General features: G+C 63.9%; 64 protein-coding genes, 5 tRNA genes and 4 pseudogenes (1 of these 73 only partly in view). 35 read left to right on the forward strand and 38 right to left on the reverse strand.

From position 1 onward, the window contains the following. Window positions 1–340 carry the 3' portion of a DsbA family oxidoreductase gene (locus tag PG878_RS10065; protein ID WP_209031398.1) on the forward strand. The gene continues 302 nt to the left of window position 1, outside the view, so the window shows 340 of its 642 coding nt (coding positions 303–642); its start codon lies off the left edge, out of view; the stop codon is at window positions 338–340. A 20-nt stretch (window positions 341–360) separates the two neighbouring features. Here PG878_RS10065 and PG878_RS10070 read toward each other — a convergent pair whose 3' ends face one another. Genes PG878_RS10070 through PG878_RS10080 form a run of 3 tightly spaced genes read right to left on the reverse strand, consistent with a single transcriptional unit; the run spans window position 361 to window position 2266 of the window. Beyond that, window positions 361–750, reverse strand: coding sequence for a nuclear transport factor 2 family protein (locus tag PG878_RS10070; protein ID WP_209031399.1), 390 nt, complete (start codon window positions 748–750; stop codon window positions 361–363). A 1-nt stretch (window position 751) separates the two neighbouring features. Then, complete coding sequence (locus PG878_RS10075; protein WP_209031400.1) at window positions 752–1582, reverse strand: MBL fold metallo-hydrolase; 831 nt, start codon at window positions 1580–1582, stop codon at window positions 752–754. 51 nt (window positions 1583–1633) lie between these two features. Next, window positions 1634–2266 carry a DsbA family protein gene (locus PG878_RS10080; RefSeq protein ID WP_209031401.1) on the reverse strand — a complete coding sequence of 211 codons (633 nt, stop codon included), beginning with the start codon at window positions 2264–2266 and terminating at the stop codon, window positions 1634–1636. Between the two features lie 112 nt (window positions 2267–2378). Between PG878_RS10080 and PG878_RS10085 the strand changes: the two genes are divergently transcribed. Beyond that, window positions 2379–3278 (forward strand): LysR family transcriptional regulator, encoded by a 900-nt coding sequence (locus PG878_RS10085; RefSeq protein WP_209031402.1) that lies wholly within the window; start codon window positions 2379–2381, stop codon window positions 3276–3278. A 103-nt stretch (window positions 3279–3381) separates the two neighbouring features. Here PG878_RS10085 and PG878_RS10090 read toward each other — a convergent pair whose 3' ends face one another. After that, a complete protein-coding gene (locus tag PG878_RS10090) occupies window positions 3382–5817 on the reverse strand; it encodes a YbcC family protein (protein WP_209031403.1) in 2436 nt (811 codons plus the stop codon). A 25-nt stretch (window positions 5818–5842) separates the two neighbouring features. Then, entirely contained in the window at window positions 5843–7414 is a 1572-nt protein-coding gene (locus PG878_RS10095) for a proton-conducting transporter transmembrane domain-containing protein (protein WP_209031404.1), read from the reverse strand. 107 nt (window positions 7415–7521) lie between these two features. On the opposite strand from PG878_RS10095, the gene PG878_RS10100 reads away from it, so the two are divergent. The 4 genes from PG878_RS10100 (at window position 7522) to PG878_RS10115 (ending at window position 11630) form a co-directional block, all read left to right on the forward strand. Further along, complete coding sequence (locus PG878_RS10100) at window positions 7522–8412, forward strand: LysR family transcriptional regulator (RefSeq protein ID WP_209031405.1); 891 nt, start codon at window positions 7522–7524, stop codon at window positions 8410–8412. A gap of 199 nt (window positions 8413–8611) precedes the next feature. Further along, complete coding sequence (locus tag PG878_RS10105; RefSeq protein ID WP_209031406.1) at window positions 8612–9067, forward strand: MarR family winged helix-turn-helix transcriptional regulator; 456 nt, start codon at window positions 8612–8614, stop codon at window positions 9065–9067. 45 nt (window positions 9068–9112) lie between these two features. After that, window positions 9113–10798 carry an FAD-dependent monooxygenase gene (locus PG878_RS10110; RefSeq protein ID WP_209031407.1) on the forward strand — a complete coding sequence of 562 codons (1686 nt, stop codon included), beginning with the start codon at window positions 9113–9115 and terminating at the stop codon, window positions 10796–10798. Window positions 10799–11210: 412 nt separating this feature from the next. Next, window positions 11211–11630, forward strand: coding sequence for a hypothetical protein (locus PG878_RS10115; RefSeq protein ID WP_209031408.1), 420 nt, complete (start codon window positions 11211–11213; stop codon window positions 11628–11630). Here PG878_RS10115 and PG878_RS10120 read toward each other — a convergent pair. Next, a complete protein-coding gene (locus PG878_RS10120) occupies window positions 11614–13128 on the reverse strand; it encodes an MASE1 domain-containing protein (protein ID WP_209031409.1) in 1515 nt (504 codons plus the stop codon). The two genes, PG878_RS10115 and PG878_RS10120, sit on opposite strands and share 17 nt — an antisense overlap. A gap of 387 nt (window positions 13129–13515) precedes the next feature. Here PG878_RS10120 and PG878_RS10125 point away from each other — a divergent pair, with 387 nt between their 5' ends. The 3 genes from PG878_RS10125 (at window position 13516) to PG878_RS10135 (ending at window position 15474) form a co-directional block, all read left to right on the forward strand. Next, the gene (locus PG878_RS10125; RefSeq protein WP_311186036.1) at window positions 13516–14346 is read left to right on the forward strand and encodes a helix-turn-helix domain-containing protein; all 831 of its coding nucleotides are present in this window, start codon (window positions 13516–13518) and stop codon (window positions 14344–14346) included. 5 nt (window positions 14347–14351) lie between these two features. Continuing rightward, window positions 14352–14882 carry a VOC family protein gene (locus PG878_RS10130; protein WP_311186037.1) on the forward strand — a complete coding sequence of 177 codons (531 nt, stop codon included), beginning with the start codon at window positions 14352–14354 and terminating at the stop codon, window positions 14880–14882. Window positions 14883–15108: 226 nt separating this feature from the next. Continuing rightward, a complete protein-coding gene (locus PG878_RS10135; protein WP_209031411.1) occupies window positions 15109–15474 on the forward strand; it encodes a nuclear transport factor 2 family protein in 366 nt (121 codons plus the stop codon). A gap of 26 nt (window positions 15475–15500) precedes the next feature. On the opposite strand, the gene PG878_RS10140 is transcribed toward PG878_RS10135, so the two are convergent. Next, a complete protein-coding gene (locus PG878_RS10140) occupies window positions 15501–16850 on the reverse strand; it encodes an Nramp family divalent metal transporter (protein ID WP_209031412.1) in 1350 nt (449 codons plus the stop codon). 150 nt (window positions 16851–17000) lie between these two features. Here PG878_RS10140 and mntR point away from each other — a divergent pair, with 150 nt between their 5' ends. The 3 genes from mntR (at window position 17001) to orn (ending at window position 18635) form a co-directional block, all read left to right on the forward strand. Beyond that, complete coding sequence (gene mntR / locus PG878_RS10145) at window positions 17001–17465, forward strand: manganese-binding transcriptional regulator MntR (protein WP_029562095.1); 465 nt, start codon at window positions 17001–17003, stop codon at window positions 17463–17465. After that, window positions 17462–17962, forward strand: coding sequence for a tRNA adenosine(34) deaminase TadA (gene tadA / locus PG878_RS10150; RefSeq protein ID WP_209031413.1), 501 nt, complete (start codon window positions 17462–17464; stop codon window positions 17960–17962). The genes mntR and tadA overlap by 4 nt, the downstream gene beginning before the upstream one ends. A 100-nt stretch (window positions 17963–18062) precedes the next feature. After that, window positions 18063–18635 carry an oligoribonuclease gene (gene orn / locus PG878_RS10155; protein ID WP_017909493.1) on the forward strand — a complete coding sequence of 191 codons (573 nt, stop codon included), beginning with the start codon at window positions 18063–18065 and terminating at the stop codon, window positions 18633–18635. Window positions 18636–18728: 93 nt separating this feature from the next. On the opposite strand, the gene PG878_RS10160 is transcribed toward orn, so the two are convergent. After that, a complete protein-coding gene (locus PG878_RS10160; protein WP_209031472.1) occupies window positions 18729–19679 on the reverse strand; it encodes a mechanosensitive ion channel family protein in 951 nt (316 codons plus the stop codon). Between the two features lie 5 nt (window positions 19680–19684). Next, window positions 19685–22060 carry a phosphoenolpyruvate synthase gene (gene ppsA, locus PG878_RS10165; RefSeq protein WP_209031414.1) on the reverse strand — a complete coding sequence of 792 codons (2376 nt, stop codon included), beginning with the start codon at window positions 22058–22060 and terminating at the stop codon, window positions 19685–19687. Between the two features lie 145 nt (window positions 22061–22205). Between ppsA and ppsR the strand changes: the two genes are divergently transcribed. The 5 genes and pseudogenes from ppsR to PG878_RS10190 all read left to right on the forward strand — a co-directional run. Beyond that, window positions 22206–23027 carry a posphoenolpyruvate synthetase regulatory kinase/phosphorylase PpsR gene (gene ppsR, locus PG878_RS10170; protein ID WP_010342958.1) on the forward strand — a complete coding sequence of 274 codons (822 nt, stop codon included), beginning with the start codon at window positions 22206–22208 and terminating at the stop codon, window positions 23025–23027. A 156-nt stretch (window positions 23028–23183) separates the two neighbouring features. Beyond that, complete coding sequence (locus PG878_RS10175; RefSeq protein ID WP_017909496.1) at window positions 23184–23690, forward strand: DUF1249 domain-containing protein; 507 nt, start codon at window positions 23184–23186, stop codon at window positions 23688–23690. A 69-nt stretch (window positions 23691–23759) separates the two neighbouring features. Then, window positions 23760–24248 (forward strand): NUDIX hydrolase, encoded by a 489-nt coding sequence (locus PG878_RS10180; protein WP_311186038.1) that lies wholly within the window; start codon window positions 23760–23762, stop codon window positions 24246–24248. Window positions 24249–24378: 130 nt separating this feature from the next. Next, window positions 24379–24507: pseudogene (locus tag PG878_RS10185) on the forward strand (7,8-dihydro-8-oxoguanine triphosphatase); the annotation flags it as partial. A 130-nt stretch (window positions 24508–24637) separates the two neighbouring features. After that, window positions 24638–24766: pseudogene (locus PG878_RS10190) on the forward strand (7,8-dihydro-8-oxoguanine triphosphatase); the annotation flags it as partial. Window positions 24767–25210: 444 nt separating this feature from the next. On the opposite strand, the gene PG878_RS10195 reads toward PG878_RS10190, so the two are convergent. Continuing rightward, window positions 25211–25969, reverse strand: coding sequence for a 3-hydroxybutyrate dehydrogenase (locus PG878_RS10195; RefSeq protein WP_209031416.1), 759 nt, complete (start codon window positions 25967–25969; stop codon window positions 25211–25213). Between the two features lie 142 nt (window positions 25970–26111). Between PG878_RS10195 and PG878_RS10200 the strand changes: the two genes are divergently transcribed. From PG878_RS10200 to PG878_RS10220, 5 genes are all read left to right on the forward strand, one after another. Continuing rightward, entirely contained in the window at window positions 26112–26726 is a 615-nt protein-coding gene (locus PG878_RS10200; RefSeq protein WP_017909499.1) for a CDP-alcohol phosphatidyltransferase family protein, read from the forward strand. A 45-nt stretch (window positions 26727–26771) separates the two neighbouring features. Next, complete coding sequence (gene phaE, locus PG878_RS10205; protein ID WP_209031417.1) at window positions 26772–27890, forward strand: class III poly(R)-hydroxyalkanoic acid synthase subunit PhaE; 1119 nt, start codon at window positions 26772–26774, stop codon at window positions 27888–27890. Then, complete coding sequence (locus PG878_RS10210; RefSeq protein WP_209031418.1) at window positions 27887–28963, forward strand: class III poly(R)-hydroxyalkanoic acid synthase subunit PhaC; 1077 nt, start codon at window positions 27887–27889, stop codon at window positions 28961–28963. Before phaE ends, PG878_RS10210 begins: the two co-directional genes overlap by 4 nt. A gap of 82 nt (window positions 28964–29045) precedes the next feature. Further along, complete coding sequence (locus PG878_RS10215; protein WP_010342965.1) at window positions 29046–29246, forward strand: PspC domain-containing protein; 201 nt, start codon at window positions 29046–29048, stop codon at window positions 29244–29246. Then, entirely contained in the window at window positions 29243–29698 is a 456-nt protein-coding gene (locus PG878_RS10220; RefSeq protein WP_209031473.1) for a hypothetical protein, read from the forward strand. The genes PG878_RS10215 and PG878_RS10220 overlap by 4 nt, the downstream gene beginning before the upstream one ends. 150 nt (window positions 29699–29848) lie before the next feature. On the opposite strand, the gene PG878_RS10225 is transcribed toward PG878_RS10220, so the two are convergent. Beyond that, a complete protein-coding gene (locus PG878_RS10225; protein ID WP_209031419.1) occupies window positions 29849–31060 on the reverse strand; it encodes an NAD(P)/FAD-dependent oxidoreductase in 1212 nt (403 codons plus the stop codon). A gap of 177 nt (window positions 31061–31237) precedes the next feature. Between PG878_RS10225 and PG878_RS10230 the strand changes: the two genes are divergently transcribed. The 3 genes from PG878_RS10230 to PG878_RS10240 all read left to right on the forward strand — a co-directional run bounded on the left by PG878_RS10230 (window position 31238) and on the right by PG878_RS10240 (window position 35625). Beyond that, window positions 31238–31453 (forward strand): hypothetical protein, encoded by a 216-nt coding sequence (locus tag PG878_RS10230; RefSeq protein ID WP_017907884.1) that lies wholly within the window; start codon window positions 31238–31240, stop codon window positions 31451–31453. 75 nt (window positions 31454–31528) lie between these two features. Further along, window positions 31529–33163: a hybrid sensor histidine kinase/response regulator gene (locus PG878_RS10235; RefSeq protein WP_209031420.1), complete on the forward strand. Its 1635-nt coding sequence runs from the start codon at window positions 31529–31531 to the stop codon at window positions 33161–33163. Window positions 33164–33258: 95 nt separating this feature from the next. Next, window positions 33259–35625 (forward strand): Tex family protein, encoded by a 2367-nt coding sequence (locus PG878_RS10240; protein ID WP_209031421.1) that lies wholly within the window; start codon window positions 33259–33261, stop codon window positions 35623–35625. A 93-nt stretch (window positions 35626–35718) separates the two neighbouring features. On the opposite strand, the gene PG878_RS10245 is transcribed toward PG878_RS10240, so the two are convergent. The 3 genes from PG878_RS10245 to PG878_RS10255 all read right to left on the reverse strand — a co-directional run bounded on the left by PG878_RS10245 (window position 35719) and on the right by PG878_RS10255 (window position 40306). Then, the gene (locus PG878_RS10245) at window positions 35719–39522 is read right to left on the reverse strand and encodes a PAS domain-containing protein (RefSeq protein WP_311186039.1); all 3804 of its coding nucleotides are present in this window, start codon (window positions 39520–39522) and stop codon (window positions 35719–35721) included. A 159-nt stretch (window positions 39523–39681) separates the two neighbouring features. Next, window positions 39682–40062, reverse strand: coding sequence for a response regulator (locus PG878_RS10250; protein ID WP_209031423.1), 381 nt, complete (start codon window positions 40060–40062; stop codon window positions 39682–39684). A 157-nt stretch (window positions 40063–40219) separates the two neighbouring features. Next, window positions 40220–40306, reverse strand: a tRNA-Leu gene (locus PG878_RS10255). A 416-nt stretch (window positions 40307–40722) separates the two neighbouring features. On the opposite strand from PG878_RS10255, the gene PG878_RS10260 reads away from it, so the two are divergent. The 4 genes from PG878_RS10260 to PG878_RS10275 all read left to right on the forward strand — a co-directional run bounded on the left by PG878_RS10260 (window position 40723) and on the right by PG878_RS10275 (window position 41230). Next, window positions 40723–40798: transfer RNA gene (locus PG878_RS10260), tRNA-Ala, on the forward strand. Window positions 40799–40843: 45 nt separating this feature from the next. Continuing rightward, a tRNA-Glu gene (locus PG878_RS10265) sits at window positions 40844–40919 on the forward strand. A gap of 115 nt (window positions 40920–41034) precedes the next feature. After that, window positions 41035–41110 (forward strand) — tRNA-Ala (locus PG878_RS10270). A 44-nt stretch (window positions 41111–41154) separates the two neighbouring features. Further along, window positions 41155–41230 (forward strand) — tRNA-Glu (locus PG878_RS10275). Window positions 41231–41744: 514 nt separating this feature from the next. On the opposite strand, the gene PG878_RS10280 is transcribed toward PG878_RS10275, so the two are convergent. The 5 genes from PG878_RS10280 to PG878_RS10300 are packed head-to-tail and all read right to left on the reverse strand — an operon-like array spanning window position 41745 to window position 50167. Then, window positions 41745–43592 carry an esterase/lipase family protein gene (locus PG878_RS10280; RefSeq protein WP_244672616.1) on the reverse strand — a complete coding sequence of 616 codons (1848 nt, stop codon included), beginning with the start codon at window positions 43590–43592 and terminating at the stop codon, window positions 41745–41747. A 20-nt stretch (window positions 43593–43612) separates the two neighbouring features. Then, complete coding sequence (locus PG878_RS10285) at window positions 43613–46687, reverse strand: efflux RND transporter permease subunit (RefSeq protein WP_209031425.1); 3075 nt, start codon at window positions 46685–46687, stop codon at window positions 43613–43615. Next, complete coding sequence (locus PG878_RS10290; protein ID WP_209031426.1) at window positions 46684–47802, reverse strand: efflux RND transporter periplasmic adaptor subunit; 1119 nt, start codon at window positions 47800–47802, stop codon at window positions 46684–46686. The genes PG878_RS10285 and PG878_RS10290 overlap by 4 nt, the downstream gene beginning before the upstream one ends. A gap of 23 nt (window positions 47803–47825) precedes the next feature. Then, entirely contained in the window at window positions 47826–48644 is an 819-nt protein-coding gene (locus PG878_RS10295; protein WP_209031427.1) for a MipA/OmpV family protein, read from the reverse strand. Window positions 48645–48670: 26 nt separating this feature from the next. Continuing rightward, entirely contained in the window at window positions 48671–50167 is a 1497-nt protein-coding gene (locus PG878_RS10300) for an efflux transporter outer membrane subunit (protein WP_425611771.1), read from the reverse strand. A gap of 73 nt (window positions 50168–50240) precedes the next feature. Here PG878_RS10300 and PG878_RS10305 point away from each other — a divergent pair, with 73 nt between their 5' ends. The 3 genes from PG878_RS10305 (at window position 50241) to PG878_RS10315 (ending at window position 52521) form a co-directional block, all read left to right on the forward strand. Continuing rightward, on the forward strand, window positions 50241–50930 hold the full coding sequence (locus PG878_RS10305; protein WP_209031429.1) for a response regulator: 690 nt from the start codon (window positions 50241–50243) through the stop codon (window positions 50928–50930). Beyond that, window positions 50927–52177: a sensor histidine kinase gene (locus PG878_RS10310; RefSeq protein ID WP_209031430.1), complete on the forward strand. Its 1251-nt coding sequence runs from the start codon at window positions 50927–50929 to the stop codon at window positions 52175–52177. The genes PG878_RS10305 and PG878_RS10310 overlap by 4 nt, the downstream gene beginning before the upstream one ends. Window positions 52178–52320: 143 nt before the next feature. Continuing rightward, window positions 52321–52521, forward strand: a complete 201-nt coding sequence (locus tag PG878_RS10315; RefSeq protein WP_209031431.1) for a hypothetical protein — start codon at window positions 52321–52323, stop codon at window positions 52519–52521. 418 nt (window positions 52522–52939) lie between these two features. On the opposite strand, the gene PG878_RS10320 is transcribed toward PG878_RS10315, so the two are convergent. The 15 genes and pseudogenes from PG878_RS10320 to PG878_RS10390 form a co-directional block, all read right to left on the reverse strand. Continuing rightward, window positions 52940–54193 (reverse strand): alpha-hydroxy-acid oxidizing protein, encoded by a 1254-nt coding sequence (locus PG878_RS10320; protein WP_311163393.1) that lies wholly within the window; start codon window positions 54191–54193, stop codon window positions 52940–52942. Then, window positions 54108–55355 carry an aminotransferase-like domain-containing protein gene (locus PG878_RS10325; RefSeq protein ID WP_209031433.1) on the reverse strand — a complete coding sequence of 416 codons (1248 nt, stop codon included), beginning with the start codon at window positions 55353–55355 and terminating at the stop codon, window positions 54108–54110. Before PG878_RS10325 ends, PG878_RS10320 begins: the two co-directional genes overlap by 86 nt. A gap of 49 nt (window positions 55356–55404) precedes the next feature. Next, window positions 55405–55956, reverse strand: coding sequence for a VOC family protein (locus tag PG878_RS10330; RefSeq protein WP_209031434.1), 552 nt, complete (start codon window positions 55954–55956; stop codon window positions 55405–55407). A gap of 84 nt (window positions 55957–56040) precedes the next feature. After that, entirely contained in the window at window positions 56041–57630 is a 1590-nt protein-coding gene (locus PG878_RS10335; RefSeq protein WP_209031435.1) for an MBL fold metallo-hydrolase, read from the reverse strand. A 52-nt stretch (window positions 57631–57682) separates the two neighbouring features. Continuing rightward, on the reverse strand, window positions 57683–58909 hold the full coding sequence (locus tag PG878_RS10340; RefSeq protein ID WP_209031436.1) for a chorismate mutase: 1227 nt from the start codon (window positions 58907–58909) through the stop codon (window positions 57683–57685). 19 nt (window positions 58910–58928) lie between these two features. Beyond that, window positions 58929–60425 carry an aminodeoxychorismate synthase component I gene (gene pabB / locus PG878_RS10345; RefSeq protein WP_244663897.1) on the reverse strand — a complete coding sequence of 499 codons (1497 nt, stop codon included), beginning with the start codon at window positions 60423–60425 and terminating at the stop codon, window positions 58929–58931. Window positions 60426–60509: 84 nt separating this feature from the next. Continuing rightward, window positions 60510–61073: pseudogene (locus PG878_RS10350) on the reverse strand (anthranilate synthase component II); the annotation flags it as partial. 38 nt (window positions 61074–61111) lie between these two features. Continuing rightward, window positions 61112–75283, reverse strand: coding sequence for a non-ribosomal peptide synthase/polyketide synthase (locus tag PG878_RS10355; RefSeq protein WP_311186040.1), 14172 nt, complete (start codon window positions 75281–75283; stop codon window positions 61112–61114). A gap of 67 nt (window positions 75284–75350) precedes the next feature. After that, a complete protein-coding gene (locus PG878_RS10360) occupies window positions 75351–84947 on the reverse strand; it encodes a non-ribosomal peptide synthetase (protein WP_311186041.1) in 9597 nt (3198 codons plus the stop codon). Continuing rightward, the gene (locus PG878_RS10365; RefSeq protein ID WP_311186042.1) at window positions 84931–95739 is read right to left on the reverse strand and encodes a non-ribosomal peptide synthetase; all 10809 of its coding nucleotides are present in this window, start codon (window positions 95737–95739) and stop codon (window positions 84931–84933) included. The genes PG878_RS10360 and PG878_RS10365 overlap by 17 nt, the downstream gene beginning before the upstream one ends. 19 nt (window positions 95740–95758) lie before the next feature. Next, the gene (locus PG878_RS10370) at window positions 95759–97141 is read right to left on the reverse strand and encodes an MFS transporter (protein WP_209032665.1); all 1383 of its coding nucleotides are present in this window, start codon (window positions 97139–97141) and stop codon (window positions 95759–95761) included. Continuing rightward, the gene (locus PG878_RS10375; RefSeq protein WP_311186043.1) at window positions 97141–104100 is read right to left on the reverse strand and encodes a non-ribosomal peptide synthetase; all 6960 of its coding nucleotides are present in this window, start codon (window positions 104098–104100) and stop codon (window positions 97141–97143) included. The genes PG878_RS10370 and PG878_RS10375 overlap by 1 nt, the downstream gene beginning before the upstream one ends. A 73-nt stretch (window positions 104101–104173) precedes the next feature. Further along, window positions 104174–104383, reverse strand: coding sequence for an MbtH family protein (locus PG878_RS10380; RefSeq protein WP_244663850.1), 210 nt, complete (start codon window positions 104381–104383; stop codon window positions 104174–104176). Window positions 104384–104448: 65 nt separating this feature from the next. Further along, window positions 104449–104775, reverse strand: a complete 327-nt coding sequence (locus tag PG878_RS10385) for a hypothetical protein (RefSeq protein WP_209029312.1) — start codon at window positions 104773–104775, stop codon at window positions 104449–104451. 449 nt (window positions 104776–105224) lie between these two features. Then, entirely contained in the window at window positions 105225–105938 is a 714-nt protein-coding gene (locus tag PG878_RS10390) for a thioesterase II family protein (RefSeq protein WP_209029311.1), read from the reverse strand. Window positions 105939–106641: 703 nt separating this feature from the next. Between PG878_RS10390 and PG878_RS10395 the strand changes: the two are divergent. Next, window positions 106642–107055, forward strand: a pseudogene (locus PG878_RS10395) (IS3 family transposase); the annotation flags it as partial. Here the strand turns inward: PG878_RS10395 and PG878_RS10400 are convergent. The 4 genes from PG878_RS10400 to PG878_RS10415 all read right to left on the reverse strand — a co-directional run bounded on the left by PG878_RS10400 (window position 107052) and on the right by PG878_RS10415 (window position 112323). Next, the gene (locus PG878_RS10400) at window positions 107052–107402 is read right to left on the reverse strand and encodes a hypothetical protein (RefSeq protein WP_209029310.1); all 351 of its coding nucleotides are present in this window, start codon (window positions 107400–107402) and stop codon (window positions 107052–107054) included. The pseudogene PG878_RS10395 and the gene PG878_RS10400 sit on opposite strands and share 4 nt — an antisense overlap. Before the next feature lie 222 nt (window positions 107403–107624). Beyond that, window positions 107625–110618, reverse strand: coding sequence for a Tn3 family transposase (locus PG878_RS10405; protein WP_046936733.1), 2994 nt, complete (start codon window positions 110616–110618; stop codon window positions 107625–107627). A 23-nt stretch (window positions 110619–110641) separates the two neighbouring features. Next, entirely contained in the window at window positions 110642–111913 is a 1272-nt protein-coding gene (locus tag PG878_RS10410; RefSeq protein ID WP_017160758.1) for a site-specific integrase, read from the reverse strand. After that, window positions 111910–112323, reverse strand: a complete 414-nt coding sequence (locus tag PG878_RS10415) for a MerR family transcriptional regulator (RefSeq protein ID WP_017160757.1) — start codon at window positions 112321–112323, stop codon at window positions 111910–111912. The genes PG878_RS10410 and PG878_RS10415 overlap by 4 nt, the downstream gene beginning before the upstream one ends. A gap of 90 nt (window positions 112324–112413) precedes the next feature. Between PG878_RS10415 and PG878_RS10420 the strand changes: the two genes are divergently transcribed. Beyond that, a complete protein-coding gene (locus tag PG878_RS10420) occupies window positions 112414–114372 on the forward strand; it encodes a cytochrome c/FTR1 family iron permease (RefSeq protein WP_017160756.1) in 1959 nt (652 codons plus the stop codon). A 24-nt stretch (window positions 114373–114396) separates the two neighbouring features. Continuing rightward, complete coding sequence (locus tag PG878_RS10425) at window positions 114397–115014, forward strand: cation efflux transmembrane domain-containing protein (RefSeq protein WP_209029309.1); 618 nt, start codon at window positions 114397–114399, stop codon at window positions 115012–115014. Window positions 115015–115343: the final 329 nt, after the last annotated feature.

Here is a 115343-nt window from a genome sequence, read left to right on the forward strand (position 1 = left end):
GCATGCGCTGATCCTCGCCGCCGCTGGGCACGACACCCAGCATCGGCTCGCCGTCGCCATCACCGATGCCTACTTCATCGCGGCGAAGAACATCGCCGATGCGGATGTGCTGGCCGACATTGCAGCCGACTACGGCTTCGACCGCGATCGGGCGCGTGCCATCGCACTCGATCCTGCGCAGCACCGCCGCGTCGAGGCGGAAGCGGCCAGATCGACGCAGGCCGGTGTCCGTTCGGTTCCCCATTTTGTCTTCGCGGGACGCATTGCCATCAATGGTGGGCGCAGCGAGGACGAGATCGCTGCAGCAGTCCGCGCGGCGTCTGCGGCGATCCCTGCTTGACGCGGTTGCTTGCTGCTCGTTCAGTCGATCGCGCGCCGCACCATCGCGCTGTCGACGTACTGCTGCATGCGCACGATCCGGCCGTCGCGCAGTTCGTAGAGATGCGCGAAGTGCGCGCTCATTGACTTCCCGGTTGCCTTGTAGGTACCGGAATAGACGCCGAAGGCCGCCACCCGCTCGCCATCGGCCAGGTAGGTATGGACGCTGGCCTGGTAGTCGTCCCATTCCGTCGCGAGCCGGTGGAACACGCCCTGCATCAGCGCGTCCACTCCGACATAGGTGCCGGCGTAGGGAAAGCCTTCGGCCTCCGTCCATTCGATGTCGGGCGACAGCACCGCCAACAGCTGCTTGCCGTTCTCCTCGGAGGACCCTTCGTAGGTCCTCCGGATCAGTTCGCGATTGTCGGTCATCTCAGCCCCACGGCATTTCGCCGGTGGCGACCTTGGCGCCGATCTCGAGGGCCACGCCCATGCCGAGGTTCGGGAAGCGTGCTTCCATCGCCGCCTTGAGCGAGGCGGCGTCCTTGGCCGTCGCCAGCTCCTCCTCGAAGGCCAGCAGATAGGCCTTGGTGTGGGCGATGGCCGACAGGTCGGGCGCCGCGTCGGGCGTCAGATGGCCCGGTACGACGACCGCCGGCGCGCGCGCGGCGATCGCGTCGAGGTTGGCGATCCAGGCCGCCCGCTGTTCCTTCGTCTGCGTATCGGCGGTCCAGACATGCACGCCGGAGAAGATCATGACGCCGCCGAACACGGCGTGCAGCGACGGCACCCAGAGATAACGACGATTGGCCAGGCCCTGGGCCGCGACGATCTCGACCGTCTCGCCGTCGACCGACAGCGAGGCGCCGTCGAAGGCCTCGGGCAGGACGATGTCGTCCAGCGTCTGCGGACCGTTTTCCTTGAGCTGCGGCCCCCACACGGCGAGCTTCTTCGCGACGTTGGCCTGGATGGCGGCGCGCGTGGCGGAGGCGGCGACGACCTTGGCCTGCGGGAAGGCCGCGCGCACCGGCTTGAGGCTGAAGTAATAGTCCGGGTCCGACTGGCTGACGTAGATCGTCGTCAGCGTCTTGCCGGTGGCCTTGATCGCCTCGACCAGCGCCTTACCGTCGGGATAGGTGAAGCCGCCGTCGATCAGCAGGGCTTCGGTTGCACCGGCCAACAGCACCGGCGCGCGGAAGAAGCCGTTCTGGCCGGCGGGGAAATGGGTCCAGGTCAATGCGGACGTCTGGCGGTCGTTGCTCATCGCAGGTCTCCTTGGATTCGAGCGTGCAGGCAGTGGGAATGAAGGGGAAGCTCAGGCGGCGCGCAGATGCGCGGCCAGGGCATCGCGGTCGCCGAACAGCAGATCGCTCGGCAGCAGCCGGCTGCCGTGCGCGTCGTCGACGACGAGCGTGGGGACGCCGTGCGCATCGAAACGCGCCATTTCGCCGCGCGCGGCATCGATGCGCGCGCGATAGGCGCCGAGCACGTCGGCATCGGGCGAGACGACGCGCTGGGCGGCATCGGCAAACCCTGCGCCGGACAGTACCGCTGCCACGACCGCGCGATCGGAGGTGTTGCGGCCGTCGACATAACGGGCGCGTTGCAGGGTCTTCAGCGCGTCGCGTTCGCGCTCCGGCGCGGTCATGCCAACGGCGATCACGCCGAGCGTCGCGGGGGCCGAATCGAACAGGGTACCGGTCGCGCCGAGCACCTGGCTGCGGTAGGCCTCGGAAAACGCCTGCCCGGTGAGGCGGGCGATGCGCTGATCGTTCTGCCAGGCGTAGGCGGCGAAGGACGCCTCCATCGGCCGCGCGTTCTCGCCGGCGAACAAGCCAGTGGGGGCGAGCCGCACGGTGACGCCAGGGACCTGCGCAAGCTGGTCCAGCGCGGGGATGGCGCCGTAGCACCATCCGCAGAGAGGATCGAAGAGGTAGGTGATGCGCATGGTGGGATCCGCCTGAGGAAGTGCGGCCACCTTAGCGAACGCGGATTGGTGGATAAATCGCCTTGAATGCGACATTCTGTCAGTCATTGGCTAACAATTTGGCGAGGTCGGCGTGGAAGCCGTCAATCTCAACAGGCTTGCCTACTTCGCGGCCGTGGTGGACACGGGTTCGTTCACGCGCGCGGCCGAACGGCTGGGCATCACCAAGACCGTGGTCAGCCAGCAGGTGGCCAAGCTCGAGGCGGAGTTGAAGACGGCGCTGCTGATGCGTACGACCCGTCGGGTCGAACCGACCGAGGCCGGGCGGTTGCTGCATGCGCGCAGCGTGAGCGTGCTGCGCCAGGTCGACGATGCCATCGGCGAGGTGACCCGCTCCAATGTCGAGCCGCGCGGCGTCCTGCGAGTGGCCGCGCCGAACGACTACGGCACCTCCAGGATCGCGCCGTTCGCCGCCGCCTTCACCCGGCGCCATCCGGCGTGCCAGGTCGAGCTGATCCTGGCCGATACGCGCATCGATCCGGTCGCCAGCCAGGTCGATCTGTCCATCCGGGTGGGCTGGCTCGACGATTCCAGCCTGCATGCGCGGCGCATCGGCGGTTTCCGGCAGTGTCTGGTCGCCACGCCGGAACTGGCCAGCACCTTGGCGGTCGCGAACCCCGACGATCTCGCGCAGGTGCCGTTCGTCGCCAACAGCGCGCTCCGCGAGCCGTTGACCTGGCACTTCGTCAAGGACGATTTCGAGCGACGCACGGTGCGCATGCGCCAGGCCCTGTCGACCAACGCGACGCCGGCGGTGCTGGCGGCGACGCTGGCCGGTGGCGGGGTGTCGGTCCTGCCGGATTTCCTGGTGGCGGATGCTCTGGCAGCCGGAACGCTGGTCGCTGTCCTGCCGGAGTGGTCGTTGCCGGCCGGCGGCATCCACGTGGTCTACCCAACCGCGCGCTTTCGCCCGTCCAAGGTCACCGCGTTTGTCGAGATGCTGGTGGCTGGCGCCGACACGCGTGCGGCATGACGCTGTCGCCATCCGCGATTCCGCAAGTGTCCGCGCGTTTCGCAGCAACCGCCGCCCGCCCTCCCGCCTGCGTTCGGGAAGAGCGGGCCGAGAAAACACGCCGTCATGCTCTCGCCGGTACCGGATTGCGCGTGGAAGCTGCAGCGCCAGCGCAGGCCTCCCAGCGCAGGTCGCCGCTATAGCGCGAGGTCATCCGGCCCTGATCGTCCAGCGCGAACAGATGCAGCCACCGGTTGTCGAACAGCGCGCGAACCTGCGGATGGCGTCCGAGGATCCTGGTGATCGCGTCGGTCGGTGCCTCGATCAGTACCGAGAGCCGCAGCGGTTCGTGGATCAGCCGTTCGCCGTCGTGCACCGACTGCCACGGCAGTCCGCCGCGCAGCAATCCGCCATTGCCCTCGACCACGCCGAGGCCGCCGGTGACGTTGTGCAGCAGCTTGTTGCCGGCGCCGAAGACCTCGGGCGCCACCGTCGAGCCGTAGTACTGCAGGCTGATCCAGCTGGCGACCACGACCGGGGCGGTCAGGATCAGCTCCAGCACGCCGAAGCCCTCGTCGCGGCGCCAGTCGTAGTCGTGCAGGAAGGTGCGTCCTGCCAGGTCGCGTCCGGTCGTGCGCGCACGCGGCGCGGCGATGAAGGCCTGGCAGCCGGCCAGCGCCCATTCGGGGCGCAGCTCGGCCCAGTCGCGGGCGCGAGGCGCGATGTCCTGGCTGCGCTGCGCGCGCGGCAGGCGCAGCGCACGCTCGCCCCGGGCCAGCGCGCCGGCGGCGTGCAGCCAACGCGCCGCCTGGTCGATGTCGGCGGCATGCGCGGTCGAAGGATGGTCGGCGCTGTACACCGTGACCGCATCGGTCGTGGTGTCGTGCAGTGCGCCCACGAACAACGTGTCGGTGGGGATCGCGATGCCGCGTTCGGCAAGGCCGCTGCGGACCTCCGCATCGTTGAGCAGCGCGGCGAGCAGCCGTGCGTTCACTTCGCCGGAGTAGCCGCCGCAGGCGCCGCAGTGCAGGGCGCTGGCATGCGGATTGTTGACCACGTTTGCGCCATGGCCGGCGATCACGACCAGCCGGGCGAACCCGCTGGTGAGCGACATCGCCTTGAGGATGCGCGTGGCCATGGTCAGCCGCGTCTCGAGGTCGAGCGCATCCGCCGGGCGCGGCGCGGGCTCGTTCGGCGCTGAGTGCCGCGTCAGTCCCAATCCATCGCGCAGCAGCTTGGCGACGTAGATCGGGCCGGTGGCCTCGACGAAGGCGAACGAGGAAATGGCGGCCAGCTTGAAGCGGCCCCAGGCGCGCTTCGCGCGGGCCGCGATCCGCGCGGCGAGGTCGGACTCGGCGAGCGACGGCGTCGCCTCTCCCGCGCAGGTCTGTAGCGCGGGCGTCAGCAGCACCGGAAGGCGTGCCTCGACCACATCCGAGGCGAAGCGCCGATGGCCGATGCCCAGCCCGAAGAATCCGGCGAATCCGAGGGTCTGGATGCTGGAATCGAGGCTTTCCACGGCGCGGCGGAACACTTCCGAACGCACGTCGATGCAGAAGGCCATCTGCAATGCCATCCGGGCGGGCGTCGCCGGAAGCGCGGCGGGTGCTGCAAGCAGGGTGGCGAGCCGCCGCTGCGCCGCGCGTTCGGCCGCTTCCTGCAGGAGGCTATCGACGACATCGTCCGACGTCGCCGCAACCGGCGTGGCGTAAGCGGCGATGGCGGATCGCCACTGCGGCGCGATCTCCGAACCGAACTTGCCCAGCAGCGCGGCTTCCCAACTGATGCGGATGGCGAGCAGGTCGGTGACGCAGGCATCGGTTCCGCCGCTCAGCTCCGCTTGCCAGAGCCGATAGCGGGCGACCTGGCTCCAGCCGCCCAGTGTGGTCAGCAGGCGGTGGAAGTAGCCGTCCAGCGCATCCGGCGCGAGGCCGAGGCGGGCGACCCCCTCGACGATCGCCGCTTCGGCAGTCGCTGGTGCGTCCGCCACCTGCTGGGCGAATCGGGTGAGCCCGGCGATTTCCGGCGTCAGATCGTGGGTCGCGACCAGTCGCCATGCGTTGTAGGCGCCGCCGGACTGCCCGGCGACCCACAGCGCCTGGCCCTGATCGAAGTAGCTGGCGGCCCAGTGTCCGATGCGCTCTTCGACGATGCCCGGCCAGTCGACCTTCGACGCATCGCGTGCCAGATCGGCGACGGTCGGGATCGCTCGCGGGGCAGGGCGCACGGCCTCAAGAGCGTGCTTGAGCGCGGACACCGTCGGCGGACGCAGGGCGGCCGGGGCGGCGTGCCAGGCCGCCTGCAGATCCTCCTCGGCGATCTCGCCGGCGTGCAGCCGCTCCGCATACCAGGCGCGCGGCATGGTCAGCGCAATGCCGGCGGCGCTGCGCAAACGCGCCGCCGCCGTCGCCAGCGGTTCGCCGGTCTGGCCGAGGAAGGGATTGACCGCCACGCTCGAGGCGAGCGGCCAGAGCGGGGGGATAGCGCGCGCCGCACGCGCGGCGGCGGCGATGATCGCTGCGTGGGACAGGGGCGATGCGTCGGGCGTGGTCATCAGCATGGAGGGTGTCCTGGCGGTTAGGGAGTCACGAGGTCTTGCGGACGGACCAGCCGCCGAGCAGGCGATCGAGCGTGGCGTTGGCGTACAGGCCATTGGAGAGATGCACGCGCAGTCCGGCGGCGGCCGGGTGCGTCGCCCACAGCGGGAACAGCGCCTGCGCCACCGCCACCAGGCCGAAGCTCAGCACCGCCAGCGCCATCAGCGTCCACTCCAGCCGGCCCGGCGCCGGCGTTGCCGGCAGCACGCCGGCGGTCAGCCATTCGGCGGCGGTCTGCAGCGCGAAGTAGCCGACCGCGGCGGCGCTGGCGTAGAGCGCGGTCGTTCGGGTGAGCGGGCGCGGCGCCGCATCGGCCAGGCCCTGGGCCAGCAGATAGGCGACACCGAAGATCAGGATGGCGCCCAGGGCCAGCGCCTGCGGCGACTTGTGTCCGAAGCCGAAGGCCAACCCGAAGGCCGCGCCGATGCCGATGTAGATCGCCAGTGCGATCAGGAAGGCGCGGCCGACCGCCGCCCCATCGGGCACGGCCACCGGCCCGGGCCGGCGAATCGACGCCACCTGCTCGACCGCCCCGCCGGAGGCGAGGAAGGCATGCGCCTTGTACAGCGAGTGCGCGACGATGTGCAGCAGCGCCAGCGGGAACAGCGCCAGCCCGCACTGCAGGATCATGAAGCCCATCTGCGCGACCGTGGACCAGGCCAGCGAGGTCTTGACCGCGGGTTGGGTCAGCATCACCAGTGCGCCGAACAGCGCGGTGAACCCGCCCAGCATCGCCAGCACGGCGAGCACGCCGGGGGCCGCCAGCATCAGGTCGGCGAAGCGGATCAGCAGGAAGCCGCCGCCGTTGACCACGCCGGCATGCAGCAGCGCCGACACCGGCGTGGGCGCCTCCATCATCTCGGTGAGCCAGCCGTGGGTCGGGAACTGCGCCGATTTCAGCACCGCGGCGAGCGCGAGCAGGGCGGCGGCGGCGGTCAGCGACCCGCCGTGCTGGCCGCTGCGGGCCAGGGTGTTGATCGTGGCGATGTCCGTCGTGCCCAGGCTGTTCCAGATCAGCGCGGCTGCGCTCGCCAGGGCGATGGCACCGATGCTGGAGAACAGGCGCTTCTTGCGTGCGGCGCGCTGCGCCGCCACGCGGCCGGGATAGAACAGCAGCAGGCGATTGAGCGCGATGCTGGTCGCGATCCAGGCCACCACGACCTGGACCAGGTTGCCGGCCTGCACCAGCAGCAGCACCGCCGCGAGCGCGACGCACAGCCAGCCGGTGAAGTATCCCTGGCGCGCCTCGCCATCGAGATAGGTGCGGGTGTAGCGCACCACGATCCAGCCGACGAAGGCGACCAGCAACAGCATCGTGGTGCTCACCGCGTCGAGCCGGACCGACAGGCCGATGCCGTTCCCTCCGAGCAGTTCGCTGTCGCCGGCGCCCCGGGCGATCAGCAGCGCCAACGAGACGAGGGCGACGAGCAGTGCGCCGAGTGCGGCGCCTTCGGCGAAGGCGGGGAGGAGGCGGGGGCGTCGGCCGTTGCGGACGAAGCCGTACACGGCGGCGACCAGCAGCAGGAATGGGGCAGAGAGCGGCAGCAGATAGAGCGACAAGGCAATCCCCTCGGATCGGGCACGGTGGCGGGCGGCGCCACGATAGCGATCGCTGGGGTCGAACAAAAATTCATTGTTTACACAATAACGTTCGTTATTATCGAATGATGGCCGCCCTGAACTACAACCACCTGCGCTACTTCTGGGCCGTCGCCCACGACGGCAATCTCACCCGCACTGCCGAACGGCTCAACCTCACGCAATCGGCTTTGTCGGTGCAGATCCGCAAGCTGGAGGAGCGCCTGGGCCATGCGCTGTTCGAGCGGCGCGGGCGGCAACTGCACCTGACCGAGGCCGGGCAGATCGCGCTCGACCACGCCGACGCGATCTTCGCCACCGGCGATGAACTGCTGGGCACGCTGCGGCAGACCGGCGCCGCGCGGCAGGCGCTGCGCGTGGGGTCGCTGGCCACGCTGTCGCGCAACTTCCAGATGGAGTTCCTGCGGCCACTGCTTGGCCGCACCGACATCGACCTGATTCTGCGTTCGGGCAGCGCGGGTGAACTGCTGCGGGCGCTGGAGGCGCTCAACCTCGACGTGGTGCTGCTCAATCAGGCGCCCGCCAGCGACGCGCTGACCCCGTTCGTCACCCATCGGCTCGCCGAGCGCCCGGTCAGCCTGGTGGGTACGCCGGATCGCTTGGGTCACGCCGCGAGCCTGGCCGATCGCCTGCGTCACCACCCCATCATCCTGCCCACGGTGGACAACAGCGTGCGCGCGGGCTTCGACGCCCTGGCCGATCGCCTGGGCGTGCGCCCGCAGATCGTGGCGGAAGTGGAGGACATGGCGATGATGCGCTTGCTGGCGCGCGAGGACATCGGCCTGGCGGTGCTCCCGCCGATCGTGGTCAAGGACGAGATCGCCGCCGGCGTGTTGGTGGAAGGCGATCAATTGCCGGACATCGTGGAGACCTTCCACGCCGTGACCATGTCGCGGCGGTTTCCCAATCCGCTGGTGCGGCTGCTGCTGCAGCCCACCGCTGCGCCAGCGGATTCGTAGCGCCAGCGACGGACATGGCAGTGCCGCCGCCGATCGTTGCCGGCGGTCGCTGCGTGGCGGTCGACCCGCCCAAGGCACCGCGCCAGCACATGCCGAAGCTCGGCAGGCACGTCGTGCGGCGCAGCCGCGGGGGCGCTTCGAAGACAGATCGTTGATGAGGACCATTGGACAACATGCTGTCAAATGGACAGGATGATGCATGACTGCGGAAAACCTTCCCTTGTTGGTTCGCGAGCTGGTGCTCGCGGTGTTCGCCACCAACGGCCGCCTGGTCGATATGGGCAACCGGTTGGTGCGCCCGATCGGGCTGACCACCGCCTGGTGGCAGGTGCTCGGTGCGTTGGGCTATTCGCCGGTGCCGCTGCCGGTGGCGCATATCGCCCGCAACATGGGGCTGACCCGGCAGGCGGTGCAGCGCGTGGTGGAGTTGCTGGCCGAACACGGGTTCGTCGTATTCGAGACCAATCCGCACCACGCGCGCGCCAAGCTGGTGGTGTTGACGCAGGCAGGACGCGCAGCCCTGGGCGCCGCCGAAGCCGCAGTCGCGTCGCTCGACCAGCACCTGATCGACCGACTCGGCGCCGAGCGCGTCCGGACCGCCATCGCGGTGCTCCTGGACATGCGCGACGCCCTCGACCAGTCGCTGGCCGAATGAAGCGCGCAAGCCTGCGCGCGACAGGATTCATCCCAAGGAGAGACCATGGCCCTTGCCTTGCATCCCCACGGCTTCGATACGGACGTCATCATCATCGGCGGCGGCCCGGTCGGCCTGACCACCGCCTGCGCGTTGGCCCACCACGGGGTGCGATTCCGCATCTTCGAGCAACGCACGCAGCCCAGGCCGCATTCGCGCGCCAACAATCTGTGGGCGCGCCCGCAGGAACTGCTGGCGAGCATCGGCATCCGCGATGCCCTGGCCGAGCAGGCGTACCGGATCACCCGGATCAACACCCTGTTGAACGGCAAGACCGTGGATCCGATCGCGATTGCGCAGGTCGCCAGTCCGTATCCGGAGGTGCTGTACAGCGGCCAGGACGTCATCGAGAACGTGCTTGCACGGCAGATCGAGACCGGCGGTGCAGCGCTCGAACGCGGCCGCAAGGTGGTCGGCGTCGAGCAGGATGCAGACGGCGTCAGCGTGACGGTCGCGACGGTGAACGACGACGGTGAGCCGGTCGAAGGGCATCCGCTCGAGCGCCTGCGCTGCCGCTACCTGGTGGGCGCGGACGGCGCCGAAGGCTTCGTGCGCAAGCAGCTCGGTGCGGACTTCACGCCGGAGAAGCTGCCGCACTGCATGAACCGGCAACTCGACGCGAAGCTGCGCTGGCGGCGCTCCACCGATTTCGATCACCTCTGGTTCTTCTATTACCCCAAGGGCTTCTGCGGCGTGCTGCCGGTGTGGGAGGGCTACCACCGGCTGTTCTTCCTGTCCGACGACGCGGGCATTCCCGACCGCGACCCGACCTTGGAAGAACTGCAGGCCATCGCGCGCGAGGTCACCGAAGACGAGACGCTGGAACTCAGCGATCCGATCTGGATCACCCACAGCCGCTTCCAGCATGGGGTGACCTCACGCTACGCCGAGGGACGCGTGTTCCTGGTCGGCGATGCCGGCCATCTCACCTTGCCCGCGGGCGGCCAGGGCATGAACGCCGGGCTGCAGGATGCGGTCGGCCTGGCCTGGCGGCTGGCGATGGCCCTGAACGGCAAGGCCGCACCGATGCTGCTGGACTCCTACGGACTGGAGCGCGGCGGCGAACACCGCCGTCTGGATGCGCAGCAGGAAAAGGGCTTCCGGAACAGCGTGTATCGCGGCGCCATCAAGGATGCGGCCATGGGTATCGCCGCGAGCTTTCTGCCCAACATCGGCGCGCTGATTCAGGGCACCGACGATCTCCAGCAATTGTCCGTCGCCTATCCCGACAGCCCCTTGAACGAAGACCACCTCAAGGGATTGCGGGAGATCGTGCACCGACGCGTTCCGCATCCTGGTGACCGCGCACCGGACGCGGCCGTCATCGCCCAGGACGGTGCGTCCACGACGCTGTTCCCGCATCTCTACAACCCCGATGGCGTGACCTGGGGCTGGACCTTGCTGCTGTTCGATGGCCGGCAGCAGGACGCCCTGGTGGCGATGCGTGACGCGTTGGCGCAGTTCCAGGCATGGGCGTGGATCCGGCCCCGGTTGATCCTCGGCAAGGCGGTACCGCAGGCCGGCGACGCCACGACGCTGTTCGACCTGGATGGGTTGGCGCATGGCGCCTACGGCATCGAAGGCGACCCTGCGCTGGTGCTGGTGCGGCCCGACGGGCATCTCGCCTTCCGCGGCCCGCTCGACAGGCCTGACCTGCTGCGCGCTTACTGCGTCAGGGTCTTTGGCGAGTAGGGTGCCGAGGCAACTGCCCCGCCATCGCCAGGATTTGCCTGGCGCGATCCGCGGGCCGAGCGGCGAACTGCCGTTGGGTGCATCGGCCTGATTGGCACTGGTCCATGCGCAGTAGGGGAGGCCGTTGCGATCTTGCGAGGCTGGCGCGATGGCCGCTTCCCACGCGCCTTGCGCCAGGACGGACCGCTTCCCATCGGGCCAGGCAAAAGCGGGAACCGAGCGGCACCTCGAATGGTGGCCTGAGGGCGTGTTTTCAGGTTTCTGGACCGTCTCTGCTGCGTGGTGGCCGCGCGTCCGCGTCGCGCGCCGTCCGCGCGGTGGCGGTTTGTCGACCGCTTCACGCCCCGGACCACGTACCTTGATCCAGCCTGAGATGCAGGCGGAATTCCCCGGGTGGGAAAGGAACGATGGAATGAAGACGATGGCGAAGGGCTTGGCGATCATGGCGGCGGCGGGGCTGGCGCTTTCCTTTCAGGCGCAGGCGCAGTCGTGTTGCCCGTCCGGCGGGCATGGGGTGGTGGGCAAGGGACTGGGCGAAAGCGTGCCCAAGGCGCTGAATCTGGCCACGGATTCGGCCTGGCGCGTCTACGCGTTCTCGCGCGATGGCGTGAACTACCTGCAGATCAACGACGCCAGCGGCGTGGTGCGTGCCGCGGTCGGCCGCATCGGCAAGACCCTGTGGGTGCTGCCGATGGGCAGCGACGTGGCGCGGGTCTCGCTGACGGCATCGCCGGCGATGCCGGGCCGCGTGATTTACCGGACTGCGGATGTGGTGGTGCGGCTGCGCGAGGATGCCAGCGGCGACGCGTGGGAGATCACCGCGGTCGAGTGAGGCCGGCGGCCTGGCTTTCGGACACCAGGAAGCTGAAGCTCAACGCATGGCGGCGCCGGCAGGTGCCGCCATGCGCCTGCAGGCGGACCGCCAGTTCGCGCTCCGGCGCCTCCGGGCGGCGCCGCAAGGCGCTCAGCATCGCGGCATCGGCGGTGATGCGGATGGCGATGCCCTGCCGCCCTCGGGCACGCCAGACGCGCGCCTGCAGCAGGTGGGTGTGGGCCACGGGCAGCGTCTCGATGGCGTCGAGGATGCAGCGATAGGCCACCAGTTGCAGGCCCAGCGACAGCCGCCGCGGATCGCCATGCAGGCGGCAGCGGAACTCCGTCCCGCACAGGTTGGCGAAGGTCGGCGAGTGCAGGGTGGGGTACAGCCCATGCGTCTCGATGCCGAGCGGGTACAGGGCAGTGACGTACTCGTCCAGCAACTGCGCCTGGATCACGCCTGTGCGGGTCATCTGCATGGCGGCGGCGTAATGGCCGCGCGCGCGCAGGTCCTCCACCACGTCGCGGCGCAGCTTGTTGATCTGGGTGCTGAGGTCGGTGTAATCGACCACCCGCCGGCGCAGCGTGCGCTCGGCCGACAGATAGCCGGCCTGCGCGAAGGCCAGCGCCTGCTCGCGCAGGCGTCCGTCGTCGCGCATGTGCCGATAGGCCGCGGAGATGCGCGATCCGAACGCGAACATCACCGTGGCCGTGGCGGCAAGCAGGATCTGCACCACGAACGCGTCGGCGTCGTGCATGCCCGGCGCCACGACCCTGGGCATGGACAACGCCACGGCGACGTTCGCCAGGACCACGCCGAGCGCCGCGCCCCGCCACCCATGGCGCAGCGTCAGCACGATCGCCGGGATCACCAGCAGGACCATCAGCAGTTGCCGCAGCAGCGCGTCGCCGGCCAGGGCGATCGACGCCGACAGCGCCACGACCACCCCGATCGACGCCAGGCCCTCGCGCAGCAGCGAGGCCTGCATCTGCGCAGGCTCGTCGCGGCGCAACCACAGCAACGCCGGCAGCACGAACATCAGGGTGCCCAGGTAATCGCCAAGCCAGTAGCGCAGCAGCACGTCCAGTGGCGCAGGCCCTGTCGGTCCGCCCAGTGCGGTGTTGATCGCGATGTTGCACAGCGTGCTCCACAGCGCGGTCGCCAGCGTCAGCGGCAGCAGCCAGTGATCGTTGCGTGCCAGATCCGGAATGCGTTGACGCGCGATGACCGGCAGCAGCGACACGGCCGGCATCAGCAGGAATGGACTCAGATATGCCCAGGTGGCACTCGCGCCCCAGGTCTCGCTCATCGGAATGCGCAGCGTCAGCAACGCGGCGGCTTCGCCGGCCAGCAACCACGGCCAGCGCCGTGCGGGCAGGAACAGCAGGCTGGCGACGCGCACGCCTGCCGGCAGATACCACTGGTCTACGGAGCAGCGCCAGGCCAGCAGGAAGGCGCCGCAGTAGGCCGCGCTCAGTAGAGCGCCTTTGGCGATATCTCTTCCTGCGGCCATCCCCGCCATCCGTGGTGTGTCGCCGCTACTGTATAAGCCGGATCGGTGTCGAAGGTAGACAGTTGGCGGCGGGCGCGACAGTGTGAGACGCATCGCATCGCAGTGATCGACGTCTGCAGACGCAGGCCTGTTGTTTGTTGCTGGCTGTGCGTTCGCGTTAGCGGTAACAACGCTGCCGCTTCGCTCATTGGCCATCGCACGCCGGCTGTTTTTGCCTGCGGCCCGTGTCTAGGGCAGCGCGTGCTGGACGCCTGCAAGGGCGAGCAGGCGAACACGCCGTGCAAGGTGCCTAACGTGTGTGCGGCCGCGCCCGTATCGTGTTCAGGGCGGCCGGGCACGTCGCTGGATGATCTACGTCTACACGCGGGGAAGGCGTAGCATCGCGCCATGGCTTCCGTGCATCGGCCTCCCGTTCCGGCATTGCGCGGCCTGGTGACATCGGTGTGGGCGCACGATCCAGCACCGATGTCGGCAGCCGAACGGGCGCCTGTGCGCGAGCATGTGCTGCCGACTGGTGCCACGCATCTCGCCGTGCGGGTCGGTGGCGCTCCGTTGCGGGTGTTCGACCACGTCGCCGACCTGCATGGCCATTGCCTGGGCCATGCGGTGGTGGGCAGGGTGCGCACGGCGTATCACGTGCGCGATGTCGCCCAGCCCGCCGTCTCGGTCGGTGCCATGTTGCGTCCCGGCGCCACCGGCGTGCTGCTCGGCGTGCCCGAATCCGCGTTGGCCGGGCATCACACGCCGCTGGAGCTGTTGCTGTCCGCCGCCGAGGTCGATGCGCTGCTGGAGCGGCTGCAGGTGTGCACCGATGCGCCGGCGCGGCTGGCGGCATTCGAGCATTGGCTGATCGCGCGTGCCCGTGGCCTGCCACCGATGCTGCATCCAGCGCTGGGGAGGATGCTTGCGTGCGCCTGGCATCCAGGGTTGCGCGTGGAGACCATGGTGCGCGCCAGCGGGCTCAGCCATCGGCATTGCATCGCCATGTTCCGGCAGGCGACCGGTCTGGCACCGAACGCATGGCTGCGATTGCAACGCTTCTCGCATGCGCTGGAACTGGCCTGCGACCGATCGTGGGACTGGGCCGAGATCGCGGCCGCCAGCGGCTTCGCCGACCAGGCGCATCTGGCCAATACCTTTCGCAGCGTGGCCGGCGTGACGCCGTCCGCCTGGCGGCGGATGGCCGACCCAGCCGCACCGCGGCACGTGCCGCGCTGAGCGGGGTGCAGGTCAAATCCTTGCAAGACGCCGCGCTCGCGCGGCTGCACACTGGCTGGCCTGCCACCACACAAGGATTCGACATGGCGATCCACGAGCTCTATGCCTACCTGTGCGTGCGCGACGCAGCCGCCGCGATGGCGTTCTACGCCCGCGCGTTCGGCGCGCGCGAACTGTTCCGCCTCACCGAGCCGGACGGGCGCATCGGCCATGCCGAGGTGGATCTCGACGGCCACACGCTGATGTTGTCGGAGGAGTATCCGGAGATGGGCGTGCGCAGCCCGGACCACCTCGGCGCCACGCCGGTCACGCTGCACCTGCATGTGGACGATGCCGACGCCCTGGTCGCCCGCGCGGTCGCCGCGGGCGCCGCGCTCGAGCGCGGCATGCAGGATCACTTCTACGGCGAACGCTCCGGCACCGTGCGCGATCCCTTCGGCCACCGCTGGCTGATCGGCCACGCGATCGAGGCGGTGACGCCGGAGGAGATGCAGCGGCGCTATACGGCGCTGTTCGCGAAGGTGTCGACACCCTGAAAAGCCGGCCATTGCCCGCGCCGCTGCGCGCCTGTTCGCATTGGCGGGAACGCGGGTTGCCGTCGTCGCTGCCGATGCGCTGAATCGCTGCCTCGGGCCGTCGCAACGCCTACGTGCGTCGCGTTTCGCTTGCGCCGCGATGCGGCCGTCGCATGTACGCAGGCACGACACAGGCGACGCTAGGCTCGCGCCATCCCGACAGTCCCAGACAAGAGGAACCATCCCGATGACCGAGGCGAACCAGCGGGTCCTGCAGGCCGCGAACGCCGCCATTGCCGCGGGCGATTACGAAGGCTTTCTCGCCCACTGCACCGAGGATACGACCTGGCATTTCATCGGCGAGCGGACGCTCCGAGGCAAGCAGGCGGTCAGGGAGTGGATGGCCGAGGCCTACCGGCAGCCGCCGCAGTTCGACGTCAGCAAGTTCATCCTCGGCGAGGACCACGTCGTGGCCATCGGTCAGATCGCGCGCGCCACCGGCGATGCCGGGACGTCGCTGTTCTCCTATTGCGACGTCTGGCGATTTCGCGATGGGCGGATGGCGGAACTGGAAGCGTACGTGGTGCCGCTGCCGGCTGCGCAAGACCGTTAACCGCGGGCGCGCGCCCGGCCTATCGCTCAGTGCAACACGGTATCCGCCAGCAGCTTCAGGTTCAGCACCACGATCAGCGCGGCGATCGCCCAGGCCAGCCAGGCCAGGCCGCGCCGCACCACCAGTGGTCCCATCCGCTGCTTGTCGGTGACGAAGCGCACCAGCGGGATCACCGCGAACGGCAACTGCATCGACAGCACCACCTGGCTCAGCACCAGCAGCTTGGCGGTGCCCTGTTCGCCGTACAGCGAGGTTACCGCCACCACCGGCACGATCGCCAGGCCGCGGGTCAGCAGGCGCCGCGCCCACGGCGGCAGGCGCAGGTGCAGGAAGCCCTCCATCACGATCTGCCCGGCCAGGGTGGCGGTGACGGTGGAATTGATGCCGGAGGCCAGCAGCGCCACCGCGAACAGGGTCGAGGCCAGGCCGACCCCGAGCATCGGCGCCAGCAGTTCGTGGGCCTGTTCGATCTCCTGCACGTCGGTACGCCCGTGCGCATGGAACACCGCCGCAGCCAGGATCAGGATCGCGGCGTTGACGAACAGCGCCAGGCTCAGCGCGATGGTGCTGTCGGCCAGCGCCCAGCGCAGCGCCGAACGGCGGCCCTGGTCGGTGCGCTCGTAGGCACGGGTCTGCACGATCGAGGAGTGCAGGTAGAGGTTGTGCGGCATCACCGTCGCGCCGATGATGCCGATCGCCAGGTACAGCGCGGCCGGATCGGTCACCACCTGCGCGCGCGGGATGAAGCCGGTCAGCACCTCGCGCAGCGGCGGCGCGGCCAGTACGATCTGCACCAGGAAGCAGGCGAAGATCACCGTCAGCAGGGCGATCACGAACGCCTCCAGCGCGCGGAAGCCGCGGCGCATCAGGAACAGCACCAGCAGCGCGTCGATCGAGGTGATGATCGCGCCGGCGGTCAGTGGGATGCCGAACAGCAGCTTCAGCGCGATCGCGGTGCCGATCACCTCGGCCAGGTCGCAGGCGACGATCGCGGCTTCGCAGGCGAGCCACAGCAGGAAGTTCACCGGCTTGGAATAGTGGGCGCGGCAGGCCTGGGCCAGATCCAGGCCGGTGGCGATGCCCAGGCGCGCGGCCAGGCCCTGCAGCACGATCGCCATCAGGTTGGAGAGCAGGATCACCGACAGCAGCAGGTAACCGAAGTGCGAGCCGCCGGCGATGTCGGTCGCCCAGTTGCCCGGATCCATGTAGCCGACCGAGACCATGTAGCCGGGCCCGAGGAAGGCCAGGAAGCGGCGCCAGCCCAGACCGCTGCGCGGCACCGCGACGCTGGCATGCATGGCGCCCAGGCTGGGGCGCGCCGCGTCACGGTCGGCGTGCACGGCAGCGGGACTCGGCAGGGGCAGGGGGGCGGCCATGGCGGCGACGGTGTGGAGCGGGGATGCAAACGAGTATATAGCAGGTGCTATATGGATTAGCATTGGCAATTCAAATCGCTGCGATAGCCCGGATTTCGGCCAGAATAGGCAGGTGGCCGGCGGGCGCCGGCACAGGACAAGGGCGTTGCGATGCAGAAAAGCGGGAAGTCGATGGCGCCGCCGGCGGTGCTGCTCGACGCCGAAGTGCAGGTCGAAAGCTTCCGCCAGGTGCGCGAGGCGCACCGCCTGGAGCTGATCGAGGACTACGTGGAGCTGATTTCAGACCTGCTCGCCGACGGCGGCGAAGCGCGGCAGGTGGATATCGCCGCGCGCCTGGGCGTGGCGCAGCCGACCGTGGCCAAGATGCTCAAGCGCCTGGTCAAGGGCGGCTGGGTGGTGCAGCGTCCGTATCGCGGCGTGTTCCTGACCGCCGAGGGCGAGGCGCTGGCCGCGGCCAGCCGGCAGCGCCACCAGACCGTGGAGCAGTTCCTGCTGGCCCTGGGCATCGACGCGGACACCGCGCGCCGCGATGCCGAGGGCATCGAGCACCACGTCAGCGAGGCGACGCTGGCGGTGTTCGCCGAGTTCGTGCGCAAGCACAGCGCATCGCGATGAGCGCGGGCGAGGACGCGCAACTGGCGCGCGACGTGCATTGGATGCGCCATGCGCTGGCCCTGGCCGAGCGCGCCGAGCGCGAGTTCGACGAGATCCCGGTCGGCGCGGTCCTGGTCTCGGCCGAGGATGAAGTATTGGGCGAGGGCTGGAATCTCAACATCGCCGAACACGATCCCAGCGCGCATGCCGAGATCGTCGCGCTGCGCCAGGCCGGCCGCCGGCTCGGCAACCATCGCCTGGTCGGCAGCCGCCTGTACGTGACCCTGGAGCCGTGCGCGATGTGCGCGATGGCGGTGGTGCATGCGCGGGTGGCGGAACTGATCTACGCGGCGACCGATCCCAAGACCGGCGCCTGTGGCAGTGTGTTCGACCTGCTGGCCGACCCGCGCCACAACCACCGTGTGCAGGTCCGCGGCGGGGTGCTGGCGGCGGAGGCCAGCACGCGCCTGACCAATTACTTCCGCGCCAAGCGCGGCAAGCCGCCGCTGGGCGCGTGAGCGGCCAGCCCCTGCCGGTTGCGCAGGTCGCGCGGTATCATTGAAGTCTGATACGACACTTCCGCGCCGGCCTCGCCGCCGCGAACGACAGGACGGTGATATGGCGCAAGCGCACGTGGCGAACGATCGGCTGATCTGGATCGATCTGGAAATGACCGGCTTGGATACCGATCGCGATTCGATCATCGAAATCGCCACGGTGGTGACCGACGCGCAACTCAACGTGCTGGCCGAGGGCCCGGAGTTCGCCATCGCCCATCCGCTGCAGACGCTGGAGGCGATGGACGAGTGGAACCGCAACCAGCATCGCCACTCGGGCCTGTGGCAGCGCGTGCTCGACAGCCAGGTCACGCTGGCCCAGGCCGAGGCGGAGACCATGGCGTTCCTGACCCAGTGGTGCAAACCCGGCACCTCGCCGATGTGCGGCAACTCGATCTGCCAGGACCGGCGTTTCCTGCACCGGCAGATGCCGCGGCTGGAGCGGTTCTTCCACTACCGCAACCTGGACGTGTCGACGCTGAAGGAACTGGCGCGACGCTGGGCGCCGACGGTGTCGGCCGGGCTGACCAAGACCTCCTCGCATACCGCGCTCAGCGACGTGCACGATTCCATCGACGAACTGCGCTACTACCGCCCGTTCATGGGCACGCTGGGCGGGCAGGGCGAAGGCTGATTCGCCGTCGCGGCGCTTTGTTTGGCGCGAATGCGGAATGGCGCCCGACGATCGTCGGGCGCGTGCCATCAAGGCAGGTGTTGACGCCGCCGCTCAGCGCGCCAGCGGCGGCCCCGGCTTGGTCTCGCCGTCGTCAGTGACGCCCTTGGTCAGCAGCTCCGCGATCGGGCGGCCGTCGGCATCGTGGTGGTACACGTGCAGGTCGCGCTGCGGATACGGAATGCTCAGCCCGTTCTCCAGCAACTGGTTGCGGATCTGCTCCAGCGTGCTGCTCTTGGCCGCGCCGAAATCGCCGTTCTTGGCGTAGCCGAACAGCATCAGGTCCACCGTGCTCTCGCCCAGGTTGGTGACCTGCACGAACGGGGCGGGCGTCTTCAGGATGTTCGGATTGTCCTGGGCGATCTTCAGCAACAGCTCCTGCGCCTTCTTCAGGTCGTCGCCGTAGCCGACGCCGACGGTGATCTCCAGGCGCCGGTTGGGCAGGGTGCTGTAGTTGACGATCGGCGCGGTGGTGATGGTGCTGTTGGGCAGGGTCACCATGCGCTCGTCGAAGGTGCGGATGCGGGTCTGGAAGATCCGGATCTCGTCGACCACGCCTTCCTGGCCGGCCACCACCACGTGGTCGCCGTCGCGCATCGGCCGCAGTACGATCAGCATGACGCCGGAGGCGATGTTGGACAGCGAGTCCTTCAGCGCCAGGCCCACCGCCAGGCCGGCGGCGCCGAGCACGGCGAACAGCGAGGTCGGCGGCACGCCGATCTTCTGCAGCGCAGTGACCAGCACCAGCACCAGCATCAGCGCGTAAGCGACGTTGCGCAGGAAGTTGCTGAGCGTGGTTTCCACCCGCGCCCGCAGCAGCGCGCTGCGCAGCCATTCGCTCAGGCGCTTGGCGATCCACATCCCGACCACCACGATCAGGATCGCCACGCCCCAGTTGAGCGCGTACTGCGCCCAGTCCAGGGTCCGCCAGTCGAACGGACGCGCCGCGCGCGTTGCCGGCGCAGCGGTCGTGGCCGCCGTCAGTGCCGTCAGCCACGACTGCATCGGCATCACCCCTTGCTCTTGAGCTTGGCCAGGCGCAGCCAGGTGTCGACCACGGTGTCGGGGTTCAGCGACACCGACTCGATGCCTTCCTGCATCAGCCACTCGGCCAGGTCCGGGTGATCCGACGGACCCTGGCCGCAGATGCCCACGTACTTGCCCTTGGCGCGCGCGGCCTTGATCGCCATCGACAGCATCTTCTTGACCGCCGGATTGCGCTCGTCGAACAGGTGCGCCACGATCGAGGAATCGCGGTCCAGGCCAAGGGTGAGCTGGGTGAGATCGTTGGAGCCGATCGAGAAGCCGTCGAAGATCTCCAGGAACTCCTCGGCCAGCAGCGCGTTCGACGGCACCTCGCACATCATGATGATCTTCAGGCCGTTCTCGCCCTGGCGCAGGCCGTTGCTGGCCAGCACCTCGACGACCTTGCGGCCTTCCTCGAGGGTGCGCACGAACGGGATCATGACCCACATGTTGTCCAGGCCCATCTCGTTGCGGACCTTGAGCACGGCCTTGCATTCCAGCGCGAACGCGGCGGCGAAGCTCGGATCGACGTAGCGGCTGGCGCCGCGGAAGCCGATCATCGGGTTCTCTTCGTGCGGTTCGTAGTTGCTGCCTCCGATCAGGTTGGCGTACTCGTTGGACTTGAAGTCCGACAGGCGCACGATCACCGGGTGCGGCGCCACCGACGCGGTCAGCGTGGCGATGCCCTCGGCCAGGCGGTTGACGTAAAAGCTCACCGGGTCGGCGTAGCCGGCGATCTTCTCGTCGATCTTCTTCTTGGTCGCCGCGTCCTGCTTGGCGTACTCCAGCAACGCGTTGGGATGGATGCCGATGTGCGCGGCGATGATCATCTCCAGGCGCGCCAGGCCGATGCCGGCGTTGGGCAGCTGGCCGAAGTCGAACGCGCGCTCCGGGTTGGCCACGTTCATCATGATCTTCAGCGGCGCCGGCGGCATGTTGCCGAGATCGGTGGTGGTGCGCTCGAACGGCAGGCGCCCGCCGTAGATGTAGCCGGTGTCGCCTTCGGCGCAACTGACGGTGACTTCCTTGCCGTCCTCGACCAACTCCATCGCGTTGCCGGTGCCGACCACCGCCGGCACGCCCAGCTCGCGGGCGATGATCGCCGCGTGGCAGGTGCGCCCGCCGCGGTTGGTGACGATCGCCGAGGCGCGCTTCATCACCGGCTCCCAATCGGGATCGGTCATGTCCGCGACCAGCACGTCGCCGGGCTGCACCCGGTTCATGTCCTCCAGGCTGCGCACCACGCGGGCGACGCCGGCGCCGATCTTCTGGCCGATGGCGCGGCCTTCGGCGATCACCTCGCCGCGCTGCTGCAGCGCGAAGCGTTCGATCTGGGTGGCGTGGCCACGCGACTTCACCGTCTCCGGGCGCGCCTGCACGATGAACAGCTTGCCGCTGACGCCGTCCTTCGCCCATTCGATGTCCATCGGCCGCTGGTAGTGCTGCTCGATCACCAGCGCCTGCTTGGCCAGTTCCTGCACGTCCTCGTCGCTGATCGAGAAGGTGTTGCGCAGCTGCGCCGGGGTGTCCTCGATGCGCACGCGCTCGCCGGGCACGTCCGAGTACACCATGCGGATCAACTTGCTGCCCAGCGAGCGGCGCAGGATCGCCGGCTTGCCGGCCTTCAGGGTGGGCTTGTAGACGTAGAACTCGTCTGGATTGACCGCGCCCTGCACGACCATTTCGCCGAGGCCGAAGCTCGAGGTAACGAACACCACGTCGCGGAAACCGGACTCGGTGTCCAGGGTGAACAGCACACCGGAGGCGCCGACGCCCGAGCGCACCATCAACTGCACACCGGCCGACAGGAACACGTCCTCGTGCTTGAAGCCGTGGTGCACGCGGTAGGCGATGGCGCGATCGTTGTAGAGGCTGGCGAAGACTTCCTTGACCTTGTGCACCACGTCGTCGGCGCCGGTCACGTTGAGGAAGGTCTCCTGCTGGCCGGCGAAGCTGGCGTCGGGCAGGTCCTCGGCGGTGGCCGAAGAACGCACCGCCACGGCCACGTCGCCGCCGCCGTTCTCGCTGCACAGCTGCGCGTAGGCGTCGCGGATCGCCTGATCCAGTTCCGGCTGCAGCGGCGCGTCGATCACCCAGCCGCGGATTTCCTTGCCGGCGGCGGTCAGAGCGCCCACGTCTTCCACGTCCAGCGTGGCCAGCTTGTCGAAGATGCGCTGGTACAGATCGTTGTGGGCGACGAAGGCCTTGAATGCTTCGGCGGTGGTGGCGAAGCCGCCCGGCACGGACACGCCGAGCCCCGCCAGATTGCCGATCATTTCGCCGAGGGAGGAATTCTTGCCACCGACGCGAGCCAGGTCGGCCAGGCGCAGCTCATGCAACCACAGGATGTTCTCGTTCAAGCGCGATGCTCCGTTAGGCCATCGCCCGAGGCGGGCTGAATGGCCGCGTCCGTGAGGGAAGAAGCCGATATGATGCAGTGCGCACCCGAGCCGGCACAAGCGAAGCGGGCGCATCCGTTGGGTTTCAGCCAGGAGAATGCAGGCAATGTCGACGATCAGACCGGTGTTCTACGTGTCCGATGGAACCGGTATCACCGCTGAAACCATTGGGCATAGCCTGCTCACCCAGTTCAGCGGTTTCAGCTTCGTCACCGACCGCATGTCGTTCGTCGACGATCCGGAAAAAGCCCGCGATGCCGCGCAGCGCATCCATGCCGCGGGCGAGCGCTATCAGGTCCGGCCGATCGTGGTCAACTCCTGCGTCGATCCGCAATTGAGCATGCTGCTGGCCGAGAGCGGGGCGCTGATGCTCGATGTGTTCGCGCCCTTCATCGAGCCGCTGGAGCGCGAATTGAACGCGCCGCGGCACTCGCGGGTGGGACAGGCGCACGGTCTGGTCGATTTCGAGACCTATCACCGTCGCATCAATGCGATGAACTTCGCGCTGGCGCACGACGACGGCATCGCACTCACCTACGACGAGGCCGACGTGATCCTGGTGGCGGTGTCGCGCGCGGGCAAGACGCCGACCTGCATCTACCTGGCGCTGCACTACGGCGTGCGCGCGGCCAACTATCCGCTGACCGACGAGGACCTGGAGAGCGATCGGCTGCCGCCGCGGCTGCGCGCCTACCGCAACAAGCTGTTCGGGCTGACCATCGATCCGGAGCGGCTGCAGCAGATCCGCCAGGAACGGCGGCCGAATTCGCGTTACTCCAATGCGGAGACCTGCCGGCGCGAAGTGGCGGCGGCCGAAACCATGTTCCGCATGGAACGCATTCCCACCTTGAGCACCACGCATACCTCGATCGAGGAGATTTCCAGCAAGGTGCTGGCGACGCTGGGACTGCAGCGCGAGATGTTCTGATCGGGGCAGTGGCGGGCGGATCTGCGCCGGTCGGGGCCGGGCCGCTCCTGGCGGCGATGGAATTTCCGCACTTCGCCGCATGGATCTCCAAGGTAGGCCGCCGGCGCCGATCCGTCAATGCTGCCGTCGGCGCGATCCAGCGTGTAGGATCGGTCCATGCAGCACGCCATGACCCGCAGCGAACGCATCCCCCGGCTCAGCCGTTTCGGCTGGCTGATGGGGCTGTACGCCGAGAACTATCTGCACCTGAATCGGCTCTTCGTGCCGGCCGACCTCGCCGCCGGCAGCTACGTGTCCAGCATCGGCGACGGCCTGGACCTGCGCCTGGACGTGATCGAGCGTCATCGCTACACCGTCGAGCTGCGCCTGACCTACGACCTTTGCGACCCGCTGACCGGTGAGCCCGACCCGTCGGCTTATGTGCGCCTGTACCTGGATGCGCGCCAGGCCGAGACCACGCACTGCTATGTCGGCCGCCGCTGGCAGGACGTGATGGGGCTGTACCCGCCGCCGGCGGAACTGATCAGCCACCGCATGCGCATGAACACCTTCCTCGGCAAGTGGCTGGAATACCTGGCCGAGCGCGGCCACGGCGTGGCCACGTTGCGGTCGGCGCCGCCACTGCCGCGCGCGGCGCAGGACGCGGCGACGCCCGCCGTCTAGCCACAGGCTAGACGAAGCGGCGGCGCGGTTACGGCATACTGCGCGCCCGTCGCCATCCGCCTTCTCCGCATGCCTTACACCCCCATCGTCGCCACTTTGGGCTACGTGCTCTCGCCCGACCGCAGCCAGGTGCTGATGGTCCATCGCAATGCCCGGCCCGGCGATCATCACCTGGGCAAGTACAACGGCCTGGGCGGCAAGGTCGAGGCGGACGAGGACGTCCTGGCCGGTATGCGTCGCGAGATCCTGGAGGAGGCCGGCATCACCTGCGAGGCGCTGCAGTTGCGCGGCACCATCAGCTGGCCCGGTTTCGGCAAGCACGGCGAGGACTGGCTGGGCTTCGTGTTCCTGATCGAGGCCTACGCGGGCGAGCCGTTCGCCGAGAACGCCGAGGGCGCGCTGGCCTGGGTGCCGATCGCGCAGATGGACACGCTGCCGATGTGGGAGGGCGACCGCCACTTCCTGCCGCTGGTGTTCGATGGTGATCCGCGCCCGTTCCATGGCGTCATGCCGTACCGCGACGGCCGCATGCAGTCCTGGCGCTACTCGCGGATCTGACACGCTCGCGCTGCCTAAAGCCCCTCTCCCGCCGGGAGAGGGGTTGGGGTGAGGGTACGGCGCGAAAGCGACTCGCGGAGTTCGGTTGGCGCCAGGCTCCGCCCGTACCCTCATCCGGCCCTTCGGGCCACCTTCTCCCGACGGGAGAAGGAACAGCATCTTCCTGCCGCTGGTGTTCGATGGCGACCCGCGCCCGTTGCATGGGGTCATGCCGTACCGCGACGGCCGCATGCAGTCCTGGCGCTACTCGCGGGTCTGACACGCTCGCGCTGCCATAAAGCCCCTCTCCCGTCGGGAGAGGGGTTGGGGTGAGGGTACGGCGCGAAGCGACTCGCGGAGTTCGGTTGGCGCCAGGCTCCGCCCGTACCCTCATCCGGCCCTTCGGGCCACCTTCTTCCGACGGGAGAAGGAACAGCCTCTTCCTGCCGCTGGTGTTCGATGGCGACCCGCGCCCGTTCCATGGGGTCATGCCGTACCGCGACGGCCGCATGCAGTCCTGGCGCTACTCGCGGATCTGACACGCTCGCGCTGCGATAAAGCCCCTCTTCCGTCGGGAGAGGGGTTGGGGTGAGGGTACGGCGCGAAGCGACTCGCGGAGTTCGGTTGGCGCCAGGCTCCGCCCGTACCCTCATCCGGCCCTTCGGGCCACCTTCTCCCGACGGGAGAAGGAACAGCCTCATCCCTCTCGCGTTCGGCTTGTCCACAGCGGCTGTGGATCGATCCTGCACAAGCCTGTGGGCAAGCGTGCCAAGTCGCTGAAATGTCTGCCCGATTTTGCCAAGTGGCGAAAATTTCAGCAATCGCGGTCGCGCTTCTCCACAGCCGGTGTGGATGAAAGCGCACAAACGCTGTGGATAAGAGGCCGGTGGCGTTGTGCCGCAACGGGTGCCGTCGCGCTGGCGAAAAATTCGCCAGCGTCGATCGCGCGATCCAGCCACCGGACGTGCGTGCCTGTCGCACCGCTACTGCGCAGTCCAGCCGCCGTCGATGGCGATGGTCTGCGCGGTGATGTTGCGCGCCGCCGGCGAAGCCAGGAACGCCACGCAGCCGGCCAGTTCGTCGTAGGCGATGAACACGCCCTTGGGCATGGGCTTGAGCATCACCTGGGCGATCACGTCGGCTTCGGAAATGCCGCGGGTGCGCGCCTGGTCGGCGATCTGCTTGTCCACCAGTGGCGTCTTCACGTAGCTGGGGCAGAGCGTGTTGATGGTGATGTCGGTGTCGGCGGTCTCCAGCGCGATCACCTTGGAGAAGCCGACCAGGCCGTGCTTGGCGGCGACGTAGGCGCTCTTGTACGGGCTGGCGACCAGCGAGTGGATGCTGCCGATGTTGACGATGCGGCCGAACCCGCGCTCGCGCATGCCCGGCAGCACCGCCTGGGTCAGCCGCGCCACGCCGGTCAGCATCACTTCCACCAGCAGGCTCCACTTGTCCATCGGGAACTCCTGCAACGGCGCCACGTGTTGCAGCCCGGCGTTGTTGACCAGCACGTCCACCGGCCGGCTGACGGCGGCCAGCGCCGCGGCGATGCTGTCCGCGCTGGCCACGTCCAGCGCCACCGCCTCGGCCGAGCCGCCGGCCTGACGCAACTGTGAGGCGACCGCGTCTGCGGCGGTCGGGTCGAGGTCGCTGACGACGATGTGGCGGCCACCAGCGGCCAGTTCTTTGGCGATGCCGGCGCCGATGCCGCTGGCGGCACCGGTGATCAGGACGGTCTGCATGGGCAATACCTGCGGAAGGGGAGAGAGCGGTCAGCGTAGCAGCGCGCCACGCCGCCCGGCAGCGGCCGCTCGCCAGTGCGGCGGCGCCACGCTACCCTGTGCCGTCGCTCGCCGCTCACGCCGGATCCGCCACGTTATGCCGATGAAACGCCACTTCTCCATGCTGCGCGAGTTCCAGCTGGCCGACTGGTTCACCCTGGCCAACGCCTTCTGCGGCACCGGCGCGGTGTTCGCGGCGATGCGCTTCCTGCAGGATGGCCGCCGCAGCGACCTGCTGTTCGGCATGGCGCTGATTCCGCTGGCGTTCGTGTTCGACGCCCTGGACGGCCGGGTGGCGCGCTGGCGCAAGTCGTCCTCGACCCTGGGCCGCGAGCTGGACTCGCTGGCCGACGTGATCTCCTTCGGCGTGGCCCCGGCCGCGCTGGCCTACGCCTGCGGCATGCAGGGCGGTTGGGACTGGCTGGTGCTGAGTTTCTTCGTCTGCTGCGGGGTCAGCCGCCTGGCCCGCTACAACGTCACCGCCGAGCAGATCGCCGGCGACGGCGACAAGGTGCCGTACTTCGAGGGCACGCCGATCCCGAGCAGCCTCGGCCTGGTCATCGTGCTGGCGATCGCCGCGCACCTGGGCCATATCGGCGACGCGTTGTGGTGGGGCGAGTGGCGCCTGGGGCCGTGGCTGCTGCACCCGCTGGCGCTGCTGTTCGCGCTGTCCGGCTCGCTGATGATCAGCAAGACGCTGCGCATCCCCAAGCCCTGATCGCGACGGGTTGCTATCATCGCGGGCCAGTTCGGGAGAGTGGCGATGAAGGCTAGCGGCGGTGGCGCCGGCGATTTCGAGGCGATGACGCGGCAGTACTGGGAGGCCTGGAGCGCCGCGTTGCGCCAGGGTGCGCCGGGACCCGCATCCGCCGTGCCAGGCGACGGCGCCGGTTCCTGGCGCGAGGCGATCGCGTCCTGGAGCCAGTGGTTGCCGCGCGGCAGCGCGCCGCAGGCCGAGGACGCGGTGGCGCAGTTCCAGCAGCAGGCCGGCGACTGGCTCGGCGCGATGCAGCAGGTGGCGGCGCAGTTCGCCGGCCGCGACGCCAGCAGTGCCGACGTCGCCGAGGCCTGGAAACGCCAGGTGCAGGGCCAGCGCGAGCAGTTGCTGCAGTGGCTGCTTGGGGCCGTGCGCGGTGCCGGCCAGGCCGGCATCGACCCGTGGTTGCAGCAGGCGGCGCAGTGGCTGCAGGGCCTGCAGCGCGACAGCGGGCCGTGGCTGCAGATGCCCGGGTTCGGCCCGGCGCGCAATCACCAGGCGCGCTGGCGGGCGCTGGCCAAGGCGCAGCAGGACTACCAGGCGCAGTTGCAGGCCTATCTGGGGCTGCTGCAGGGCGCCATCGACCGCGCCTTCGGCCTGTTCGAGGAGAAGCTGCGCGAGCACGAGGACCCGGGTCGGCAACTGACCAATGCGCGGGCGATGTTCGATCTGTGGATCGACGCGGCCGAGGAGGCCTATGCGGCGGCCGCGCTGTCGCCGGAGTTCCGCCAGGTCTACGCCGATGTCGCCAATGCGCAGATGCGCCTGCGCGCCCTGCTGCAGCGCGAGACCGAGCAGGTCTGCGAGCAGGTGGGCCTGCCCACGCGCACCGAACTGGACGCCGCGCACCGACGCATCGCCGACCTGGAGCGACGGCTGCGGCGGCTGGAGCGCGGCGACGGGCAGGGCGGGCCTGCCGCGCCTGCACCTGCTGCTGCGCCCCCTTCGTCTGCGCCGCAGAAAAGCGCCAGGAAGACCGCCGCCAAGCCTGCTGCGCCGAAGGCGGCAGCAGGCACGCCCGCATCCAAATCCAAATCCAACGCCGCCAAGCCAGCGAAGGCCGCGCCCGCCGCCAAGTCGCGGCGGGGCGGGACCACGCCGCCTGCACGCCGGGGTCGCGCATGAAGGGGCCGCTCAGCTTCAGCAGCGACGATCTGGTCCAGGAAACCCTGGAACTGCAGCGCAAGCTGCTCGAAGGCCTGCGCGTGCTGCCGGGCCTGGACACGGTGGACTACGGCGCCACCGCGCGCCAGGAAGTCTGGCGCGACGGCAAGGTGGTGCTGTACCGCTTCGTCGGCGAACGCCCGCCCACCGCCAAGGTGCCGCTGCTGATCGTCTATGCCCTGGTCAACCGTCCGTACATGGTCGACCTGCAGGCCGACCGCTCCCTGGTGCAGGGCCTGCTGGCGCTGGGCGAGGACGTCTACGTGCTGGACTGGGGCTATCCGGACCGTTCCGAACGCTACCTGACGCTGGAGGACTACCTGCTGCGCTACATCGACGGCGCGGTGGACCACCTGCGCGCGGCCGGCGACGGCGCCCCGGTCAACGTGCTCGGCATCTGCCAGGGCGGCACGTTCTCGCTGTGCTACGCGGCGCTGCAGCCGGAGAAGGTGCGCAACCTGGTCACCATGGTCACGCCGGTGGATTTCCACACGCCGGACAACATGCTGTCCAACTGGGCGCGCCAGGTCGACGTCGACCTGTTCGTGGACACGCTGGGCAACGTGCCGGCGGACCTGATGAACGTCAGCTACCTGATGCTCAAGCCGTTCCGGTTGAACCTGCAGAAGTACGTGGGCCTGCTCGACATCCTCGACGATCCGCGGGCGCTGGAGGACTTCCTGCGCATGGAGAAATGGATTTTCGACTCCCCGGATCTGGCCGGCGAGACCTTCCGCGAATTCGTCAAGCAGTTCTATCAGGACAACGCGCTGATGCATGGACGCGCGCGCATCGGTGCGCACCCGGTGGACCTGGGCCGGGTCACCATGCCGGTGCTCAATGTCTATGCCGAGCAGGACCACCTGGTGCCGCCGGACGCCTCGCGGGCGCTGCGCGGCGTGGTCGGCAGCCGCGACTACGCCGAGCTGAGTTTCCGCGGCGGCCATATCGGCATCTACGTCTCCGGCCGCGCCCAGCGCGAGGTCCCGGCGGCGCTGCATCGCTGGCTGGCCGAGCGCGATGGCGGGCACTGAGCGCCCACCGCAGCGCGCCCTCACGCCGCGCCTGCGCCGGCGCGCGTAGAGTCGCTCCGCCTTCGTCGCTGGAGTCTGTGCCATGTCGCAAGCCCGTTCGCTGTCGCGCTCGTTGAACGACCGCATGATCGCGGGCGTGATGGGCGGCATCGCCCACCGCTTCGGCTGGAATGCGACCTTGCTGCGGGTGCTGTACGTGGTCGGCTCGATCGTCTCGGCCGCATTCCCCGGCATCCTGGTGTACCTGATCCTGTGGCTGTTGATTCCCAACGAAGCCGACTGAAGCGGCCGCTGCCGCTGGTTTGGCGCCGTGCCGGCATCGTCGTCGGCGTTCTGTGGACCTCGCCGAACACGGCGCTGGGATTGCTCGCCGGCACCGTCGCGCTGGCATTCGGTGCGCGCCTGCGCTTCAGCCGCCGCGAGCTGGCGCTCGTGTTCGAACGGATGCCGTTGCGGCCGCGTGGGGCGATGACCCTGGGCAACGTGATCCTGCTCAGCGCCGACGATCTGGACGTGGCCTGCGCCACCTACGAACACGCCGCCGGTCGCTGCCGGCATCCGGCGGTGCGGCTCGGCGATCACGAACGCGCTCACGTGCTGCAGTACATGCTGCTGGGACCGTTGTTCCTGCCGGTATATCTGGCCTGCGGCGGGGTCAGCGTGCGCAACCCGTTGGAGCGCGCCGCCGATCGCTACGCGCTGCACGGCCGCGGCTGGTGGCCAGGGATCGGTTGAGTGCGTGGCGCCAGCAAACTGCCGCTTTCGCCATGCACGAAGTTGTCGCGTAGGAGCGGCTTCAGCCGCGACGGGCGTTCCCGGGAGCGCCCCGGTTGCGGCTGAAGCCGCTCCTACGGATGTACCAGGGGCGCTTGTCGGCCGCTTGCGTCAATCCAGCCGTGAAAAGCCGAACAGCCGCTTGAGTGGATGCGCGTGCCGCTCGATCTGCGCGCGCAGCAGGCCGGCGCCGATCATGCTGTAGGTGATGCCGTTGCCGCCGTAGGCCATGGCGAATTGCACGCGTGGGCCGTGTTGCGGATGCGGGCCGAAGAACGGCAGCCCGTCCTCGGTCTCGGCGAAGGTGCCGGCCCAGGCGAAGGTCGGCTGCAGCTCCAGCCCGGGCATCACCTTGGCGATCTTGCGCGAGAGCGTGCGCGCCTTGCTGTCCACGCGCGCGTCGCGGCGTGCCGGCACGTCGACGCTGTCGTCCTCGCCGCCGGCGACGATGCGGCCGTTGCCGGTGCTGCGCAGGTACAGGTACGGCCGCGCGCTTTCCCAGATCATGGTGTCGCGCAACGGGCCGAGGACGGAGGGTTCCAGCGGGTCGCTGACGAAGGCATAGCTGCTGCGGTTGCGCGCCACGCGCTGGTCCAGCCAGTGCTGGTTGGCGTAGCCGGCAGCCATCACCACGTGGCCGGCGCGGACCTGCGCGCCCTGGTCGGTGTGCAGGGTCACGCCACGGCCGTTGAGCACGATCCGTGCGATGCGGGTGCGGTCGTAGACGCCCACCCCGCGCCGGAAGGCGCGGCCGAGCAGGCGGTAGGTGAGGCGGTACGGATCCACCCGCGCCGCCTGGTGGCTCAGGATGGCGCCGTGCGCCTGGATGCCGTAGTCGGCGTCCAGGGTCTGTGCGTCCAGCCATTGCACGTCCAGGCCGTGCCGCGCACGCGCCTCCAGTTCCTCCTGCAGCACCCGCACGTGGCGGCGCTTGCTGGCGTAGTACAGGCTGTCGTTCCAGCCGAAGTCGACATCCCGCAGTGGCCGCACCAGGTCGCGCAACTGCTCCAGGGCCTGTGCGCAGGCGCCATAGGCGAGCGCAGCGGCGGCTTCGCCATGGCGCTTGGCCAGGTCGATCAGGTGGGTATCGATCTCGTACTGCAGCAGGGCGGTGCTGGCCGCGGTGCTGCCCCAGCCGATGTCGCGCTGCTCCAGCACCGTCACGGCGTGCCCGTGCGTGCTTAGTTCCTCGGCGATCAGGGCGCCGGTGATGCCACCGCTGACGACGGCCACATCGCAGCGCACGTCGTCGCGCAGCTGCGGAAAACTCTGCATCAGGCCGTTGCGGACCGACCAGAAGGGATAACCGCTCTTGAGATCCATGGCGCCCCGGCGCGGAAAGGATGAGCGACTTACGCGCAGGCCCGGTTAAGTCCGCGTGAGGCGGGGCGGACGTCATGTGGGGGCAAACAGCCGCGATTAACCTCGGTGCAGAAGTCCCTCACATCGCGCTGTGTATGGTGCGCGCCAGTTCCACGAATTCCCTGTAGAGGAAGCGTCATGTCGGTCGTTCTGTACATCGGTGGCAGCAAGGACGGAGAGAAGGGCGTCGTGCCCTACGGTTTCCGCAAGTCCATGAAGGAAACCGAGGCAGGCCCGGAGATCTATGTCGAGCGCGTGCTGGCATTGAGCGACCGGCAGGTGCGGATCATGGCGCTGGAGTCGCTGCAGGACGATATCGTGGTAGAACGCTTGCACAGGTATTATTCGCGTTGACGCCGGCGTGCGAACCCCGGTGTGCCCGCCCGCCTAAACGGGCCAGCGACGGTTCGCATCGACCTGCCATCGACCATGCCCGCACCAGAAACCAGCAATACTTCGGCGCCGCCGACGACCGTCGACCCGAACGCCCCCACCGACATGTCCAACCAGCGCAGCGATATCTTCTTCGCTGCGGTGCAGACCACACGCATGCCGATGATCGTGACCGACCCGCGGCAGCCGGACAATCCGATCATCTTCGTCAACCGCGCATTCCTGGAGATGACCGGCTACAGCCGCGAGGAACTGATCGGCAACAACTGCCGCTTCCTGCAGGGGCCGGACACCGACCGCGAGACGGTGCGCAGTGTTCGCGATGCGATCAAGTCGCATGACGAAGTGGCGGTGGAGATCCTCAACTACCGCAAGGACGGTTCCAGCTTCTGGAACGCGCTGTACATCTCCCCGGTCTACGACGACCGCGGCGAACTGGTGTACTTCTTCGGGTCGCAGCTGGATGTCAGCCGCCGCCGCGATGCCGAGGACGCGCTGCGCCAGGCGCAGAAGATGGAGGCGCTGGGCCAGCTCACCGGCGGCATCGCGCACGATTTCAACAACCTGCTGCAGGTCATGTCCGGGTATCTGGAACTGATCGAACATGCGGTGGAGAGCGAGCCGCTGAATCCATCGCTGCTGCGCAAGAGCGTGGACCGCGCGCGCGACGCCGCCGGCCAGGCCGCGCGCCTGACCCAGCAGTTGCTGGCGTTCGCGCGCAAGCAGAAGCTGGAAGGACGCGTGCTCAATCTCAATACCCTGGTGGCCGGGATGAGCGACGTGGCCGAGCGTACGCTGGGCGACGGCATCGCGTTCTCGCTGGAACTGTCGCCGGACCTGCGCAACTGCCGCATCGACCCGACCCAGGCCGAAGTGGCGCTGCTGAACATCCTGATCAATGCGCGCGACGCCATGGCCGACCAGGCCGCGCCGCGCCTGGTGATCCAGACCCGCAACGTCTCGGTACGCGCGGACGAACCCACCACCTACGACAACCTGCTGCCCGGCCACTACGTGTGCGTGTCGATCACCGACAACGGCAGCGGCATGCCGCCGGAGGTGCTGGCGCGGGTGCTGGATCCGTTCTTCACCACCAAGGAAGAGGGCAAGGGCACCGGCCTGGGCCTGTCCATGGTCTACGGCTTCGCCAAGCAGTCCGGCGGCGCGGTGCGGCTGTATTCGGAGGAGGGCCACGGCACCACGGTACGGCTTTACTTCCCGATCGACGACAACGTCGAGAACATGGCGCCGCGCGATTCGCGCACGCGCCGGCCGTTCGACCGCCAGGGCGACGAGACCATCCTGATCGTCGAGGACCGGCCGGACATCGCCGAGCTGGCACGGTTGTTCCTGGAGGATCAGGGCTATGCCACGCACGTGGTCTACAACGCCCGCGAGGCGCTGGAACTGCTCGACACCGGCGTGCACGTGGACCTGTTGTATTCGGACCTGATCATGCCAGGCGGTCTCAATGGCGTGATGCTGGCGCGCGAGGCGCGGCGGCGCCGGCCCAAGATCAAGGTGCTGCTGACCACCGGCTACGCCGAGTCCTCGATCGAGCGCACCGACGCCGGCGGCAACGAGTTCGACGTGCTCGCCAAGCCGTACAACCGCCAGGAACTCACCCGCAAGGTGCGCATGGTGCTGGACGGCCCCAACGGCGTGAGCTGACGCGACAGGTCGGCGCGCGCCTGTCAACGGGTTTCCTGGCGGCGCGCGCACTGCGAAAATGCGGGTTTTCCGCAAGGCGGCTTCGGCCGGACGCAATGCACGACACTCAGCTCGCCCAGCAGATCGCCAACACCATCGCCGCCGAGATCGGCGCGCAGCCGGCGCAGGCGCGCGCCGCCATCGCCCTGCTCGACGAGGGCGCCAGCGTCCCGTTCATCGCCCGCTACCGCAAGGAAGTCACCGGCGGTCTCGACGACACCCAGTTGCGCAACCTGGAAGTGCGCCTGACCTATCTGCGCGAACTGGAAGAGCGCCGCGCCGCGGTGCTGGTCAGCATCGCCGAGCAGTGCAAGCTCAGCGACGAACTGCGTGCGGAGATCGCCGCCGCCGACACCAAGTCGCGGCTGGAAGACCTGTACCTGCCGTACAAGCCCAAGCGCCGCACGCGCGCGCAGATCGCCCGCGAGGCCGGTCTGGAACCGCTGGCCGATGGCCTGCTGGCCGATCCGGCCTTGGTGCCGGAGACCTTCGCCGCCGGCTTCGTCGATGCCGACAAGGGCGTGGCCGACGTCAAGGCCGCGCTGGAGGGTGCGCGCGCGATCCTGATGGAGCGCTGGGGCGAGGATGCAGGGCTGGTCGGCGAACTGCGCAACTGGCTGGGCGAGGTGGGCGTCATCCGCGCCCGCGTGGCCGAAGGCAAGGAGCAGGAAGGCGCCAAGTACCGCGACTATTTCGATCACGCCGAAGCACTGGCCAAGATTCCTTCGCACCGGTTGCTTGCGCTGTTTCGCGCGCGTCGCGAGGAGATCGTGTATCTGGAACTGGATCCCGGCAGCGAGGCCGAGGCCGGCCACCAGTACGCAGAAGGCCGCGTCGCGCTGCGTGCCGGCATCGCCAACCAGGGCCGTCCCGGCGACCGCTGGTTGCTGGATGCGTGCCGTCTGACCTGGCGCGCCAAGCTGCACATGCACCTGCTGCTGGACCTGTTCAACCAGGCGCGCGAAAAGGCCGAGGCCGAGGCCATCGCGGTGTTCGGCGACAACCTGCAGGACCTGATGCTGGCGGCGCCGGCCGGGCCGCGCGTGACCCTGGGCCTGGATCCGGGCATCCGTACCGGCTGCAAGGTCGCGGTGGTCGACGCCACCGGCAAGCTGCTGGCTACCGACACCATCTATCCGCACGAGCCGCGCCGGCAATGGGACCAGTCGCTGCACACGCTGCGGCAGCTGTGCACGCAGCACGGCGTGGAACTGATCGCGATCGGCAACGGCACCGCCAGCCGCGAGACCGACAAGCTGGCCGCGGACCTGATCAAGCAGAATCCGCAGATGAAGCTGGAGAAGATCGTGGTCAGCGAAGCCGGCGCCTCGGTGTATTCGGCGTCCGAGTTCGCCGCCAAGGAGTTCCCGCAGCTCGACGTGTCGCTGCGCGGCGCGGTGTCGATCGCGCGGCGCCTGCAGGATCCGCTGGCGGAACTGGTCAAGATCGAGCCCAAGGCGATCGGCGTGGGCCAGTACCAGCACGACGTCGATCAGTACCGCCTGGCGCGGGCGCTGGACGCGCGGGTGGAGGACTGCGTGAACGCGGTCGGCGTGTACGTCAATACCGCCTCGGCGGCGCTGCTGTCGCGCGTGTCCGGGTTGTCGTCGAGCGTGGCCGAGAACATCGTGCGCCATCGCGACGACAACGGCCCGTTCAAGCGCCGCAAGGATCTGCTCAAGGTGCCGCGGTTGGGCGAAAAGACCTTCGAGCAGTGCGCCGGCTTCCTGCGCATCGCCGACGGCGAGGAACCGCTGGACGCCTCGGCGGTGCACCCGGAAGCCTATCCGGTGGTGGAGCGCATCGTCGGCGCCACCGGCAAGCCGATCAAGGCGCTGATCGGCGATGGCGGTTTCCTGCGGGGGCTCAAGCCGGACCAGTTCACCGACGAGAAGTTCGGCCTGCCGACCGTGCGCGACATCCTCAAGGAACTGGAGAAGCCGGGCCGCGACCCGCGTCCGGAGTTCAAGGCGGCGCGGTTCGCCGACGGCGTCGAGGACATCAAGGACCTGAAGCCGGGCATGGTGCTGGAGGGCGTGGTCAGCAATGTCGCCGCCTTCGGCGCGTTCGTCGACATCGGCGTGCACCAGGACGGCCTGGTGCACATCTCCGCGCTCTCGGACAGCTACGTCAAGGATCCGCGCGACGTGGTCAAGGCCGGCGACATCGTCAAGGTCAAGGTGCTGGAGGTGGACGTGGCGCGCAAGCGCATCGCGCTGACCAGACGCCTGGACGACACGCCGGCGCCGGCGCGTCCGGCCGACCGCGACAGCGGTGCGCGGAATGCCGGCGGCCCGCCGCGGCGCGAGCGCGACGGACGCGGCAACCCGGGCGGCGGCAATGCCAAGCCGCGTCCGGCTACGGCGGCGGCGCCGGTCAACAGCGCGCTGGCCGACGCGTTCGCCCGCGCCAAGCGCGGCTGACGTTCCAGAAGAGGAGGAGCGCCGGCGCGCCTGCGCCGGTCGTTGCAGTCGCGACCGCACGCTGCGGTCGCGCGGTGCGCCTAATCCGCCTGATCAGGCGGGTTCGGCGTGCGGGCTCTGGTCCGGCGCGAGCGTGGCCGGTGGTGGCGCCACCAGCGACGCGGCCAGCCCGAGCAGCTTGACCGGATCCACCGGCTTGCCCAGGTGCGCATCGAAGCCGGCCTCCAGGGCCAGCGCGCGGTCCTCGCTGCGCACGTAGGCGGTGAGGGCGATGGCCGGGATGCGGCTGGCCGCGCCGGCGCCGCGGGCGCGGACGCTGCGGATCAGGCTGTGGCCGTCGCGGCGCGGCATGCCGACGTCGCTGACCAGCAGCGCATAGGGCCGTTCGCGCAGCAGCGCTTCGGCATCGTCGGCGCAGACCGCGGCCTCGACAACGGCACCGGCTTCCTGCAGGAAGCGCTGGGTGACGCCGCGCGAATCCATGTCGTCGTCCACCACCAGCACACGCACGCCGTCCAGGCGGATGCCGCCACGCCGCCGCACGGCACTGGAAAGCGCTTCTTCATGGTCGCGGTGGATCGGGTCCAGGGGCTGCAGATCGTTGCGCGGCAGCAGCAGGGTGAACGTGGCGCCGAGACCGACGCCATCGCTGCTGACCGACAACTGGCCCTGGTGCAGTTCGGCCAGCTGCTTGGCGATGGCCAGACCCAGGCCGAGGCCGCCGGCACTGCGCGTGCTGCTCGCATCGGCCTGACGGAAACGGTCGAACACGTGCGGCAGGAACACCGGGTCGATGCCGATGCCGGTATCGCTGACGGCGATGCGCACATGCGTGCTGGTGCTGTCCAGGGTCACCGTGATCGTGCCGGCGCTCGGGGTGAACTTGATCGCGTTGCCGATCAGATTGGTCAGCACCTGCTGCAACCGCACCGGATCGCCCAGATAGGGCAGGGCGGTCGTGTCGTCGGCGACCAGCACGATGTCGATGCCCTTGTTCTGCGCGCCGGGGCGGGCCGCGTCGATGGTGTCGCCGAGCAGCGTGCGCAGATCCAACTCGTCGGTGTCCAGGCGTACCTTGCCCGACAGGATGGCGCTCATGTCCAGCAGATCGTCGATGATCTGCGCCTGCGCGTGGGCGCTGCGTTCGATCACCTCCAGCCCCTTGGCCAGATCCTTCTCGCGCACCGATGCGTCCTGCATCAGCCGCGACCAGCCCAGGATCGCGTTGAGCGGCGTGCGCAGTTCGTGGCTGAGCGTGGCCAGGAATTCGTCCTTCATGCGGCTGGCGCGTTCGGCGTCGCCGCGCGCGCTCTGCTCGGCGGCGAGCAACTGCTGCAGGCGCAGGTCGGTGCCGCGGCGCTCGATGATGATGCCGGCCAGGTGCGAGGCCGAGCGCGCCAGGTCCTGTTCGTGCGGGTTGGGGTAGTGCACGAATGGGTAGTACATCGCGACCACGCCCAGCACCTCGCCGTCGCTGGCCAGAATGGGCGTGGAGCAGCAGGCGACGATGTCCGCCTCCAGGGCAGTGGCGAGATAGTCCTGCCAATGCGGGTTGACGCGCACGTCGCTGCACAACACCTGCCGGCGCAGGTAGGCGGCGCGTCCGCAGCAGCCGGTGTTTGGGTCGATCGGCAGGCGCTGCACGGCCTTGCGGAAGGCGGGCGGCATGCTCGGCGCGGCGCCTTCCAGCAGGCACTGGCGGTGCTCGTCGACCAGCATGATGGTGCAGCGCAGGCCGACATCGCTCTGCGACTCGATGCCGCGTGCGATCGCCTCCAGCACCGCGTTCAGCGGCTTGCCGGTGGTGATCATCTCCAGCGCGGCGCGCTCGGCCGCGGTGGCGTTCTCGATGCGCTTGCGTTCGGCGATGTCCAGCAGGGAGCCGATGAAACCGAGGAACTGGCCGGACGAACTGAAGCGTGGCGTGGCGCTCGCCAGGCACCAGCGGTACTCGCCATCGTGGCGGCGCAGGCGGTATTCCAGCGTGTAGGCGCGGCGGTCGGCGCAGGCGCGCGCCAGGGTGCGGCCGACCGCGGCCAGATCGTCGGCATGGAGCTGTTCCTGCCAACCGCTGCCCAGCGCTTCCTGCTCGCTTTGCCCGGTGAACAGATACCACTGGCGGCTGATGTACTCGCAATCGCCGTCGGCATTGGACATCCAGATCATGACTGGCGCGTTGTCGCACAGCTGGCGGAAACGCAGTTCGCTTTCCTGCAGGCGTTGTTCCGTCAAGCGGCGGTCGTGGATGTCGGTGTTGGTGCCGATCCAGCGAACGATGCGGCCGCTGTCGTCGCGGATCGGCAGGGCGCGGCCGAGGTGCCAGCGGTACTCGCCGTCGTGGCGGCGCAGCGGATACTCGATTTCGTACGGCCTGCCGCTGCGCAGCGCCTCTGGCCACACCTCCATCACCCGCGCCAGGCCTTCCTCGGTGTGCACATGGCGCCAGCTGTCGTAGCCGGCCTCGCCAACCGGCAACCCGGTGTACTCGTACCAGCGCCGATTGAAGTAGTCGACGTGGCCGTCCGGCATGGCGGTGAACACGATCTGCGGCATCGCGTCGGCCAGTTCGCGCAAGCGCGCGGCGCTGTTGGCCAGTTCTCTCTGCGCGCCCGCGCGTTCCATCGATTCCCAGCAGCGTGCGGCCACCAACCGCACCAGCTCGATTTCGGCCGATGTCCAGACCCGCGGCTGGGCCTGGTGCACGCCGATCGCGGCGACCAGGCGACCGGCCTTGTGCAGCGGTGCGGTGAGCACCGCGCGCAGGCCCAGGCGCTGGTAGTTGGGATCGTCCACGCGCATCGGTGGCTGGTGGGTCTCGGTGTCGTGCACCACCCACGGCCGGTTCTCGCGCATGCACTCGGACAGGTCGCTGCCGAAGTCGCTGAAGCGCGAGCGCCCGGTCAGGTGGACGGCGCCGTCGACGTAATCCGCACGCACGTCGAACATGTCCTCGTCGGCCTCGACGATCGCGTAGGCGCAGCGGTTGGCGCCCAGGTGCTGGCCGAGCAGGGCGGCGCCGGTTTCGCAGATCGCTTCGGCGCTGTGCAGGTTCTGCAGGGTGTCCTCGAGCATCAGCAGGAAGCTGTCGTGCGCCTGCGCGCGCGCCTGCTCGGTGCGATCGATACCATGCACCAGGATTCCGCTGACCCGGCCCTCGGCGTCGTGCATCGGCTGGTACACGCATTCCAGCGTGGTGTCCGAGGTCGCTTCATGCGGACTGCGACACAGCTGGAAGGTCATCGACTCGTCGATGAACGGCACGCCGCTGGCGCGGACGTTGTCGAGCAGGCGGATGACGCCTTGCTCCTGGATTTCGGGAATGGCCTCGATCAGCGGCCGGCCGACCAGCTCGCGCGTCCCGACCAACTGCCGGTAGCGTTGGTTGACGGTCTCGATCACGTAGTCCGGGCCGCGCAGGATCGCCAGCGCCGCCGGCGATTGCTCGAAGGCATCGGCCATCTGCGCGCGTTGCGCTTCCAGTGCCTTCAGCAGCGCATCGCGCTCGCGCGCCAGGGTGATCCGCGCGGTGTCCTCGGTGCACACGCACAGTACGCCGGCGATATCGCCTTCGTCGTCGAACAGCGGGCTGTAGGAGAAGGTGAAATACACCTGCTCGCTGTAGCCGTTGCGCAGCATGGTCAGCGGGATGTGTTCGTTCCAGGTCGATTCGCCGCTGGCCATCACCCGATCGGCCTGCGCCCGCACCTCCGGCCAGACGTCCGGCCAGACCTCTTCCATCGGCCGCGCGAAGCCGTGCGGGTGCCGCAACCCGAGGATCGGCACGTAGGCGTCGTTGTAAAGGTTGAACTGGCGCTCGCCCCAACGCACCGCCATCGGGAACCGTGAGTTCAGGCAGATCGACAGCGCAGTGAGCAGGCTCCGCGGCCAATGCTCCATCGGACCCAGTTCGTGCTCACGCCAATCGATGGCGCACAGCAAGGCCCCCGTGGCGCTGCCGGCGGGAAACCGGACAGGAGGCGGCGAACAATCCTTGGCGTTGATGGCTGAGTCCCTCGAATCGTCCCGGCCAGGCGGCGGGCTTACGGTCGAGGATTCTCAGGGGCGTGCGGTCGTCTTGGCGTGAGCGTCCTGCAAGGCCTTGATCAGCTGTTCGGACAGGTAGGGCTTGGTCAGCACCACGCCGGCGGCGAAGCCGGCAGGCAGCGCATCGGCGGCCACGCCAGTGGCGAGGACGAAGGGGGTGCTACGTTCGCTCAGCGCCCGAGCCACCGGTTCGCTGGTCTCGCCGGCGGAGAGGCGGAAGTCGAGCACGGCCCGATCCGGGTGCTCGCTGTCGATCAGCGCAAGCGCCTGCTGCACGGAGGCGGCGACGCCCACCACCTCGGCACCGGCCTGGGCAAGCTGCAGCTCCAGCAGCGTGGCGTTCATCTCGTCGTTCTCGACCACCAGGATACGCAGGCCCCGCAATGCCGACATCGCTTGCTCGTTAAGGTTTGGGAACAGAAAGTATAGCGGGACCGTTACAGCCGCCGCCTAGACAACCGACACAGGAAGATGAAGCGTTTACCTGTGCCCGCCCTCGCATGTGGCGGCCGCGCAAAAAACAAACGGCAGCCGAAGCTGCCGTCAGTCCTGGTGCCGAAGGTGGGACTCGAACCCACACGCTTTTAAGGGCGGCGGATTTTGAGTCCGCTGCGTCTACCGATTCCGCCACTTCGGCGCGGCCGCGGAGTATAGCCGACACTTCGGCTCGGCCGCCAGCGCATTTGCGCGCACGGTCCTCGGGCGGGCCAGGCGGGAAGTCGAGCGGCCGTGGTGGCTGTCGAGCGTCTCTCTATATATAGATGGATCGATAGGTCGGCGCCACGTTCTCCACTTAAGGACACGCCTCGCACGCAACTGCGTTGTGCGGATATCGGCAATTGCCGGCGATAGGGGCTGGAAGCTCTGCCAGCCGCTTGGCGCTGCCCGCAGACTGCATCCAGCGTTCGGTGCGAGGTGCGTAGGCCGTTGAACGCTGGGACGCAGCGGATTTGCGGGTCGCGACGAGCGCCATTGCGACGTCGCGAACGTTCCGCAAAAAAACGCTTGCGTGTGCCGATCACGATCGTTAATATTCCGCTCCTCGCAGCACGTGGGGCCATAGCTCAGCTGGGAGAGCGCTTGCATGGCATGCAAGAGGTCGCCGGTTCGATCCCGGCTGGCTCCACCAATTTTTCGGACATAGGCCGTCCGTAAAAGCGACATCGTTAACAGCGTCCCCATCGTCTAGAGGCCTAGGACATCACCCTTTCACGGTGGCGACCGGGGTTCGAATCCCCGTGGGGACGCCATTTTTCAGCAGGAATTCCTCGCGCGCATCCGGGTTCGGCTCTGCCGAACACAATGAGTGCGGGGTTTGTACATCGGAAGAAAGTCGGGTAAGATTCCGCTTCTGCCAGTACACGTGGGGCCATAGCTCAGCTGGGAGAGCGCTTGCATGGCATGCAAGAGGTCGCCGGTTCGATCCCGGCTGGCTCCACCAACTTTTCGGACATAGGCCGTCCGCAAAGCAACATCGTTATCCGCGTCCCCATCGTCTAGAGGCCTAGGACATCACCCTTTCACGGTGGCGACCGGGGTTCGAATCCCCGTGGGGACGCCACTTTTCGAAAACACCCGGCATCGCCGGGTGTTTTTTTATGTGCGCGGCGGTGGATGCGAGATGGCGGCAGTGCCTGTGTTGTAAGCCAGGTGGATCGCCTGGCTTCTTCGAGCAGCGGTGCTGCTTTTCCTGATCTGCTTGCATCCAGCGTGTGCGAGGCGGCGCCCGCACCTAACTTCTCTCCCTAGGGGAGAGGGGCTTGGGCTGTTTCCTTCTCCCTTCGGGAGAAGGTGCCCCGAAGGGGCGGATGAGGGTGCGGACGTAGCCTCGCATGGCCAGATTGGTGCAGGCGCTGCGCGCCCCGTACCCTCACCCCAACCCCTCTCCCGGAGGGAGAGGGGCTTCGCTTCTTCCTTCTCCCTATGGGAGAAGGTGCCCCGCAGGGGCGGATGAGGGTGCGGACGCTCGCGGCATTCCAGTCGTCAGTACGTACGCCAGTGGCGTTCCGACCGCACGTCGCTGCGCCCCGTCTCACCCCAACCCCTCTCCCGAGGGGGGAGGGGCTAACGCCCGCTCAACGCAGCAGCCGGCGGATCTGCAGGATCGCCTGCGGCGTGCGTTGCACGCTGTGCCCGGAGACGATCACCGTTTCCGATGCGGCGCCGGGCAGGTGGGCGCTCCAGTACGGCACGATGCCGTCGCTGGACTGCGCCAGCGGCACGCGCGGATCCTCCCGCCCGATGATCGAGTGGTACGTCACCTGCGAGGAAATCGGTAGCTGCGCCGCGGCGAGAATGAAGGGATCGCGGTCGCTGAGGCTGTCGATGCTGTTGGGCAGGGCGCCGAGCATGTCCTTGCCGGCGATGTCCTTGAATTGATCCAGCACGCGCCGGGGCAGGCCGATCACGGCGCGCGCCAGTTCGCCAAGCGTGCCGGCGGCCTCCGGGGTGCCGCGTTGCGGGGTGGCCAGGAAGATCGCCTCGGACACTTCCGGCATCGGCGCGAAATGCAGCATCGGTCCGAGCCTGGCCTGCAGCGCCTGGCGCGCCTGCGGCTCCAGCGTTGCATCGTCGAACAGGGTGCGCCACAGGCGGTCGCCGTCGCTGGAGGACACCATCAAGCGCGCCAGCACGCCGCCCATGCTGTGCCCGATCAGCACCATGTCATGCGCGGACACGCTGCGGCGTTGTGGATTGAGCTGGTCCAGCGTCTGCTGCAGGGCCTTGCGAACCTGCAGATGGGTGTAGGGAATCGGTACATTGGTCGGGTAGTACACCAGCCAGACCTGGTAGCGCGCGCGAACCTGCGGATCGCCGAGCAGATCGTTGGCCAGGTTGACCCAGGCCTCCGGGCTGTTGGCCAGCCCGTGCAGCAGCACCAGCACGCGCCGGTTCGGATCGTAGGGCTGGGTCAGGAACACGTGCGGCCGGTCGATGCCGTGCCCGAGGCCGAGCAGGGTGCGCAGCGATTGCGCAGCGAAGCCGGCGCGTGCCATCCACACGCCATAGCCGGCGCTGAAGTTGGCGGCCAGCGGCACGTCGACACCGCCCATCGTCACCCGCTCGCTGATCGAAGGGTCGTGGACCTCCACGTGCGCGCTGTGACCGGACAAGACTTCCTTGAGAGTGCGGCCGTCGAAGCACAGCAACACCGTGAGGTTGGGCGTGGGCATGTCGCTGTAGGCCGGAGCGGCGTCGACAGCGTCCATGGCGTCCGCCGCCGGCTGCGGCAGGACCGCGACCATTTCCGCGCCGAAGCCATCGCGCCGATACACGCTGCGCAGCCCGTCGAAACGCAGGTCGCCGGCTGCCAGCATCGCCTCGGGCATCGGCATGTCCCGCGGGCTGCCCACGCCGCTGGCATCCAGTGTCACCGTCCAGTCGGGCAGGGCGGCGATCTGCGCGCCGGCGTCGTGCGTGGCGGGAGGATGCCGTCGGTAGCGCGCGAACAAGGCGGTCACCGCCTGCTGTACGGCGTAGTTGTAGTAATCGCGCACCTGGGTCTGGCGCTCCTCGAAGGCGCGTTCGCTGGGCGTGCGCCCACTGAAGAACAGGTAGGCGTAGGCGTAGCGCGCGGTCTGCAGCCAGGCGGTCAGGGAGGCATCGCTGTCCGGGTGTTGCCTGGCGGCGCGTTGCGCGGCCAGCAGCGACAGCTCCGCCGCCGTCGCCAGGGCGCGTTCCTGGTCCATGTCGGCGTTGCCGAGCAACCGGTCGATGCACGGCGGCGCCTTCGCCGTGCAGCGTGCCGCGTCCAGGCCGGCGACGTTGAGCATCTGCAGGGCGGCGTCGCTGGGGTGCGCGGCGCTCAGCGCGTCGCCGCGCTTGGCCTGGATGTAGCGCGCCGCATCCACGCGTTGCAGGGTGACGCTGGCACAGCCGCCGGCGCACAGCGCCATGCACAGCACGGCGCAGGCCAGGATCATGCGGTGCCAGCGCTGCCGCCTCACGCCGCGACCTTCGCCGGCATGCCGGCACGGCGCGCGAACAGCAGGTCGTACAGCACCGGGATCACCCCCAGCGTCACCAGCGTGCCCAGGGCCAGGCCGCCGATCATGGTGATGGCCATGCCGGTCCACAGCGGGCCGGCGAACAGCATCAGTGGGATCAGGCCGACGATGCAGGTCAGCTTGGTCATCACGATCGGGCGCAGGCGCTTGACCGCCGCGGCAATCACCGCCTCGTGCCTTGGCAGGCCATCGGCCAGTTCGGCCTCGATCCGCTCCAGCAGCAGCACCGCGTTGTTGACGATGATGCCGGCCAGGGCGAGCAGGCCGAAGGTGGCCATGAAGCCGAATGGATAGCCGGTGACCAGCAGGGCGAGGGTGGCGCCGATCAGCACGAACGGAATGCTGGCGACCACGATGAACAGCTTGCGGAACGAGTTGAACTGCCACACGAACAGCAGCAGGATCGCGCCCAGCGCATGCGGCATGTACTGCAGCAGCGCCTGGTTGGCTTCGGCGGCGTCCTCCAGTTCGCCGCCCATCTCGATGCGGTAGCCCGGCGGCAGGCGCAGCGCTGCGACCTTGTCGGCCAGCGCGGCCACCACCTGGTCGGTTGTCAGGTCCGGGTTGCGGCCGGTGATGGTGATGGCGCGGCTCAGGTTGCGGCGCTGGATCGTCGAGGGCTCGGAGCTCAATTGGATGTCGGCGATCGCCGACAGCGGCAGCGGTGCGGCGCCTGATGCGGGATAGATCGGCGTGTCGCCGGGATTGCCGCCGCGCGCATGCGGATCGCTGTCGCCGCGCAGCACGATCGGCACGTTGCTGCCGTCGTCGTGGATCAGCGAGGCATCCACGCCGCTGTAGCGCAGCTGCAGCGCCTGGGCGATGTCCTCGCTGGCGACGCCGGCGCGGCGCGCCTTGGCCTGGTCCACCTGCACCACGTAGCGCGGAATGCGGCTGTCCCAGTCGTCGCTGACGTCCAGCGTGCCGGGCAGGGCGCGCAGGGCATCGGCGATGCCGGCGGCGACGCGGCGCAGTTGCGCCTCGTCCGGGCCGATCACGCGGTAGATCGCCACGCCGGCTTCGGTCGAGCCCAGCGAGAAGCGCTTGGGCTCGGCGCGCACCGCCGGATAGGCCTGGCGCAGGTGCGTGCGCACCTTGGCGATCAGCGCATCGATGTCCGTGCCGGGCTGCACGCTGACGGTGAAGTAGGCGATGTTGGCCGCCGGCAGCGGCGGGTTCAGCCCGAGCACGATGCGCGGACCGCCGTCGGCGACGTAGCCGATGCTGTCGACGATCTGCGGGTTCTGCCGGCGGTCGGCCAGCCACTGGCTGATCGACTGCACGGTGCGCAGGGTCTCGCGCGCATCGCTGCCCGGTTGCAGGGTCACCGGCATCTGGAACTGCAGGCGGTCGGACTTGGGCAGGAAGCTGTACGGCACCGAGACCAGCACGGTCACCGCCAGGGTTAGCAGGGCCAGCATGCTGCCCAGGAACAGCGCCTTGTGCGCCAGCAACGCCTCGATCGTGCGCCGGTACAGGCGATACGGTCTGGACGTATAGGTGTCGCCGTGGCCGTCGGCCGGCGCGGCATGCGCACGGGCGAAGTACATGCACAGCAGCGGGGTGATGGTGATGCTGAGCAGCCACGAGCCGATCAGGGTCACCGCCAGCACGATCGCCAGCGAGCGCATGTATTCGTTGGTGCTGGTCTGGCCGAAGAAGAACGGCGAGAACGCCAGCACGATCACCAGCGAGGAGGTCAGCAGCGGGATGGCCAGGCTGCGGCCGGCGGCCTCGCAAGCGGCGCGCCGTTCCTCGCCGGCGGCCAGGCGCCGCTCGATGTCCTCGGCGATGACGATGCCGTTGTCCACCAGCAGGCCCAGCGCCAGGATGATCGCGGCGATGGACACGGTCTGCAGTTCCACGCCCAGCACCCGCATCGCGATCAGCGCGCCGAGGATGGTCAGCGGCACGATCGCGCCGACGATCAGGCCGGTGCGCCAGCCCAGGAACAGCATCACCACGGCCATCACGATGACGATGGTCTCGCCCATGACGTGGTGCATCTTGCCCATTTCGCGCTCGACCACGTCGGCCTGGAAGGTGACCACGTGCTGCGCGAAGCCCACCGGCAGCGCCTTGGCGGTTTCGCCCAGGGTGCGGCGCAGCGCCTTGCCGACCTCGGCGACGTTGTTGCCCGGGGCCATCGACACCGCCACCACCACCGCCGGCTGCCCCTGGTAGATGGCACCGGCCTCCGGCGGATCCGCCGGCATCAGCTCGATCCGTGCCAGTTGCGCCAGCGGGATCTGCCGCGGGCCGTCGGCGCCCTGCGTGGCGATCGGTGTATTGCGCAGTTCGTCCAGGTCGCGCACTTCGCCGGAGGCGGTGACGGTCATCGCCATGCCAGAGGCCGCGACCAGGCCGCCACCGGCGACCACGTTCTGCGCGCGCAGTTGCTGCGCGACCGCGGCTGGGGTGAGGCCGGCTTCGCCCAGCCTGGTGCGGTCGAAGGCGACGTAGACACGCTCGTCCTGCAGGCCGTGGAAGGTGACGCGTTCGACGCCCGGCACGGCGTACAGCTGCGCGCGCATCTGCCGCAGCGGTCCGAGCATCTCGGCGGTGTTGAAGCCAGGCGCGGTGACAGCGATCGAGGCGATGGCGACACGGCCGAAGTCGTCGTCCACCAGCGGCCCCTGGATGCCCGCGGGCAGCTCGGCACCCGCTTCGGCGGCCTTGCTGCGCACGCGCTGCCACAGCGCCGGCAGGTCCTTGACGCTGTCCTGCGCGGTGACCTGCACGATGGCGCTGCCGGGATGGATGGTGGTGACGATCTTCTTCAGCCCGCTGACCTCGCGCAGGCGTTCCTCCAGCGGACGCGCGAGCAGGTTCTCTACGCGCTCGCTGGGCATGCCGGGGAAACCGACCTGCACGATCGCATCGCGCACGGTCACGCTCGGTTCCTCCTGCGACGGGAAGCCGAGGAAGGTGACGATGCCGCCGATCAGGATCAGGGCGGCGCTGAACAGCGCCAGGCGGCTGGATTGCAGGGTGGCGCGGGTCAGGTTCATGGCGAGACGGTGCCGAGGCGGGTGGTGGGACGGAACGGCACGACGTGCTGACCGTCGTGGAGGAAGGCGGCACCGGCGGCGACGACACGCTCGCCCGGTGCCAGGCCGCGCAGGATCTGCACGCGGCCGCCATCGCTGTGCCCGGTGACGACTCGGCGGCGACGCACGCTGCCGCTGTCCTGGCGGTACACGAACACCATGGTGTGGCCATCGGCCGTGCTCGGGAGCAGCGCGCTCAGCGGTACGCTCGGCGCCCGATCGGTGGCGCTGTCGGGCAGGGCCAGCAGCAGCGATTCGCCGCTGCGCGGCTGCGCGGCATCGGCACTGTCGCTGTCGAACAGCGCCTGCACGGTGGCGCCGCCGTCCACGCGTTCGGACACGCTGCGCAGGCGCAGCGGCAAGGCGTGCTGCGGTGCGTCGCTGCGGTAGGCAAGGACACTTTGACCGGGTTGCAGCGCCGCTGCGCGATCGGCCGGCAGCGTCGCCAGCACCTGCGCGCGATCCGCACCGTCCAGCTGCAGCACCGGCTGGCCGGCGCTCACCAAGGTGTCGGGTTGCTGCAGCCGCGCCACCACGCTGCCGTCGAACGGCGCACGCAGTTCCGACTGCCGCACCGCCCGGCGCGCCAGCGCCAGGTCCGACTGTGCGCTACGGACCTTTGCCTGCGCCGCGGCGAAGGCGCTCTTGGCCGCGGTCAGGGTGGCCGCGGAGGCGGCGCCGTCGTCGAACATGGCCTGCTGCTGGGCGAGCTGGGTCTGTTGCTGCTGCAGGTCGGCCGCGGCGATGCCGACGCCGGCCTCGGCCTGCTGCAGGCGCAGGCCGTTCGGTTCCGGATCCAGGCGCGCGAGCACCTGGCCGGCGTGCACGCGGTCGCCCACGTCGACGGCGATGGCGGCGATGCGGCCGCCGCCTTCGAAGCCGAGGTCGGCGCGCCGTTGCTGGCGCACCTGGGCGAGGTAGCGGGTGCTGTCGTGCGCAGCATCGCTGCCGACGGTTTCCAGCTTGACCGCGCGTGGCGCGTCGGGGGGCGGTGCGGCCTCGCGGCCGCAGCCGGACAGCGCCAGCGCGGCCAGTGGCAGGCACAGCGAAAGAAGCAGGGTGGGGCGCAGGATCATGGTCGGCGATGTCCCGAAAGCGATCAGAAGGTGTAGGTGACGGTGGCGCCGCCGCCGGCAGCGGCCCGGCGACGCACCACCGGGCTGCCGTCGGCGGGGCCGACGTAGCGGGTGGCGTTGAGCAGCAGCGAGGCGGTCCAGTGCGGCGACAGGGTGTGATCCCATTCGGCGCCGACCGAGTAGGCGTACACGCCGGCATCGGCGCGGTGCGGTTGGAAGCCGCTGGTCGCGCTCTGCGCATCGGTGACGCCGAAGTACGCCTGGTTGAAGCGGCGGTCGCCGACGTGCGCGTCCATATCCAGGGTCACGTTGTCGGCTGCGGCCTGCAGCAGGGTGAAGCGCGCGCCGGCGCGATAGCGGTTGCGGCGCGCGCCGTCCTTCAGCGTGAACTCCGCCTCGGCGTCCAGCGCCAGGTAAGGAGTGAGCTGTTGCATCACCAGGCTGCGCGCGGTGATCGCGCCGGGCACGTCGCCCATGCCAGCAAGGCGCGTGGAGCCGGGGCGCCAGTTGCTGTTGCGTTGCAGGCGGCCCAGGTCGTAGCCGAACGACTGGCTGGCGGAGAAGCCGTGCGCGTTCTGGAACTGCACGCCGGCACCGCGCACGGTGTCGGCGAACAGGATGCCGCGCTGTATCGAAAACACCGGCACCGCCTGCACGCGGTCGTCGGCGGAGCCGGGATAGCGCGGGGTCAGCATGGCGCCGGCGCCCACGCTCACCTGGGTGCGGTCGCCGAACAGGCCGGCGCTGGGCGTCGGGTCGGGGTCTGCGGCGTGCGCCGCCGGCGGCAGCGCCAGCACGGCGGCGGTCAACGTCGGCGACAGAAGAGAGAGAACGTGCTTCATCGGGGCAACCTCGTGCGGGGGAAAGATCAGGGCGCGTGCGGCAGCGGCACGCCGTAGAACGCGCGGAACAGCGCGATGCGATCGAGCAGCAGGTCTTGCCGCGCCTGCAGGTGCGCCAGTGCGGCCTGCGCGACCTGGATGTCGCCTGCCAGCAGCTCGGGACGGTCCTGCAGGCCTTGCGCGACGCGCTGCTGCAGGCGCGCCAAGCGCTGGCGTTCGCGTTCGAGATTGGTGCGTTCGCCGCGCTCGCGTTGCTGCAGCGCCGGCAACGCTTCCAGCGCATCGGCGACCTCGCGGAACGCCGCTTCCACGGTCTTCTCGTAGTCGGCCACCGCGCCGTCCTTGCGCAACTGTGCGATGTCCAGGTTGGCGCGGTTTCGGCCGCCGTCGAACAGCGGCAGCACCAGTTGCGGCATGAAGCTCCAGGTACGGCTGCCGGGCATGAACAGCCCGTTCAATGCCTCGCTGGCGGTGCCCAGCGAGGTGCTCAGGCGGATCGACGGGAAGAACGCCGCGCGCGCGGCGCCGATGTCGGCATTGCGCGCGCGCAGTTCGGCTTCGGCCTGGCGCACGTCGGGGCGCTGCAGCAGCAGCTGCGAATCGAGATCGCGCCAGGCGCGGCCGTCGTCCTGCTCGGCGCCAGGCAGCAGGTCCTGCAGGGTGCCGATGCCGTCGGGGGCGGCGTAGCCGGCGAGCAGTTGCAGGGCGCGGCGGGCGGCGGCGTGGTCACTGGCCGCCTGCTGCGCGCGCGCCTGCGCCTGGTCGTCGTCGTGGCGCTGGCGGTCCAGCGCATCGCGGGAGATCAGCCCGACCGCCTGCTGGCGCGCGGCGATCGCCAGCAGTGCGGCACTGCGCTCGGCGATGGTCTGCGCCTGCTGCTGGCTCTGCAGGGCGGCACGCTCCAGTGTGTAGGCCCGCAGGACCTCGGCGATCAGTGCGCCGCGCGCGGCCTGGCGGCCCTCTTCGGAGGCCAGGTAGCGCTGCTGCGCGGCCGCCGACAGCGAGGCCAGCTTGCCGAACAGGTCCAGTTCGAAGCCATCCACGCCGACCGCGACGGTGCTCAGTTTCTGGCCGTAGCGCGCCTGCGTGGCGGCATCGTCGTAGTCGCGGCGCGTGCCCTGGGCATCGAGGCCGAGCTGCGGCAGCTGCTGAACGCGTTCGATGCGGTACTGGGCGCGGGCCTGTTGCACGGTCAGCACGGCAGTGCGGAAGTCCGGGTCGTGGGCAAGCGCCTGGGTGACGAGTGGGGCCAGGTCGTGTTGCGGCGAGAACGCGTGCACGAACTGCTGCTCCTGGCCGGTGAGCGCGCTGTCGCTGCGGCTCGGTGCAGCGGCCACGGTCGCGGTGATCGCGCCCAGGGTGGGGGGCAATGCCGGTTGCGGGCGCTGGTAGACCGGCGCCAAAGAGCAGCCGCCCAAGGCAAGGGCGAGTAGCCCGGACAGGGCGTGGGCGCGACGCGGACGGAGCAGCGGGGACGGTAGAATCATGGCGGCGGTCGGGTGATCGAACTCGACTGCCAGCATCGGCGGGCATGTTCAAGCCGCCTTCTAGGAATCTTCAAGATTCCATCAAGACGCCAAAGACAGGCACCGGGCAATGCACGCGAAGAAGATCCTGCTGGTCGAAGACGATGCCGACAGCGCCAGCATCCTCGAGGCCTACCTGCGCCGCGACGGCTTCGAGGTCACCATCGCCGAGGACGGACAGAAGGCAGTGGCGGTGCATGCGCAGTGGAAGCCGGACCTGGTGCTGCTGGACGTGATGTTGCCGCGACTCAGCGGCACCGAGGTGCTGTCCACGATCCGCCGCAGCAGCGACACGCCGGTGATCATGGTCACCGCGATGGGCGACGAACCGGAGAAGCTCGGCGCGCTGCGTTACGGCGCCGACGACTACGTGGTCAAGCCGTACAGCCCCAAGGAAGTGGTGGCGCGGGTGTATGCGGTGCTGCGTCGTACCGGGCCGGCGCGCGCCAGCGAGGAACCGCTGCGCCACGAGCGACTTACCGTGGACACCGCCGCGGTGCGTGCCACGGTGCGCGATGCAGACGGGCAGGAGGTGCCGCTGGAACTGACCCCGACCGAATTCAACATCCTGGCCACGCTGATGAAGACGCCGTTCAAGGCCTTCACCCGCAGCGAACTGCTGGATATCTGCCTGCCCGACAGCGATGCGCTGGAGCGGGTGGTGGATGCGCACGTGCACAACCTGCGCAAGAAGCTGGAGCACGAGCAGGTCACCGGCCTGCTGGTGACCGTGCGCGCGATCGGCTACCGCTTCCGATGAACTGGGCCTGGTTCCGCCGCAAGCGTCACGTGCCGCTGTGGCAGTGGGTGGGCCTGCGCATGAGCGCGCTGGCGGTATTGACCATCATCGCGATCGCGCTGGGCATGCTGCTGCGGTTCGCGATCTGGGATGCGTCCACGCTGAGCCGCCTGCCGCCGCAGGCGCGGCAGGAGATGCTGCAATTGCGCGAGGATCCGCACAGCAATGCGCGGCGTCTGTGGGAACTGTTCGAGACCTACTACGACGTCGCGGACTTCCTGCCCGGGTTGGCCAGCCGCGACTGGCTGCTGCTGGCGGGCATGATCCTGGCGTCGATCCCGGTGATCGTGGTCTGTGGCCTGCTCGCCTCGCGACCGCTGTCGCGGCAGTTCTCCAACGTGGCCGCGGCGGCGCGGCGGATCAGCGATGGCGATTTCGCCGCGCGCGCGCGCGTGGTGCCCGGCGCGCCGGACGAGCTGGCCGGCCTGGCGATCGACTTCAATGGCATGAGTGCGCAGCTGCAGCAGTACGAACGCGAGGTGCGCGAGTCCAGTGCGATGCTGGCGCATGAGTTGCGCACGCCGCTCAATGCGGCGATGGGACGGGTCCAGGGCATGCTCGACCAGGTGTTCCCAAGCAGCGAGGAGCAGTTGCGCATGGTCCAGCGCCAACTGGAGCAGATCAATCGTCTGGTTGGCGATCTGCACTTGCTGTCGATGGCCCGCGCCAACCAGCTGATGCTGGAGCCGCAGCGATTCGCGCTCGGCGCGCTGGTCCGCGAACGCCTGACCTGGGCCGCACAGCCGTTGCAGGAAGCAGGCGTACAGGTGCAGGTGCGCATCCCCGACCACCTGCACATCAGCGCCGACCGCGATCGCCTGGGCCAGGTGCTGTCGGTGCTGATCGACAACGCGCTGCGCTACGCCGCGGCCGGCGGCGAACTGGCGCTGGAGGCGCAGGCCGATGCCGAGGGTGTGCTGATCCGCGTCGCCGATCGCGGCCCTGGCGTCGACGAGGAAGCGCTGGCGCGGATGGGCGACCGCTTCTGGCGCGCCGACGACTCGCGTGCGCGCCATTCCGGCGGCAGCGGCCTGGGCCTGTCGATCGCCGCGGCCATCTGCCAGGCGCACGGCGGCGCGCTGGAATTCGCCAACCGCGAGGGCGGCGGACTATGTGCGCGGGTGCGCTTGCCGCATGCGCCTGCGGGCGATGTCGATGCGCTGGCGACCAGTGCGTCGGCGGCGACGCCGCGCAAGCGCCGCGCCTAAGATCCGCAACGGTTGCGGCGCGTAGAGGCGGTTCTGCATCCGGCCGTCCATGCGACACGCGCCAAGGCCGACCACTTGGCGATAGAGTAGGACCAGGCCGAGCGAGCATCGGCCTGCCCCCAGTGTCGCAACCGGACCTCGCAATGCGTGCAGCCAGCCCCCCCCTCCCGACCGGGACCACCGTCGCCGAATGGCGCGCCATCGAACAGGCCGCCACCCGCGAACTGCAACGCCGCACCGAGGGGGCGCATACCGCGGTGATCGCGCTGCTGCAGACGCACGTCGCTGCGTTCAGCGCGAAACAGCGCGCCCAGATCCTGAGGCGGTTGGGGCGGGGCGGCTGAGCCACGGCCGCATGGTGCGGCGGTTGTGCAGTGCGGGCGCTGGCATTTCCTAAAATTCGGTCGATTGACTAGGCGATCGGACTCAATGCAGTCCGCACGACAAATGCCTTAACGAACCCTGGTTCCCAACGCCATTGTATGCCCCACCATGATCGAGAATTTATCCAGAAGTGCAATAAGAATTTTTTTAAAAACATCGGCATTATGACGCCAATAGAATATACTCGGTGTTCGCCCATTGCCGCTATGGCTGGCTCCAGATTCTAAGTGAGCCGCTAGTCCGGACGTGAAGCCGTCCGCATGTAATCTAAGGATGACGTGTGCGGTCATTGCACACCTGCCTCCCCTATCAGCATGGTGGAAAATGTCGCTAGCTATATAAGATACAGAATCAGGCTTTAGCAGCATGCATGTTAGGCTAAGTGACGCAGGTCGATTCGAATTCTGGCTTGATCTGCAGGAGATCGCGGGACACATCGTCGGCTCTTCCACAGCCGATTTGGGCTAATGTGCAGTCAATTTCTTGCTTAAACATGCCGATCACCTCATTGACGCCGAATTCGCCGGCTGCGGCGAGGCCGTACAACGGCGCGCGCCCGAGTAGCACTGCGCGGGCTCCGAGCGCTAAAGCCTTGACCACGTCTGATCCGCGACGGAAGCCGCTATCTATCAGTAGTGGCAACGCACAAGCGCGATTTGCGTCAGGCAAGACATGAAGCGGTGAGACTGCGGAGTCTAGCTGGCGCGCACCGTGATTGGATAGAATCACGCCGTCAATCCCCAGTGCGGCGCAATGCGCGGCATCTTCAGGATGCAGGATGCCTTTAACGAGCAGCCGGTGCGGCCATTGTTCGCGCAGCCAGGCGAGGTCCAGCCATGTGAAGTCGGCTTTCATACGACGTTCGATCAGGGCGAGCCGAACTTCCTCGTCCTCAGTATGTAATCCCTCAAAGTTCGCAAGTCGCGGCATTCCCCGGCGCAGGTGGCGTAACGTCCAGCCAGGATGGCGTAGGCCATCCAATATCTGCTGCAATGAATAGCGTGAAGGCAATTGGAAGTCGTTACGCAAGTCGCGTTCACGACGACCGTTGATCGGTACATCTACGGTTAGTAGTAACGTACGACATCCGGCGTTGAGGGCGCGACACACCAACTGAGCGGCCAATTCTCGATGTACGACATAGAGCTGAAACCACCATTCGCCATCACATCCCCTGGCCAGCGTCTCGATGTCGGTATTCGATACCGTCGAGAGCACGAATGGAATGCCGTGGGCGGCGGAGGCCCGAGCAAGCGCTAGGTCTCCGTTGGGCCAGAACAGGTCGTTGAATCCGGTAGGGCCCACCACTAAAGGCGCAGCTAAAGTAGTGCCAAAAAGGCGCACCGTTTGATCGCGAACCCGCACGTCACGCAATCGCCTTGGGCGGAAACATAAAGCATCTAGCGCAGTACGATTACGCGCCAGACCGCATTCGTCTTCCGCACCGCCTTCAAGATAGTCGAATACGACTCTAGGTAACCGCTGGCGTGCTAGCCTACGATAATCTGCGATATTGATGGGGCGTCCATGGTACATCCTTGTTGAATCAGGTAGACTTCGCGCGCAATGCGAGTTTCGGCGCTGTGCCGTGCAACCGAAAATTAATATAACGCGCCAGCGATTCAATGCCATCAGCGATGCGTTCAGTGCGAATCGCGCTAAAAGCGAGTCGGATGCGGCAGTCTTGTGAACGGTCTATCGCGAAGAACGACATTGGCATGACGATTACGCCTTCGTTGTTAGCACACTCGGCGACGGCATCCGCGTCGAACACGAATGGTAGGTCGACAGTCAGGAAGAAGCCACCTTCCGGACTGTTCCAACTGATGTCGCCGCGGTCGCAGAAGCGTGCCTGCAGGCTGGTGAGCATCAGGTCGCGATTGGCATGATAGAGAGTACGCACGGGTTCGATCCACCGGCGCAGGCTGCCACCCTCCTGCAGCAGATGTCCGCCGACGATGGCTTGGTTGATTTGGCCGGTATTCACCGTAAGGTAACTCTTACGACGGACGATGTCTTCGCAAAGCCTAATACGAGCGTCGCGATCGCCGAACAGGGTCTCCGGTAGCACCGCGGAACCGATCCGAACTGCCGGGCAAAGTGTCTTTGAATAGGTAGAGAGATAAATCACCAAGCCCGCGCGGTCTAGGGCCGCCAACGGAGGTACATGGGCTCCGTCATAGCGGAACATGCCGTAAGCATTGTCCTCAAGTACAACAATGCGGTGACGCTCGCAGGCCTCAAGTATTGCCACCCGCTGCTTTGTGTTGAGCACGCGTCCGGTAGGGTTATCGAAATTCGGGATAACGTAAAATGCTCGTGCACGACGCCCGTCGGCGTGGAGTTCAGCGACAGCCTTCTCGATGGCCGCCGGTATACCATCACCGTCCGTGTTCAGGCCATGTACGGAGATCCCGAGCGCAGCAGCGGCGCCAGTCGCGCCAATGTAGGTCGGGTTGCAGGCCAGAATGACGTCCTTGCGGGAATGACTAAGTGCGGAGAGGCACAGGCTCATTGCCTCTTGGCAGCCGGACGTGACGACGATACGATCCGCTGTTGCGAGAATGCCATCGTCTGCGCATAGCTGCTCCGCCATCAGCGCGTTGATGACGCCGGCAGTGCGACCGTACTGTAGCAGTTGGTTCATCGACGTATTCGACGCGGCGAGATAGAGGTCGATCCGATTCGTCAAATCGGTGCTGCTTAGCCTTTCAAATAAAACCTCAGCTGGTCGGCCGGCCGCTAGAGATATCGCGCGTGGATAGCGTTCGGCTACCTCGTTGAGGAAGTTCATGACATCGGCGGTAGACGATGTGGGCATCTCGTAGTCTGATGGGCTAAGGTCAGTATTTTCCGGACTGTTCAAGTTGATCAAACAGCGACTGGACGTTGGAGTCAAGGAAGCCGTCCTCGCCTTCGCGATGGATGATCTCGAAGCTCATGCCCGAGTTCTTGCAGCGACTGGAGAAGGCTTGGGTCAGTCCTGGCCCACGGATCACCGTGGTGTCGAAGCTCAGACCGCGGCTCCTAAGTTGGTTCACAGTGCTATCTACTTCCTCGACCTCAAGCGCGATGTGAGCGACACCTGGTCCAAAGTTGCGGATCAGTTGGGCAACCTGTGATTCCGGTTCAGTGCCCTGGCACAGCACAAAGCGCATACCGTTGCCCTCCATTTCGGCTGAAACCATCCCACTGAGCTTACCCGCAATGTGGCGGCGATGTGTGAGTTCAAAGCCCAGTACGTCGCGGAAGAGCACGATCGCTTCTTCCAAGTCGACCACGGCGAGCGCAATATGGTCGATCCGTCGGAACGGAATGGCTTTGGCGAGGACCGATGGATGGATGTCGGATTCTGTATCGCGAACGCCTTCGGTAGGCGAGTCCGCAGTATTCATATGACTCTCCTTAATTTTTGGACGAGGCACACTCTCTAATGCCAGATAGAACAGCCGGCATATGACATCACCGATTGACGATGCTCAGTTTTCCCACGTGCGGCAGCCGAGCAGTCGTTCGGCATCCACGCCGATTTCTCTACAGTGGCTAACCAATCGGTCCGACTCGACTATCTGTTTACTCTTTGGTGTGTATTCCAGGCCAGTGACATAGCGCATCCATGGCTCCTGGCCCATCGCATATACATAGACTTGGCGACAAGCGACTTCCTCGACAATGGCCATCGCGCGCTTCGCATCGGAACCGGAGAGCCGGCGGGAGTTGTCGTCACGGCGGTTCACCGGATTACTAAGATAGCTGCCGTAAAGCCAACTCAGCGGAGCGCCATCGCATTCCATACCAATGAATAAGGTGTCGACCTTGCCAAGCACATTTACAATTCGCCGATATAAATTACGGTCCTTGCAATCCGAGTCAGCGAGGAACATGAAACTACGATTCCTCAGCCTTAGATGCATGCCTTGCTTGCTCGCAATACTCAAATCCGCATGTTCCCCGTAGAACGGCAGTGAAGTCAAGGCGCCATCCGGCAGCAATAAAGTTTCCATCCAGTCCATCGTCTCGATGTTGTCGAAACCGAGCATTCGCAGTGCAAGCGCGATGGACGGATCGGCCACATTATTGACGTTATTCCGTGGAACGATGATCTTGCCTACGCGTCTGCGGAGTTGCAACAGCAATTCGGGGGTGAAGTGATCCTGATGGTTGTGAGTCAAAAAAACATAGTCTATCCGATCAGGGAGATCGTTGAAGCACAGATGACGAGCGTCTTCGTAGTCATCGTCCCAAGTTAGAAAGGGATCGATCATCACTGACACATCGCGCGACTGAATCAATACGCACGCATGACCAAAGTAACGCAAACGTACGCCCTCACCCCGGTAATCTGGAGCATCGCGTTCAGGTGCGAGTTCTGTGAAGTACCCCCGGAATCGGCTACGGTCGACGGAGGCAACGCCGAAACAGGCACTCAATTCGTCAAAGTCTACAGGTGCGATTCGTGCCTTACTTAACAAATCGATTCGCGGGTCGGCGAAAGGAACCTTAAAGATCATCCGCCTATCGCTATCAACACGTGGAGTATTGAGAAAGAAATTGCGTTCTTCATCACGCATGTGTGTAAACGCCAGCTCCTGTGTGCTGGCCGTTTCCAATGCACCGGTATGAGCTAACTCCTCAATCAAACGTAGGCTGTGGCGGTTATTGGTGTCGTAGGAAAGTTCGACCAAGCCCTGCAATGAGGGCGGGAGTTCCTCGTAGACACGATCTAGACTGAAGCCTGTCTCTGCGGCAAGCTTACGATCCAACTGTACAAAGTCCTGTGCAAATTGGATTAGGTGACTATGATATTCGACGGTCTCGTCCAGCAATTTCTGGACCGCCGGTAAACTACTCCTGTCCAGCTCCATAAAAGCACTGCCGAGCATTTTTGGATTTTTAGATGCTGCTTCGTGGACATTGGGATTCAAAACAAAGGAGCGCAAGCTGGGTACATGGCGGAACGCGACGTTGAATGCATGCTGCACGGGTGAAACGAGGTGACTCCAGGCATACCATCGACCGTTAAGCGGTTCGATCTTGGTGTGTTGTTTAAGGTAAAGTAAGTCCTGCATAAGTAACAGCTCTCTGTCCTTGAAAAATCAAACAAAAAATATGGCGTCGCTACTAGTGTGCGGGACGGGAAGGTAGTGCTGCAAACAATTTAGCGCACTCGTCACGTAACCTTGCACCTGCATTGCCGAAGTAACGTTCGATAGCATCTAGCTCGCCCGTGAACGCTGCGGGATCTTCTGTAACTACGAGGGCATCGAACTCGGCGAATGAATTTCGCAGCCGCTCGCGCGCGTCCGCAGCGCGCGGGTTGCGCATCTGAATGTCCCAGTAAGTCTCCCTGCTTTGCCCAAGAATCCGCGCCATTAGTGCGACCAGTACACGAAATGGCGGCGGCGCGATCGTGAGAAGCATTTCTAGATTTTCCCCGGTGTGTTTCAATGCGGAACTGAATGAGATGATAGCCGCGTGGCTCATCGACTGCATCGCAGCAGTCATACAGTCGTGCCGCGCCGCATCAAGCGACACGGTGTGTGCACCCTCATTTTCGATCAGCGCGAGGAATGCGTCGCCGGCCGCCGACCGTCGCTTGCGTACAACTGCCACACTCTGGCCGTGGGCGCCAACCGAGGGCGCGAACATGGGATTGATACCGAGAATATCGCGGTGGCCCATGCCGTGTTCCAGCGCCATTTCGAGCGGCTGCTTGACTGATGCCGTTTCCACGATCAGGCAATCCGCTCGCGCGATGCTGTCTATGATGGGCAGCGCAAGGCTCAGGGCGCGCTCCGGTAAGGCTAGCACGATCGCATCCGCGCGTTCCAAGGCATCGCGTAGCGTACTGTTTGGCGCGCATGCATCGCCAGCTTCCACTCCAGGCCGCGCACTGGCATCAAAGCACGCTACATCAACTGAATGGCGCGAAAGCATGGCAGCCAGCATGCCCCCGACCGCACCTGTACCGACTACAACAGCATTCTTCAGCGATTGAGATGTCGACGTCTTTTTATGTATTGAATCCAATGCACGCGGCTCATCACGCACAGCCCCATGCTCTTCGGTTTCCAGAATTTCGTATTCAATACGGCAAGCCTCGTCAATGATCAGTTGCCAGACGCGACGGCAGAACTCGGGCGACATGCCATGCGCGGCGCCAGCTATGGCCGCTCGTTCGGTCACTTCCTTCACTCGCGATGGCTGCATGACGGGCCGATCATAGCGACGCTTAAGTTCGCCGACAGCAAGGCACCGGCCGAAGCGCTTTTGAAGGAGTTCAATAAGCTGCTGATCGATCGCATCAAGCATCTTCCTTGCTTCTGCGATTTCTTCCTCAAAGCTCATATGGACGCCCTTATGTGATTTAATTTGCGGCTAATAATTGCACCGGCGAGTCTTCGTCGGCTGATGAAAGAGCGCCAAAACCGACTTGCTCGGTCGGAGTTATTCCTGCGAGGTTTTGTAAGATGCCGATCTGCGCTCGGGCTTTGAGCATGATTTCGTCTAACTCCTCGCCAGGATTCGAGAGCGCTACAATGGCGCCGCCGGCGCCGATCGTAGCTCGACGGCCCTTCATTACGATGGTACGGATCACGATATTAAGCCGTGCGCTGCCGTTAACCGAGAGATAGCCAATGCTGCCCGAGTACACGCCGCGGGGGCCGTTCTCCAGTTGGTCGATGATGCTCATCGTGCGCACTTTCGGGGCTCCCGTCATCGATCCGCCCGGGAAAGACTCGCGCACACAGTCGATCGCATTACGGCCCAGCTTGAGCTTGCCGCGAATAGTGCTGACCAGTTGGTGGACGGTAGAGAAGGATTCGATTTGGAAGATATTCGGCACATGCACGCTGCCGAACTCGCAGCAGCGGTTAAGATCATTTCGCAAAAGATCGACAATCATTAGGTTCTCGGAGCGGTCCTTGACGCTACTTGCTAGGCGGGTCGCGATGGCTCGATCCTTTTGAGCGTCCGAATGCCGCGGAGCGGTGCCCTTTATTGGTTTCGATTCGACCGTGCCGTCGGTTCCGACGTCGAGATACAGTTCCGGCGATGCGCACAATACCGATACGTCATCGAATCTCAGGAAGGCGCCGAATGGGACAGGGTTAACTTTACGTAGGCTTTGATAGACCTGAAGTGGATTTGCATCTATGTCGGCAGACAGCTCGTTAGTCAGGCAGACCTCATAGGTTTCGCCCTCGGTGATCAGTTGCATAGCACGGCGAATTAGGTCGAGATAAAGTTCTGGCGAATGGCGCCACTGGGGATTATTGAAGCTCCGAACCGGAAATAGAATCTCTCTACACTGCGGGGGATTGGATCTATGTAGTACGGACTTAACATGTTCAACCCAAAGGCGATTTTCTTCGCTTAAGCCTTCGGCTTCATTCAGACATAGTATCCAGTAGTTACTTGTCTGGTGATCGTAAACTATTGTCCGATCGGCAAATATCCAACAGGCGTCAGGCATTGTTGATGGATGCGCGTACGCGCCCTGCAGTTCCCCCTTCAACTCGTAGCCAAAATATCCAACGTAGCCGGTATTGAATTCAAAAGGACAATCGTCCGGAGTTGGCCTTGCGCGTAGCGCTAGCTCATTCTGAAGGTAGCTTAATATATCCTGTCGGCGCTCGACTACGCCATTTCTGTCAAGGATGCGAAGGTGGCGCTCTTCAGAGCGATATTCCAGAACCTCAGCATGCGGACCAGACGCATTGCCCAAATAAGAGAAGCGCGCGTTCGTCTGATTATGAGAGCTGCTATCGAGCCAGAAAGCATGAACATCATCACCGAATAATTCTGTAAATACCTCTTGCGGTTGGACATTGCTTTCGATGCGCTGAGTTTGTAATTGCATTGATGCCCAGTTCTTTCGCGTTTCGTTCGACTGCGCGGTCGGCTTATCCTTGATCGTTGTCGCTGGAAGGAATGCAGCGCTAAGTTCATAGAAGTTGCTAACTATTTTATGTCCATATTCCGTGCAGATAGATTCGGGATGGAACTGCACGCCCCAGATCGGACGCGTAACATGGCGTAATCCCATTAATGTTCCGTCGTCACACCATGCGGTAGCTTCGAGCTCTGGCGGCAACTCCGTCACCGCAAGTGAATGGTAGCGAGTGGCTTCGAATGGACTCGGAATTCCTGCAAAAAGATCGTGATGCCGATGCACGATCTTGCTGACGCGGCCATGGATTGGCTCGCGCGCAAAACCTACTTTCGCTCCGAAAAAAAGCCCGATAGCCTGATGGCCAAGGCATACTCCAAGGATCGGTATTTCGGCATTTTCCAGCACATCCGCAGACAATCCCAGGTCGGTACGACATTGTGGTCGCCCGGGACCAGGGGAGATGACGATCCGATCGATACCTAGATCCCGCAATTCATCCCAGGTCGCCTCATCGTTGCGAACAATTAGAGGCTCTTGTCCCGTGACTTCGGTGATAAGTGCTGCAAGATTATAGGTGAATGAATCATAATTATCGATAAGTAGCGCTCTATTCATTGCCTTTCCTTAGTCGTATTTTAAGGTCGGTCTTTAAGTCAGTCGATGGTCAGAGCGTTTGGTTGAAGGCCACTTTGGTCGCGCGCTCGATTGGTGGCGTTATTTTGTTTAACTTCACTGCAGTCGATTTCGATGTCCGCATTGCATTCGGCGAAGGAAAGTAACGTTCTCGTCCAGATCGCGCCTAATATTGATAGATCGTCTTCGCTGAGCAGATCGGCTGATGCGACCATACGTGTGGTAATTAAAGACTCATCTTCGCCATCATGCAGGATTGCCATAAGTTGCAAGGTGTATGGCAGAGCGAGATCGGCGTCGCGATGCCCCAGCATGGAACTTTCAGGCATTGACATCCAATCTCTGCTTTCGCTCAATGCCATACGTCCGAGATAGTTGAAGATCACTTGTGAAGTCTCGCAACTATCGAGGGCGTCCGATGCATAGGAGCTGAGGTGCCGTAACAGCGGGTATGCCCAGCCTTTCCGGGGAATACACCGTAGCTGCGCACTCACGCGCTTAAGTATTTCTACACGCGACGCAGTGTCGCCGATCCTTGGTTCTTTTGAGCCGAGGTCGATGCGGACCGGGTAGATGCTGGTAAACCAGCCGACGGTCCTCGTTAAATCCAAGTCGTTTCCATACTCACGGCCGTGTCCTTCCATATCGAATCTCACTTCAGAGAACGTTTCACCGCCGCGTTCGAGTCGCCATTGAAGCAAAGTCAACGCGAACGCGGTTACCAAGAATTCATTGATACTAATGGCGCATACGTTCGCGAGGGATAGCAGTGACGCGGTAGGCTTCGGCGACAAGGTGAGATCGAGGTGGCGAGATGCGCAATCGCCATCGATCCGGCGTCGACGTAGTGGGCGTTTCCCGAGCAACGGGTCCGGCGCCGCTAATACGTGTTTCCAGTAAGGCAGTTCCGCCTGCACCTCGGGACTATCAGCGGCGCCATGCAAGTACTGCGACCAGCGTCGGAACGAGGTGCCGCTGTCCAATGATGGCGTAACCCCCTTGATCACATGCGCATGGAGGACTGGCAGGTCCGCCTGAAGTATGCGCCAGGACACTGGATCCATCACAAGATGATGGAAACACAGCAGCAGCATGCCTGGACGCCCATAACCTTCATCGAACCAGACAATCTGAAACTGCGATGCATTTTTTGGATCGATGCGCTTCTGTGCTCTCAGTAGCTCCTGGCGCAACAGCATCTCCCGCTGCTCCATCTCCATGCCTTCCAAAGAGCAGCGCTGGATGCGCTCGGCGGCCTTGATCGTTCCGCGCGGAGACACCTCCACTTCAGCGCAAAATGCGTCGTTATGTGGTACTCGCATGCGGAGCACGTCATGCCCGTCTAGTAGCGCCTGAATTATCGCTTCAAGTGTCTGCAGCGTCAGGTTGGCAGGAGATCGGATAAGAAAATTCTGATAGCTACGCGCATCTCTCCCGCCGCGCAGAAATAGATCGCGCATAATTGGCGTGGGCAAAAAACTGCCACTGCCGTCGTCTTTCTCCTTTTGTGTCGTCAGCGGGCGTGCGGCGGCTGCGAGTGCGGCAACATTCTGCAACATCAGTACGTCTCGAGGTGTCAATGCTAAGCACACGTTGCGTGCAAGATTAACCAGCTGGATGGACCTGATGCTGTCGCCACCGAGATCGAAAAAGCTGTCGTCTGCGCTAATGTCACGCACACCTAGCACTTCGGCGAACAGGTCGGCTAGCAGCATTTCGCGCGCGGTCTGGGGCGGTCTTCCAGAACGAACACCAAGCGACGGAACCGGCAGCGCCTTTCTGTCGAGTTTTCCGTTAGGTGTTATTGGTAAGGCCGGAAGCACGGAAATCGCGGCAGGCACCATGTAGTCGGGCAGGACATCCGCTAGCGCACCACGCAAACGTTTTGGTTCAATGTGTGCGTTCGGATGTCCAACCACATATCCAAGGATTCGCGAAGTTCCCTGGTCATCAGCGCGTGCAACCACCGCCGCCTGCGCGACGCCGTCTTGCTCTGCGAGGCGCGACTCGACCTCGCCAAGTTCTATACGCAAACCCCGGATCTTAACTTGATGATCGACCCGGCCGAGGAAGTCGATATTGCCATCGGGCAGCCTTCGCGCAAGGTCGCCAGTGCGGTACATCCTTTCTCCAATGGCGAAAGGATTGGCGACGAAACGTTCGGCGGTAAACGCCGGGGAGCCTAGATAGCCACGTGCCAAGGCAACGCCACCTATATAGAGCTCGCCCGGAACATTGGACGGAACCGGCTGCAGTTCGGCATTCAGGACATATAGACGTGTGTTCCAGATGGGCTTTCCGATTGGGACCGATACGTGATCCTGAACCATTGAACAGGCGTAGTAGCTGACATCCACCGCCGCTTCTGTCGGTCCGTACAGGTTGTACAACTCGACCGATTGGAGTTTCTGCATTGCCCTTTGCGTATCGCGAGACAAAGACTCGCCGCTGCAGAACACGCGGCGTAGCGACGTGCATTCGGCCGCCGTCGGCTCCTGCACGAAGGCTTGTAGCATTGACGGCACGAAATGCAGCGTGGTCACAGACTGGCTCTGGATGAGCGAGGCCAGGTAAGACGGATCTTTGTGACCGCTTGGTCGAGCGAGCACTAGCGTTGCACCCTCTAATAGCGGCCAGAAGAATTCCCATACCGAGACATCGAAGCTCGAAGGCGTTTTTTGTAGTACGCGGTCGTTGCTCCCGATGGGATAGGTGGCCTGCATCCACTGGAGCCTGTTGACGATCGCCTCATGGCAGATGACAACGCCTTTAGGACGGCCGGTCGAACCAGAGGTATAAATGACATAGGCAGGGTGCGCGCCCAACAATGGGTTGATGCGGTCCGCGTCCGTTGGGTTCAACTCATTTTGCGAGCCGAATTCGGCCAACTCCACGTCGAAGTGCCATAGTGGAATGCCGCAGTCCATGGGTAGGCACGCTGCGACATCGCTGCGTGTGAGTACACAGCTTGGAGCCGCATGCGACACCATATGGGCGATGCGTTCGGCGGGATAATCCAGATCCAGTGGTAGATAAGCAGCTCCTGTCTTGAGTGTTGCCAGCAACGCCACCACGAGGTCAGTCGAGCGTGGTAGCGCGATCCCGACTATGTTCTCCGGGCCGATGCCGTTTGCAATCATGCAGTGTGCCAGTCTGTTTGCGTGAGCGTTCAGCGTTGCGTAATTCAACGTGCTGCCCTCGAAGACCAATGCAGCTGCGTCCGGGGCCCTAGCCGCCTGCCGTTCGAACAGGGCGGGCAAGGTCGTCGTTTCGACCGGATGCGTAGTATTATTCCATTTGCATAGTTGCTGCAGTTCCTCAGCGTCCATGACGCTGATGTTGATGATTGATTGCTCAGCAGTGGTCATTGCGAAACTTGCTAGCAGGCGTTGCAGGCGCGTCGCGATGGCGGAAGCGGTTTCGGCGGTGAAAAGATCGAGGCTGTACTCAATTTCTCCGAGGATACCTGCGGGCGCGCCGTTTGCGTCATACTGATCGGCCATACTAAGGCGCAGATCGAACTTCGCTAGCCGTTTGTCGAAGTGCACCGTCGTTATTTGTAGATCCCCGATCTTTGCTTCAGGCATGCGGTTGTTCTGAAGCGTGAACATCACTTGAAACAGCGGCTGATGGCTGAGGGAACGCGTAGGATTGAGCGTCTCCACCAGCTTCTCGAAAGGCAGATCCTGGTGAGCATAGGCAGCGATATCTGTGGCACGCACGCGCTGAATTAGTTCGGCAAAGCCAGGATGTCCGGACAAATCGGTGCGTAGCACCAGCGTATTCAAGAAGCAGCCGACCAAACCTTCAAGAGCGGCGTCACTACGCCCGGCGATCGGAGTGCCTATGACAATGTCGTCGCCTGCGCCGAGTTTGTGCAGCAAGAGTGCAAACGCTGCATGTAGAACCATGAAGAGCGTCGCATTATTTTCGAGGGCGATCTGATTCAGGCGTTCATGCAATTGTGATTCGACCACAATACGAGCCGTGCCGCCACGATAACTTGGCATGATCGGACGCGGATGGTCTGTTGGCAGCGCAATGGTTGGCAAGCCAGCGAGTGTAGTACGCCAGAATTCTGCTTGGCGCTCGATTTCGCTGCGCTCTTCGCCCTCGTTACCGTAAAGTTCGCGTTGCCACAACGCATAGTCGGCGTATTGCACCGGTAATGGCGCCCAGTCTGGCGATGCATTGCCACATCGCGCTGAATACGCGTGGTCTATGTCGTGAATCAATGGCGCGAGGGACCAGCCGTCACTGGCGATATGGTGCAGGACCAGCAGGAGTACATTCTCATCTGCGGCGATCCGCAGCAGATATGCCCGAAGCGGCAGCTCTTTCGCAAGGTCGAAACCTTGGCTTGCTAGCGACGATAACGTCGTAGTCAACCTGGAGACATCGACCATGACTTCGTCGATGCCGACAGCGAACTCCGCCGCTGGCAGCACCCGCTGTTTTGCCAGCCCCTCAAACTCGCTGTAGACAGTACGCAAAATTTCGTGGCGCGATAGCACATCATTCAGCGCCTGTCTCAGTGCTTTACGGTCTAGTTCTCCGTGAAGGCGAAGCGCAAGTGGCATGTTGTATGTGCCGCTGATGCCCTCCAGATGGTGGATGAACCACAGCCGCTGTTGTGAATATGACAGCGGCAAATGTTGTGGTCGTGATCCAGCGACTATTCGCGCGCGGACACGTGAAGCGCAATCCAAGCGCAGTGCAAGCGCCGAGATGGTTGGACGCTCGAACACGTCGCGAATAGCAAGCTCCACACCAAATGCTAAGCGGACGCGCGCGACCAAGCGCATCGCTAGAAGCGAATGCCCACCAAGTTCAAAGAAGCTGTCATCGACGCCTATATCAGCTACTTCCAGTACTTCGGCGAAGATCTCAGCCAACGCGGCTTCCTGCGAAGTCCGCGGAGCACAGGGCTGTTGCCGCTTGTAGTCCGGCGCCGGCAACTCTTTACGGTCGAGCTTGCCATTCGGCAGCAGCGGCAAACGTGGCAGCACCATCACCGCTGCGGGCACCAATGCGCCAGGCAGGATCGCGGCGAGCGCTCTGTGCAGCGCGCCGCCGTCGAGCGTGGCTCCCGGCTCCGCAACAACGTAGGCAACCAATTGCTTATCGCCAGATTTGTTTTCATGCGCGATCACCGCCGCACGCGCAACATTCGGCAATCGCGCCAGCGCGGCCTCTGTTTCAGCTGGTTCGACACGCACGCCACGGATTTTCACCTGCTGGTCAACGCGGCCGAGTAAATCCAAGTCGCCATTTGGCAAGCGACGTACGAGGTCGCCGGTACGATACATGCGCTGGCCGACCACAAATGGGTCGGCGACAAAGCGCTCGGCTGTGGCCACCGCACGCTTGAAGTAGCCGCGGGCGAGGCCGTAACCGCCGATGTACAGTTCGCCATGCACGCCGGGTGGCACCGGCTGCAATCCGCCATCCAGTACGTACAATCGCGTATTTGCGACGGGCCGGCCGATCGTTATGGCCCCGTTGCGGCATTCGTCGTTGCGGAACACCTTCCAGGTCGAAGTCATCGTGCACTCGGTCGGACCGTACTGATTTGCGATGACTTCGCAGTCCAATGCGCTTATCGCGCTGCTTAGCAAGCCGCTAGATAGTGCCTCGCCACACGTGTGCAACTGGCGCAGGACAAGTGGCAATGCCAACGTCGCCTGCGCCTCCACGATCCCATGCAGCATGCTCGGCGTCACGCTGAGCACGCATGTCGCGGCAGTGGCGTGCATGGCGCGTAAGCAACCAACAGGATCTTGCGCTATCTCGCCATCGATCATTGCAACGGCCGCGCCCGAGGCCAGTGGGCAAAGCAGATCCCGGATCGAAGGGTCGAACGAGATCGAGGTCAGGTTTAGCGCGATGTCGCCCGGGCCAATGCCGTAGTTTTTTGTGAGAAAGCGAAGGTAGGCTGACACACTTCTATGCTGGACGCATACGCCTTTTGGCTTACCTGTCGATCCAGAGGTGTAGAGCACGTATGCCGCGTTACCGACGTCAAGAGGACGGACGCGGTCGGCATCGTCTGGGTTGCGCTCGTTATCATTGAGGTCGGCCCTATCTTCCAGCGCTGGCAGCGTCCACAGTGCTGTGGATTCGAGCGCCGCGTAGTGCGCCAGCAGGGCCCCTCGTGAGGCGGCATCGACGATCGCGCAGAAAGGTCGTGCGTCTTCCAGTGTCGCGGCGATTCGTGCGGCAGGATAGCTAGGATCGATGGGAAGATAGACGGCGCCTGCCTTAAGGATTCCGAGCAACGCCACGACCAGTTCCGGTGAGCGTTGTAGTGACAGCGCGACCATCTGTTCGCTGCCGATACCGGCATGGATCAGCGCGTGGGCTACGCGATTCGCACGCCTGTTGAGCTGCGCGTATGTGAGGTGTCGAGATCCGTGGATGACAGCGAGAGCGTCAGGCGTGCGCGCGACCTGCAGTTCGAACAGGGCGGGCAAGGTCATTGGCGTGTATGCCTGCGAGGTTTCGCTCCAGGAACGCTGAATGCTGTCGAGTTCCGTGTCATCTAGCAGGCAAACCATGGACGGGCGCGCATCCGGCGTCCTAGTGACCTCTCGCAGTAGACCAGCGAAACGGCAGGCGAGTGCGCGTATCGTCGGCACATCGAATAGATCGCGGTTGAACTCAAGTTCGGCCGCGATGCCAGCTGCACTACCATCGTTACCGCGCTGCTCAACCAGCGCCATGCGAAGATCGAATTTCGAGCTCGACTTACCCACAGGCACCGGCTGCACTTGGAGCCCTTCAATCTGTACCGCAGCTTCGCCTGTGTTCTGCAGCATGAGCATCACTTGGAACAGCGGCTGGTGGCTTAGCGAGCGAGTGGGGTTGATCAGTTCCACCAGGCGCTCAAATGGCAGATCCTGGTGCGCATACGCGGCGAGATCTGCGGTGCGTACTCTCGCCAACAGTTCGCGGAACGTCGGATTGCCGGATAGGTCTGTTCGCAGCACTAAGGTATTGACGAAGAAGCCAACCAGATCGTCGAGGGCATCGTCGGTGCGTCCGGCGACCGGCGTGCCGATCACCACATCGTCGCCGGCGCCGAGCTTGTGCAGCAGGAGGGCGAATGCGGCATGGATGACCATGAACAGGGTAGCGTTCTGTTGTCGTGCCAGCGCCACCAGCTGGGCATGTGTCTGCGCATCCACCACGAATTCGATCACATCGCCGCGGTGGCTCGCCACGGCCGGTCGCGATCGGTCGGTGGGCAGGGTGATCTGTTCGGGAATGCCGTCCAGCGTCCGCTTCCAGAACTCGCCTTGCTGGGCGAGCAGGCTGTTGGCGTCGTTTTCGTCGCCGAGCAGTTCGCGCTGCCATAGCGCGTAGTCGGCATATTGCACGGGCAGCGGGGTCCAATCGGGTGCGCGGCCATCGCGTCGGGCCGCGTAGGCGGCCCCCAGATCGCGCAGTAGCGGCGCAAGGGACCAGCCGTCGCCAGCGATGTGGTGCAGTACCAGCACGAGCACATGTTCATCGGGTGCAAGCTGCAGCAGGTGGGCGCGCAACGGCAGATCAGTCGAAAGGTCGAAACCGGTCGTCGCTGCTGCGTCGATCGCGGTCGCCAGCGCTACTTCGTCGTGCCAGCCGGCATCGGTGCGCTGAGCGAAAGGCACCCGCGCCTCGTCGACGACGAGTATGCGCTGCAGCACATTCCCCTCCGTACTATCAAACACCGTGCGCAGGCTTTCATGTCGCACGAGCAGATCGTCCAGCGCTAATCGTAGTGCCAGCACGTCGAGCACGCCACGCAGTCGTAACGCGAGCGGGATGTTGTAAGTAGCACTGGGACCTTCAAGTTGCTGGACGAACCATAGACGCTGCTGTGCATACGATAGAGTTGGACGTTCGGCATGCGGCCGTGCACGCAGCGCCGGACGGCCATTGGCGCCGTGACGGATGTGCTCAGCGAGACCGGCGATAGTCGGCTGTTCAAACAGTGTCCGGATGGCCAACTCCACGCCGAATATCGCTCGAATACGACTGACGAGCCGAGTTGCCAGTAGGGAATGTCCACCGATATCGAAGAAATTGTCGTCGATGCTGACCTCGGGTATTCCCAATACTTCGATGAAAAGTGAGGCAAGTGTCGACTCCTGTGGCGTTCGCGGCGCACGGCGGTGAGCGCTGGTGAAGTTCGGTGTCGGTAGGGCCTTGCGGTCCAGTTTGCCGTTGGGCGTAGTCGGCAGGGCAGGCAACACCACGATGGCGGCAGGGATCATGTAGTCGGGCAGGGTGGCCGACAAGGCACGACGCATCGAGACGGGGTCCAGCGTGGCACCTTGCTCGGCCACTGCATAACCCAACAGTTGCGGGTGGCCGGCGTGGTCGGTGCGGGCGCCGGCCACGCTGATCGCAACACCGGGAAGACTGGCGATGGCGCTTTCGATCTCGCCCAGTTCGATGCGAAAGCCGCGGATCTTCACTTGGTGATCTACGCGACCAAGGAACTCCAGATGGCCGTGCGGCGTCCAGCGTACCAGGTCGCCAGTCCGGTAAAGGCGTTTACCGATGTGAAATGGACTGGCGACAAAGCGTTCAGCGGTCAACGACGGACGATGCAGATAGCCGCGTGCCAGGCCCAGGCCGGCAAGATACAACTCGCCGGGCACACCTATGGGCACAGGCCGCAGACCAGCGTCTAGCGCGTACACTTGCGCGTTCGCGAGCGGACGCCCGATGCTCGAGGAGAGCATATTGGCCTCGCCGTCCCAACCGGTAACGTAAACGGTGGATTCTGTGGGGCCGTAGAGGTTGGCGATCCGACAGGTGGGCCACTGGCCGGCAATGCGCTCCGCGAGCGACGGCATGAACGCTTCACCGGCGAGGACGATATCCCGTACGCCGTGCAACGAAACGCCCTGTTCGATCAGTGCGGCCAGGGCAGAGGGCACGGTACTGATCATGCTGCTGGAGAAGGCGTCGGCTGGCTCATGCGCCAGCGCCAGCAGATCGTCGACAATACGAACCGAGCCGCCCATACACAGGGGCGCGAGCAGCTCGAACACCGAGACGTCGAAGCACAAGGAGGTGCTCAGCCACATTCGGGAAAGTCGTTCGCCGAAGTGATCGACTGCCCAGCAAATGAAGTCGCTGAGATTGCCATGGCACACGACCACGCCCTTGGGACGGCCGGTTGAACCCGAGGTGTAAATGATATAGGCCGGATGGCGCGGGTCGGGGAGGGGAAGTGGCTGCATCATGACGACGGACGCGTCGTCGTCTGACGGCCGCAAAATGACGTGGTGAGGTTGGAGAAACGGATGGTCGTCGCGCTCTGACAGCACCAGCGCCGGCCGTGCATCCTCGAGCATAAAGGCGAGACGATCTGGGGGATAGGCAAGATCGAGCGGCAGGTAAGCGGCGCCGCTACGCAGCACTGCCAGGACAGCTACCACCGCATCAAGCGAGCGCGGCAGGGCGATGGCGACGCATCGCTCGGGACCTGCGCCTGCGGCGAACACGCGTTGGGCGAGCCGTTCTACCTGCGCTTCGAGTTCTGCATAGGTGAATGAACGCTCGTCGCAGGTGAGCGCGATCGCAGATGGTGTCCGCAACGCCTGACGCGAGAACAACTGCGGCACCGGCTCGGCGTCCAGAACGCGCGCCGTGTCGTTCCAGGCCTCCAGCAGCAGGCTGCGTTCGTCAGCATCAAGTATGTCCACTGTGCTGACCGCTGCGTCCGGCCGAGCAGAGATGGCATCGAGTATGTGGACCATGCGCGCAGCCAGGTGTTCAACTGTCCGCTTATCGAATAGATCGGCCGCGTATTCCAGCGAGGCGAGCAAACCTCCGAATTCGCCGGTCGCGGTACGTTGTTCTGCAAATACGAAATTGAGATCATATTTGACGGCCTTGACGTCGATAGGGTGATGACTTAGGGAAAGGCCCGGTAGCGAAAGCTCGGCGTCCATGCCGTTCTGCAAGTCGAACATGACTTGGAAGAGCGGCTGGTGACTGAGCGACCGCACCGGGTTTAGCAGTTCCACCAAGCGCTCGAATGGCAGGTCCTGATGAGCGTATGCGGCAAGGTCGGTACTGCGGACCCGGTCCAAGAGTTCGGAGAATGAGAGCGTGCCAGAAAGGTCAACGCGCAATACTAGGGTGTTGACGAAGAAGCCGACAAGATCCTCCATTGCCTCATCGGTACGGCCGGCGATGGGTGTGCCGATTACGATGTCGTCGCCGGCGCCGAGCTTTTGCAACAATAGCGCGATCGCTGCGTGAAGCACCATGAACAGAGTCGCGTTACGGTCGCGTGCGAGTTTTGCGAGGCGATGGTGGATCTCCGTGCTAACCGAGAAGTGCAGAGCTTCGCCACGGTAGCTCGCCACCGCTGGGCGCGGCCGGTCAAACGGCAGGTTGACCTGTTCCGGGATGTCCGCGAGCGCGCGCTTCCAGTAATCCGCCTGACGCGCAGCCCTGCTGCAGGCGTCACTTTCGTCGCCAAGCAGGTCGCGTTGCCACAACGCGTAGTCGGCGTACTGTACTGGCAAAGGTGCCCAAGCGGGCGCGTGGCCGTTGCGGCGAGCGGCATACGCCGAACCCAAATCGCGCAGTAGAGGCGGCAACGACCAGCCATCGCTAGCGATGTGGTGCATTAGGATCAGCAGTACGTGGTCTTCAGCGGAAGATGACAACAAGTGCATACGGAATGGCAGTTGCTGTCTGAGATCAAAGCCGCAGACCGCGAGACGGGCGACTGTCTCATTCCACGCGTCAGCAGCTACTGCATCGACGTGAAGTTCCGTCGAGGCATCTTCCAGCGAGAGAATACGCTGCACGATTGCGCCGTCGACCTCCGCGAATACGGTACGCAGGCTCTCGTGGCGCATCAGCAGGTCGTGCAATGCGGTGACCAGTGCGTCGTAATCCACACGACCGGAAAGTCGCAATGCGAGGGGGATGTTGTAGGTGCCGCTGGAACCTTCCAATTCGTGGATGAACCAAAGGCGTTGTTGGGCATAGGATGCCGGCACGTGTTCGGGACGCACGAACGCTCGCAGTGGCGAACGCACCGCGTCAACGGCTCCGAGGTGCTCAGCCAAGGATGCGACGGACGAGTTCTCGAACAGGGTGCGGATCGGAACGTCCACGCCCATATTGCTGCGGATCCTGTTGACCAACCGCGTCGCAAGTAACGAATGGCCGCCGAGATCGAAGAAGCTATCATCGATACCGACCTGTTCGAGTCCTAGAACTTCAGCGAACAGCATGGCCAGCGCCGTTTCTTGGGGCGTTCGCGGCATGCGGCTCTGCACGCGGTACTCAGGTGCGGGCAATGCTTTGCGATTAATCTTGCCGTTCGAGGTGAGTGGCATCTCCGCAAGCATCACGATCGCGGCTGGGACCATATAATCAGGCAATGACGCGGCCAAAGCCTGGCGCAGAGAGACTGGGTCCAGCGCAGCGGCTTCGTGTGGCACGACGTAGCCGACCAACTGCCGGTCCGCGTTAGTATCTTCCTTTGCGAGCACGGTCGACTGAGCGACGCCTGGCAAACGTGCTAGCGCGGCATCGATCTCGCCGAGCTCGATACGAAAGCCGCGAATTTTGATTTGGTGGTCGACGCGGCCAAGGAAGTCAAGTTGCCCGTCAGCACGCCAACGCGCAAGATCCCCGCTGCGGTACATGCGTTCGCTCGTCGCAAACGGATCGGCGATAAAGCGTTCGGCGGTTAGGCCGGGACGATTTAGGTAGCCACGGGCTAGGCCGCGACCTGCTAGATAGAGCTCGCCGACCACACCCACTGGTACTGGACGCAGTGCGGCATCCAGGACGTAGACCCGGGCGTTGTAGATAGGGCGGCCGATCGGTGGCGCCATATGGCCGTGCAGGGGGTTACCGATAGTTGCGCAAACCGTGGTTTCCGTCGGGCCGTAGGCATTGAACATATGCCGGTCGCGCGACCAGCGCTGGACTTGAGCCGGCTGACAACTGTCGCCTGCGACAATGAGATGAGTACAGTCGGGCAGATAGTCAGGCGCCATTACCGGTAGCGCGGCAGGTGGCAGAGTCACATGAGTGACGCGATGGCGGCGCAGTGTGTCGAGCAGTGCATCGCCCGGTGCCAGAGCATCCGCGTGCGCGAGCACGAGGCAGGAACCGGAAAGCAGCGCCATGCAGCATTCCCAGAACGCCGCATCGAAACTGGGTGAGGCGAACTGCAGCACTCGCGAACCAGGCATCACCGCAAAGCATGCAATCTGGCTAGCCGCAAGGCTCGCGATACCGCGTTGGCTCAGCATGACGCCCTTCGGCGTGCCGGTAGAGCCAGAGGTGTAGATCACATAGCTGAGATTGTCGAGCCCAGTCTCTCGAGGAGGTGCGGTGTCTGGATATTCCGCAAAGATCTCTTCATCTGTGTCTAGCTCGATCAGCTGAGCCCAGTGCGAGGGTAGTCGGTCCAGCACTCGGGATTCACTGACGATGACAGGGGTCATTGCATCGTTGAGCATCCACGCGATGCGTTCGTCTGGATAGTCTGGATCGATCGGTAAGTATGCGGCGCCGGCCTTGAGAATTCCGAGCATGCCGATAGGAAAAAGGTGCGAGCGTTCGACGCATAGACCAACGAGGGACTCTGGACCGACGCCTAGGTCGTGCAAGTAATGGGCTAGCTTGTTAGCACGAGCATCCAGATCGCGGTAGCTGATGACCTCGTCTCCGAAGGCGATTGCTGCTGCGTCTGGCGTTTCAACTACCCAGCGCTCAAACAAGGCCGCGAAGCCTTCCCGCGGCATCTCCCGCTCGGTTGCGTTCCACTCGCATAGGACCTGCTTGCGCTCGTCCTTGGTAAGAAGTTCAACGCTATCTAGCTTGCGGCTAGGATCTTCCAGCATGGCATCGAGCAGCCTTACTAAACGATCCGCAAGCCCCTCGACCGAGGTGCGGTCGAACAGGTCGCAGGCGTAGTCGATTGAGGCTAGGAAGGCTTTTTTCCCATCCTCTTCCTCTTCCAAAAAAGTGAAATACAGATCGTTCTTAGCGTTGATCATCCATATCGGCTCTGGTCTCACTGAAAGATCTGGTGAGATGATATCGGCGCTCGCGTTGTTCTGAACAACGATGGTGGTTTGGAACAATGGCTGATGCGCCAGCGAACGCGTTGGATTCAATATTTCAACCAGGCGCTCAAATGGCATATCCTGATGTTCGAAGGCGGCGAGGTCGGTGTCTCGGACGCGGGACAGCACCTCAGCGAAGCTCGGATTACCCGACAGGTCAGTTCTTAGCACGAGGTTGTTGACGAAAAAGCCGATAAGCTCATGCAGCGATTCGTCGGTACGGCCTGCAATGGGGCTGCCGACTACGATGTCGTCGCCCGCACCATGTTTGTGCAGCAGCGTCGCGACGGCTGTGTGCAACACCATGAAGGGCGTCGCCTGGTACGCGCGCGCCAGTTCGTGAATGCGTTGATGCAGATGGCTTTCGATAGTGAAGAAGACGGCGTCGCCGCGATGAGTGGGTATCGCAGGATGTGAACGGTCCATGGGCAGATTGGTGCGTTCCGGCAAATCAGCAAGCTGGCGGCGCCAATAGTCTGCTAGCTGCGCAACGAGACTACCGGGATCGTCTTCGTCGCCCAGGGTCTCGCGCTGCCACAGCGCGTAGTCGGCGTATTGCACCGGAAGCGGTGCCCAATCCAGTGTGCCGCCGTTTACCCGAACGATGTAGGCGTCGATCAGATCTCGCGTCAGCGGTGCCAGCGACCAACCATCACAAGCGATGTGGTGAAGCACGATCAACAGCACGTGCGCGCCGCTGTCCAGACGGTAAAGCGTCGCTCGGATCGGCAGTTCGCATTCAAGCGCAAAGGCGTAACCGCTTTCTTCAATCATCGCGGTGTGCAGATCAGCTTCGTCGACATCGCGCAGGGCGAACCAAACGTCTAGTTCGCCGTGGGCGAGTACTCGCTGTTCTCCAACTCCGCCTCCGTCGCCAATCACTGTGCGTAAGCTTTCGTGGCGTACCACGAGATCGTTGAGCGCGGTTCTCATCGCCGACGCGTCTACGTCGCCTTCGATCCGCAGCGCGAACGGCATGTTGTAGATCGATGAGCGACCCTCCAACTGGTAGGTGAACCACATTCGCTGCTGGGCGAATGACAGCGGAATGGTTTGGTCGTAAACCGTGCTGTATTCAACGTGTGCCATCGGTTGTTCCGTTCCTTGAAGACATTCGCGCCGCGCAGGAGCTTCCCCAAGCGCATTCACAAGAAAGTCAGTTCGGTTGGCGGGTCCGCTGCATCAACGGACGTACGAGGATGCGTGTCTTTGGTGCTTCGGCAATGCGTTTGGCGAGTTCTGCCGCGGTCGGTGCTTCAAATAGCGTTCGGATCGAGAGATCAACGGAGAAACTACTGCGAATCCGTCCCAACAGGCGCGTAGCTAGTAGTGAATGCCCGCCGAGGTCGAAGAAGTTCTGTTCGATGCCTACAGTCTCCAGGCCCAGCACCTCAGAGAACAGCGACACCAACGTTTGCTCTTGCGGTGTCCGTGGCGCGGTTCCCATCGCCGTCTTCGCGCCGTAGTCCGGGGCTGGCAGCTTCGACCGGTCCAGCTTTCCGTTTGGCGATAGCGGCAGCTGCATCAATACCACCACCGCCGACGGCACCATGTAGTCCGGCAGATGCTCCGATAGAGCACGCCGCAGACCCGCTGGCTCTAGCGTCCGTTCCGCTTCGGCTACCACATACGCCACCAATTGCTTCTGCCCTGGAACGTCCTCGCGCGCGATCACGACCGCTTGGGACACTCCCGGCAACTTGCGCAGCTGCGATTCGATTTCTCCCGGTTCCACACGGAACCCGCGCAACTTCACCTGATGATCCACGCGACCAAGAAAGTCCAGCTCCCCCTCCGATAGCCAGCGCACCAGGTCGCCTGTGCGATACATCCTCGCGCCCTGCTCGAATGGATTTGCCACGAACCGCGCGGCAGTGAGTGCTGTTTGGCCAAGATAGCCGCGCGCCAGACCGAGGCCGGCGATGTACAATTCGCCCGCCACACCTACCGGCACCGGCTGCAGGTGTTCATCGAGCACGTACACGCGTGTGTTAGGCAGTGGTCGACCGATCGGGGGTTTGCCGCTGCCGCGTAACGGGCTGCTGGTTGTCGCGCAGATTGTTGCTTCGGTCGGCCCGTATTCGTTGAGCATGCAGCGACCCGGGGACCACGCCTGCACCACCGTATCCGGACAGGCGTCGCCGGCCACACCAAGCGACGTCAGGGTCGACATCGCCGTCGGATCCAGTTCCGGCAGCAGCGCCGGTGGGAAGGTCGTGTAGCTGATCCGTTCACGCGCCACCAGCGCGTTGAGCGACTGTGCCGACTGCACACTTTCGGCGCTCGCCAGAACCAGTGTCGCGCCAGCCATGAACGCTAGCGCGATTTCGGAAATGGCTGCATCGAAGCTGTGCGAGGCGAATTGCAGCACACGGCCATCGCGACCGACGCCGAAGCGCTCGCTCAAAGCGAGTGCGGTGTTACCTAAGCCGCGGTGAGTGACCACCACGCCTTTGGGTTTGCCGGTCGAACCAGAGGTGTAGATCACGTAGGCTGGGTGCTCGACCGACAACGCACAGCGGCGTTCGTCGTCGCCGGGCGCGTGCATTGGTGCTTGCACGATGGCACGTTGGATTTCCGGGGCGTCCCAGGCCCACACTGGCGGCCCCGGCGGCAAGGCGCGCGCGCCCTCCGCAGTGGACACGAGTAGACGCGGACGGGCGTCTTCAAGCATGAAGGCCAGGCGCTCTGCCGGATAGTCTGGATCGAGCGGAAGATAGGCAGCGCCAGCCTTGTGAATGCCGAGCAAGACGACAATGACGTCGATGGAGCGCGGCAGGGCCAGTCCGACGATGTCTTCCGGTCCAATGCCCTGCGCCATCAGGGCATGGGCGACTTTGTTCGCGCGGCGGTCGAGTTCTGCATAGGAGAGCTCGACGTCGTCCAAGACCAGGGCGGATGCGTCTGGGGTTGCGGCGACCTGACGTTCGAACAGGGCCGGAAACGGCAGCTGCGGCAGCTCGCGCGCAGTGTCGTTCCAGGCCTCAAGCAACTGTGTGCGCTCAGGCAGGGGAAGCACTTTCAGTTTTTGCACCGGGATCGCGGGCGTATGGATCAGCGCATCCAGTAAGTTTTCCAAGGCCTGTTGCATGTAGCTGCAGAGGCGCTCGGCGGAATGCGGCTTCGCCACTTGCGCGTTCAACCCTAGTGCATCTTCGCGATCGTCTACGGAAAGCGTGAAGGGATAGTTCGACCGCTCATCGCCGCTCAGCCAAGTTACGCCTGGCAACGGATCTGGCCCGGCTGAGGCTTGAGTATCGTAGTGACGGTAGTTAAGCAGTGCGCTGAAAAGAGGTGCTGGAGAGACGAGGCCGCTGCAGCGTTGCGCTAGGGCTAGCGAGGCATTTTCATGTCGCATCAAGTCGGCAAGTCGTGCATGGGTGGCAAGAACTGCATCCACCACGCTCGTCCCCACCAGATCCAAACGCAGCGGAAGCGTGTTGATGAACAAACCCATTGCGCGGTCACTGCTCGCCCCAGCATGCATACGGCCAAACAGCACGGTACCGAACACCACGTGATCACGCCCGCTAAGTCGACCTACGACCAGCCCCCACGCGACATGGCAGAGGCTGGCAAGGCTGACGCCGAGGCGGCGCGCTTCGGCACGGAGAGAGCCGGTGAGTCTGGCCGGCAGCAGACGCTCGCCATCATCCATTGCGCTGCCGTCTCGGTGCACGTCGGCTAGACCGAGTGGCAGCGTCGGCTCTTGTATATCGGCCAGCATCCCACGGAAGAAAGCTTCCTGCTCGGCTACTGTCGGACCCAGACGCCCCTTCGCGACCATCTCCCGGAAAGGCAGCGGCGGTGGCAATTCCATTTCGCGATCGTCCAGGATCGCACGTATTTCGCCGAGCATGATGGCGAGTGACGAGATGTCATCTATCAGATGATGTTGTATCTGTAGTACCACCCAGCGTTCGCTGCCTGGCTGGCGGGCGATGGCGAAGCGCAGCAATGGGGCTTTTCCGAGATCGATACGGTAATGACGTGGATCATAGCGGCGCGCCAGGGCATCGATGGTAGGGATGTCGTCTGAATTAAGCGCAACCTCGTCTACCTGTAATTTTGCCGCACGCAACACCACCTGTGCCGGTGTCGACAAGTTTTCCCACACGAAGACGGTGCGTAGGATGTCGTGACGGTCAACTACACGCTGCACTGCAGCCAAATAGCGATCAAGCGAACTACGATTGGCTAGCTCCAGACGATTGATCTGAAGATAAGGATCGCCTTCGGAAGCGAGCTGGTGATGGAAGAGAATGCCTTCCTGCAGCGAGGAAAGCGCATAGATGTCCTGGATGTTGTTGATCCCCCCGGGCACGGTGGCCACGATGCAATCGATATCGGCCTGGGTAAGCTCGATCAGCGGAAGCTTGTCTGGTGTGATTAGGGTGTCGCCTATCTGTATGCGGTTCAACGGTGCGGTCACGCAGTGGCGCTCGCGGACAAGCGCTGCCAGTTCCGACAGCGTTGGGTGCAGGAACAGCGTGCGAACGTCAAGATGAATGTCCTGCTTGCGAAGGTGTTCGATGAGGCGAACCGCAAGCAGGGAATGACCGCCCAACCGAAAAAAGTGGTCTTGACGACCGACGCGTTCAATGCCGAGCAGTGTCGACCATGCGTTGGCTATCGCTAGTTCGGTAGCGTTCTGTGGGGACGTGTAGGCGTCGCGCGGGTAGGCGTCGCCAGATGGCTCTGGCAGGGCTTTATAGTCGAGCTTGCCGTTGGTATTCAGTGGCATCGCTTCGAGCAGCACGTAAGCTGCGGGAACCATGTACTCGGGCAATCTCGTCGAAAGTTCGCCCTGAACCCGGGCTACGAACGTCGCCGGATCAGTCGACGTGGCGGCAACCATGTAGGCGACCAAGCGCTTATCGTCCGGTTTATCCTCGCGGAGGACAACTGTGCACCGTAATATATTTTCAATAGCTAGGAGTGCGGCTTCGATCTCACTTAGCTCTATGCGGAATCCGCGTAATTTGATCTGCTGGTCGTTGCGACCGATGAAATCGATATTGCCATCGGGTAGGTAACGCGCGATGTCACCCGTGCGATACATCCGTCCCTCGGGCGCTGAGGAGAAGGGGTCGGAAAGGAAGCGCTCCGCCGTCAATTCATCTCGATTGAGGTAGCCTCGCGCAACGCCGCTGCCGCCTATGTACAGCTCCCCGACAACGCCAAACGGGACCGGCCGGCCACGCTCGTCAAGTAGGTACATTCGAGTGTTTGCAATTGGACGTCCGATCGGTACAACGCCCGCATCGAAATCTGCGGGACAGGTCCAAGCGGTGACGTCAATCGCCGCCTCGGTCGGACCGTAAAGATTGTGCAGAGCGGCATCGGGCAACATGCGTCGTGCCTTGCGTAGAGTCGCCGCCGGCAGAGCCTCGCCGCTGCAGACGATATGGCGCAGGCTGGCACAGCGACCAGTGTGCTCAAAATCCAGAAAGCTACTGAGCATCGAAGGCACGAAATGCACGATTGTGACGGCGTGCTCAAAGATTAGCTCTGCCAGCGCACCAGGATCCTTGTGTGCCTCAGGCGGTGCCACCACTAGAGTGGCGCCTTGCCCGAGCGTCCAAAAGAACTCCCACACTGAGACGTCGAAGCCAAATGAGGTCTTTTGCAGCACTACATCGCCGGGTCCCAACCCGTAGGCTGATTGCATCCAGTCGAGGCGGTTCCTGAGCGCGCGGTGTTCGTTCATGGCGCCCTTTGGCATGCCTGTGGAGCCAGAGGTGTAGATGACGTAGGCGAGGTGACGCGTGGTCAGTCCCAAGTCAGCGGGATCAAGGTCGGTGTCGGACTGGCTTTCGAAGGTTGCTTCGTCATCGAGCGCGAGCGTCAGAACCTGTTCGGGATGGCCGGCCGTTGCGTGCCGCCCGGCGCCGTCGACCAACATAAGTCGCGGGGCTGCATCCTCAAGGATCATGGCCAAGCGGTTAGCCGGCTGACTTGGATCCAAGGGCAAATAAGCGCCCCCCGCCTTGAGGATGCCCAGTAGGCCGATCACCATCGGCACACCGCGTTCGACACAGATCGCGACCAGATCATCGGGGCGGACACCAAGTGCGAGGAGGCCATGCGCGACGCGGTTGGCAGCCCGATTTAGTTCTGCATAGCTCAGGCGATGCTCGCCTACAATTAGCGCAGGCAGGTCTGGACAGCTGTGCGCCAGGGTCTCGAACGGCTGGTGCATGCACAGGGCGGCGCGATGTGATGTCTTAGTATCGTTGAGCGTCTCCAACAGGAAGTGGCGCTCTTCCGCGGGAAGTACATCGAGTTCGCAAACCGGCAGGTTCGGCGTGCGCTCTAGCGCGGTCACCAAGCATTCCAGCGCGTGCTGCATCTGCGCGGCGATCCTATCTGCGACGTGTGGGCGGACTACCTGAACAATGAGATCAAGCTCTGTTCCCCGATCATCCATCGATAGGATCAGTGGGTAGTTTGTGCGCTCATCGCCGCCGAGCCAGCGCACGCCGGCGGGCAGGCGTGGTGTGGCAGCTTCGTCACCCGGTGTGTCGTGACGATAGTTGAACAGCGAGCTGAACAGCGGCGTTGGCTGTGGCACAGCGCTGCAACGCTGCGCAAGTCCCAGGGACGCATGCTCGTGGCGGATAAGGCCAGAGAGGCGTGCGTGGGTTTCGCGCACGCTCTCGCGCACAGATGCCCTTCCCACGTTCACGCGCATGGGAAGGGTGTTGATTGAAAGTCCCAACGCGCCTTCTCCGCTTTGCATGCGGCCCAGCAACACGCTACCGAAAACCACCTGTTCGCGGTTACTTGCACGCGCGATGACCAGCCCCCAAGCAAGATGGCAGAGGCTGGCGAGAGTGACGCCGTGGCTGCGTGCGATAGTGCTAAGAGCGGTGACGAGTCCTATCGGGAGGGACAAGCAGGCTTCGTCTAGGTCTATACCGTCACCTTGCACGTCGATTAGCCCGAAGGGAAGCGTAGGCTCCTCGATGTCGGCGAGCATTGCGCGAAAAAAACGCGCGTGCTCTTCGTCGCTGGACCCCAGTCTAGCGCGCGCGATTAGGTTGCGATATGGCTGCGCATGTGGCAAAGACGCGTCGTGATCGTCCATCAACGCAGTCACTTCATTCAGCAGAACCTCTACGGTCGCGCGATCTCCGATCAAATGATGCTGGAGCTGCAATAGCCTCCAACGCTGCGAATCCGGCTCCTGCGCGACGACGAAGCGCAGCAAGGGAGATCTAGTCAAGTCAATTGGGAACCGCGCTGGGTCCAACGCGGCATCGATCGAAGTTCCCGGTTGGAGCTCGATGTGGTCAATCTGCGGCGAAGCAGCCTGGCGCAACACAACCTGCACTGGTTCAGATAGCTGCTCCCATTGAAATGTCGTGCGCAGGATGTCGTGGCGCCGTACCAGCAAGCTCATCGCGTCGAGATAACGATCGAGACGGTGGCGGTCGTCGAACGACAGTTGCATCGACTGGCGATATGGGTCTTTCGCCGGATTGAGCAAGTGGTGGAATAATATGCCTTCCTGCAGCGGCGACAGGGCATAGATGTCTTGAACGTTGCAGATGCCGCCCGGCGTGCGGGAGACGATCAGATCGATATCGGCCTGGGTTAGCGTCGCCAGTGGCAAAAGATTCGGGGTAATCGCGGTGCAGCCAACAGAAATACGGTTTGGCGGCACCTCGATGTTGCAGTTGCCAGTCAAATTGGCGGCGAAGTCGGCGAGCGTCGGATGGTCGAACAACGTCCGAACGTCTGTGTTGTGCCCGAGTCGGCGCAGCTTGCCTACCAGTTGCATCGCCGTCAGCGAATGGCCGCCAAGCTCAAAGTAGTGATCATGCCGTCCCACGCGCTCCAGACCGAATGATTGCGCCCATTGTTCGGCGAGCATGATTTCAAGTTCTCCGCTCGGCGCTTCATAGGTTCTCTGTAGCGCGTTGGTACCGGCATGAGGCAGCAATTTATGATCAATTTTGCCATTTGCGGTGATTGGCATCGCGCCTAGTACGACGATCGAACTAGGTAGCATATGCTCGGGAAGGGCTTGCGATAGCGCGGCACGCAGGTTGATGGTGTCTAGCGATACGTCACTGTCAGCAGTCACATACCCGACGAGCCGCTTGTGCCCCTGCGCATCCTCGTGCGCCACCACGGCCGCCTGCGATACGCCCGGCTGGCGCGACAGGCACGCCTCGATCTCGCCCAACTCGATCCGAAAGCCGCGCAGCTTCACCTGGTGGTCCACTCGCCCCAGGAACTCGAGTTCACCATCCGCCACCCGCCGCACCAGATCCCCGGTGCGGTACATCCGCTCGCCGGCCTCGAACGGGTTGGCCACGAACCGCTCTGCCGTTAACGATGGACGACGCCAATATCCGCGCGCCAGCCCCTCACCACCCAGATATAACTCGCCCGTTATCCCGGCAGGCACCGGCTGCAGACCGTCATCCAGCACGTACACGCCGGTATTGGCGATCGCCTCGCCCAGCCGAATCGGACCGTCGCCCACCTGGTCGCACAGTGACCAGACTGTAGTCTCGGTCGGACCGTACATGTTCCACAAGGCGCCACCGCCGCGCAGGTATGCCGCCAGTGCTGGCGGCAGCGCCTCGCCGCCGCACAGCATCCGCATCCCCGCCGCCGGCGTCCAGCCCGCTTCGCGTAGCAATTGCCAGGTCGCTGGCGTGGCCTGCATCACCTCCGGCGCGGTTGCTTCCAAGAGCGCGCGCAGACGCTGACCATCAGTGCTCACCGAGCGCGGCACAATCCGCACCCGGCCTCCCACCATCAGCGGCAGATACAGTTCCAGTACCGCAATGTCGAAGGAGATCGGTGTGCACGCCATGAGCGTCTCGCCTGCGCCCATGCCAGGGCGTTGCGCCATGCTGTGCAGGAAATTGAGCACACCGCCGTGGCGCACGCTCACGCCCTTCGGGCGGCCGGTCGAGCCAGAGGTGTAAATCACGTAGGCCGGATGCTCTGGCGACAGCGCGACCTGCAGATCGGCCACAGACTGCAGCGAGAGGTCCAATTGGTCCAGGCACCATACTGCGGCCGGATCGGGGAGGGCGGCCAGCATCTGACTGTGGCCAAGGATCACCGCCGGCTGCGCATCCTCGAGCATGTAAGCCACGCGCTCGGCAGGATAGTCCAGATCGAGCGGCAGGTAGGCGCCACCAGACTTGAGCACCGCCAGCAGGGCAACCAGCATCTGCGGCGAGCGTGGCAGGGCCACGGCGACGATCCGTTCGGTGCCGATACCGGCCTCGCGCAACGCGTGGGCAAGGCGGTTGGCCTGGGCATTGAGTTCGGCGTAGGTCAACGACTCATCGCCAAACAGTGCCGCTAGCGCATCAGGCGTCAGACTCGACTGGGCTTCGAAGAGGGCAGGAGCGAGTGCGTCGGGCCAGTGTTGCAGATTGGCAATGGTTGTAGCACGCGCCGCGCTATGCGCATCGAGTAAACCGATCTGACCGATCAGAACTTTTGGTGACGTCGTCATTGCGCGAAGCACATGCACGAAATGCGCTGCCATGTCCTCGATGACGCGCGCACCAAACAGATTCGGCAGATAACTGAAGCGAAGCTCCACTTCGGTCTGTCCAGGCTTAGCCATCAGGCCCAGAGGGTAGTGCGACACGTCGCCGCCAACGCCGCCAGCGTAATCAATACTCGGGCTGTCGCCCGGTGTCGCCAGTGCGCCTTTGTGCTCGCGCAGATTCTCGAAAACAAATAGCGTATCGAACAGTTCGCCGATGCCTGCAATACGCTGGATCTGTACCAGCCCGAGATGTTGATGCTCCAACAGCTCCGCCTGTTCCGACTGGATCCGGCGCAGTAACGTCTCTACCTGCTCTGTCGGGTCAAGTACTACCCGTAGCGGTACGGTATTGATGAACAGACCTACCATCCGCTCCACGCCCACGATCTCCGGCGGACGGCCCGACACCGTGATGCCGAAGGTCACGTCGCGTCGTCCGGTGTGGCGCGACAGCCACACCGCCCACGCCGCTTGGAAGATCGTGTTCAGGGTTACGCCGCAGGCGCGGGCGCGCTGCTGCAGAGCTTCACTCAGCTCGGCGTCCAGATGCAATGTGTATACCTGCGGCACGGGTGCCACGTCGATGCCGCGTCCGCCGGCCAGACGGGTCGGTTCGTCCACGCCGGCTAGATGGCGGCGCCACGCTGCCTCCGCAGCCACTGCATCCTGCGCGCGCAGCCAAGCGAGATAGGTTTTGTAAGGCGTAGGCGATGGCAGACTCGCTATCTGTCCGCGATACAGGGCGAACAATTCTTCGACGAGAATCGGCATCGACCAGCCATCGAGTACTATGTGGTGATTGCTCAGGATCAGGCGGTGTGCATCGGCGGCGAGGCGTACGAGGGTCATGCGCAGGAGGGGGCCGCGAGCGGCATCGAAGCACAGTGCCGCATCGTCGCGTTCGATGTCGGCACAGGCGGCACGTGCGGCGTCGGCGTCGAGGCGCGACAGATCGACGAAGCGCCACGGAAGTGCAACCCGCCGCGGGATGACCTGTACCGGTTCCTTGAAGCCGCTCTGGGCGAAGCTGGCACGCAGGTTGGGATGTCGCGCGAGCAGCGCATCGCCGGCGGAACGCAACTCCTCGGCGTCGACCGCGCCGTCTAAATCGTACAGCGTCTGTACCAAATATGCGTCGTGACTGCCGACCGCATAGAGGTGTTGGAATAGCAATCCTTGCTGCAACGGGGACAGCGGCAACATGTCCTCAATGTCGAGAGTCATAAATCGATTCCAGGTATTCAATGTCGGAAGGTTCGATCGAAAGCAGCGATAGATCGATTTGCGTAAAGCCGCCGACCTCAGACTCACCCTCGTGCACGATGAGGCGTTGCAGCACATCGAACCATGATTGAGCCAGGGACTGGATTTCGGCCTCTACGAATAGGCGTTCCGCCCACGTCCAGTCGGCGACGAGACTTGGACCATCCGAGCGATCCTCGGCCACCGCATTGAGCGTGATCGCATATTCGAGCGGCATTTCACCCTGCGCGCCACCGCCGATCAGATCTGCCTCCGCCGCGGACGCCCAGTCACGGTCGGAAGCACCTTCGAAGCGACCTAAGTAGTTGAAAGCGACCTGAGAAGGGGCATGGCGCGCAAGCGTTGCAGCGGACGCGTTGTCGAGGTGCCGAAGCAGACCATAACCGATGCCGTGGTCCGGAATCGAATGCAAACGATCACGTATGCGCCGGAACGCGTGTCCAAGTTCGCTTCCACCTTTTACAGCACGGTGTAGCCTGATGCCGGCAAGATCGAAGCGCACTGGATAGACGCTGGTGAACCAGCCGACCGTACGCGATAGATCCACGTCGCTGAAGATGTCCTCGCGACCGTGTGCTTCCAAATCGATGCGGATACTGTCGCCACCGCGACCGCGCTGGTCGCGCCAGTCGGCTAATGCGACCGAGAACGCGGTTAGCAAAACGTCGTTGATGCGACCGCCAAGCCGGGCCGGCACTGGGCCGAGCAAGAGCTCTGTTGCGGCCACAGGCAGGCGAAGCCGCATTGTGCGACTACTGTCCACACGATCAAGTCGCGGGTCGAGTGTCTCGTCTGACAGACGCGGGTCGTGGCCCTGCAGTATCGACTGCCACAGCGGCAATTCGGCGCGCCGCTGCATCGTGATTGCGTGCCTGTGTAACCGCACTGTCCACTCGCGGAAAGATGTGCTCCTAGGCTGGAATCGGATCGGGCGGCCCGCATGCGTCGCCTGCCAGGCGTCGATGAGATCGGGCAGCAAGATGCGCCAAGATACGCCGTCTACAACGAGATGGTGCGCGATCACAAGGAGTCGCCCGGCGTCACTTTCGCCCGCGTCGAACCAGACGACGCGTAGCACTCGTCCTTCACATGGCGCAAGCATCGCCTGCGATCTCCCCGTGGCCGCGGCAATTGCCGCGCGAAGGGCATTCCCATCGCATTTCGAAACGTCGATGCGCTCGATGCAATCGGCAGCGCAAATAGTGCCGATTTCAGGCACATACAAACTACCGTCCTCAGACATGCGCAGTCGAAGGATGTCGTGTTGGTCTAGCACGGCCTGGACTGCCGTGCACAGATCGTCGAACCGATGGCCTGCAGGCGTGCGAATTAGTATCTTTTGCTGGAAGCTATTGAAGCCTTCGCCGCTACGCTCGATAAACCAATGCATAATCGGCGTCGCTGGGAGTGGGCCGATGGACGATTCTATGGCGGTGCTCGCAGGTTTGTCGGACAGCACTCCAGCAATGGCGAGGGCTTCTGGCGTGCGCAGTCTAAAAATGTCGCGCGGCTTGAGCGTCAGTCCCTCTTGCTGAGCGCGACTGACGAGCCGGATTGCGGTGATGCTGTCGCCGCCGAGGTCGAAGAAGTTCTGTTCGATGCCTACAGTCTCCAGGCCCAGCACCTCAGAGAACAGCGACACCAACGTTTGCTCTTGCGGTGTCCGTGGCGCGGTTCCCATCGCCGTCTTCGCGCCGTAGTCCGGGGCTGGCAGCTTCGACCGGTCCAGCTTTCCGTTTGGCGATAGCGGCAGCTGCATCAATACCACCACCGCCGACGGCACCATGTAGTCCGGCAGATGCTCCGATAGAGCACGCCGCAGACCCGCTGGCTCTAGCGTCCGTTCCGCTTCGGCTACCACATACGCCACCAATTGCTTCTGCCCTGGAACGTCCTCGCGCGCGATCACGACCGCTTGGGACACTCCCGGCAACTTGCGCAGCTGCGATTCGATTTCTCCCGGTTCCACACGGAACCCGCGCAACTTCACCTGATGATCCACGCGACCAAGAAAGTCCAGCTCCCCCTCCGATAGCCAGCGCACCAGGTCGCCTGTGCGATACATCCTCGCGCCCTGCTCGAATGGATTTGCCACGAACCGCGCGGCAGTGAGTGCTGTTTGGCCAAGATAGCCGCGCGCCAGACCGAGGCCGGCGATGTACAATTCGCCCGCCACACCTACCGGCACCGGCTGCAGGTGTTCATCGAGCACGTACACGCGTGTGTTAGGCAGTGGTCGACCGATCGGGGGTTTGCCGCTGCCGCGTAACGGGCTGCTGGTTGTCGCGCAGATTGTTGCTTCGGTCGGCCCGTATTCGTTGAGCATGCAGCGACCCGGGGACCACGCCTGCACCACCGTATCCGGACAGGCGTCGCCGGCCACACCAAGCGACGTCAGGGTCGACATCGCCGTCGGATCCAGTTCCGGCAGCAGCGCCGGTGGGAAGGTCGTGTAGCTGATCCGTTCACGCGCCACCAGCGCGTTGAGCGACTGTGCCGACTGCACACTTTCGGCGCTCGCCAGAACCAGTGTCGCGCCAGCCATGAACGCTAGCGCGATTTCGGAAATGGCTGCATCGAAGCTGTGCGAGGCGAATTGCAGCACACGGCCATCGCGACCGACGCCGAAGCGCTCGCTCAAAGCGAGTGCGGTGTTACCTAAGCCGCGGTGAGTGACCACCACGCCTTTGGGTTTGCCGGTCGAACCAGAGGTGTAGATCACGTAGGCTGGGTGCTCGACCGACAACGCACAGCGGCGTTCGTCGTCGCCGGGCGCGTGCATTGGTGCTTGCACGATGGCACGTTGGATTTCCGGGGCGTCCCAGGCCCACACTGGCGGCCCCGGCGGCAAGGCGCGCGCGCCCTCCGCAGTGGACACGAGTAGACGCGGACGGGCGTCTTCAAGCATGAAGGCCAGGCGCTCTGCCGGATAGTCTGGATCGAGCGGAAGATAGGCAGCGCCAGCCTTGTGAATGCCGAGCAAGACGACAATGACGTCGATGGAGCGCGGCAGGGCCAGTCCGACGATGTCTTCCGGTCCAATGCCCTGCGCCATCAGGGCATGGGCGACTTTGTTCGCGCGGCGGTCGAGTTCTGCATAGGAGAGCTCGACGTCGTCCAAGACCAGGGCGGATGCGTCTGGGGTTGCGGCGACCTGACGTTCGAACAGGGCCGGAAACGGCAGCTGCGGCAGCTCGCGCGCAGTGTCGTTCCAGGCCTCAAGCAACTGTGTGCGCTCAGGCGGAGGAAGCACCGAAATTTCAGCACTGAGTGCCTCGGTGCGGAGTACGAACGCTGCCAATACATGTGTGTATCGCTGCGCCATCGCCTCGACGATGGTCGCGTCAAATACGCCCTGGCGGTATCCGAAGCGCAGCTCAGCATGTTCGCCGGGGATGACCAGAAGGCTTAGAGGGTAATGCGTGGTATCGCCGCCGACCATCCTTACGTCGCAAAGACGTGCACCTTCCATCGCCGTCGAAACCGCTTCCTTGCGAATCGGATAGTTTTCAAACGCAAAACTGGTATCGAACAGTTCGCCGATGCCGGCAATACGCTGGATCTGTACCAGCCCGAGATGTTGATGCTCCAACAGTTCTGCCTGTTCCGATTGGATCCGGCGCAGTAACGTCTCTACCTGCTCTGCCGGGTCAAGTACTACCCGTAGCGGTACGGTATTGATGAACAGACCTACCATCCGCTCCACGCCCACGATCTCCGGCGGACGGCCCGACACCGTGATGCCGAAGGTCACGTCGCGTCGTCCAGTGTGGCGCGACAGCCACACCGCCCACGCCGCTTGGAAGATCGTGTTCAGGGTTACGCCGCAGGCGCGGGCGCGCTGCTGCAGAGCTTCACTCAGCTCGGCGTCCAGATGCAATGTGTATACCTGCGGCACGGGTGCCACGTCGATGCCGCGTCCGCCGGCCAGACGGGTCGGTTCGTCCACGCCGGCTAGATGGCGGCGCCACGCTGCCTCCGCAGCCACTGCATCCTGCGCGCGCAGCCAAGCGAGATAGGTTTTGTAAGGCGTAGGCGATGGCAGACTCGCTATCTGTCCGCGATACAGGGCGAACAATTCTTCGACGAGAATCGGCATCGACCAGCCATCGAGTACTATGTGGTGATTGCTCAGGATCAGGCGGTGTGCATCGGCGGCGAGGCGTACGAGGGTCATGCGCAGGAGGGGGCCGCGAGCGGCATCGAAGCACAGTGCCGCATCGTCGCGTTCGATGTCGGCACAGGCGGCACGTGCGGCGTCGGCGTCGAGGCGCGACAGATCGACGAAGCGCCACGGAAGTGCAACCCGCCGCGGGATGACCTGTACCGGTTCCTTGAAGCCGCTCTGGGCGAAGCTGGCACGCAGGTTGGGATGCCGCGCGAGCAGCGCATCGCCGGCGGAACGTAACTCCTCGGCGTCGACCGCGCCGTCCAGGTCGCAAAGAGTCTGCACGACATAGGCATCCGCAGCGCCTTCCTCGTACAGAAGATGAAACAGTAAGCCTTCCTGCATCGGTGCCAGCGGAAGTATTACATCGTCTTCATCGCGGACCTCACCCCCGAGCGACTTCGCCGGAAGGCTGCCAGCGCCTTCCACCTCCTCTGCGCTTGCCTTTGCCGCGATGAGGGCCAATTCAGCGATGGTGGGGGATTGGAAGATGTCGCGCGGCCGCAGTGACAGGCCTTGCGCGCGTGCGCGGCTTACGAGTTGGATGGAGCGGATGCTGTCACCGCCGAGATCGAAGAAGTTGTGGTCAATACCAACCTCGGGAAGGCCCAGCAACTCCGCAAAAATTTTAGCCAGCGCATGCTCGGCCGGAGTGCGCGGCATCCGCGATTCGCCAAGCTGCTGCGTTGGATTCGGAAGCGCTTTGCGGTCTATCTTGCCGTTCGCATTCAGCGGCATCGCGTCCATCACCATGAACGTGGACGGCACCATGTACTCCGGGAGCTTGCGCAGAAGCAGTGCACGCAGCGCATGAGCGGTTGTGGCAGTCGTCTCCTGGACGCCGACATAAGCAACGAGGCGCATTAGTCCAGTCGCGTCTTCGCGGGCGACGACTGCGCACTGAGCAACGCCAGCACAGGCAGCCAATGCACTTTCAACTTCTCCCAGTTCGATGCGGAAGCCACGAATCTTAATCTGATGGTCAGCGCGTCCAAGGAAATCCAGATGCCCGTCAGCGTTCCAGCGCACGAGATCGCCGCTTCGGTACATTCGCTCACCTGAGTCGAATATGCTTGCGACGAAGCGTTCAGCAGTGAGCTCGGGACGTCCGATGTAGCCGTCGGCGACGCCTGGGCCAGCAATGTACAACTCTCCGGCTACACCGACCGGCACTGGCTGCAACCAGTTGTTCAGCACATAAGCGCGGACATTCATAATCGGCCGACCGATGCAGTACATCGGATAGGCCAGGGCAGCGGCATCGATCGGATAGCACGTGCTGACGACCGACACTTCGGTTGGCCCGTATAATTCAAAGACAAGCGCCGATGGAAAGCAATTCGCCATACGCCGGAGCAGTTCCATCGGCACAGCTTCACCGCCGACTAGTAGCACGCGGATTTTCTCGAAATGGAGTAGCGCACCGCCGCCATCGAGATAGGTGAGCAGGGCGTCCATCAAACTCGGCACAGCGTGAAGGTGGGTGCTTCCTGAGCTCCATTTGGCTAGTCGCGCAGGATCCCGCATTTCACTTGGATCGATCAGTATGCAAGTACCACCGGCCGCCAGCGGCATCAGCAGTTCGACCAAGGATATGTCGAAAGCGTGGGAGGCGAGATTCGGGAAAACATCGCTACTGGTGAATCCTAACTGTTCGATAAGCGCGAACAGCGTAACCGTTAGCTGCCGGTGTGAAACCGATACACCCTTTGGGCGACCGGTGGAACCAGAGGTGTAAATAACGTAAGCCGGATGCGCGGGCAGCAACATGCAGAGACGTTCTGTATCGCCGACCTGCGAGCCGTCGCCATGCTCCATAAGCTCCCGCGCCTCTGAGGTGTCCAGTTGCCATAGTGGCGTTGCGTCGGGCAGCACGCCACGAGATGCTGCATCGGTTAGTACGAGCGCTGGATTGGCGTTCTCCAGAATGTAGGCGAGACGATCGGCTGGATAATTCGGATCCATCGGCAAATAAGCTGCACCGGACTTCATGATGCCAAGCAGGGCGACCATCGTCGTCGGCGAACGCGATAGACACAAAGCCACGCGATCACCTGGGCGAACCCCGCGTGCAATCAGCATCCGCGCCACCGCATTCGCTTGACGCTCAAGTGTCGAGTAGTCCAGCGTCAGGTTTTCGTAGCGAATCGCTGGCATGTGAGGAACAAGCGCAGCCTGGCGCTCGAACAGCGAGACGAAGGTCGTGTCTTCGACATCGCGACGAGTGTCGTTCCATTTTTCGAGAATCTGTTCGCGCTCTTCGGGCAGCAGAGCATCGATGTGATGCACAGGTATGTCGGCGAAGCGCGCGACTGATGCCAGTAGTCGCGAAAGGCGCATTGCCAGACGTTCAATGGTCTTGTGGTCGAATAGGTCGGTCGAGAACTCGAGAATGCAATCGATGCCATGCGGGATGTTTTCCGCGTCAAACTGTTCAGTCAGACGCAGGCTCAGATCGAACTTGGCAAAGCCAAACCCAATTTCGGTACTTAACACCTGGAGACCGGGCAGCGAAACTTCTACCTCCTTGGTATTCTGTACAGCCAGCATCACTTGGAACAGCGGCTGATGGCTTAGCGAGCGAGTGGGGTTGATCAGTTCCACCAGGCGCTCAAATGGCAGATCCTGGTGCGCATACGCGGCGAGATCTGCGGTGCGTACTCTCGCCAACAGTTCGCGGAACGTCGGATTGCCGGATAGGTCTGTTCGCAGCACTAAGGTATTGACGAAGAAGCCAACCAGATCGTCGAGGGCATCGTCGGTGCGCCCGGCGACCGGCGTGCCGATCACCACATCGTCGCCGGCGCCGAGCTTGTGCAGCAGGAGGGCGAATGCGGCATGGATGACCATGAACAGGGTAGCGTTCTGTTGTCGTGCCAGCGCCACCAGCTGGGCATGTGTCTGCGCATCCACCACGAATTCGATCACATCGCCGCGGTGGCTCGCCACGGCCGGTCGCGATCGGTCGGTGGGTAGGGTGATCTGTTCGGGAATGCCGTCCAGCGTCCGCTTCCAGAACTCGCCTTGCTGGGCGAGCAGGCTGTTGGCGTCGTTTTCGTCGCCGAGCAGTTCGCGCTGCCATAGCGCGTAGTCGGCATATTGCACGGGCAGCGGGGTCCAATCGGGTGCGCGGCCATCGCGTCGGGCCGCGTAGGCGGCCCCCAGATCGCGTAGTAGCGGCGCAAGGGACCAGCCGTCGCCAGCGATGTGGTGCAGTACCAGCACGAGCACATGTTCATCGGGTGCAAGCTGCAACAGGTGGGCGCGCAACGGCAGATCAGTCGAAAGGTCGAAACCGATGCTTATCGAACGCTTCACTTCGCCGTCCGCGTCTAATGCCGCGGTGACTTCTAAGCGTAGCGGTATGTTCCACATGCCTGGCGACAGAATACGCTGCATGCCAACGCCTTCAGCGTCGATCAGTAGCGTATGTAGGATTTCGTGACGATCGACGAGGTCGACCAGTGCCTGTTTCAGCGCATCGTGGTCCAGCACTCCCTGCAGACGCAATGCCAGCGGAATGTTGTACGTTCCGCTCACCCCCTCCAACTGCTGGATGAACCATAGCCGCTGCTGCGCGTATGACAGCGGCACCGCGTCCTCCGCTGTGCGCGCGTAGCGCGACAAGGGCAGTCGTGCCGTGCCGGCGTACGCAAGCTGCTGTGCCAGCGTCGCTACCGTCGGCGACTCGAACAGATCACCGATTCCCAGTTCCACGGACAGCGTCGTGCGTATCCGGCTCACTAGACGCGTCGCCAGGAGGGAATGGCCGCCAAGGTCGAAGAAGTTGTCGTCGATGCCCACCGACGACAGGCCCAGTACGTCGCAAAATAGCGCCGCCAGCTGGATCTCTTGTGGCGTTCGCGGCGCTCGCCCGTCGCCCCGACCGAAGTCGGGGGCAGGCAGCGACTTGCGGTCGAGCTTGCCATTGGGTGTCAACGGCATCGCCGTCAGCGGCATGATCACCGACGGCACCATATAATCTGGTAGCACCTGCGCCAGCGTGCGGCGCAGTGTGACTGTCAAGGTGCGCAGCCCGCTATCAGCATCGGGGTTGTTGGCGTAATGCGCCGGTGCCTGCAGTTCGCCCGGCGCTAGCAGGTCCACTGGACGCCGGCTAGCGCGATCGCGCTCGTCCACCAGTACCAGATCGAATGCACCGTCGTCCGCCGACGCGCTCCACATCGCCGCCGCCCAATAGCCCATCGACTCGGCCAAGGTGCACAGCGCTTCGGGTTCCAGCCCGTCGTCGGCCAATGCCGCAGCACTGTGCCGCGCTTGCGCCACCTCGCCGCGCTGCAGCTGTTGCACTGCGCGTGAAGCGTTCAACAGACGCCGATTCGGCACATGGCCTATCCGCAGCCGGGCAGGGCGTGTTTGGCTCAAAAGTGCCTGCAGTTCATCGGCGTTCGTGACGGCGTCACCCCAGGCCAGCATGGGCACCCCCGACGCGCTCAGCAGTTCGGCGCCCTGTTTGTGCAACACCACCTCGTAGCGGTAAGCGCTCAGCTCATTATGCGACCAGCCGCGCTTGAGCAGCACTTCGAGTCCGGCAGCCTCGGGCAACCGCTGTGTTACCGCGACAAAAAACCTTGGGTCCAGCAGCAATTCTTTTTCCGTCGCCAGCGACTGCGAGACGCGGGTACGCAACGCCGCCGCATCTTCATTCGCATCAGCCTGGTGCAGCGCCAGCGCGGTTGCAAACTGACGCAGATGTCGGAGGCTACGCACATCGCCGATCACCAGCCGGCCGCCGGGCACCAACAACGTCATCGCCTGCGCGATCACCTCGGCCAGATAGTCGGCACTGGGGAAGTACTGCACCACCGAGTTGATCAGGATGGTGTCGAAATAATTGGCCGGTAGCGCCGCGATCTCGTGCGCCGCAAGTGATCGTAGTTCGACTTTCGGCGCAATCTCCGGGTACGTGCCCAGCATCGCGCGTAAAGCATCGATTGCCGGGACAGAGAAGTCGATGCCCCAGTAGGCTTCGCAGTGCGAGACGAGCTTCCAGAGCATCAGGCCCGAGCCGACGCCGATCTCCAGTATGCGACGTGGACGCTGCTGCATCACCAGCGACACCGCCGCTGCCTGCCACTCGCGCATCTCCGGCAAGGGAATCGGCGCGCCATCGAAACTGCTGATGAGTGCACGAAAATCTTCGTCGTGCGGAAGATCGATATTGCTGTCGTACAGGCGATCGTACACTGCCTGCCACTCGCCGACCTGGACGTGTTCGCGACCGATGTCGCGATCATCGGCCTCAACGCCAGGCACGACATACCCGACGAGCCGCTTGTGCCCCTGCGCATCCTCGTGCGCCACCACGGCCGCCTGCGATACGCCCGGCTGGCGCGACAGGCACGCCTCGATCTCGCCCAACTCGATCCGAAAGCCGCGCAGCTTCACCTGGTGGTCCACTCGCCCCAGGAACTCGAGTTCACCATCCGCCACCCGCCGCACCAGATCCCCGGTGCGGTACATCCGCTCGCCGGCCTCGAACGGGTTGGCCACGAACCGCTCTGCCGTTAACGATGGACGACGCCAATATCCGCGCGCCAGCCCCTCACCACCCAGATATAACTCGCCCGTTATCCCGGCAGGCACCGGCTGCAGACCGTCATCCAGCACGTACACGCCGGTATTGGCGATCGCCTCGCCCAGCCGAATCGGACCGTCGCCCACCTGGTCGCACAGTGACCAGACTGTAGTCTCGGTCGGACCGTACATGTTCCACAAGGCGCCACCGCCGCGCAGGTATGCCGCCAGTGCTGGCGGCAGCGCCTCGCCGCCGCACAGCATCCGCATCCCCGCCGCCGGCGTCCAGCCCGCTTCGCGTAGCAATTGCCAGGTCGCTGGCGTGGCCTGCATCACCTCCGGCGCGGTTGCTTCCAAGAGCGCGCGCAGACGCTGACCATCAGTGCTCACCGAGCGCGGCACAATCCGCACCCGGCCTCCCACCATCAGCGGCAGATACAGTTCCAGTACCGCAATGTCGAAGGAGATCGGTGTGCACGCCATGAGCGTCTCGCCTGCGCCCATGCCAGGGCGTTGCGCCATGCTGTGCAGGAAATTGAGCACACCGCCGTGGCGCACGCTCACGCCCTTCGGGCGGCCGGTCGAGCCAGAGGTGTAAATCACGTAGGCCGGATGCTCTGGCGACAGCGCGACCTGCAGATCGGCCACAGACTGCAGCGAGAGGTCCAATTGGTCCAGGCACCATACTGCGGCCGGATCGGGGAGGGCGGCCAGCATCTGACTGTGGCCAAGGATCACCGCCGGCTGCGCATCCTCGATCATGTAAGCCACGCGCTCGGCAGGATAGTCCAGATCGAGCGGCAGGTAGGCGCCACCAGACTTGAGCACCGCCAGCAGAGCAACCAGCATCTGCAGCGAGCGTGGCAGGGCCACGGCGACGATCTGTTCGGTGCCGATACCGGCCTCGCGCAACGCGTGGGCAAGGCGGTTGGCCTGGGCATTGAGTTCGGCGTAGGTCAACGACTCATCGCCAAACAGTGCCGCTAGCGCATCAGGCGTCAGACCCGACTGGGCTTCGAAGAGGGCAGGAGCGAGTGCGTCTTGCATTTATATAATTTCCATTAATTCACCCGTCGATTTTCAGCACACCAAAAATCTTCAACAGTGCGCTGACCGTGACCACGAGCAGCGTAGCGGCGCCGGCAAGCAGAAAAATCTCTTTGGCCGGCATCTGCCGGGACATCCAACCTGAAAGCGCAACCGAAGCAGAAATATTGATGGTTGACACGACCATGAACACACTGGTGGCGCGGCCGCGAATCTCGTCTGGGTACCGTTGCTGCAGCCAGGAAAACCAAGCGATTTCAACGAAACCAGTGCGAGTACCAACAAGGACCAGCAAGCCGATATACAAAAAAAGTGCAAAATTCAGTTCTGGATGAACCGCGCCGATGGCGACGAGAAGGCAAGAAGCTATCGCATCCAGCAGTAGGACCAACGACCACATTTGCTTCGATATGACTGCGCGCAGTAGACCCAATGCGGTCATGCCGAGAAACACGCCGGCAGAATTCGCCGATACCAACAGGCCATAGGCTTGTGCACCCAGTTCAGTGCTTTGTTCTGCTAGCAGCGGTAGCGCGATCCTGACTGGACCGCTAAGCACGAAGGATACGAGCATCCAATAGCAGAGCACGGTCAGCGCCTGGCGATCGGCGAGGAACCACTTGACTGCCGGGATAATATTTAAACGGCTTCCAGTCTTTGCTGTATCGCTGCTGACGGGACGAAATGCCACTTGAAGCATGATTAAGGCGACAAGGGCGAGGCCGAGCCCGTCGATGAGGAAGGCGATGGCGAACGTCGACATATCTGGGGCTGTGTGTGCAACGCCAGTAGCCGTGCTTTCTCCCACCGAGATGCCCAGCAGCACGCCTGCCAGCAGTGGACCCACGAACGCTGCTGCTTGGCGGATGCTGCCAATCACAGAGCTAGCTGCGGGCACCATCGATTTCGGAAGCGCGGCCGCGATCGACGAAAAGCTAGCTGGCACCGAAATACCAAAAACGAGGCCGGTGGAAAATGCGAAAACATCTATCATCCACAGTTCAAGCCGGCCCATAAAAAGCAGGCCACTTAGACCTAACAATAGTATGGCGCAGCTGACATAGGACCATGTAAGAATCCGTTTCGGAGAATATTTATCAACGAGCCCACCGCCAAACAATAGTAGGACGATCTGTGGCGCGCCTGAGATCACCATAACGGTCGCTAGCGCCACGGGGTCGCCAGTCATTTTCAGAACAAGCCATGGTAAAGCTAGCGCAGTAAATTGACTGCCCAGCATGGCAATTGCCGAGCCTATGCAGATCCGGATAAAATTACGATTGCGTAGAAGTCGTGCGTCCTCATTGGGTTTGACCTCTAACGGAGCCATAGAGCTTTTGCCAGTCAGGCAGACTTCGGTCATTGATCCATCACGGACGCCAATGCCCTCATCCGTGGCCATTATTTAATATCCATTACTGCATCCGCCCTAGCGATGGCAGGTGAATGTGTCGGACGCAACAGGCGGCGATCAATTGCGGCACCGATCCGCGGCGCAAATTTTGGATCCAGTAACTCGAAATGGCTGCAATCCGCCTTGATATGTTCGACGGTACCGGCGATACATCCTTCCCAGCCATCCGTGATGAGGCGTCCGATCGAGTCACCGTTAGGTGGGCGTAACGCGGAAACGAGTAACAACTCTCCGTAGAAGGTGCCGCGTGGCGGGAACTTCTTGAACAGTTGGATGTGATTGCGGTAGATATCGATCGACTTGGCGAATAGATCCTGACCAAGGCTGGTAAAAGGACTATTACGAGCACGTAGCAGTGCATAGGCTTCGCTGATGGTTGGCGTGGGCGCGCCGACCGGGAGGACCACACCCTCCATGACAAGAATGTCGGCAAGGAAATCGCTGCAATACTCGCCCTCGTGAGCCTGCGGTAGGAATTCGGTATCGATGATAGACAATAGACCGACTTCGAGGCCGCGATGCTGCATCTCGCACGCAATTTCGAAAGCAAGCAAGCCGCCAAAGGACCAGCCTACCAGGTGATACGGTCCCTTTGGCTGGTAACGAAGGATCTGACCTAGATAGTCGTCGACAATTTCGCTGACACTCTGGGGCATCGGCCCGTCGTATTCGAAATTGCGCGCTTGCAGACCAATGAATGGATGGCGTGGTGACACAAAATGCATAAGGCGCGAAAACGCCCAGCACAGGCCGCTCGCAGGGTGCAGGCAAAAGACCGCAGGCTGGTTCCCACCTTCGCGGAGAGTCAGTACAGAAACAGTCGATATGTCGCTAGCCATATTGAAAATTAGGCGATCGGCGAGGCGTGAGACCGTCGGCGCTTCAAATATGGCTCTAATACCCACATCCACTTCCATTGCCACGCGGATGCGGCTGACTAGCTGTGCTGCGAGAAGTGAGTGGCCGCCGAGCTCGAAGAAGCTATCGTCGATGCCAATAATTTCCAAACCTAGAGTTTCCGCAAACAGCAATGCGAGGATCTGCTCCTGTGGTGTTCGCGGCGCACGGCGGTGAGCGCTGGCGAAGTTCGGTGTCGGTAGGGCCTTGCGGTCCAGTTTGCCGTTGGGCGTAGCCGGCAGGGCAGGCAACACCACGATGGCGGCAGGGATCATGTAGTCGGGCAGGGTGGCCGACAAGGCACGACGCATCGAGACGGGGTCCAGCGTGGCACCTTGCTCGGCCACTGCATAACCCAACAGTTGCGGGTGGCCGGCGTGGTCGGTGCGGGCGCCGGCCACGCTGATCGCAACACCGGGAAGACTGGCGATGGCGCTTTCGATCTCGCCCAGTTCGATGCGAAAGCCGCGGATCTTCACTTGGTGATCTACGCGACCAAGGAACTCCAGATGGCCGTGCGGCGTCCAGCGTACCAGGTCGCCAGTCCGGTAAAGGCGTTTACCGATGTGAAATGGACTGGCGACAAAGCGTTCAGCGGTCAACGACGGACGATGCAGATAGCCGCGTGCCAGGCCCAGGCCGGCAAGATACAACTCGCCGGGCACACCTATGGGCACAGGCCGCAGACCAGCGTCTAGCGCGTACACTTGCGCGTTCGCGAGCGGACGCCCGATGCTCGAGGAGAGCATATTGGCCTCGCCGTCCCAACCGGTAACGTAAACGGTGGATTCTGTGGGGCCGTAGAGGTTGGCGATCCGACAGGTGGGCCACTGGCCGGCAATGCGCTCCGCGAGCGACGGCATGAACGCTTCACCGGCGAGGACGATATCCCGTACGCCGTGCAACGAAACGCCCTGTTCGATCAGTGCGGCCAGGGCAGAGGGCACGGTACTGATCATGCTGCTGGAGAAGGCGTCGGCTGGCTCATGCGCCAGCGCCAGCAGATCGTCGACAATACGAACCGAGCCGCCCATACACAGGGGCGCGAGCAGCTCGAACACCGAGACGTCGAAGCACAAGGAGGTGCTCAGCCACATTCGGGAAAGTCGTTCGCCGAAGTGATCGACTGCCCAGCAAATGAAGTCGCTGAGATTGCCATGGCACACGACCACGCCCTTGGGACGGCCGGTTGAACCCGAGGTGTAAATGATATAGGCCGGATGGCGCGGGTCGGGGAGGGGAAGTGGCTGCATCATGACGACGGACGCGTCGTCGTCTGACGGCCGCAAAATGACGTGGTGAGGTTGGAGAAACGGATGGTCGTCGCGCTCTGACAGCACCAGCGCCGGCCGTGCATCCTCGAGCATAAAGGCGAGACGATCTGGGGGATAGGCAAGATCGAGCGGCAGGTAAGCGGCGCCGCTACGCAGCACTGCCAGGACAGCTACCACCGCATCAAGCGAGCGCGGCAGGGCGATGGCGACGCATCGCTCGGGACCTGCGCCTGCGGCGAACACGCGTTGGGCGAGCCGTTCTACCTGCGCTTCGAGTTCTGCATAGGTGAATGAACGCTCGTCGCAGGTGAGCGCGATCGCAGATGGTGTCCGCAACGCCTGACGCGAGAACAACTGCGGCACCGGCTCGGTGTCCAGAACGCGCGCCGTGTCGTTCCAGGCCTCCAGCAGCAGGCTGCGTTCGTCAGCATCAAGTATGTCCACTGTGCTGACCGCTGCGTCCGGCCGAGCAGAGATGGCATCGAGTATGTGGACCATGCGCGCAGCCAGGTGCTCAACTGTCCGCTTATCGAATAGATCGGCCGCGTATTCCAGCGTTCCGACGATACCCATCGGACCAGCAGCCCCGTACTGTTCGGTCAGGTCCAGACTGAGGTCGAATTTTGCAATTGGCAAGTGAATTTCAGCACGACGCGTCTCCAGGTCGCCGAAGTCTGGATCGGCATCCGGTGCATTCTGCACAGCCAGCATCACTTGGAACAGCGGCTGGTGGCTTAGCGAGCGAGTGGGGTTGATCAGTTCCACCAGGCGCTCAAATGGCAGATCCTGGTGCGCATACGCGGCGAGATCTGCGGTGCGTACTCTCGCCAACAGTTCGCGGAACGTCGGATTGCCGGATAGGTCTGTTCGCAGCACTAAGGTATTGACGAAGAAGCCAACCAGATCGTCGAGGGCATCGTCGGTGCGTCCGGCGACCGGCGTGCCGATCACCACATCGTCGCCGGCGCCGAGCTTGTGCAGCAGGAGGGCGAATGCGGCATGGATGACCATGAACAGGGTAGCGTTCTGTTGTCGTGCCAGCGCCACCAGCTGGGCATGTGTCTGCGCATCCACCACGAATTCGATCACATCGCCGCGGTGGCTCGCCACGGCCGGTCGCGATCGGTCGGTGGGCAGGGTGATCTGTTCGGGAATGCCGTCCAGCGTCCGCTTCCAGAACTCGCCTTGCTGGGCGAGCAGGCTGTTGGCGTCGTTTTCGTCGCCGAGCAGTTCGCGCTGCCATAGCGCGTAGTCGGCATATTGCACGGGCAGCGGGGTCCAATCGGGTGCGCGGCCATCGCGTCGGGCCGCGTAGGCGGCCCCCAGATCGCGTAGTAGCGGCGCAAGGGACCAGCCGTCGCCAGCGATGTGGTGCAGTACCAGCACGAGCACATGTTCATCGGGTGCAAGCTGCAACAGGTGGGCGCGCAACGGCAGATCAGTCGAAAGGTCGAGGCAGCCCTGCAACATCTCGATCACGACAGCATCAAGCTCTCCCTCCAAGGCAGAAACATGAAAGGCGAACGAGGAACTTTCTACAGCGATCTGATAGGGCACGCCATCAAATTCGATCAACAGCGTCCGCAGGATTTCGTGACGATCGACGAGGTCGACCAGTGCTTGTTTCAGCGCATCGTGGTCCAGCACTCCCTGCAGACGCAACGCCAGCGGAATATTGTACGTTCCGCTTACCCCCTCCAACTGCTGGATGAACCATAGCCGCTGCTGCGCGTATGACAGCGGCACCGCGTCCTCCGCTGTGCGCGCGTAGCGCGACAAGGGCAGTCGTGCCGTGCCGGCGTACGCAAGCTGCTGTGCCAGCGTCGCTACCGTCGGCGACTCGAACAGATCACCGATTCCCAGTTCCACGGACAGCGTCGTGCGTATCCGGCTCACTAGACGCGTCGCCAGGAGGGAATGGCCGCCAAGGTCGAAGAAGTTGTCGTCGATGCCCACCGACGACAGGCCCAGTACGTCGCAAAATAGCGCCGCCAGCTGGATCTCTTGTGGCGTTCGCGGCGCTCGCCCGTCGCCCCGACCGAAGTCGGGGGCAGGCAGCGACTTGCGGTCGAGCTTGCCATTGGGTGTCAACGGCATCGCCGTCAGCGGCATGATCACCGACGGCACCATATAATCTGGTAGCACCTGCGCCAGCGTGCGGCGCAGTGTGACTGTCAAGGTGCGCAGCCCGCTATCAGCATCGGGGTTGTTGGCGTAATGCGCCGGTGCCTGCAGTTCGCCCGGCGCTAGCAGGTCCACTGGACGCCGGCTAGCGCGATCGCGCTCGTCCACCAGTACCAGATCGAATGCACCGTCGTCCGCCGACGCGCTCCACATCGCCGCCGCCCAATAGCCCATCGACTCGGCCAAGGTGCACAGCGCTTCGGGTTCCAGCCCGTCGTCGGCCAATGCCGCAGCACTGTGCCGCGCTTGCGCCACCTCGCCGCGCTGCAGCTGTTGCACTGCGCGTGAAGCGTTCAACAGACGCCGATTCGGCACATGGCCTATCCGCAGCCGGGCAGGGCGTGTTTGGCTCAAAAGTGCCTGCAGTTCATCGGCGTTCGTGACGGCGTCACCCCAGGCCAGCATGGGCACCCCCGACGCGCTCAGCAGTTCGGCGCCCTGTTTGTGCAACACCACCTCGTAGCGGTAAGCGCTCAGCTCATTATGCGACCAGCCGCGCTTGAGCAGCACTTCGAGTCCGGCAGCCTCGGGCAACCGCTGTGTTACCGCGACAAAAAACCTTGGGTCCAGCAGCAATTCTTTTTCCGTCGCCAGCGACTGCGAGACGCGGGTACGCAACGCCGCCGCATCTTCATTCGCATCAGCCTGGTGCAGCGCCAGCGCGGTTGCAAACTGACGCAGATGTCGGAGGCTACGCACATCGCCGATCACCAGCCGGCCGCCGGGCACCAACAACGTCATCGCCTGCGCGATCACCTCGGCCAGATAGTCGGCACTGGGGAAGTACTGCACCACCGAGTTGATCAGGATGGTGTCGAAATAATTGGCCGGTAGTGCCGCGATCTCGTGCGCCGCAAGTGATCGTAGTTCGACCTTCGGCGCAATCTCCGGGTACGTGCCCAGCATCGCGCGTAAAGCATCGATTGCCGGGACAGAGAAGTCGATGCCCCAGTAGGCTTCGCAGTGCGAGACGAGCTTCCAGAGCATCAGGCCCGAGCCGACGCCGATCTCCAGTATGCGACGTGGACGCTGCTGCATCACCAGCGACACCGCCGCTGCCTGCCACTCGCGCATCTCCGGCAAGGGAATCGGCGCGCCATCGAAACTGCTGGCAAACGCGCTGAAGTCTTCGTCGTGCGGAAGATCGATATTGCTGTCGTACAGGCGATCGTACACTGCCTGCCACTCGCCGACCTGGACGTGTTCGCGACCGATGTCGCGATCATCGGCCTTAGCGCCAGGCACGACATACCCGACAAGCCGCTTGTGCCCCTGCGCATCCTCGTGCGCCACCACGGCCGCCTGCGATACGCCCGGCTGGCGCGACAGGCACGCCTCGATCTCGCCCAACTCGATCCGAAAGCCGCGCAGCTTCACCTGGTGGTCCACTCGCCCCAGGAACTCGAGTTCACCATCCGCCACCCGCCGCACCAGATCCCCGGTGCGGTACATCCGCTCGCCGGCCTCGAACGGGTTGGCCACGAACCGCTCTGCCGTTAACGATGGACGACGCCAATATCCGCGCGCCAGCCCCTCACCACCCAGATATAACTCGCCCGTTATCCCGGCAGGCACCGGCTGCAGACCGTCATCCAGCACGTACACGCCGGTATTGGCGATCGCCTCGCCCAGCCGAATCGGACCGTCGCCCACCTGGTCGCACAGTGACCAGACTGTAGTCTCGGTCGGACCGTACATGTTCCACAAGGCGCCACCGCCGCGCAGGTATGCCGCCAGTGCTGGCGGCAGCGCCTCGCCGCCGCACAGCATCCGCATCCCCGCCGCCGGCGTCCAGCCCGCTTCGCGTAGCAATTGCCAGGTCGCTGGCGTGGCCTGCATCACCTCCGGCGCGGTTGCTTCCAAGAGCGCGCGCAGACGCTGACCATCAGTGCTCACCGAGCGCGGCACAATCCGCACCCGGCCTCCCACCATCAGCGGCAGATACAGTTCCAGTACCGCAATGTCGAAGGAGATCGGTGTGCACGCCATGAGCGTCTCGCCTGCGCCCATGCCAGGGCGTTGCGCCATGCTGTGCAGGAAATTGAGCACACCGCCGTGGCGCACGCTCACGCCCTTCGGGCGGCCGGTCGAGCCAGAGGTGTAAATCACGTAGGCCGGATGCTCTGGCGACAGCGCGACCTGCAGATCGGCCACAGACTGCAGCGAGAGGTCCAATTGGTCCAGGCACCATACTGCGGCCGGATCGGGGAGGGCGGCCAGCATCTGACTGTGGCCAAGGATCACCGCCGGCTGCGCATCCTCGATCATGTAAGCCACGCGCTCGGCAGGATAGTCCAGATCGAGCGGCAGGTAGGCGCCACCAGACTTGAGCACCGCCAGCAGAGCAACCAGCATCTGCAGCGAGCGTGGCAGGGCCACGGCGACGATCTGTTCGGTGCCGATACCGGCCTCGCGCAACGCGTGGGCAAGGCGGTTGGCCTGGGCATTGAGTTCGGCGTAGGTCAACGACTCATCGCCAAACAGTGCCGCTAGCGCATCAGGCGTCAGACCCGACTGGGCTTCGAAGAGGGCAGCCATCGATACGATTGGGGTCGTATTCGCATGGCAATCAAATAGCTGAAGATTCGACAAGGGAGGTGATGTATCCATACGTTAAACCCTGAGATAACATCACCCGTCCGGATACTATTGCAGACGCCTCTGGTCAAGAATCCATCGCTTCGATGAGGCTTTTTGGCCTCATATCCACCCAATGCGTTTCGATATAATCAAGGCAAGCTTGGCGGCTGTCCTTGCCATGAACTACGATCCAGCCAGCGGGCACATCAGCGAACGCTGGCCATAATGAATGTTGATTCTCTTCATTTACAAGAACATAATAATCAGCATCATCATCCTCGAATGGATTGGTCATGATTTTAATCTCCCAATTAATTTGGCAAAATTTTTAGAGCGGTCTCGATTTTTTAAAATGCCGGATCAACCCTCAATCTTTCTCAAAACCACCTCAAATCTCGAAAAAGTGGATTTTCCGACAATACTCAGATTGGCTCGATCAGGCTCGGTGATGCTAAGAGTAACCTCGGCTTCTGTCTTGGCACGTGCACTATATACACCGTTGCCTTTGACCGAGAGTGCGATACTTTGCGCGCCAATTGCCGGCTGAAGCTCAGGCGGAAGTGTAAGTTCACACCCGCCGTCAGAGCGCTCCTTGATCGATGCCGTTGCGGTGGACGTTCCCGAGGGAGAAGGCACCCCCTCGAGAGACCAACGGCCGGCAATAGAAGCGGCGTTTGCATTGAACATGAATCCTCCAAGCATGAAAAGAATGACGCAATACAGAATGCGCCTGGAAATCTGCCTAGAGGGGGGGGAGCGAAGATGTGATGCGTCCATAATAATTTTGCAATCCAAAAGTAAGGATCAGAAAAATCGAGGAGCCTGCATCTATGACTAGAACAACTTTTTCATTTTGTCCAACTTGTGGCTTTGCACACGCAAGGCTAGGATTACCCCAAAAGACCTAGAGGCCACACTGAAAGTTTTAAAGGAACAACCATCCGCTGTCAACACATTTTCACAGCATACGCCTAGCAGATGTGCGAATAATGATCGACGCCACACTAACCAGCACAAGTGACTGATTTTATTAATTTATTTTACAGTTTCAGCTATTGAGTGTGTCCGAATCCGGTCATGACGTCCGATCTCGTACACACCAATCTAAAGATGCGCCGATGTCTGCAATCATTGCACTAACTCGTCAGAGTACGATGCATGAGCTTGGCAATAGCCTCCACATTCTCGTGCAGGAAGAAATGCCCTCCCTGCATAGACAGAATGCGCACCTTACCACCAGTGCATCTGTGCCATCCCTGAAGATCCACTAGTGAAACTTCCGGATCGGCATCACCTCCCATTATAGTAATCGGGACCATTAAGGGAACTCGATCAGGCATCCAAACATAGTCTTCGCAGGCAGCAATATCGGCTCTTAGTATTGGCAGCAGTAGAGCCATGAGTTCGTTGTTTGCAAGCACTTCTGGTGGTGTTCCACCGAGCTGTCTCAGGCGCTCGATTAGAAGCTGGTCATCTGCAAGATGGTATTGATCTCGTCGCCGCGGGCAATGCGGCGGTAGCCGTCCTGAGACAAATAGATGGCGAGGCGCTGCAAGTCGACTGGCAACCAAGGAGCGGCTCAACTCATAGCCGAGCAGACCACCCATGCTGTGGCCCCAGATTGAGAAGTCGCCCTGAAGTTGCACGGAAAGTTCTGAGCGCAGCCATGCTACCAGTCCATCGATGCTGGGAATCGCAGGTTCGTACAAGCGAGAACCACGACCTGGAAATACAGGGCAGATGACGTCGATATGAGCTGTTAGCGCTGTCGCCCATGCTTGGAAGATGTGCTGACTACCACCTGCATATGGCAGGCAGATCAGGCGTGGACGGGATTGCGAATCACGCATGCGTAAATCCATATCAGTGCCTTCGTCGACGTCCTAGTCTACGCCGCTAGGAGGGCAAGGTAGCACTACTGCGGATGCTTCCAGCATCGGCCAGGTATGCTCCGCAGTCATCGTCGATTCGTCTGAAGATTGTTCCGTACCTAGCGCGCAACTCCGACGCCAGGTATGACCAAAGTTGGCGCACGTCTTAGGCGTCCACGAGCATATCCCTGATCCTTCCTGGCTCACCGGCTATGAAAACGGGCCACTGACAGGACGGGTGGCCACTCACAGAAAATCTGAGCGATAGGCTGTCACGGCTTACGTACAACCGGAAATACCATGCGACTGCAGAAGATCAGCGATAATCCCCTAGGGCTTCTGCATGATTGGATACAGATTTGCTCAAAAGCATACAGATTAGGTGCCTGGGGAATACAGATTTACTCTCCACGGACATTGCGACGGCGTGAACAGCTTGCGCAACCTGGCCAGCCGAGGGAATAACATAAGATACATTATGCGAAATTGGAAGTGCACGATACCGACGCGCATGCGCTGGCTCTGGCTTACTGACGAAGCAGGTAAATCTTCTACCACGCGCCATGTAACTGTGCTGATTCTTCGGTTGTCTACCGAGGATGACGTTTGACATTGTCGTTGGCTCTGTAGGCGCCGAGCTTGCTGCAGGAGCGCCGTTTTGCGCGTTCTGCGCGGTCGCTTTAAATGTGTCACCGACATCACCGAGATCAAAACCGTTCAACGCAAGCTGCATCTGTGCATCGTGCTAGACCTGTTCGATCAGCTTGTATTGGGCTGGTTGATGCACCATCGTCAGGACTGGAAGTTCGTAGCGGCGAATACCAGCGGCATCTGGTAGCCAAAAGTCTGCTGTGTTCGATGAGCGCAGTGAGGCACTGCGGCGACAATGCGGCGTGCGAAAGCTTCTTCGGTCTGTTCAAGCGAGAGTATGTCTATCGATCAAAGATACTCGACGCTGGAAGCGGCAAGAGCCGATGTGTTCGAATACATTGATCGGCGGCACAACCCGAGGATACCGCGGAGGGTCGCCAAGCAGAACAGCAAGTTCAAAGCTCTTTTACAACGGCCCGTGATTTCGGGGTGGAACCCTAACTAGCGCTGCTCGAGAATGTACCGAAGTTCGTCAGTGATCCTTTGATCTAGCAACTCACCTAACGCATCATATTGCTGCTCGACCAGCGCCATATCAAACCGGCTCTCAAGAAGTGCCAAGGCCAGGATCCCCGTAGGCCCATTGTAGAGGCCTTGGGCCGCCAGTCCTGAAAGGACCAGAAGGTAAAGTTTGGGGAAAAAGCCGTCAAGCTCTCTTAGGTGCTCTCGTGCCGTGACACAGCTACCGACCAAACGTTGAGCAGCTACCGGGTAGCCATCTCTTTCATCAACGCGCCATGCTTCTAGCGTGTTGATTCGGAACGGTACACAGCTGGCCAATAGAAGTAGCATTGTACCCAGCCTCTTAAGTGCGCTCTGTGCTTCCGGATCATCCGCCGCTTGGTCATAAGCAAATGCCTCAACTATCCGGAGGCATGCGCCAATTGCATGTCCATCAGCAGAAATCTCCTCTGATTGAGGGTCGGCAGGGAATCGTTACGTACAGGGCCAAAAACCACCTAAGCGATTGAAACACAATGATAAAGGCTTTGTCCCGATAGCGGATCTCCCCGTCTATGGGGCCTGTTCAAGGACTTTCGCTGTATAGCTCAGCGGCGCCACTTCCCTATCAAGGTCGAGATGGTAGTCGCCGAAACGATTGATGTGGCTGGTCCGATACGGCGACAGGCCGGCCAGGATCTCGGGCGTCAGTTCAATCCCCTCCTTCCGCATCTCAGCCAAGGTCCGGCTCATGCCCTCCACGTTGTGGAGGATGATCATGTTCGCGACCAGCTGGCTGTACTTGATGATCTTGCGCTGCTCGTGTTGGACGTTCTCAGCAATGATCCCCTGGCTGCCAAAGAACACCCATTTTACGAAGCCGTTGTACTCCTCGCTCTTGTTGGTCGCAGCATGGATCGTTTTCCGAATCTCGTTGTCATCGATGTAGCGCAGCAAGAACAGCGTTCGGACGGCCTTGCCAAGTTCCCGGAAGGCGAAGTACAGCTTGTTCTTCCGGCTGTAGGTGCCCAGCCGGCGCAGGATCGAGGACGCGGTGATTTTCCCCAATCGGATTGAGATCACCACCCGCAGCATGTCGTGGAGATGGGTCGCGATCAGTTGCCAGTCGATGCTGTCTCCGAACAGTGCCTGGATGTTCTTATAGGTCCTGCCAGGTTCGGGCCGAAAGAAAGTCAGATCCTTGATGTTTCGTATCCTGGGCATCAGCTGGATGCCCAGCATGTGGGCCAAACCGAAGACCGGGTAGCTCTGTGCCTGCGTGTCGCCATGGACGATCTCAGGCTGGATGTCGGACGTGTTGGCCAGCAGGCCATCGAGGATGTAGATGCCCTCGTGCACGCCACAGGGAATGAAGTGGCTGAACAGCGCCACATATTTGTCGGACACATGGTAGTAGCCGATGCCGCCGTAGCCGCCATAGCGGATGTGGTACTCCGACAACAGGTTGTCCTCGTAGACGCTCCATTTGGTGCCATCTGCTGAGGCGCTTTTCCCGCTGCCCCAATAGCCCGGCAGGTCGAATTTGTTGTAGGTATTGATGACCTCCACGATGGCCTTCTCAAGCACATCCTCGGTCACGTATTTCAGGTTCAGCCAAGCAACCTGGCGCCGGCTGAAGCCCTTGATCGACCGCGCCGTCTGCGTCGGACCCAAGTTGCAGCCATAGCAAAATAGTGTGGTGATCACACGTCGGGGCAGATCTTCGACTTGGCTCCCGGTGCCGGCGATCGGGTGGAAAAAACGGTGCAGATCCAACCATTGGCTGGCATCGATCAGCACATCGACGATGCTGGACTCTGGAAGCCGTTCGGCGATGAGGCGATCCACGGTGGTAATCGCGCTGGAGACTTCGGCGCGTTGCCCCTTCCGCAGCACCAAGCGCCCATCCAGGATGTCCGCATGCACGTTCTCCGGGAAACGCGCGTCGACCTCATCGGCCAAGGCGGTCAATTGTGCGCGCAACCCCGCCGCGAAAGACTCGGCGTCGGTGGGCAGGCCTGACACCTGGCCATAGGCTTCCAGTTCCTGCGCCAAGGTGGCCTCATCGACCAGCTGCTCGCGGTAATCATCAAAGCGCTCGCTGCTGGGAATGAAGAGATCTCCGGATTTCAGCTCGTCTTTGACCTGCACCAGCACGGCCAGCTCAAAGTACTTCCGGTGCATCCAGCCGGCGCCGGCCGCGCTGGCCCGCTTGCCGAACACGTGCTGACGCCAGAGCTTGGACATCCAGTCGAAGTCCTTTTCTGGGTCCAAACCGAGGGAAGCGACCTCGATCAGCTCACGACGCTGGTTGCGCAGCGAGAGCACGGCTGCGATCAACGGCTCCATGCCGGCATCGTGGCTGGTCGCCCGCAAGTTCATCAGCTCCAGCCCATTGAACAGCAGCGGCCTGACCACGCCATAGGGCTGCAGCATGAAAGGCAGGTAGTTCTTGCCGGCGTAGGCCATATGTTCTTCGCATTCGGCCAGCAAGGTCGACACTTCCGCTTCCAGGCTGTTGTCGATGGCATCCACGCGCTGACTATCGCTGCCGTCGAGCTGATAGGCCTGCAGGATCTCCTTGAGCTGGCCGATGAGGAAGTCGGCCCGCTTGGCATGTTCGAGCTGGTATGCCAGCAGCTTCTGCTGGGCCGTGTTCTCCAGCCCGCGCACCTGCTTGATGAACAACTCGGCGGCATCATCCAGCGTCTTGGCGTGCTGGGCGCGAATGAAGATGGTGGCCAGCGCATAGCGCTTGTCCTCAGCCAATTCGGCCAGTTCGCTGGCGTCATAGGCCCGAGCCATTGCACGGAATTGCTTGAGCTTGGGCACCGGCACATCGATAGGAGGCAGTTGGTCAGCCAACTGCTGCAGCATGCGGATGTGCTGCAGATAAAAACGAACTTCCTTGTTGGTCGGCCGGCCAGGCTCGCGCTTGAGCGATTGCCAGCCAGTAAATCTGGAGCCTTCCGGTGCGCGCAGCAATTCGTCAATGAGCGCGCGCGTGGCAGGCGTCAGTGCGTGACTGATGCTGCGGTAGTACCCCAAATTGACCCGCTCGCGTGCGCCAATGGCGGCCAGCTCCAGGGTGCGGAAGCCTGGCAGTTCGTAGCGGTGGTGCACCAGCTCTTCGAGCAGGACGTTCACGATGTCCGGGATAGTGTGTTTGGTCTGTGCTGCTCCGGTGGCCACTGTGTCCAGCCAAGACAACCCAGCTTTGTCCAAGGGACGCACCCCAATGAACTGCCGCAGCTGCGGCATATGCCGGCGCTGGCTGCCGGAGGCGTCATAGCGTTCGAGCTGGTCGGTGTCCAATACGCGCCCGAGTCGGGCGGCCTTGGCGATGTGCTTCCGGATCCGCTCGGGCACTTCGGCCAACACTGTGAAGTAACCCAAGCGCTGGAAGAGCTTGAGATGGATCAGCACCGCCAGTTGCGGACCCGGCTGGGTGGTCAGCTGCTTGGCGAATGCAATCTCAGCGGCGGTGGGGGTATAGATCTCCTCCAGTTCCTTGGCGGTGGGATCAGGCTTCAGTCGCGGGTAGGCGGTCTCGTGAAGGGTAGCCATTGGATCCGAAGGTTATGAGGGGATCAATCCCAATGCCGGCCGTCGTCTGTATTGAGAGACGCTTCCAGGAAACACTGGTGCGTATCGGCCATGCGGTGCATGTCATCGAGCAACGTGGCCAGGATTTCATCCAGATCCCGATCGGGATCGGTGGGAACAGCTAACCGGTACTCGCTGCTGGCGGTGTTCAGACGCACAGCCTGGAACGGAGCCAAGCAGATATCTTCAATCCGGCCCCGGGCCTTGGCCGCGCCGCGGCCCGCGCGGGCAAACGGGGTCAGCACCATGCGCAGACGGAGCTGCAGCGCAGATTTACTCTCGGGTGCCGGCAGTGCCATCGCCGGTACCGGCGCGGTTGGACTGGGTAGGCTCGCTTCAATGCGGTCCCGGGCAAACGGGTCACGCCCATTCAGGTAGCGCATGGCCGACTGCACATCGCGCCAGCCCACGTACTCCATCAACGCCTTCATGTCCCAGCCTTGGTCGTTGGCCCAGCTGGCAAAGCCTCGACGCAGCGAATGGCTACTGTGGAGCCCCGCATCGGCAAAACCGGCACTGGCCAGCAACTCGCGCAGCAGGCGCACCAAACTGTTGGGATGGAGCCCTTCAGCGCTGACCTGGCCCCATTGGTTGACCGCCCGAAACACCGGCCCTTCTTGCAAGTCAGCCGCCTGCAGCCACGCTTGGGTCGCCTCCACCGGACACAGCCGCGATAACGCCGGCACCTTATAGGTGACGCCGGCCGCCTGCCGATCGCCCTTGCTGCGCGGCAGGAAGCAGGTCATCCCCTGTCCCGGCACTAGCGTGAGGTGGGCCACTTCCAGACGCAGCAGTTCATCGCCACGGAAACCTCGCCAGAATCCGAGCAGCACCAGCGCTCGGTCGCGTTGATGGCGCAGCGCCGCCGCTCCGTCGCCGCGGGCATGCGCCGCAGCAATCGCTGCAGCCAACCAGTCATCGAGCTCGACCAGCCGCCGAATCTGGAGCGGCGCGGCTTGCTTGACCTGCCCGGGGTGCAGGGTCTGGATGCCTTTGAGCACCTTGCGCACCAGCGGCGACCGGGTGGGATCGACAAATCCGTGGTCGCGGTGCCAAGAGGCGATGGCGGCCAGGCGCTGGCGAAGGGTGCTGGTGGCCAGGGTCTGCGCATACGCGGCCAGGTATCGGGCCACGCTGTCAGGTGTCGCTGGGAGGTGGCCTTGCCACTCGACTTCAAAGTGCCGCAGCGCCGACGCATAGCTGCGCACCGTGTTCTGGCGCGTGGCCGCATCGAGGTAGCGGTCCAGTTCGGTCACTGGCGCGTGGCCTCCACAGCGACCGGCTGCCGCAGGGTCGACAGAATGGTGCATTCCGCCCGCTGCCCGCCGTGGCAACTGGCAATCACCCGTTCCAACTCGCTGGCCATGCGCTGCAGGTCGGCCATGCGCGCCCGCACGTCCGTCAGATGGCTGCGTGCCAGCCGATCCACGTCGCCGCACGAAAGCTCCTCATCGCCGGCCAGCTGCAGCAGGCTGCGGACCTCCTCCAGGCTGAAGCCTAGGTCCCGGCCGCGCGCAATGAAGCGCAGCCGCTCGATGTCGGCCGGGCCATAGACCCGGTAGCCATTGCCCGAGCGCCCCGGGCGCGGCAGCAGGCCGATCCGCTCGTAATAGCGGATCGTCTCCAGGTGGCATCCACTGGCGTCGGCAGCCTCACTGATTTTCATTCGTAGTACACTTGACTCCGTAGTAGCTACGGACTTTACGCTGAGCTCGTATTCGCCGCCACTCCGGCCGCGCCGCTGCGTGTGACGACCATGCCACTGCCCATCTCCTTGATTCGCTACTGCCTGATTGCCTTGCTGATCGGCTGGGTTCTGCCCGCTTCCGCTCAGGCGGAGCCTCCCACAGCAGACCTGCGCCAAACGTGGCAGATGCTCGATTACATCGCGGTCGACTACCCCGGCGCGGTCCAGGCCGGCCGCGTTATTGCCCCCAGCGAATACGCCGAAATGAGCGAGTTTGCTGGCGCCGTCCGCAGTCAGCTGGCGGCATTGCCCGGTGGCCCGAACCAGCAGGAGCTGACGGCCCAGGCCGACCGCCTAGTCCAGGCGGTGGCAGAGAAGGCCGACCCTGCGCAGGTAGCAACGTTGGCGCGCGGGCTCGGCACGGCGCTGTTGGCCCACTACCCGATCGGCGCGGTTCCGGCGAGCCCGCCGAAAACCTCCCAGGCCGCGTCCATCTACAGCCAGCAGTGCGCGGCCTGTCACGGCCCCACAGGTCACGGTGATGGCCCCGCCGCGCAAGCGTTAAGTCCGCCGCCGATCGCGTTCACCGATGCCACTCGCGCCGCGCAGCGCACCCCGCTGTCGTTGTACGAGGTCATTTCCCAGGGTGTGCCGGGTACCGGCATGGTCAGCTTCTCTGGGCTGTCAGAAAGTGATCGCTGGGCGTTGGCATTCTATGTGGGCAGCTTGGGGTACTCCTCGCAAGCCAAGGCTCAAGGTGAGGCGTTATGGCGCACCAGTACGGAGGCCCATGCACGCATTCCCACCCTCGAATCGCTGACGCGCACGCGGGAAGCCGATCTTGCCACCACGATGCCCGCTGATCAGGCAAACGCGATCATCGCCTACCTGCGTTCGCAGCCACAGGCTGTCAACGAAGCGGTACCAGGAGCCGATCGCTTTGCGGTGGCGCGGCAGCAACTGGCCGCCAGCCAGCGCGCTTACGCTGTTGAGGACCTGGCTCAAGCCAAAAAGCTTGCGCTCTCGTCCTATCTGGATGGAGTAGAGCCGCTTGAGCCCACGCTGGCCACGCGCAATCCGTCATTGCTGCGAGAGATCGAAACGGCCATGGCAGGCTACCGCGCGCAGCTGGACCAGCATGCGCCCGCGGCTGACGTTGCCGGGCAGGCAGCGCAAATTGCCCAGCTGTTTGATCGGGCGGACTTGGCGCTGCAGGACACCCGAATAGGCGCCAGCACCGCATTTCTGGGCAGCTTTACCATCCTGGTACGCGAAGGACTGGAGGCGCTGTTGATCGTGATTGGCATCGTGGCGTTCTTGCGTAAAGCCGAGCGGTCTGATGTGTTGCCGTATGTGCATGCGGGTTGGATTTGCGCGTTGTTGGCAGGTGCAGCTACCTGGGCAGTGGCCACTTACTTTGTTGATATCAGCGGTGCGAACCGGGAAGTCACTGAGGGCGTCTCGGCATTGTTCGCTGCCGCTGTCCTGCTCAGCGTAGGCATCTGGATGCACCAAAAGAGCCTTGCAGGACGGTGGCAGGAGTACCTGCACGCCAAGCTGACGACCGCGCTGACACGGCGCTCGGCTGTTTTTCTGTTCATGCTGGCCTTTGTCGCGGTGTACCGCGAGGTGTTTGAGACGATCTTGTTCTACATCGCGATGTGGAGCGACCAGGCGTCCACCGCCATCCTCGCAGGCCTGGTGGCGGGAATCGCGGTGTTGGCCGCGGTGGCGTACTCGATGCTGCGCATGAGCAGGCGACTGCCGATTAGCCGGTTCTTTTCGATCAGCTCGATTCTCATCGCGGTGATGGCGGTCATCCTGATCGGTAAAGGCGTGGCCGCGTTGCAGGAAGCCGGCTGGATCTCTCAAACACCGCTCGCGTTGCCGCGCATCGAATGGATCGGCCTGTATCCCACCTGGCAGTCGCTGCTGGCGCAGGTATTGGTAGGCACCGCCGCCATCGTGGGGTTCCTCGCCAATGCTCGTTCCGGTGTGCGTAGACAGCCAGGCGCAAACGAGCAATGAAACAACACAGCAGAGGACCAGGACATGAGTGATTGCGGGTGCCACCACGAGGCCAAGAACAAGGAGGAGCGGCGCATCCTCTGGATCGCCTTGGTGCTGAATGCAGCGATGGCCGTGATCGGCGGCATTGCCGGCTGGATTGCCCATTCCACCGGGCTGCTGGCCGACGCGCTGGACATGCTGTCTGACGCCACCGCCTATGCCATTGGCCTGGTCGCTATCGGGCGCACGGCGCGGTTCAAGGCCAACGCCGCGTGGGTCAGTGGCAGCGTGCTGCTGGTGCTGGGCGTAGGCGTGCTGGTCGAAGTCGGCCGCCGGGTGATGTACGGCGCCGAGCCGGTCAGCGGTTGGATGATAGGTACCGCTCTGGTCTCGCTGGCGGTGAATCTGAAAGTGCTCCGTATGCTCGCCCCATTGAAGTCCGGCGAAGTTCATCTGCGAGCGACCTGGCTGTTCACCCGAGCCGATGTGGTGGCCAACGTTGGGGTGATTCTGGCCGGCCTGTTGGTGTGGTGGCTGGCCAGCCCGTACCCGGATTTTGTGATCGGCGCCCTAATCGGCCTATACGTGATCAAGGAAGCCTTCGAAATCTTGGGCGACGCGCGCCGGGCTCGAGCCGACGCGCGCAACTTACCCGCGTGACAGCACTTGGCCGGCTAAGCAATGCCTACGCGGGCTACAGGTGGCACACCTGACGGTGGACCTCAACATGTCTCGCCAACCCTTGGGACTTGAGGGCAAGCTGCGTCACGCACCTTTGGAAACAGAGAGCGTCACTCGGCCTTGTCAGTACCGGCAAATACCACGTCCGCAGCTGCCCAATATCGGCTGAGCCGGGGTCCGCTGGGCGATCGCATCTGTTAAAGCCTGGAAAGCACGCGTCAGCTACTGCTGGGGTGTCCGCGCTCAGTGCGTGGACGTTGACGTATTGGAGTAATCAGGGGCTCAAACGAAATTGTCTAACGCTCAGA

Source organism: Xanthomonas hawaiiensis (assembly GCF_031834635.1).
GTDB classification, from domain to species: domain Bacteria; phylum Pseudomonadota; class Gammaproteobacteria; order Xanthomonadales; family Xanthomonadaceae; genus Xanthomonas_A; species Xanthomonas_A sacchari.

What these genes read in the sequence shown, in the direction of transcription:
- PG878_RS10180 (WP_311186038.1), top strand. Translation starts at nt 23,760, where the DNA reads ATGCCTTACACCCCCATCGTCGCCACTTTGGGCTACGTGCTCTCGCCC.
- PG878_RS10335 (WP_209031435.1), bottom strand. Translation starts at nt 57,630, where the DNA reads ATGCAGGACTTACTTTACCTTAAACAACACACCAAGATCGAACCGCTT.
- PG878_RS10425 (WP_209029309.1), top strand. Translation starts at nt 114,397, where the DNA reads ATGAGTGATTGCGGGTGCCACCACGAGGCCAAGAACAAGGAGGAGCGG.
- PG878_RS10300 (WP_425611771.1), bottom strand. Translation starts at nt 50,167, where the DNA reads ATGCTGGCAGTCGAGTTCGATCACCCGACCGCCGCCATGATTCTACCG.
- PG878_RS10080 (WP_209031401.1), bottom strand. Translation starts at nt 2,266, where the DNA reads ATGCGCATCACCTACCTCTTCGATCCTCTCTGCGGATGGTGCTACGGC.
- PG878_RS10330 (WP_209031434.1), bottom strand. Translation starts at nt 55,956, where the DNA reads ATGAATACTGCGGACTCGCCTACCGAAGGCGTTCGCGATACAGAATCC.
- PG878_RS10305 (WP_209031429.1), top strand. Translation starts at nt 50,241, where the DNA reads ATGCACGCGAAGAAGATCCTGCTGGTCGAAGACGATGCCGACAGCGCC.
- PG878_RS10365 (WP_311186042.1), bottom strand. Translation starts at nt 95,739, where the DNA reads ATGCAAGACGCACTCGCTCCTGCCCTCTTCGAAGCCCAGTCGGGTCTG.
- PG878_RS10210 (WP_209031418.1), top strand. Translation starts at nt 27,887, where the DNA reads ATGAAGGGGCCGCTCAGCTTCAGCAGCGACGATCTGGTCCAGGAAACC.
- PG878_RS10415 (WP_017160757.1), bottom strand. Translation starts at nt 112,323, where the DNA reads ATGAAAATCAGTGAGGCTGCCGACGCCAGTGGATGCCACCTGGAGACG.
- PG878_RS10195 (WP_209031416.1), bottom strand. Translation starts at nt 25,969, where the DNA reads ATGCAGACCGTCCTGATCACCGGTGCCGCCAGCGGCATCGGCGCCGGC.
- PG878_RS10310 (WP_209031430.1), top strand. Translation starts at nt 50,927, where the DNA reads ATGAACTGGGCCTGGTTCCGCCGCAAGCGTCACGTGCCGCTGTGGCAG.
- PG878_RS10290 (WP_209031426.1), bottom strand. Translation starts at nt 47,802, where the DNA reads ATGATCCTGCGCCCCACCCTGCTTCTTTCGCTGTGCCTGCCACTGGCC.
- ppsR (WP_010342958.1), top strand. Translation starts at nt 22,206, where the DNA reads ATGTCGACGATCAGACCGGTGTTCTACGTGTCCGATGGAACCGGTATC.
- PG878_RS10120 (WP_209031409.1), bottom strand. Translation starts at nt 13,128, where the DNA reads ATGGCCGCAGGAAGAGATATCGCCAAAGGCGCTCTACTGAGCGCGGCC.
- PG878_RS10070 (WP_209031399.1), bottom strand. Translation starts at nt 750, where the DNA reads ATGACCGACAATCGCGAACTGATCCGGAGGACCTACGAAGGGTCCTCC.
- PG878_RS10400 (WP_209029310.1), bottom strand. Translation starts at nt 107,402, where the DNA reads ATGCTACTTCTATTGGCCAGCTGTGTACCGTTCCGAATCAACACGCTA.
- tadA (WP_209031413.1), top strand. Translation starts at nt 17,462, where the DNA reads ATGAGCGCGGGCGAGGACGCGCAACTGGCGCGCGACGTGCATTGGATG.
- PG878_RS10285 (WP_209031425.1), bottom strand. Translation starts at nt 46,687, where the DNA reads ATGAACCTGACCCGCGCCACCCTGCAATCCAGCCGCCTGGCGCTGTTC.
- phaE (WP_209031417.1), top strand. Translation starts at nt 26,772, where the DNA reads ATGAAGGCTAGCGGCGGTGGCGCCGGCGATTTCGAGGCGATGACGCGG.
- PG878_RS10280 (WP_244672616.1), bottom strand. Translation starts at nt 43,592, where the DNA reads ATGATCCTGGCCTGCGCCGTGCTGTGCATGGCGCTGTGCGCCGGCGGC.
- PG878_RS10230 (WP_017907884.1), top strand. Translation starts at nt 31,238, where the DNA reads ATGTCGGTCGTTCTGTACATCGGTGGCAGCAAGGACGGAGAGAAGGGC.
- PG878_RS10075 (WP_209031400.1), bottom strand. Translation starts at nt 1,582, where the DNA reads ATGAGCAACGACCGCCAGACGTCCGCATTGACCTGGACCCATTTCCCC.
- PG878_RS10140 (WP_209031412.1), bottom strand. Translation starts at nt 16,850, where the DNA reads ATGGCCGCCCCCCTGCCCCTGCCGAGTCCCGCTGCCGTGCACGCCGAC.
- PG878_RS10420 (WP_017160756.1), top strand. Translation starts at nt 112,414, where the DNA reads ATGCCACTGCCCATCTCCTTGATTCGCTACTGCCTGATTGCCTTGCTG.
- PG878_RS10105 (WP_209031406.1), top strand. Translation starts at nt 8,612, where the DNA reads ATGACTGCGGAAAACCTTCCCTTGTTGGTTCGCGAGCTGGTGCTCGCG.
- PG878_RS10325 (WP_209031433.1), bottom strand. Translation starts at nt 55,355, where the DNA reads ATGAACTTCCTCAACGAGGTAGCCGAACGCTATCCACGCGCGATATCT.
- PG878_RS10385 (WP_209029312.1), bottom strand. Translation starts at nt 104,775, where the DNA reads ATGTTCAATGCAAACGCCGCTTCTATTGCCGGCCGTTGGTCTCTCGAG.
- PG878_RS10320 (WP_311163393.1), bottom strand. Translation starts at nt 54,193, where the DNA reads ATGGCATTGAATCGCTGGCGCGTTATATTAATTTTCGGTTGCACGGCA.
- PG878_RS10240 (WP_209031421.1), top strand. Translation starts at nt 33,259, where the DNA reads ATGCACGACACTCAGCTCGCCCAGCAGATCGCCAACACCATCGCCGCC.
- PG878_RS10390 (WP_209029311.1), bottom strand. Translation starts at nt 105,938, where the DNA reads ATGCGTGATTCGCAATCCCGTCCACGCCTGATCTGCCTGCCATATGCA.
- PG878_RS10090 (WP_209031403.1), bottom strand. Translation starts at nt 5,817, where the DNA reads ATGCTGATGACCACGCCCGACGCATCGCCCCTGTCCCACGCAGCGATC.
- PG878_RS10355 (WP_311186040.1), bottom strand. Translation starts at nt 75,283, where the DNA reads ATGGCACACGTTGAATACAGCACGGTTTACGACCAAACCATTCCGCTG.
- PG878_RS10175 (WP_017909496.1), top strand. Translation starts at nt 23,184, where the DNA reads ATGCAGCACGCCATGACCCGCAGCGAACGCATCCCCCGGCTCAGCCGT.
- mntR (WP_029562095.1), top strand. Translation starts at nt 17,001, where the DNA reads ATGCAGAAAAGCGGGAAGTCGATGGCGCCGCCGGCGGTGCTGCTCGAC.
- PG878_RS10160 (WP_209031472.1), bottom strand. Translation starts at nt 19,679, where the DNA reads ATGCAGTCGTGGCTGACGGCACTGACGGCGGCCACGACCGCTGCGCCG.
- PG878_RS10360 (WP_311186041.1), bottom strand. Translation starts at nt 84,947, where the DNA reads ATGACTCTCGACATTGAGGACATGTTGCCGCTGTCCCCGTTGCAGCAA.
- PG878_RS10110 (WP_209031407.1), top strand. Translation starts at nt 9,113, where the DNA reads ATGGCCCTTGCCTTGCATCCCCACGGCTTCGATACGGACGTCATCATC.
- PG878_RS10340 (WP_209031436.1), bottom strand. Translation starts at nt 58,909, where the DNA reads ATGAGCTTTGAGGAAGAAATCGCAGAAGCAAGGAAGATGCTTGATGCG.
- PG878_RS10100 (WP_209031405.1), top strand. Translation starts at nt 7,522, where the DNA reads ATGGCCGCCCTGAACTACAACCACCTGCGCTACTTCTGGGCCGTCGCC.
- PG878_RS10315 (WP_209031431.1), top strand. Translation starts at nt 52,321, where the DNA reads ATGCGTGCAGCCAGCCCCCCCCTCCCGACCGGGACCACCGTCGCCGAA.
- orn (WP_017909493.1), top strand. Translation starts at nt 18,063, where the DNA reads ATGGCGCAAGCGCACGTGGCGAACGATCGGCTGATCTGGATCGATCTG.
- PG878_RS10295 (WP_209031427.1), bottom strand. Translation starts at nt 48,644, where the DNA reads ATGAAGCACGTTCTCTCTCTTCTGTCGCCGACGTTGACCGCCGCCGTG.
- PG878_RS10245 (WP_311186039.1), bottom strand. Translation starts at nt 39,522, where the DNA reads ATGGAGCATTGGCCGCGGAGCCTGCTCACTGCGCTGTCGATCTGCCTG.
- PG878_RS10405 (WP_046936733.1), bottom strand. Translation starts at nt 110,618, where the DNA reads ATGGCTACCCTTCACGAGACCGCCTACCCGCGACTGAAGCCTGATCCC.
- PG878_RS10125 (WP_311186036.1), top strand. Translation starts at nt 13,516, where the DNA reads ATGGCTTCCGTGCATCGGCCTCCCGTTCCGGCATTGCGCGGCCTGGTG.
- PG878_RS10200 (WP_017909499.1), top strand. Translation starts at nt 26,112, where the DNA reads ATGAAACGCCACTTCTCCATGCTGCGCGAGTTCCAGCTGGCCGACTGG.
- PG878_RS10225 (WP_209031419.1), bottom strand. Translation starts at nt 31,060, where the DNA reads ATGGATCTCAAGAGCGGTTATCCCTTCTGGTCGGTCCGCAACGGCCTG.
- PG878_RS10235 (WP_209031420.1), top strand. Translation starts at nt 31,529, where the DNA reads ATGCCCGCACCAGAAACCAGCAATACTTCGGCGCCGCCGACGACCGTC.
- PG878_RS10215 (WP_010342965.1), top strand. Translation starts at nt 29,046, where the DNA reads ATGTCGCAAGCCCGTTCGCTGTCGCGCTCGTTGAACGACCGCATGATC.
- PG878_RS10370 (WP_209032665.1), bottom strand. Translation starts at nt 97,141, where the DNA reads ATGGCCACGGATGAGGGCATTGGCGTCCGTGATGGATCAATGACCGAA.
- PG878_RS10380 (WP_244663850.1), bottom strand. Translation starts at nt 104,383, where the DNA reads ATGACCAATCCATTCGAGGATGATGATGCTGATTATTATGTTCTTGTA.
- PG878_RS10250 (WP_209031423.1), bottom strand. Translation starts at nt 40,062, where the DNA reads ATGTCGGCATTGCGGGGCCTGCGTATCCTGGTGGTCGAGAACGACGAG.
- PG878_RS10115 (WP_209031408.1), top strand. Translation starts at nt 11,211, where the DNA reads ATGAAGACGATGGCGAAGGGCTTGGCGATCATGGCGGCGGCGGGGCTG.
- pabB (WP_244663897.1), bottom strand. Translation starts at nt 60,425, where the DNA reads ATGCAATTACAAACTCAGCGCATCGAAAGCAATGTCCAACCGCAAGAG.
- PG878_RS10135 (WP_209031411.1), top strand. Translation starts at nt 15,109, where the DNA reads ATGACCGAGGCGAACCAGCGGGTCCTGCAGGCCGCGAACGCCGCCATT.